Genomic DNA, 114,015 nt, shown 5'->3' on the forward strand with positions numbered 1-114,015 from the left:
GTCGTCTCCGTCCTGGACCCCGGCCGTGTGGTCCTCGGCGGCGAGACCGGCCACGCGGGCGGCGCGGCCCTCGCGGCGCGCGTGGAGGAACGACTGGCCCGCCTGTCGCCGCTGCGCACCGAGGTCCGCCCCACGGAGCTGGGCGACCAGGCCGTGCTGCGCGGTGCCCTGCTGGCGGCCCGCGACGCGGCCCAGGACGATCTCTTCGGCCCCCTGGGTCAGGCCGGCTGACGGGGGATGCCCGGCGGTTCAGGAGCCTGCCGCGGTCGGGTTCGCGAAGCGCCGCGCCAGGAACTCCGCGAACGTCACGCGGCCGACCGCCGACTCCGGGGCCAGGTGGGCGCCGAGGCGCAGGTCCCGGTACACCCGGCCGGGCAGCGGTGTCTCCACCAGCCGCCGCGTGCGGCCGGCGGCCTCCAGGTACGCGACCGCCAGATCGGTGAAGCCGAGGATCTCCGGCCCGCCCATGTCCGCCACCCGGCCGGCCGGACCTCCCGCCGCGAGTTCGGCCAGCCGCGCGGCGGCCTCGGTGACCTCGAGCGGCTGGTCGCGCAGGGCCTTGGGCAGCATCATCACCGGCGGCCGGGCCAGTGCTTCGAGGAGCCGGAGGACCAGGTCGTGGAACCGCGTCGTCCGCAGGATGGTCCAGCCGAGCCCGGACTGCCGGACCATCCGTTCCACGGCGTACTTGGCGCGGTAGTAGCCCAGCGGCACCCGGTCGACGCCGACGATGGAGATGTACACCAGGTGGGGGCGGCCGCCGGTCCGGTGGGCGGCCTCGATCAGCTGTCGCGCCGCCGCCTCGTCGCCCCGCAGGATGTTCGTGCAGTGGACGATCGCGTCCGCGCCGCGGACCGCGCGGTCCACCAGCGGTCCGCCGCGGCGCAGGTCCACGGCGTAGGGCGGGGAGTGCCGGCTCAGGACGCGCACCTCGTGTCCGTCCGCGCGCAGCCGGTCGCAGACGGGGCGTCCCAGCGTGCCCGTGCCGCCGGTCACCAGGATCGTGGTCATGTCTCCAGCGTGGACGCGTTCGCCGCGGCCCGCACACGCGGACCGCGGCGAACGCGGGGTGGACCCGGCGGCGGCAAGGGCCGTGAGAACCGCCGCCGGGCGTCGTGCGGCTCACCGTGACCGGGGAGGCTCACCGGCTCACCGGCTCGTTCAGCAGGCGCCGAGGTCCTTCCAGACGCCCCAGGCGCCGGTCGTGCCCGGCTCCTCGTTCTGCGTCCACCACTGGGCCTTCCAGGTGTGGCCCTGGTGGGACACCTCGCTGCCCCCGGTGTAGACCGTCCCGGCGACGTACGCGGGCGCGGTGCAGGTGCCGCCCGGCGGGGTCGTCGGAGGCGTGGTGGGCGGGGTCGTCGGCGGGGTGGTGGGAGGCGTGGTCGGCGGGGTGGTGGGCGTCGAACCGCCCGGCTCCACCACCGTCGTGCCGCGCGCCAGGTCGCCGGCGAGCGCGTAGGCGGTGCCGTTGATGTTCACGGTCCAGTTCGACGGCGTGGACACCGGCAGGTAGTAGTTGAACGCGAGGTCCACGGTGGCGCCGGGCGCGAGCGACTGCCAGGCCGGGAGCTTCAGGGAGACCCGGTGGAAGTCGCCCTTGAGGCCGCCCACGTTGCTGCCCGTGTGGTCGCTGCTGATCACCTTGGTGCCGAAGCCGGACTGGTCGGAGGCGTTGCCCGGAGCGGCGGTCGCGTAGTCGAACTGGAACTCCGTGCCGCCCGGCAGCGCGGTCTGCGTGTTGTTGGTGATCTTGATCTTGGGGGTGATCGGGTAGTTGGAGTCGCCGAGCTTGAACTCGGTGAACTCCACGCCCACGTTCACGGCCTGCGTCGGCAGCGTCGCGTGGGACTTCTTCGCGCCGTACGGGGCGGCGGTCTTGAACTTGTCGTACATCAGCGAGGTGAGCGTGGAGCCCATCTCGTACTGGCCCTTGGTGGCGTTCCAGGCGTAGTCGCCCGCCATCTCCCAGACCATGGTGCCGCCGATGCCGCGGTCCACGACGTAGTCCGCCTTCGCGGCGACCGACTGCTCGTCCTCCGTGGAGAGGAAGACCTTCTTCTGGGCGTTCCACAGCCACGGCGCGACCAGCGTCGAATCGTACTTGCGGGCGTAGGTGCCGGTCAGCGTGGTGTTCGCCGGGAAGCCGTACCGCGTGACGTAGTCGCCGACGATCCCCTTCTCGAGGTTCTTGGCGTGCCACATGGGGTTGGAGCCCGCGGGGGACTCGACACCGTTGGTGTCCTTGTCGTGCCACAGGTTGTCGATGCCGACGGCGCCGTCACCGCACTTGGTCAGGCCGGAGCCGGCCGGGCAGGTGGCCGCGCTCGCCTTGCCCCACAGGCCGTCCGTGCCGCCCTGCACGTTCTTGTGGCCGCGGGTGTAGTAGGGCAGCCCGATGTTGATCCGGCCGGCCGGCATCGAGCCGCGGAAGTAGTGGTAGGCCCAGTCGGTGTTGAGGTAGCCGATGCCGCCGTACTGCGAGGAGCCGTAGACGTTGGCGGCGGCCAGCTCGCCGTCCTTGCCGTCGTCGAAGAGCGAGGCGTTGGGGCCGACGTACTCGTTCCAGGCGCCGTGCAGGTCGTAGGACATGATGTTGACGTAGTCCAGGTACCGCTGCATCTGGAAGGTCTCCATGCCGCGCAGCAGGTAGCCGGAGGAGGGTGCGGCGACGGTCAGCAGGTAGTGCTTGCCGTCGGCGGCGCCGGCCCGGTCGAGCTTCTCGCGGAGCGACTTCATCAGCACCGCGTAGCCCTTGACGAGTCCGGCGCGGCGGCCGTTGGCCAGCTGCCAGTCGAGCGGGTTGCCCGCGTCCTTCATCGTCGTCGGGTATTCGTAGTCGATGTCGACGCCGTTGAAGCCGTACTTCTTGATGAACGCCACGGCCGAGTCCGCGAACGTGTCGATCCCGGCCTGGTTGACCGAACCGTCGGCGTTGGTGGCCATGGAGTAGAAGCCGCCGGAGTTCACCCGGGCGCCGCCGTCGTCGAAGTAGCCGCCGGTCTCCGCCCAGCCGCCGACCGAGATCAGGGTCTTGACGTTCGGGTGTTGCTTCTTGTATTTGGTCAGCAGGTTGAAGTGGCCCTTGTACGGCAGGGCGGGGTCCATCTCGGCGCCGGCGACACCAGGCCAGGTCATCCCGGTGGCCGCGTTGTCCGGCCCGTCACCGCCGACGGAGATCTTGTTGTCGGAACCGATGTGTCCGAAGGCGTAGTTGATGTGGGTGATCTTGTCCCACGGGATGTTGTTGGCGAGATAGGCCGGCTCGCCGTTCTTGCCGGTACGCCAGCCGGTGAAGTAGCCGATGACCCGGCGCTGGTGGTCGGTGCCCATCTTCTCGCGGCCCGCGGTGTCGTAGACCGAGCAGTAGGGCACGTCGACGCCGGGTGTCTTGTACAGGCCGTCGGGGCGACAGGACTCGTTGTCGGCGGCGTACGAGACGCCGCCGGAGAGCGAGCTGAGCAGCAGCCCGGCGACGGCCGCGCCGGACGCGAGCAGCGAGGCTCTCGCCTTCATGGGGGACAACACGATCGGTTTCCTCCTGGATAGGGGGTACCACCACACCCCCAGGGCGTAGGGGGTGTGGGCCGAACACAACGAACAAGGGGGTGGGTCGTGTTGGGCCCGTGGAGTGCGCACGCCGGCGGGCCGTACCTCGGAGGTGAAACGGAGATTAAGAGGACTAGACCAGTGCGTCAATAGGTCTGGACCATATAGGAGGGATCTGATGGGTTCATGGCATGCTGTGATCCAGCCCACAGCACCTCACCCGCATGGTCGACCGGCGTCCGTGGCACACTGGCCCTGTATCAGCAGCAGCGCACTCCGGGGTCGGTGTAATTCCGAACCGGCGGTATAGTCCGCGACCCGTCCGCAGCCAGCGGCCGGTTGACCAGGTGGGATTCCTGGACCGACGGTGAAAGTCCGGATGGGAGGCAGTGCGCGGCGGGCGACCCCTTCACGGGTACGTCGGCCGTATTCCGCTGGTCGCGACGGCCGGACACCCCGGTCGGCAGCCGGTCCTCCGGCGATCGCGGCGACGCGGTGTACGTGGCCTCGGCGTCCCGCGCGAGGTGTCCTTCCCGCTCCCTGTCGTCATCGACAGGCCCCGGAGTCCGTGCCCGAAGAGGCAGGAGGACCCGGTGGCAACGCCAGCCGACATGAACGCCATGCGCCGAGCCGTCGCGCTCGCCGCCCGCGGACTCGGCTCCACCAGCCCCAACCCGGTCGTCGGATGCGTCATCCTCGACGCCTCCGGGCACCAGGTCGGCGAGGGACACCACCAGCGCGCCGGCGGGCCCCACGCCGAGGTCCACGCCCTGCGCGCGGCCGGCGTCCTCGCCCGCGGCGGCACCGCGTACGTCACCCTCGAACCCTGCAACCACACCGGCCGCACCGGCCCCTGCGCGCAGGCCCTCATCGAAGCCGGGATCGAACGGGTCGTGTACGCGGTCGGCGACCCGAACCCGCAGGCCACGGGCGGCGCGGACACCCTCCGCGCGGCCGGCGTCCACGTTCTCGGCGGACTGCTGGAGGACGAGGCGGAAGCCGGCAACATCGCCTGGCTCACCTCCGTCCGGCACGGCCGGCCGTACGTCCTGTGGAAGTACGCCGCCACCCTCGACGGCCGGATCGCCGCCGCCGACGGCACCTCCCGCTGGATCTCCTCCGCCGAGTCCCGCGCGGACGTCCACCGGCTGCGCGCCGAGGCCGACGCCGTCGTGGTGGGCTCCGGAACGGCCCGCGCCGACGACCCCCACCTGGCCGTCCGCGGCATCGAGGGCGCCGTCCAGCCGCTGCGGGTCGTGGTCGACACCGAGGCGAGCGCCGTCAAGCCCGGCGCCCGGGTCCTCGACGCCACCGCCCCCACCCTGATCGCCGTCGCCGAGGACGTCGAGACCTCGCTGCCGGACGTCGTCCGGCTTCCCCGCGACGGTCGCGGCCTGTCCGTACCCGCCCTGCTCGCCGCCCTCCACGAGCGCGGCGTCCGTTCCGTCCTCCTCGAAGGCGGCCCGACGCTCGCGGGCGCCTTCGTCGCCGCGGGAGCCGTCGACCGGGTCGTCGGCTACCTGGCCCCCGTCCTCCTCGGCGCCGGCCCGCATGCCCTCGCCGACGCCGGAATCACCACCCTCACCGACGCGTTGCGCCTCGACGTGACCGAGACCGCCCGCGTCGGACCCGACCTGCGGATCACCGCCACCCCTGCCCCTGCCACCGCCAAGGAGCGCTGAGCGTGTTCACCGGAATCGTCGAAGAACTGGGTGAGGTCACCGCCGTCGAGCAGCTGGAGGACGCCGCCCGCTTCCGGCTCCGCGGCCCCCTCGTCACGGACGGCGCCAAACACGGCGACTCCATCGCCGTCAACGGCGTCTGTCTCACGGTCGTCGAGTCCGGCGACGGCGAGTTCACCGCCGACGTGATGGCCGAGACGCTCCGGCGCTCCTCGCTCGGAGCCCTCGACGTCGGCTCCCGGGTCAACCTCGAACGCCCGATGGCGGTCGGCGACCGCCTCGGCGGGCACATCGTCCAGGGACACGTCGACGGAACCGGCACCATCCTGGACCGGACCCCGTCCGAGAACTGGGAGATCGTCAGGATCGGCCTGCCCGCGCACCTCTCACGCTACGTCGTCGAGAAGGGCTCGGTCACCGTCGACGGCGTCAGTCTCACCGTCGTCGACGCCGCCGACGACTGGTTCAGCATCAGCCTCATCCCCACCACGCTCGCCCTGACCACGCTCGGCATCAAGCGGAGCGGCGACCCGGTCAACCTCGAGGTCGACGTCATCGCCAAGTACGTCGAGCGACTGCTCGGCCCGAACGCACGGGAGGACGTCAAGTGAACTGGCTCAACTCCGAGGCGTTCACCGTCCTCGGTCAGCACATCATGTGGTCCGACATGATCGGCAACACCATCGGCCTGGTCGCGCTCGCCCTCGGCTGGCGCCGCTCCATCCTCACCTGGCCCGCGCAGCTGCTCTCGGGCGCGATCCTGGTCGGTGCCTACGCCTCGGCGCAGCTCAGCGGCGGTGTCGGCAAGCAGATCCTGGTCATCGCCGTGGCCGCCTGGGGCTGGTCGCGGTGGAACCGCGGCAAGCGACACGCCCAGGACGGCTCCATCGCCGTCCGCTTCGCCGACTGGAAGGAGCGCGTCCTCCTGCTGGCCGGCGCCGTCCTCGGAACGCTGGCGGTCGGCGGACTGTTCACGCTCTACCCATCGCTGTCCTGGAGTCCCTGGGCCGACGCGTACATCTTCGTCGGCACCCTCGTCGCGATGGTCGCCCAGGCCCGCGGCCTGGTCGAGTTCTGGTTCGCCTGGCTCCTCGTCGACCTGGTCGGCGTCCCGCTCGCCTTCAACAGCGGCCTCGCCTTCTCCGGTCTGGTCTACGTCATCTACTTCGCCCTCGTCATCTGGGGCATGCGCGACTGGTGGCTCAGGACGCGTACGACCCCCGCACTGGAAGGAGCCGCGGCATGAGCGCGCTTCCGCTCTGGGACGCCACCGACCTGTCCCTGGACCCCGTCGAGCAAGCCGTCCGCGACATCGCCGCCGGCCGTCCCGTCGTCGTCGTCGACGACGAGGACCGCGAGAACGAGGGTGACCTCGTCATCGCCGCCGAGAAGGCGACCCCCGAGGTCGTCGCCTTCATGATGAGCGAGTGCCGCGGCCTGATCTGCGCCCCCATGGAGGGCGAGGAGCTGGAACGCCTCCAGCTCCCGCAGATGGTCGAGCACAACACCGAGTCGATGCGGACGGCCTTCACCGTCTCCGTCGACGGCGCCCCCGCCCACGGCGTCACCACCGGCATCTCCGCCGCCGACCGCGCCACCACCCTGCGGATGCTGGCGAGCGGCGAGCACGAGCCGTCCGACTTCGTGCGACCCGGCCACATCTTCCCGCTGCGCGCCAAGCCCGGCGGCGTCCTGGTCCGCAACGGCCACACCGAGGCCGCGGTCGACCTCGCCCGTCTCGCCGGCCTCCGCCCGGCCGGCGCCATCGTGGAGATCGCCGGCGAGGACGGCGTGATGCTGCGCCTGCCCGAGCTCGTCCCCTTCGCCCGCAAGCACGGCCTGACGATCATCTCGATCGAGGACCTGATCGCCTACCGCCGCTCCTCCGAGCCGACCGTCCGCCGCGAGGCAGAGGTCAGGCTCCCCACCGCCCACGGCGACTTCACCGCGTACGGCTACCGTTCCACCGTCGACGGAGTCGAGCACGTCGCCCTCGTCCACGGTGAGATCGGCGACGGCCGCGACGTGCTGGTCCGGGTCCACTCCGAGTGCCTGACCGGCGACATCTTCCACTCGCTGCGCTGCGACTGCGGCCCCCAGCTGCAGGCGTCCATGGACCGGATCACCGAGTCCGGCCGCGGAGTCGTCGTCTACCTCCGGGGCCACGAGGGACGCGGTATCGGCCTGCTGTCCAAGCTCCGCGCCTACGAACTCCAGGAGCGGGGCCGCGACACCCTGGACGCCAACCTGGAGCTGGGCCTGCCCGCCGACGCCCGCGACTACGCCGCCGGCGCGCAGATCCTCGGCGACCTCGGCGTCCGGAGCGTGCGGCTCATGACCAACAACCCGGACAAGATCTCCGCCCTCACCCGGTACGGCCTGAAGGTCGAGGGCCGTGAGCCCATGCCGGTCCAGGCGGGCGAGCACAACCTCCGCTACCTGCGCACCAAGCGGGACCGGATGGGGCACGACCTGCCCTGGCTGGAAGCCGGACCGGCCTCCACCTGCGGCAACCAGTAAGTAACCGGAAGAAATCGGCAAGGAGAGACATGAGCGGCAAGGGCGCACCCGTCCTCAGCGTGAAGAACTGCAGCGACCTCCGGGTCGCGGTCATCGCGGCGCAGTGGCACGAGAAGATCATGGACGGTCTCGTCGACGGCGCGCTGCGGGCCCTGAGCGATCTCGGCATCGACGAGCCGACACTGCTGCGCGTCCCCGGCAGCTTCGAGCTGCCGGTGGTGGCGAAGGTCCTCGCCGGTCGCGGCTACGATGCCATCGTCGCGCTCGGCGTCGTCATCCGTGGCGGAACCCCGCACTTCGAGTACGTGTGCCAGGGCGTGACCAACGGCCTCACCCAGGTCTCGATCGACACCGGCGTACCCGTCGGCTTCGGCGTCCTGACCTGTGACACCGAGGAGCAGGCCCTGGACCGGGCCGGCCTCGAAGGGTCGAACGAGGACAAGGGCCACGAGGCCGTCACCGCCGCCGTCGCCACCGCGACCACGCTGCGCACCGTCAGCGAACCCTGGCGCTGAGCCCCCCGGGAGTCCCGCCCCTCCGCCGGAGGCGCCGCGCGCCCGCTCCGTCGCACCCCGTACTCTTAGGACCATCATGGCGAACAAAACCTTCGAAGAGCTCTTCGCCGAGCTGGAGCTCAAGGCCAAGGCCGGCGACCCCGCCACCTCGCGCACCGCGGAGCTCGTGGACAAGGGCGTCCATGCCATCGGCAAGAAGGTCGTCGAGGAGGCCGCCGAGGTCTGGATGGCCGCCGAGTACGAGGGCAAGGAAGCCGCCGCCGAGGAGATCTCGCAGCTGCTGTACCACGTCCAGGTGATGATGGTCGCCCGCGGGATCTCGCTCGACGACGTCTACGCCCACCTCTGAGGGCACCCGGCATCCGCCGCCCCCGGCAACTCCCGACAACGCCCGGCAACTCCCGGCAACTCCCAGGCAAAGGAAGCTCACCCCATGCTGCGCATCGCCGTTCCCAACAAGGGTTCCCTCTCCGGACCTGCGTCGGCAATGCTTCATGAGGCCGGCTACCGCCAGCGCAAGGAGTCCAAGGAGCTCGTCGTCATCGACCCCGAGAACGAGGTCGAGTTCTTCTACCTGCGGCCGAAGGACATCGCGATCTACGTCGCCTCCGGCAAGCTCGACATCGGCATCACCGGCCGCGACCTGCTCCTGGACTCCGGCGCCAGCGCGGCCGAGATCCTTCCGCTGAACTTCGGCCGTTCGACCTTCCGCTACGCCACCCGTCCGGGCACCGCCCAGGGCCCGGAGGACTTCGGGGGGATGACGATCGCCACCTCCTACGAGGGCATCGTCGCCAAGCACCTCGCCGACCAGGGGATCGACGCCTCAGTCGTGCACCTGGACGGCGCCGTCGAGACCGCGATCCAGCTGGGCGTCGCCCAGATCATCGCGGACGTCGTCGAGACCGGCACGTCCCTGCGCAACGCCGGCCTGGAGGTCATCGGCGAGCCGATCCTCAAGTCCGAGGCCGTCGTCATCCGCCGCGACGGTGCCGAGGAGGACCACTCGCAGGTCCAGCAGTTCCTCCGCCGCCTCCAGGGCGTACTCGTCGCCCGCTCCTACGTGATGATGGACTACGACTGCCGCGCCGAGCACCTGGAGCAGGCCGTCGCCCTCACCCCGGGCCTGGAGTCCCCGACCATCTCACCCCTCCACAACGAGGGCTGGGTCGCGGTCCGCGCCATGGTCCCGGCCAAGGAAGCCCAGCGCATCATGGACGACCTGTACGAGCTGGGCGCCCGCGCGATTCTGACGACCGCCATCCACGCCTGCCGTCTCTGACCCGGCACGGCTGCACAGGAACACGGCACGGCACCAGGCGCGAAGGAACCCGAGTGATGTCCGACTCTCCCGACCCCGCTCTCCCGGTCACCTTCCGGCCGGGCCGCACCCGGGCGGTCCTGCTGACCGTCGGCGCGGCGATGTTCACCGTCATCACCGCCGTGGCGCTGATGCTCGAGAAGCTCGGACCGGGGGAGCGGGCCAGCTTCATCCTCACCGCGGCCCTCTTCCTCGGGGTCCTCGCACTGCTCAGCCGCCCCAAGGTCGTCGCCGACGACGACGGTGTCACGGTCGTGAACATCACCCGGACGCGCCGGCTGGCCTGGGCGGAGATCCTCCGGGTCAACCTCCGGCCCGGCGACCCCTGGGTCTTCCTCGACCTGAGCGACGGCACCAGCATGCCCGCGCTGGGCATCCAGCCCGGTATCGCCAAGCAGCAGGCCATCCGCGACGCCCGCGCCCTGCGTGCCCTGGCCGACAGCCACGGCACCGGGTCGGAGGCCCGCTGAGTCCCCCATACGGGGCCGACCCCCTGCCCGACCCCGGGCCGACGTGATTACTCTGGAGGCGGTGGTGCCGAACGGCACCACCGCCTCGCATGTGCAGGGCCGCTGCCGCGGCCCGCGAGGCCACCCTGCGACCCGAGGAGTGACTCCCTCCGGCAATGGACGGATCGTCCGGTAGTACCTGCGCCGCCCCCTCCACGGAGGCGGCGGCATGATCATCCCCCTTCTGCTGCTCGCCGCAGCCTTCCTCCTGATCCTCGCCAACGGCTTCTTCGTGGCGGCCGAGTTCGGCCTCGTCACCGTCGAACGCGCCGAGGCCGAGCGGGCCGCCGCCGACGGCGACCGACGGGCCCGCACCGTCGTCAGGGCCTTGCGCGAGCTGTCCTTCCAGCTCTCCGGCACCCAGCTCGGCATCACGATCACCTCCCTCGTCGTCGGCATGCTCGCCGAGCCGGCCCTCGCCCGGCTCCTCGACGGCCCGCTGACCGCCACCGGACTGCCCTCGGGCGCCGTCTCCGGGATCTCGGTGGTGGTCGGGATGCTGCTCGCCTCCGCCGTCCAGATGGTGATCGGCGAACTCGTGCCCAAGAACTGGGCGGTCTCCCGGCCGCTCCAGGTGGCCCGCTTCGTCGCCGGTCCGCAACACGTGTTCTCCACCGTGTTCCGGCCGGTGATCACCCTCCTCAACACCGTCGCCAACCGGCTGGTCCGGCTCCTGGGCGTGGAGCCCACCGAGGAGCTGGACTCCGTGCGCACCCCCGGCGAGCTGATGTCGCTGGCCCGCCACTCGGCCCAGGCCGGCGCCCTCGAGCAGGACACCGCCGACCTCTTCGTACGGACCCTGACTCTGGGCGGGCTCACCGCTCAGCACGTCATGACGCCGCGCGTGAAGGTCAGCGCGCTGCAGTCGGACGCCACCGCCGCCGACGTCCTCAACCTCACCCGCGCGACCGGACTTTCCCGCTTCCCCGTCTACCGGGACCGCATCGACGAGGTCGTCGGCATGGTGCACCTCAAGGACGCGCTCGCCGTGCCCCCGCACGAGCGGCTGCGCACCCCGGCCGGCCGGATCGCGGTCGCCCCCCTGCTTGTTCCCGAGACCCTGCCGGCCCAGGCGCTCCTGGAACGACTGCGGCGCGAGCAGCCGATCGCCGTCGTCGTCGACGAGTACGGCGGGACGGCAGGGGTCGTCACCCTGGAGGACATCGTGGAGGAACTCGTCGGGGAGGTCCGTGACGAGCACGACGCGGCCGCCGACGAGCGGCCCGAGCTGGCCGCCGTCGCCGCAGGCGAGGACGGCAACCCCGCCTGGGAGGCCGACGGCTCCTGCCGGGTGCACACCCTTCACCGGATAGGCGTCGACGTGCCCGACGGCCCGTACGAGACGGTCGCCGGGCTCGTCGCCGACCTCCTGGGCCGGATTCCGGTGCCGGGGGACCGTGCCGAACTGCCCGGCTGGCGGCTGTCGGTACGGCAGGTGGACCGCTACCGGGCGGAACGGGTCCGGATCATCCGCACCGCCGAGCTGCCCCGGCTGCCGGAGGCGGCGCGATGAGCCTGCTCCCGCTCCTCTTCGCCGTGCTGCTGGTGATCGCCAACGGCTTCTTCGTCGGGGCCGAGTTCGCCCTGGTGTCGGTGCGACGCAGCCAGATCGAACCGCTCGCCGCGAAGCGGGCACGCCAGGTGCTGTACGGCCTGGAGAACCTGCCGCAGATGATGGCGGCGGCACAGTTCGGCATCACCGTCTGCTCGCTGACCCTGGGCGCGGTCGCCGAACCGACCGTGGCCCGGCTCCTCGAACCCGCCTTCCACGCGCTGCGCGTGCCGGACGGCCTGGTCCATCCGCTGGGGTACGTCGTCGCGCTCGCCGCGGTCGTCTTCCTCCACCTGGTCATCGGTGAGATGGTCCCGAAGAACCTCGCGATGGCCGCCCCGGAGCGGACCGCGCTGTGGCTCGGCCCCGGGCTGGTGGCATTCGCCCGGCTGTGCCGGCCGGTGACCACCGCTCTGGGCGCGGGCGCCCGGCTGGTCCTGAGAGCCTTCGGGGTGGAGCCGAAGGACGAGGTGGAAGCGGTCTTCACCAGCGTCCAGCTCGGTCGGCTGGTCGAGGACGCCGGCCTGGCCGGTCTGCTCGACCCGAGCGAACAGGAACGGCTCGAGGACGCCCTCGAACTGGGCAGCCGCCCGGTCACGGACGTCCTGATCACACCGGCGGCACTGGTCACGGTCACTCCGGCGGTCACCCCCCGGGAGATCGAGGAACTCACCGTCCGCACCGGCTACTCCCGCTTCCCGGTGTGCGCCGAGGGAGGCGTGCGGTACATGGGCTTCGTGCACGTCAAGGACGTCCTGGAGCTGGAGGAACGGGAGCGGGCGGTGCCGCAGCACGTCTGGCGGCCCATGGCGACGCTCCGTGCCGAGTTGCCGCTCGACGACGCGCTGACCGTGATGCGCCGTGCGGCCACCCATCTCGCCCAGGTCGCGGACGCCTCGGGCCGGGTCCTCGGCCTGGTGGCCCTGGAGGATGTCCTGGAGATGCTGGTGGGAGAGGTCCGCGATCCCGCCCACCGGGACGGTCCGTTCGCGGCCGTCCGGCCCGTGGACGGATCCGTGGCCGCGCGCGTCGGACCGGGACCGGACGGACCGGTCTCGGCCGGGCCGACGGTCCCGGTGGTGCCGAAGGCCGCGTCGGGTGCCGGTGCCGAGGCGTTGGCCGGCTGACCCTCCGCCGTGCCGGCGTCGGCCGGTGTGTGAGGAGCGGCTTCCCGCCTGATCCCGCCCGGCGGTAGAGGGCCCGGCGGGCGAGGGCGGGAAGCGGCCCTCACCGCCGTGGCCGTGCCGTCGCCCGGGGCCCGTCAGGGACCGGTCGGGTCCTGCGGGCCCCGGGTGGAGGGTCCACGGCCGGACAGGACCTCTCCGTACGCCTGCATCAGATCGGCGAGGCGCAGCGTGGCGAGATCGTCCCGGGTGGGGGTCCCGGCGTATCCGGCGAGACGCAGGTCGCGGTAGGCGCAGGACTTCTCGTACAGGGTGCGCAGGAAGCGGCCGTTGCCCAGTTCGTCGATCCAGCCCTGGTCGACCACGTGGCCGCTGATGGACCGCAGCTCGTCCAGTGTCTCCTCGTCCCAGTGGTCGCCGTTGGCCGCCGCCAGCACCTCGCCGATCGCGGTGAGTTCGAGCGGCCGGTAGGACGGGAAGTCGACCCGGGTCGTGAAGCGCGAGGAGAGGCCGGGATTGGCGGCCAGCAGCCGGTCCATGCCCTCCGGGTAGCCGGCCAGGATCACCACCAGATGGTCCCGGTTGTCCTCGGCGCGCTTGAGCAGGACCTGGAGCGCCTCGTCGCCGTAGGCGTCTCCCTTGCTGTAGCCGGTGTTGGACAGGGAGTACGCCTCGTCGACGAAGAGGACCCCGCCGATCGCCGAGTCGATCAGCTCGTTCGCCTTCACCGCTGTCTGCCCGAGGAACTCGCCGACCAGGTCGGACCGCTGGGCCTCCACCAGATGATCGCCGCCCAGCAGACCGAGCGCGTAGAAGACCCTGCCCAGGATGCGCGCCACGGTGGTCTTCCCGGTGCCGGAGGGGCCGGAGAAGACGAAATGACGTTTGGGCGGGTGCACGGGGAGTCCCTGCCCGGCCCGTAACCGCGCCATCTCCAGTTGCGCCGACAACGCCTTCACCTGGCGTTTCACCGGCTCCATCCCGACCATGCGCTCCAGTTCGGCCAGCGCCTCGGCGAGCAGGGCCGGGTCGGTGGGGCTGGCGGGGAAGCACGGAGGCGCGGGCTGCGTCGGCGGGGCGGCCTTCTGCCGTACGGCGTCCGGCGGTTCGGGCGGTGTGGCCGCGGTGTCCGGCGGCGGGGGGTCGGTGCTCAGCAGCAGGCCGTCCGCCGGGTTGACGGGTTCGCCCTGGACGGCCTCCACCGTGTCCTGGCCCAGACCGGCCAGCGGGACGGCGGCGAGCCCCGCGATCTCGTCGGGCCCCTCGAAACCGTCGTACTCGGTGATCGCGGCGAGCCGCGCCGCCGTGTCCATGAAGGCGGGATCGATCCGGTGCACGGCCCGGTAGAGCGGGAGGGCGGCGGCGCTCCGCCCGGTGCCCTCGTGCGCGCGAGCCAGCCAGTACCGCAGCTCCTTGCGCTGGGGCTGCTCGCTCCGGCACCGCATCAGCGCCGCCGAGAGCAGGGGCTCCGCCTGGCCGTACATCTCCAGCCTGACCCGGGCCATTCCGCCGAAGAGACCGGCCTCGATGCCGAGCAGCGGATCGCTCACCAGTGGCTCGGTGTGCCGGACCAACTGGTCCCAGTCCTTGACCAGATAGGAGCGGCAGGCGTGCAGGAAGCGGACCTGCGGATCCGTGTCGATCGGCGGCAGTCCCGTCAACGCCCGTTCCAGCTCTGGCACATGACGTCCGTCCAGCCAGTGGGAGGCGTGTGCGAGCAGCAGGTCGCGGGTGCTCTCCAGTACCGGCTGGACCCACCAGCCCAGCCAGTACCAGGAGTTCAGGTTCCGTCGGTGCCGGGCGCGCTGTTCGCCGAAGCGGTCGCGGTTGCGGTACATCCGCAGCAGCGCCGTCGTCGTGTCCACCCGGAGCGCGTGCAGCCCCAGCCAGCCGTCGGCCATTCCGGGATCGATGCGTACCGCCGTCCGGAACTCCTCCTCGGCCTGTGGATAGGCGCCGATCGTGTAGGCGTCGACTCCTCGCAGCCAGGCGAGCTCGGCCGGGGCCTGTCCGCCCTGCGTGCCGATGTCCATCGGGTCCCCCACAAAACGTGCCCCCGTAGCTGTCCCGGGGGCGGACGCCCGCCGGAATCCGTACACAACCGCGTTCCCACGGACGGGATTTGACCGCACCGAAGGGCATCGTACCTGCGCAGAGGGGGCGCGACGAAGGAGTAGCGCATGATCCGGCGGCGATGACCCTGGGTGAGCACCGGGGCGCCTGTCAGGCCGGAGAGAACGGATGTACCGGGGCAGAACGAGGCCCCCGATCACGGGGGAACAACCGGGGGCCTCGCGTCCGCGGCGGCTCCGAAAAGCCGCGCATTGAGAACGTAAGACCTGTACGCCCCTTGGGTCAAGCGGAGTTGAGGCACTCGCGGAGGTCGTACCCCGGCCTCTCAGCGAGGTGGCGACAGGCGATGACGCTGCGTGACGGACCGATCCGGGTCCGGTACCTCAGCGGGCCCGGGAAGCCACTCGTAACCCTCAGGACACTCGCGCACCAGGGTGTCGGCGAAGGGGCGGGAGGGGTCCCTCGCGAAATGGCGAGTCTCCGCCACGGTCCAGCCGTCCCAGAAGGCCGCCTGGGCCGGTCCGTCCCTCTGTCGGCCGCGCGACCAGGATTCCTCGGGTCCCCGTTCCATCCACAGCAGCGCCGCGAGGTCCGGGCGCAGCGCGCGGCGCCCGGCACCCACCCCCTCGATCAGGACGACCGGGGCAGCCGCCAGCGTGCGCGGCGCCCCGAAGGCGCGCAGACTCCAGTCGTACGGGTGATATCGCGCGGACTCGCCCCGGGACAGTGGCTCGATGACCTGCTGCCGTACGCGCTCCGTCCACGCGAACAGTTCGATGTGCGTGGCGAGGTCGTCGAGATGGAGGACCGGGGCCGCCAGACAGGCGGCGAGACGTGCGGCGACAGTGGATTTCCCCGACCCGGCGTGGCCGTCGACCCCGATCAGCCGGACCGGTCCGCAGGAGGGCGGCAGGCGGCGCAGCGACTCGGCGGCGCGGGCGAGGTCCTTCATGGGGCAAGGGTAGGCGACGGCCGTTCCGGTCGGTCCTCGCTGGCCAGTGATGTGCGACCACCGGAGGTACGGGCCCTGGCCGCCGCGGCGACGCGGGGCGAATCACCGGCGCGAGCGTCCTGGAAGCCGCCATAGTGGTTCCCGCACCCTCCGCACGCGCCCGCCGCCACGCAGCACCCCCGCCGCCCGGCAAGCGGTGCGCACGGGCCGCCGTCCGTCACCACACCGTCCGTCACCACGTTCTCCGACTGGGGGTCACCGTTCATGACCAGTTCCACCCCGCGCAGAACCGTTCTCGCCGCGGCCCTCGCCGCCGCCGCGAGCACTGCCGGCCCGGCACCGACGGTCGCCGCCGCGGAGCGTGCCGAAGCGGAAGCCGGAGCGGACACGGACCCGACGGCTGCGCCCCGGCTTGTCGACAACCACTTCTGGAGCTCCCACACCGACTGGCGCAGCGGCAGCTCGGCCGGCACCCGGGCCGTCGCGGGCCGGCGCCCTGGACTGGAGCTCGCCGTTCCCGTCGGCCTCGTCGAATACGCCGACCCGCACACCGCGCGTAGCTCCATCTGGGAGTACGCGAGCTGGACCTCTCCGGTCCACACCCTCTCCGTACCCGCCACCGAGGTCGTCGCCTCCTGGAACGCCGACACCCCGGCCGGCACCTGGCTCCGGATCGACCTGCGCGGCACCTACGACGACACGACCACCACGCCCTGGTACGTGCTGGGCCGCTGGGCCTCCGGTGACACCGACATCCGGCGGAGCTCCGTCGACGGCCAGAGCGACGGCAGGAGTTCGATCGGCACCGACACCCTGTCCGTCGACGATCCCGCGAGCGGGTCGCGCCTGGTCGCGTACCAACTGCGCCTCACTCTTCACCGGATGCCGGGAACCATGCTCACGCCGACCGTCCGAAGACTTGGAGCGATGGCCTCCGACATCCCGGACCGCTTCGAGGTACCCGCCTCGGTGCCCGGACTCGTCCGCGAGCTGGCGGTGCCGCGCTATTCGCAGAACACGCACGTCGGCCAGTACCCGGAGTACGACAACGGCGGCGAGGCGTGGTGCAGCCCGACCTCCTCGCAGATGATCGTCGAGTACTGGGGGCGTGCGCCCGGCCCCGAGCGGCTGGCCTGGGTCGATCCGGCGTTCGCCGACCCGCAGGTCTGCCACGCGGCCCGCCACACCTTCGACCACCAGTACGAGGGCTGCGGGAACTGGCCGTTCAACGCCGCCTACGCCGCCACCTACGAGTCGATGAGCGCGGTCGTCACCCGGCTCGGCTCCCTCACCGAACTGGAGAGCCTGATCCGGGTGGGCATTCCCGTGATCACGTCACAGTCCTTCCGTCAGGAGGAGCTCACCGGAGCCGGCTACGGCACCTCGGGCCACCTGATGACGGTCATCGGATTCACGGAACGCGGCGACGTGATCGCCAACGATCCCGCCTCACCGGACAACGCTGCCGTGCGCCGCGTCTACGACCGCCGCCAATGGGAGAACATCTGGCTGCGGACCAAGCGCTACGACGCGAACGGCAAGGTCAGGAGCGGTACGGGGGGTGTCTGCTACGTCTTCTGGCCGGTCAAGTCAGCATCAAGTCAGCACCGCGCACTGCGGTCGCTCGGCCTGGTGTGAGTATGGGGACTGGCGACGCATCCGACCGACATCCCGGGAAAGACTTCCCCAGGGGCGCTCGCGGCGTCACGGCACCGTGAACCAGCAGACGTCACCGGAATCGGGCAACCGGGGTAGGTGTCGCACCTCCGCCGCGATCCGCGCGAGGGCGTCGGCCTTCTCCAGGCGCCACGGCAGGAAGGGCTCTTCCTCCGACTCCGTCGGTTCGCCGGCCCGCACTCCAGCGCTCCGGATCGTGGCGGGCGCCGACCGGGGTCCGTGGAGGCCATCGCCCGTCGCCCCGACGGACCAGGGTCCCGCTGACGCCGCTCATGCGTACGGTCCGGTCGACCCACACCGGCGCGGTGGCGAGCCGGTGCCACTCCGGGTCGAAGCGGCCGGGCAGGGTCCGGCCGTGGCTGGCCCAGTGCCGGATGAGCGCCTGGTAGATCGGCGGGTCGGCGGCGTACGCGGAGGTCGGCACCGGCTCCTGCTGAACCGATTCCTCGGCACCCGTGTCCACCAGGTGCCTCCGTCCGTAGTCGCTCGGGGCGGTGTACAGCGAGTTCATGCCCGAACCAACGCGTCTGCGGGAAAGGGGTCACCGCCGGGAGGAATCGAGAGGAAGTTCGCGGGTTCTCCGGTCCGGTGGACCCCGGCGCGCGGTCCCGCCGACCACGGAGGGCGGCGGCCTCCGCGCCGCTCTCCGCGCGTGGCGGCCGCACGGCTCCGGCCTCCCGAACGGGTATCCGACGTACCGTCAATTCAGGCTCTCCGAAAAGGAGGTACGCCGTGCCCGGCGACCGGCCCGTCGCACTCGACGAATACCCCGTGCATCGGGCCCCGCTCTCGATGAAGCACCACGCCGGTCTCGTCTGCCGGCACCGCTTCTTCCAGGACTGACCGTGAGTTCCGGCCGGCCCGGCCTGCCGGACTTGCTGCGCCGGGACGCCGTCGAGCGGCGCTACGCCGGTCTCACCGGCGACACGCCGCGCGACATGGACGTCCCCACCCCCTGCGCGGCGCTGCGGCACGCGATCGTGGCGCTCGGGGTCGCCTACCGCCAGGTGTACTTCGGAGAGGCCCGGCTGCCCGAGGACCCGGACGACCTGATCCTGCACCGTGCCACGCTGACCGCGATGGTACGGAGAAGTCGCCGCTGGTGAACCACGTGAAGACCCCCGCGTGCGGAGTCCGTCAGGCCGCGCGCCGCATCTGGGACATCCGGATGGGGCGCGAGCCGGGACCACCGACGTGCGAGAAGGGCTGCTTCCGCCAGTCGAGACCCTGAGGCAGCGTCAGCAGTAGCGCGGTGTGCTGCTCCTGGGGTTCCAGGGACTCGTCCGCGGCGCGCGCGTCGGAGGCCGCGCGCCCGGTGCCGGTGCAGACCGTCAGGACGAACGGGTTCCACGGCGTCGGGCACAGGGCGTGCTCCGGAAGTGCGTCCTCGTCCGCGAGCAGCGCGATCGGCTGCGCGCAGTCCGGGCAGACGACCCGGAACATCTCGAAGGTGTCGTACGCGTCGAGCTCATCGGTCGTCTCGACCGATTCGACAGGCTCCTGCATGGAGAATCTCCCCCTTGGGTGGGTCGACCAGGTACGTATGGCCTCGACCACAGCAAGCAATTCCCATGCGGCCGACCGCATAACCGTGAGGCGGCGATCCAGCCCTCCCGCAAACCTGTGACGTTCGTCACGTGCCTGTCGAAGGTGCCTCGGTGGCGCCCAAAGCGGCGCAAAGAGGCTGTCCGGGACTGTGCCGATCACCGGCCGGGGCAATAGGTTGACCGCATGGAGGAGCTGGATCGTCAGATCGTAGAGTTGCTGGTCAAGGACGGGCGCATGAGCTACACCGACCTGGGCAAGGCCACGGGCCTGTCCACGTCGGCCGTGCATCAGCGTGTCCGCCGCCTCGAGCAGCGCGGAGTCATCCGCGGTTATGCCGCCGTCGTCGACCCGGAGGCCGTCGGGCTGCCGCTGACCGCCTTCATCTCGGTCAAACCGTTCGACCCCAGCGCCCCCGACGACACCCCGGACCGGCTCGCCGACCTCCCGGAGATCGAGGCGTGCCACAGCGTGGCGGGCGAGGAGAACTACATCCTCAAGGTGCGCGTCGCCACCCCGCTGGAGTTGGAGCACCTGCTCAGCCGCATCCGTTCGCAGGCCGGAGTCTCCAGCCGCACGACGGTCGTCCTCTCCACTCCGTACGAGGCCCGCCCCCCGCGCGTCTAGTGCCCCGTCGGGCGACACTCCCTGACGGCGATCATCGCCTGTCACGGCACTAGCCTGGTCGCATGAGCGAGTACGAACACCGCACCGTGCTGCTGCGCGGTGGAGAAGTCCACAGCCCGGCCGACCCCTTCGCCACGGCCATGGTGGTGGAGCGTGGCCACGTCGCCTGGGTGGGCTCGGAGGGCGCGGCCGACGCCTTCGCCTCCGGGGCGGACGAGGTGGTCGACCTCGAAGGCGCCCTGGTCACTCCCGCGTTCGTCGACGCCCACGTGCACACCACCGCCACCGGCCTCGCGCTGACCGGGCTCGACCTCTCCGCCGCCGCCACCCTCGCCGAGGCGACGGAGCTGGTCCGCGCCCACGCCGCGGCACGCCCCGGCGACCGGGTCCTGATCGGTCACGGCTGGGACGCCTCCCGCTGGCCCGAGCGACGGGCTCCGCGCCGCGACGAGCTCGACGAGCTCACCGGCGGACGCCCGCTCTACCTGACCCGGATCGACGTCCACTCCGCCGTCGTCACCACCGCGCTGCTCGACCTCGTGCCGGGCGTCCGCGAGCTCGACGGCTTCGGGGACGGCGGGCCGCTGACCGGCGACGCCCACCACGCCGTCCGAGCCGCCGCCTACGCGGCGCTCTCGCCCGCCCAGCGCACCGGCGCGCAGCGCGCGGCCCGCGCCCACGCGGCCTCGCTCGGCATCGGCACCCTGCACGAGTGCGGCGGCCCGGAGATCTCATCGGAGGGCGACTTCACCGGCTTGCTGGACCTCGCGCGCGAGGAGGCGGGGCCGCGGGTCGTCGGCTACTGGGCCGATCTCGACGTCGACCGGGCCCGGGCGCTGGGAGCCGTCGGCGCCGCGGGTGACCTCTTCGCCGACGGTTCCCTCGGGTCGCACACCGCCTGCCTGCACGACCCCTACGCCGACCACCCCGCCGAGGGACACACCGGCGTCGCCGCCCTCGACGCCGGCACGATCGCCGCCCACGTCGTCGCCTGTGCCGAGAGCGGGCTCCAGGCCGGCTTCCACGCCATCGGCGACGCCGCCGTCGCCGCCGTCGTCGACGGCGTGCGCTCCGCCGCCGAGAAGGTCGGTCTCGCCCGGATCCGGGCCGGCCGCCATCGCGTCGAACACGCCGAGATGCTGACTCCCGAGACCGTCGCCGCCTTCGCCGAGCTGGGCCTCACCGCCTCCGTCCAGCCGGCCTTCGACGCTGCCTGGGGCGGCGATGAGGGCATGTACGCGGCGCGCCTCGGCCCGCGGCGGGCCCGCACCCTCAACCCCTACGCCGCGCTGCTGCGCGCCGGTGTGCCGCTGGCCTTCGGCTCGGACAGCCCGGTCACCCCGCTCGACCCCTGGGGGACCGTCCGGGCCGCCGCCTTCCACCGCACCGCGGAGCACCGGATCTCCGTCCGCGCCGCCTTCACCGCCCATACCAGGGGCGGCTGGCGCGCGGTGGGCCGTGACGACGCCGGCACCCTGGTGCCCGGGGCCCCCGCCGACTACGCGGTCTGGCGCACCGACGAACTGGTGGTGCAGGCCCCCGACGACCGGGTGGCCCGCTGGTCGACCGACCCCCGCTCCGGGACTCCCGGCCTGCCCGACCTGACGCCCGGCCGCGCCCTGCCGGTGTGCCTGCGCACGGTGGTGTCCGGCCGTACCGTCTTCGTGCGTCCGAACGAGTGACGCAGGGGCGTTCCGTTCCGCCGATCGTTGATCCACGGCTTCGTCGCGACCCGCTGGAGCCCCATCGCTGACCAGGCACGATGAGAGGTATCCGCAGGTCGAACGAGTGTTGACAGCGAACCGTCACCGGCCGGTAGGTTCGGCGGGTCCACCACAGGACGTCCGACCGGGTTCACACCTCCACGCAGTCGTCGAACGCCGCTGGGTCAAGGGACGGTGCGCCGCAACCGGGCACCGTACCCGGAGCCAGGTTCAGCGCCCGCGCCTCGGGGGCGAGGGAAGGTTTCTCCGGCGGAAGGTGCGACCCGGGTGGGGCCCGGACGTTCAGTAGACAACGGCTCTCGGTCGACCCGCAGCCAGCGGGACCCAGGTCGGCCCGAAGGACCCCGGGCCCCCATCCCGCGCCGTCCCGCGGGCGTTCCACGCGGCCGCCCCGTGTCCTCGATCGGCCCACCGCGGCCGGGCCGTCGGAGGGCTCGCTATGGTGGGGGTTCGCGTAAGCATCCGAAGGGGCAGTAGTGGACGACGGTGGCCAGAGGCGTTACGGCCCGCTCGGCAGAGCCTTGGTGATCATTCCGACCTACAACGAGGCGGAGAACATCAGGCCCATCGTCTCTCGGGTGCGGGCGGCCGTACCCGAGGCGCACGTCCTGGTGGCCGACGACAACAGCCCCGACGGCACGGGCAAGTTCGCCGACGAGCTCGCCGCCGAGGACGACCACGTCCACGTACTGCACCGCCAGGGCAAGGAAGGGCTCGGCGCGGCCTATCTGGCCGGCTTCCGCTGGGGCGTCCAGCACGGCTACGGCGTCCTCGTCGAGATGGACGCGGACGGGTCCCACCAGCCGGAGGAACTGCCCCGGCTGCTCACCGCGCTCAAGGGCGCGGACCTGGTGCTCGGCTCCCGCTGGGTGCCGGGCGGCCGGATCGTCAACTGGCCCAAGTCCCGCGAGTTCATCTCACGCGGCGGCAGCCTCTACTCGCGGGTGCTGCTCGACGTGCCGATCCGCGACGTCACCGGTGGCTACCGGGCCTTCCGCAAGGAGACCCTGGAGGGACTGGGCCTCGACGACGTCGCCTCGGCCGGGTACTGCTTCCAGGTCGACCTGGCCCGCCGCGCCGTCGCCGCCGGCTTCCACGTCGTGGAGGTCCCCATCACCTTCGTGGAGCGTGAGGTCGGCGACTCCAAGATGAGCCGGGACATCCTCGTCGAGGCGCTGTGGCGGGTCACCGGCTGGGGCCTCACGGCCCGCGCCAACAAGGTGGGCAGGCTCCTCGGCCGCAGGTCCGCGAGCTGATCCCGCCTTTACGACGTTCCGGCGCGGCTCCAGGCACACTGGGGGCATGACGACCGGCACACCGCCTCCCTCTGCCCCCAGGCGCTCCCGCGCGCGTACGTTCCTGCCGGTGACCCTCGCCGTCTGGCTGGTCCTGGAGATCTGGCTGCTCACCGTGGTGGCGGGCGCGGCCGGCGGACTGACGGTCTTCGCCCTGCTGGTCGGGGGCGCCGTGCTCGGCGCCGTGGTGATCAAACGGGCGGGCCGACGTGCCTTCGAGAACCTCACGCGGACCTTCCAGCAGGCGGAGGCCGCGGCACGTTCCGGAGAGGTCCCGTCCGCCGGGCGCGCGGGCACGGACGACCGCAACGGCTTCCTGATGCTGGGCGGTCTGCTGCTGATGATCCCCGGCCTGATCTCCGACGCGGCCGGTCTGCTGCTGCTCGTGCCGTGGTTCCGCTCCTTCCTCGGACGCCACGCCGAGAAGGCCGTCGAGCGCCGCGTGAGCGCCGCGCCCTCCGGCAGCCTCCAGGACGCCTTCCAGCAGGCCCGCATGCGGCGCCCGGACGGGAAGGTCGTGCAGGGCGAGGTCATCCGTGAGGAGCCTTCTCCCGGCCCGCGGGGGCCTGGTGAGTCCCGCCCGCCGCTGACGCCCTGATGCTGGACCCCGCGAGCTGAGCCCGCGCCCCGAAGCCCACGGGCCGGGCACGCGGCCCGGGAGGTTCCGCCCGGGGACGGCTCGGGTCCTGCCCCCTGTCGTCCCGGCGGCGAGGCCGGGGGAGCACGCACGACCGGGGGAGCACGCACGACGCCGAGGGGCTCGGCACACCGGCTGGTGTGCCGAGCCCCTCGGCGTTGCTCGGGCCGTGACGTCCGTCAGGCGGACTTGCGGCTGTCGCGCGGATGCACCGCGATGTTCATGGCGCCGGACCGCAGGACCGCCAGCCTCTCGGCCAGCACCTCCTCCAGCTCCTCACGGGTGCGTCGCTCCATCAGCATGTCCCAGTGCGTACGCGCCGGCTTGCCCTTCTTCTCCTCGGGGCCGTCCCCGTCCACCAGGAGTGCCTGGATTCCGCAGACCTTGCACTCCCACTCCGGCGGAATTTCCGCTTCCACCGAGAAGGGCATCTCGAAACGATGGCCCTTCTCGCATGCGTACTCCACGGCCTGGCGCGGGGCCAGATCGATGCCGCGGTCGGTCTCGTAGCTGGTCACCACGAGGCGCGTGCCGCGAAGAGCTCGCTCACTCATGAATCGTGCCTCCCGGGCTTGTCGCCCACAGGACAGGTGTCGCTGTCGTCGTCATCCGGTCAACGTCCGGTCGGCGGTAAAGATTCCCGTTCCGGGTCATGCGTCGCCCGTCGTGCCGCCCCTTGTTCTACCCACCAGTGCCCGGTTTGTCACATCTGGCAGCAGATGTCACCCAGCGTCTTCACTAAGTCAGTACGCAGTAACGGTCCGCCTGGTAGGCCAAAGGCGTATACTACCGGCCTTTCACTTCCGCGTCTAAATCCGGTCGGGAACCGGGTTGCCCGCGGCGGCCACCGCCCGCCGCACCGGTACCCGTGCGAGGAGCGCGAAGCCGACGGCGAAGAAGATCACCAGGGAGATGATGGCGTCCCGGTAGCTGCCGGTGAGCTGGTACGCGAGACCGAACACCAGCGGGCCCAGCCAGCTGAGGCCGCGGTCGCTCATCTCGTACGCGGAGAAGTACTCGGCCTCCTTGCCGCGCGGCACCAGATGGGAGAACAGCGACCGTGACAGCGCCTGGCTGCCGCCCAGGACCAGTCCGATGGCAGCCGCCAGCAGGAAGAAGGCCACCGGGGCCCCGGGCGGCAGGAAGTAACCGGCGGCCAGGATCGACGTCCAGACGAGCAGGGACGCGAGGATCGTGCGCTTGGCGCCGTACGAACGGGCCAGTCGCCCCATGCCGAGGGCGCCCGCGATCGCCAGGACCTGCACCAGTAGTACGGCGGTGATGAGTGTCGTCTGGTCCAGTCCCAGCTCCTCGGAGCCGTACACGGACGCCTGTGAGATGACCGTCTGCACACCGTCGTTGTAGATCAGGTACGCCAGCAGGAAGGAGAGCGTCAGGGGGTGGCGCCGCATGTCCTTGAGAGTCGCCCTCAGCTGTCGCCAGCCGCTGCCCACCCTGCCCTCCCCGCCCTGCGGGACCCGGCGGTCGCGAAGGCGCCGCAGTGGCACCAGAGTGAAGGCGCCCCACCACAGACCCGCCGAGGCCAGGCAGATCCGCACCGCCGTTCCCTCCGAGACCCTGAAGGAGTCATGGCCGGAGTACAGGACCAGGTTCAGTACGAGGACCAGGGCGCCCGAGGTGTAGCCGAAGGCCCAGCCACGTGAGGAGACCGCGTCCCGCTCGTCGGGCTCCGCGATCTGGGGCAGGTAGGCGTTGTAGAGCACCATCGAGACCGACAGCGAGGCGTTCGCCACGATCAGCAGGAACGCGCCCAGCAGATAGCGGTCGCCGCCCAGGAAGAACATGCACGTCGTGGCCGCCGCGCCGGTGTAGGCCGCGACGGCGAGCAGCGGCTTCTTGCGGCCCGTGCGGTCCGCCGCCGCGCCCACCAGCGGCATCAGCAGTACCGCCACCACGATCGAGACCGAGATGGCGTAGGGGAAGAGCGATCCGGCCCGCACGGGTATGCCCAGCGGGTGGACGAATCCCTCCGCGTCGGCCGCCCGCTTGGCGACGGCGGTCAGATAGGGACCGAGGAACACGGTCACCACGCTCGTCGAGTAGACCGAGCACGCGAAGTCGTAGAAGTACCAGCCGCGCTGTTCGCGCTTGCGGCCGGCCGGATCGGTGGTGTGCTCCTCCGGCTCGGCGATGTTGGCGGTCAAGCCGCGGCCCCCTCGTTCGTTCCCGTGGTGCTGCCGTGGGATCAGGCCCAGGCTCCCCGGTCGGTCATGACCGACCGCAGCGTCTCCAGATGATCGGTCATGATGCCATCCACCCCCAGGTCGAGGAGAGAGTGCATCTCCTCCGAATTATTGATGGTCCATACATGCACCTGGAGGCCGCGCGCGTGCGCCTCACGGACGAACCGGCGGTCGACCACCGGGACCCCGGCCTGGCTCCGGGGCACCTGCGCGGCGACCGCGCCCGCCCGCACCGCCGCCGGGATGCCCAGGGAGCGCAGCCGCAGGCCGAGGATGCCCCGCACGCCGTACGAGGTGGCCAGCCGGGGTCCGGCCAGCCGCCGCGCCCGAGCGATCCGGCTCTCCGTGAAGGACCCCACGCAGATCCGGTCCCAGGCCCCCGTCCTGCGGATCAGGTCGATCAGCGGGACGAGTGAGGACTCGGCCTTGAGGTCGACGTTCCAGCGGGCCTCCGGGAACTCCTCCAGCAGCTCCTCGAAGAGCGGCAGCGGTTCCTTTCCCGCCACCCGCGCCTCCCGTACCGCCTCCCAGGGCAGTTCCCGGATCCGGCCCGTCGCGTCCGTGACCCGGTCGAGGGTCGCGTCGTGGAAGGCGACCAGGGCGCCGTCCGCGGTCGTGTGCACGTCGGTCTCGAAATAGCGGTATCCGGCCTCGGTGGCGCGCCGGAAGGCGGCGGTGGTGTTCTCCAGGCCGTCGGCCGTGCCGCCCCGGTGGGCGAACGGGATGGGGGACGGGTGGTCCAGGTAGGGGTGGCGTACGCGAGTCACCGCCGCAGTATGGCCTGTCCGGGTGTCGCGGTGGTGGCCGCGGTGCCGCCGGCCGTCTCCTCCGGGACGGCGAAACGCCGCAGGAAGAACTGGGCGAGCGGCCCGATGCTCAGGGCGTACAGCACCGTCCCCACGCCGACGGAGCCGCCCAGCAGGAAACCGGTGGCGACGACGGCCACCTCGATCGCCGTGCGGACCAGGCGGATCGAGCGGCCGGTGAGGCGGTGCAACCCGGTCATCAGGCCGTCGCGCGGGCCCGGGCCCAGCCGGGCGGCGATGTAGAGACCGGTGGCCACCCCGTTGAGCACGATGCCGGCCAGGAGCAGGGAGACGCGCGCGAGCGCGCCGCGCGCGTCCGGGAGAAGGGCGAGCGTCCCGTCCATGGCCAGGCCGACCACGAAGACGTTCGAGACGGTGCCCAGGCCGGGCTTCTGTCGGAGCGGGATCCACAGCAACAGGACGATCGCCCCCACCGCGATCGACACGACGCCGATCGTCAGCCCGCACCGTCCGGCGAGACCCTGGTGGAGGACGCCCCAGGGCTCCAGGCCCAGTCCGGCGCGGACCAGGAGGGCCGAACTGATCCCGTACAGCGTCAGCCCGAGGGCGAGCTGGGTGAGCCGGCGAGGCAGCCGGCGTCCGGTGAGCCGGGCGCGGAGGCCGGAGTCGGTGGACAAGAAGTGCCCCCTGTGTGGTGGTGGTGGACTGACTCATGTCACTCTGTGGCGGGGGAATGGATGTCAACCATGGCCAATTCGATGAAGGTGGACTGATTTCCATGGCTCAGTGGACCTCTGCGGTCGGTCCGGCGCAGTTGGCCCGGCAGCTCCAGGCGCAGCAGCCGCGCCCCGCCGGACCGGGCGCCCGCAAACCGCCCGCCTACCGTGCCCTGGCCGACGGAATCCGGCTGCTGGTGCTGGAGGGCCGCGTCCCGGTCGCCGCCCGGCTGCCCGCCGAACGCGAACTGGCCGGTGCGCTCACTGTCAGCCGGACGACGGTGGCCGCCGCGTACGAGGCGCTGCGTGCCGAGGGTTTCCTGGAGTCGCGGCGCGGGGCCGGCAGCTGGACCGCCGTACCGGCCGGGAACCCGCTGCCCGCGCGGGGACTCGAACCCCTGCCCCCGGAGTCGCTCGGCTCGATGATCGACCTCGGCTGCGCGGCGCTGCCCGCGCCGGAGCCGTGGCTGACCCGCAGTGTCCAGGGAGCCCTGGAGGAGCTGCCGCCGTACGCCCACACGCATGGTGACTACCCGGCCGGGCTGCCCGCGCTGCGGCAGATGCTCGCCGACCGGTACACCGAGCGCGGCATCCCCACGATGCCCGAACAGATCATGGTGACCACCGGGGCGATGGGCGCCATCGACGCCATCTGCCACCTCTTCGCGGGGCGCGGTGAGCGGATAGCCGTCGAGTCCCCCTCCTACGCCAACATCCTCCAGCTCATGCGGGAGGCCGGCGCTCGGCTCGTGCCGGTCGCCATGGCCGAGGGGCTGGCGGGCTGGGACCTGAACCGCTGGCGGCAGGTGTTGCGGGACGCCGCCCCGCGCCTGGCGTACGTCGTCGCCGACTTCCACAATCCGACCGGCGCCTTGGCCGACGACGGCCAGCGGCGTCAGTTGGTGGACGCGGCCCGCTCGGCGGGGACCGTCCTCGTGGTCGACGAGACGATGGCCGAACTGCATCTGGAGGAGGGGCTGGAGATGCCCCGGCCGGTCTGCGCCTTCGACCCCGCCGGAGCGACGGTCCTCACGGTCGGGTCGGCCAGCAAGGCGTTCTGGGCGGGCATGCGGATCGGCTGGGTGCGGGCCGCTCCCGACGTGATCCGTTCGCTGGTGGCCGCGCGGGCCTACGCGGACCTCGGCACCCCGGTACTGGAGCAGCTCGGCGTCGACTGGCTGATGCGGACCGGTGGGTGGGAGCGTGCGGTCGCCATCCGGCGCGGCCAGGCCCGGGAGAACCGGGACGCGCTGGTGGCGGCCGTGCGGCGCGAGCTTCCGGAATGGGAGTTCGACGTCCCGCGCGGCGGCCTGACCCTGTGGGTCCGTACGGGCGGCCTGTCCGGTTCGCGCCTGGCGGAGGTCGGCGAGCGGGTCGGCGTCCGGGTCCCCTCCGGGCCTCGCTTCGGCGTGGACGGAGCCTTCGAGGGATACGTCCGGCTGCCCTTCACCGTCGGCGGTCCGGTCGCCGAGGAGGCCGCCGCCCGGCTGGCGGCGGCTGCCCGGCTGGTGGAGTCGGGCGCGGTCAGCGGAATCGAACCGTCGCGGGCGTTCGTCGCCTGAGCTGAGACGGAGAGCCTGTCGGGTGACCGCCCGGTCAGAGGCCGCCCGGCAGGCTCTGAGAGCTGTCCCGTCGTCCGCGGCGGACCGGCGCGCGAGGAGCGCCGGCGGGGATTTGTGCCTCGGTGCCTCGGTGTCGTGTGACCGCCGGGGGCGAACGCGCGGGGCCCGGCGCGGACGACGGTCCGTGCCGGGCCTCCGGCGCGCTCTCACGCGGTGGCGGGCGAGACGCTCAGCCTTCCGCCGCGACCGGCGCGTGGAGCGGCGGGGGTCCGGGATCGCGGGCCGGGGCTGGTGCGACACCGGGGTCCGGTGCGGCGGCAGGCTCCGGGGCCGCGGCGGGAACGGACTCGACCGCCGGCGCCGTCGTGTTCTGCCGCTCCGGCAGGAGTTCCAGCACGGCCGACCGGTGGGATTCGCTCGTCGCGTCGTCGTACGGATCGGGGGTCGCCGGCACCTGGAGGCGCAGGACCGGGCCGGTACCGAGGCGGGCGTAGCCGCGGCCCGGCGGGACGACCGGGACGGGCGTGGTGTGCGGCTGCGCGCCGAGGACCGACGCGATCTGCCCAGGGGTGGCCGGACCGAGCACGACCCGGGCACGGGTGTGTGTCCGCACCGTCTCGTCCAGGGTGTCCAGGCAGTCGAACTGTTCGGCCACCACGACCGTGACCGCTGCGGCCCGGCCGTGCCGCAGCGGCACCTGAAGGAGGCTCTGCGGGTCGCCGCGGCCGTCGGCCGCGGCGAGGTGGCCCAGGACGCTCGGTCGGTCGAGCAGGATCCACAGGGGGCGTCGGGTGTCCTCGGGGGCCGGATGGCCCGCTTGTCGGGCCCGGTTCGCCGCGATCAGCCGTCGCTCGGTCTCGTGCGCGGCCCATTCCAGGGTGGCCAGGGCGCCCGCGAGGCCGCACTCGACGGCCAGCACGCCGTCCCGTCCGGTGAGGCAGGCGTACTCCCCGGTGCCGCTGCCCTCGACGATCAGCACGTCGCCGTGCGGCAGGGCCTGGAGTGCCAGCGAGCGGAGCAGGGAGGTGGTTCCGCTGCCGGGCTGGCCGACGACCAGCAGGTGCGGCTCGATGGAGCGGGGGCCGGTGCGCCACACGACGGGAGGCGCGTCCTGGGGCCCGTCGGCGGCGAGCACCGGCACGGTCCGCTGGACCGCGTCCGCGTCGGTGAATCCGAGGACGGTCTCGCCCGGAGCGGTCACGAAGCGCTGTGCCGCGATGGTGGTGGGCAGGGCGGGCAGCACGTTCATGACCAGCCTGTTGCCCTCCTCGTCCCAGTCGAAGAGGTACTCGCGGCCGCGCCCGGACTTGGCGTGCAGCAGATGCTCGATCCGGGCCCTGGAATCCGCCTCACCATCCGTGAAGTAGGCGGGATAGGTGATCCGCAGGCGCATCAGGCGCCCGCTCTCGTCGAAGCCGTAGTCCCCGAAGGCGCCGCTCCAGTCGCCGCCGTGGGCGAAGAGCGGGGCCGGGTCCTCGGGGACGGAGAAGTACGGCACCAGGGCCTCGTACAGGCCCTTGAGCCGCTCGGCCTCGGCGTCGTCCGGCCCGGTCCGCACGACCGGGCGCTCCCGCCCCTTCCACGCGGCGGCGCCCATCACCGAGACCAGGGCGAGCAGCGGTCCGTACGGCACCAGGGCGACGACGACGAGGCAGGCCGCGACCAGGCACAGCGTGGGACCGCGCCGTTCCTTGGGGGTCGCGGCCCATCTGGCCCGAGCGGTCGCGGCCAGCTTCCGCAGACCACGCGTGATGGTGATCAGCGGATGGAGCACATCGGTGGCGCCGTCGGCGGCCGTGCGCGCGATCTCTCGACTGCGAGCGATCTGCGCGCTGCCGCTGCTCAGAATGCGGGGGAGTGGTCGCCGGGCCACGTCGTACTCCTGGAGTCGTGGAAGGGGCTGGGGGACGTCAGAACTTGATCCCGCCCAAGAGGCTGGCGAGGCTCTGTCCGCCCGCGGTGATGCTCGGGGCGATGGCGGTGCCCGCGAGATAGAAACCGAAGAGCGCGCTGACGAGGGCGTGCGACGCCTTCATGCCGTCCTTCTTGAAGAAGAGGAAGCAGATGATGCCGAGCAGGACCACGCCTGAGATGGACAGGATCATGTCGAGTTCTCCTGGTTGAGGGGACAGTCACCATGAGTCCTTCCAGGTTCACAGCAAGTATCTATGCGACTAAAGGTGCATACAGGTGAAAGGCGGTCGATTTCACTTCACTGGCCGAGGGGGAGGACTCGTTCGAGTGGCGGAACGCGCGGAGCGCGCTATGGGCGGCCGTCCGCCGGTGCCCGCGGGACGGGCCGGGGTGGAGCGGCCTCGGGACGGGATCACCGCGGACGTGTGGGGGCGACAGGGCCCGGCAGGGGACTCCCGGGCGGCTGTGCGGCACCGCCCTCGCCCGGTGTGAGCTGCGGTGATCCTTGCCGTGGACGCGCCGGGGCATGTCGTCGAGCGGGCAGTACCCTGTCGGTTCACTCGTACGGCCGTGCTTGCCGTGCGGGGGAGGACGGCAGTGCGGCAGGGCCGCAGGACTGAACGGAAAGGCGGACACGTCCCATGAGCGAGACTCCCGACCCCGAGGTCGTCGAGCTGGCCGGCAAGGTCTTCGACCTGGCGCGATCCGGGGACTCCCAGGCCCTGGCCGCCTACGTCGACGCCGGTGTCCCCGCGAACCTCACCAACGACAAGGGCGACTCCCTCGTCATGCTCGCCGCCTACCACGGGCACGCGGACGCCGTGTCCGTCCTGCTCGGCCGGGGTGCCGACGCCGACCGTGCGAACGACCGAGGCCAGACCCCGCTCGCCGGCGCGGTCTTCAAGGGCGAGGGCGCCGTGGTGCGTGCGCTGCTCGCCGGCGGGGCAAATCCGGAAGCAGGCACTCCGTCCGCCGTGGATACTGCTCGGATGTTTGGGAAGACGGAACTCCTGGACCTGTTCGACGCCCGGTGACGTTTCGGGTGAACGGGCACTGAACCCCAGGTGGGAGCGGTGTCGTAAATGTGGTCGCGGTGGCGAAATGGCTGGGTCATCATGACGTCGGGCCCGCACGGGGCCACCGACGAGAGGCAGAGGAAGATGGAGAACACCAAGCGCAGGACGACGGGCGGCCCTCCATGTTGCTGCGCGGCCTAGGCGATCACCAGTCCCCGGTACTCCCCGGTCGTGTCGACAGCTTGATGTGAGGCGTCTTCCATGTTCGATCCAGTCATAGCGCCGAGCGGCACCCTGCTCGGGCTGCTGCAGAGGGGCCGCGGCGACGGCACCCTGCACGCGCTCGCCGCGCCACGCGCCGAGGCCCTCGCGGCCCTCAACCACTGTGTTCTCAGCGACCCCCGCCACGACTGGCAGGTCGAGAACCGCTCCCTCTACTACGCACGCCTGTACCTCGACCTGCACGGCGGGCTCGACGCGATCGAGACCCACCTCTTCGCGGCCGAGGACCGGCTCGACACCGAGGAGAACCGGACCGGCCTCGCGCTCGCCGTACTGGGTCACCTCGCGTCGTACGGGCGCCCGGACGCCCTGGCGCTGCTCCGGCGTTACGCCGCGACCGGCACCAACTGGGCCTGGGCGCTCGACGAGCTCGCCCTGCGCGACGACGACGCCGGCCTGCGCTCCCTCGCCGTCCCGGTGCTCGCCCGGTTCCCGGCCACCCCGGACGGCGAGGCGGAACTCGCCGTCGCCGTCCGCGACGCCTTCGAGCCCCGGCCGTGGCGGCTGTGGGCCGAGGACCGGCGCGACGCAGTCGGCTCCCGGGTCAGGGCCGCCCAGGAACGGGGCTCCTTCGACCGATGGCAGCGCCAGATGAGCCCCAGCGGGCCCCGGCCCGGCTGGAGCGTCCAGGCGGTCCTCGACTGGGCTCAGGAGGGCCTGGAACGCGGCACCCTCCTGCACGGGCCGGCCGCCCGCTGTCTGAACGCCGTCGCGGGACCCGACGACCGCCCCGCGATCCTCGACGCGGCCCGCGGCGGGCCGGACGGCGCACGGTGCGCCGCCCTGCACCACCTGGCCGAGGCCCGTGACCCCGCCGTCCTCGACCTCATCGAGGCCGCGGCCACCGACGGCTCCCGGACCGTGGCCGAAGCCGCCGTCTCGGCCTTCGAGCGGATGTGCGGAGCCGCCGCCGTCGACCGCGCCCGCGGCTGGGTCCACCGCCCCGACGCCCTCGGCTCCGCCGCCGCCGGCGTGCTCGCCTGCCGCGGCGACGCCGGGGACTCCGGGCTGGTGCTCGGCGCCCTGCGCGAGACCGTCCGGGCCCAGGGGCCCGACGCGCCCGCCCTCTACGCCCTCGTCGACGGCGCCGGCCGCCTCGGCATCGCCTGCGCCGCGCCCGTGCTGCGCCACGTCTACCGAGAGACCGCATCGTCCCAGCTGCGCGGCCGCACGGCCCGCGCCCTCGCGGCCACCGACCCCACCTACGCGACGGGCTTCGCCGTCGAATGCCTCTGGGACTGCGAGGAGACCACCCGCGAGGTCGCGGCGTTGCACGCCGAGACCGGCGATGTGAGGGTCGCGGAACGACTGCGCCGTCTCGCCGCCGACCCGGCCGAGGAGGCCGAGGTCCAGACGGCGGTACGCAACCGGATAGGCCCGGACCTCCAGGTCTGAGGGCCTGTCGGTCGAAGGCCACCCGACGGGCTCTGAGTCTGAGACGGGCCCCGCCAGGACGGCGCGCGGGCGAAGACGGCCCGCGCCCGGCTCCCCGGGGCGGTACGGCCGGCGGCCGGGACACCCCGCCGCCCCGGCCCCGCCCTCGGGGGCGGGGCGACGCCCATGGTGGCATCCGGGCAGAGCCCCGCCGGCCCCTGTCCCGGCCCACGGGCGCCTGGCTTCCGCCCGCACCGGCCCGCGCGCCTACCGGAGCGGCGCGGGCCCCGACACGGCCCCGGCGCGGTCCGTACCCCGGCCTGGTCGCCCCGCTCGACCGCTCCCGGGCCCCGCCCCGGTCATCCGGGCCGCGCCGTGGGGACGCGAGCCGGCAGACGACCGCCGCGCCGAGCGCGCGGGCCCGTGGCAAACGCTCATGGGACGTTTCCCGGGGGGAAAGATCCACGTTGGCAGGGACACGCCGGGCGCGACGACAACACGGGTATGCGTGTCGTCATCGTCACCGAATCCTTCCCTCCCGATGTCAACGGTGTGGCGCACTGCGCCCAGCAGACCGCGCGCCATCTCGTCCGGCGCGGCCACGAGCCGCTCGTCATCGCCCCCGCCGCGTCCGCGCGGCTCGTGAACGGCCTGGACACCGACGCCCCCTGCCCGGTAGTCCGGGTTCCCTCCCTGCCCCTTCCCGGCTACCCGCAGGTCCGTGTCGCGCTGCCCAGCCGCCGGGTCGCCGCGGCCATCGCCGAGCACCGCGCCGACCTCGTCCACCTGGCCGGCCCGTTCGTGCTCGGCGCGCGCGGTATGACTGCCGCGTCCCGGCTGGGGCTGCCCACCGTCGCCGTCTACCAGACCGACCTCGCGGGTTACGCCCGCACCTACGTGGGCGCGGGCGCGGGCACCGCCTGGCGCCGGCTGCGGGCCGTCCACGGCGCCGCCGACCGGACACTGGCGCCGTCCACCGCCGCGATGGCCGACCTGGAGGCCCACGGCATCGGCCGGGTACGACTCTGGCGCCGCGGGGTCGACACCGGTCGTTTCCGTCCCGGACTGCGCGACGAGGCCCTCCGCCGGTCCCTCGCGCCCGGCGGGGAACTCCTCGTCGGCTACGTCGGCCGGCTCGCCCCCGAGAAGAAAGTCGACCTGCTCGCCGGGGTGTGCGCGCTGCCCGGCGTGCGGGTCGTGGTCGTCGGAGACGGTCCGAGCGCGCCGGGGCTGCGGGCGGCACTGCCCGGCGCGCTCTTCCTCGGCCGTCGCACCGGCGCCGACCTCGCCCGGATCTTCGCCTCGCTGGACGTCTTCGCGCACACCGGCCCCTACGAGACCTTCTGCCAGACGGTGCAGGAGGCGATGGCCGCCGGGGTCGCCGTCGTAGCACCGGCCTCCGGGGGGCCGCTGGACCTCGTCGGCCACGGGCGGACCGGACTCCTCGTACCGCCGGGCGACACGGCCGCCCTGACGGACGCCGTCGCCTCCCTCCACGCCGCACCGGAGCTGCGCGCCGCCTACGCCAGGGCGGGCAGGGCCGCCGTCGAGGGCCGGACCTGGGAGGCCGTCGGCGACCAGCTGATCGGACACTACGAGGAGATCCTGCGCGAGCGCGTGGAGGTGGCGGCGTGAACGGCCGTGGAGCGCGGGCCCTGAGGGACCCGGCGGACCCTCCTCACCCGGCACACCCGCCACACCCGGAAGCCCTCACGGACCGGGACGTTCCGTACCCGGACCCCCACCCGCGCACGGCCCCCGCGCACGCGGAGGGGCCCACCGTCCGCTCCGCAGCGCCCGCCCGGCCGCCGCGGATCGTCCGGCCCGCCAACGTCGTCACGCCCGCCTCGTGCGGACTGCGCACCGCCCTGGACCGGCTCGGCCGCGGCTACCTCGAAGCCGGACACGAGCCCGTGCTCGTCGTCCCCGGCGACGTGGCGAGCGACCAGGACACCGAACAGGGCCGGATCATCACCCTCCCCGGCCTCCTCCCCGCGCCGGCCGTCCCGCCCCTGCGCTTCGCCGTGCTCGGCGACTCCCTCTCCGAGGGGGTCGGGGACGCGGTCGACGGCGCCTGGCGCGGCTGGGCCGCCCTCCTGGCCGAGGGACTCGTGGGCGACGGGCGGACCGTCGACCTCAGGAACCTCGCCGTCAGCGGGGCGCGGAGCGAGGACGTCGAGGAACGACAGGCCCCCGAGGCCCTGGCCTTCCGGCCCGACCTCGCCTCCGTCGTCGTGGGCGTCAACGACACCCTGCGCCGCACCTTCGACATCGGGCGGTACGCCCGGCGCCTGGACCGGGTCTGCCACGACCTCGCCGGGCTCGGCACCGTCCTCCTCACCGCCTGCCTGCCCGACCCCGGCCGGATGCTCGGACTGCCCGCCCCGCTCGCCCGCCCCCTCGCCCGGCGGCAGCGAGCCGTCAACACCCTCGTGCACGCCCTCTCCGCCCGTCACGACGCCGTCCACCTGCACCTCGCGGGCGACACCTGGACCGACGACCGGTCCCTGTGGAGCGCCGACCGGCTGCACCCCGGCGAGCGCGGCCACCGGGCGATCGCGGCCCGGTTCCACGCCCTCCTCGCCGCACGCGGCCTCGCCCACGGCACTCCGCCGTCCCCCGAGCCCTGCCAACCCCCTCCCACGCGGGCGGACACCGTGCGCTGGCTCGCCACCGCCGGCACCGGCTGGGTCGCCCGCCGCTGCCGCGACCTGCTGCCCCAGCTGCTGTACCTGGCCGCGGCCGAGACCCGGCACTGGGCGGACGGCACCGTCGCCCGACTCGACCGGCGCGCCGAGCACGCGCTCGCCGCCGCGCTCGCCGCGGTGGCCCTGGACGTCCCGGTGGCCACAATGGGGGAATGAGCGGGCGCTGGGAATTCTGGATCGACCGGGGCGGCACCTTCACCGACATCGTGGCCCGACGCCCCGACGGCCGGCTCGTCACCCGCAAACTCCTCTCCCACGACCCCGCACGCCCCCACGACGCCGCCGTCGCCGGGATCCGGCTCCTCCTCGGACTCGGCCCGGACGAGCCCGTGCCCGCCGAGCGGATCGACGTCGTGAGGATGGGCACGACCGTCGCCACGAACGCCCTCCTGGAGCGGCGCGGCGAACCGACCGTCCTCCTCGTCACCGAAGGCTTCCGGGACGCCCTGCGCATCGCCTACCAGAACCGCCCCCGGCTCTTCGACCGGCACATCGTGCTCCCGGAAGCCGTCTACGGGAGGGTCATCGAGGTCCCCGAGCGGGTCGACGCCCACGGACGCCTGGTGCGACCACTCGACGAGGACGCCGTGGCTGCGGAACTCGGCGCCGCCCACCGCCTCGGCTACCGCTCCGCCGCCGTCGTCCTCCTGCACGGCTACCGCCACCCCGCCCACGAGGCCCGCGTCGCCGCTCTCGCCCGAGCGGCCGGCTTCACCCAGGTCAGCCGCTCCCACGAAGTCAGCCCGCTCATCAGATTGGTACCGCGCGGGGACACCACCGTCGTCGACGCCTACCTCTCCCCGATCCTGCGTCGCTACGTCGACGAGGTGGCCCAGGAACTCGCCGGAGTCCGGCTGATGTTCATGCAGTCCAACGGAGGGCTCAGGGAGGCCGCCCACTTCCGCGGCAAGGACGCCGTCCTGTCCGGCCCGGCCGGCGGCGTCGTGGGCATGGCCCGCACCTCGCACCAGGCGGGCTTCGACCGGGTCATCGGCTTCGACATGGGCGGTACCTCCACCGACGTGTCGCACTACGCGGGCGCGTTCGAACGCGAACTCGGCACCGAGGTCGCCGGGGTGCGGATGAGCGCCCCGATGATGAACATCCACACCGTCGCGGCGGGCGGCGGCTCCGTCCTCCACTACGACGGCCGGCGCTACCGCGTCGGCCCCGACTCCGCCGGCGCCGTCCCGGGCCCCGCCTGCTACCGCCGCGGCGGCCCGCTGACCGTCACCGACGCCAACGTGATGCTCGGCCGTGTCCAGCCCGCCCACTTCCCGGCCGTGTTCGGCCCCGCCGGCGACGAACCCCTGGACACCGACGTCGTGCGGGAACGCTTCACCGCGCTCGCCGCGCGGGTCGGCGGGGACCGCACCCCCGAGGAGGTCGCCGCGGGCTTCCTGCGGATCGCCGTCCTCAACATGGCCAACGCCGTCAAGAGGATCTCCGTCGAACGCGGCCACGACGTCACCCGCTACGCCCTCACCAGCTTCGGCGGCGCCGGAGGCCAGCACGCCTGCGCGGTCGCCGACGCCCTGGGCATCGACACCGTCCTCGTCCCGCCGCTGTCCGGTGTCCTGTCGGCCTACGGCATGGGCCTCGCCGACGCCACCGCTCTGCGCGAGCAGTCGGTCGAGGCCCGGCTCGACGCCCCGGACACCCCCGCGCGCGTCGCGGCGCTCCACGACGAGCTCGCCCGACGGACCCGGCAGGAGCTGCGCGCGGACGGCCTCGCGGACGCGGCCGTCACCACCCGGGCGCGCGTGCTGCTGCGCTACGCGGGCACCGACGCGAGCCTCCCGGTCGATCTCGCGTCCGCCGAGGAGATGGCGGACGCGTTCACCGCCGCCCACCGCGCCCGCTACGCCTTCACCATGGACAAGCCGCTCGTCGTGGAGACGGTGTGGGTCGAGGCCGTCGGACGCGCGGGCCGCCATGCCCCGCTCGCCGCCGGCCGGGACACCCGGGAGCACACGCCGGAGCCCCGGGCGACAGTACGGATGTACGGCGACGGCGGGCCCGCCGACGCCCCGCTCCACCGACGCGGGGACCTGCGCCCCGGCGACACCGTCGACGGACCCGCGATCCTCGCGGAGGCCGGTGCCACCACCGTCGTCGACCGGGACTGGCGGGCGACGGCCGGCGAGGACGGCCGCCTCGTCCTCACCCGTGCCGCGCCCCGGCCGGAGCGCGCCGCCGTCGGCACCGACGTCGACCCCGTCCTGCTGGAGGTCTTCCACAACCTCTTCATGGCGATCGCCGAGCAGATGGGCGTCCGCCTGCGGAACACCGCCCACTCCGTCAACATCAAGGAACGGCTCGACTTCTCCTGCGCCCTCTTCGACACCGAGGGCAACCTCATCGCCAACGCCCCGCACATCCCCGTCCACCTCGGTTCGATGGGTGAGTCCATCAAGGAGGTGCTGCGCCGACGCGGCGACTCCCTGCGCCCGGGGGACGCCTACGCGGTCAACGACCCCTATCACGGGGGCACCCACCTGCCCGACGTCACCGTGGTGACACCGGTCTTCGACGACGCGGGGACGGAACTCCGCTTCCTCGTCGCCTCGCGCGGCCATCACGCCGAGATCGGCGGCATCACCCCCGGCTCCATGCCCGCCTTCAGCCGCACCGTGCACGAGGAGGGCGTGCTCTTCGACGACTGGCTGCTGGTGCGGGACGGCCGGCTGCGGGAGGAGGAGACCCGCGCCCTGCTCACCGGCGCGCCGTACCCCTCCCGCGACCCGGACACCAACCTCGCCGACCTGCGCGCCCAGGTCGCCGCGAACGAGAAGGGCATCGAGGAACTGCGGGCCATGGTCGCCGAGTTCGGGATCGATGTCGTCCACGCCTACATGCGGCACGTGCGGGCCAACGCGGAGGAGTCCGTACGCCGGATCATCGCCGGGCTGCGGGACGGCGCCTACCGTTACGAGACGGACGGCGGGGCCGTGATCCGGGTGGCCGTCCGTGTCGACCGCGAACGGCGTTCCGCCGTCGTCGACTTCGCGGGGACCTCCCCGCAGCAGCCCGGCAACACCAACGCGCCCACCTCCGTGGTCACGGCCGCAGTGCTCTACGTCTTCCGGACCCTCGTCGACGAGGACATCCCGCTCAACAGCGGCTGCCTGGAGCCCCTCGACGTCCGCGTGCCGCCCGGGTCCATGCTCGCCCCCGTCCACCCCGCAGCGACCGTCGCGGGCAACGTGGAGACCTCCCAGGCCGTCACCGGCGCGCTCTACGCCGCTCTGGGGGTCCAGGCGGAGGGCTCGGGCACCATGAACAACGTGACCTTCGGCAACGCCCGTGTCCAGTACTACGAGACGGTCGCGAGCGGCTCGGGTGCGGGTGACGGCTTCGACGGCACCGACGCCGTCCAGACCCACATGACCAACTCCCGGCTGACCGACCCCGAGATCCTGGAGTGGCGCCACCCGGTCCGGGTGGACGCCTTCGCCGTACGCGGGGGCAGCGGCGGTCGCGGCCGGTGGCGGGGCGGCGACGGCGTCGAACGCCGGCTCCGCTTCCTGGAGCCGATGACGGTGACCCTGCTCACCGGCCACCGCCGGGTACCCCCCTACGGGATGGCCGGCGGCGCCCCGGGAGCTCTCGGCGAGAACCGCGTGGAGCGTGCCGACGGCACCGTCGACCTCCTGGGCGGCGCCGACACGACCGAGGTCGGCCCGGACGACGTTCTCGTCCTGCGGACCCCGGGCGGAGGCGGATACGGAACACCCGACGCCGACGCCGACGCCGGGGCACCCGGCTCCCCCCGTGCGCCGGAAGCCGGCGACCCTGGGACGGACGCCCCGGACACGGACGGGCGGGGACGCGGCGAGCCCCGCTCCGGTGGTGTCGGCGGTGGGTGCGCTCCGGCCGTTTCGTAAGTCCGCGAGGGCGTTACGGAGCGGAAGACTCCGCACGGGCGCCCGGCCCCTGTCCACGGCGCGGGCGTCCTTCCGGACCGTCCGGCGCACCGCCCGTCAGGCCGGCCGGACCCGGAAGCGGCGTCACCGTCCGCCGACGCACTCCGGACGCCCGTCCGTCGCGCTTCCCCCGCCGCCCCGTCCGTCGTCGTCGCGGCCGTTGTCGTGGTCGTCGCCGTCGGGGGCACCGGAGGTACCGGGACGCAGCGCGAAGGCGCACCACACCGCCGCCGCTGTCAGGGCGGCGGCGGCCATCGCGAACAGGAGGAGCCACTCCGGCCGCAGGCCCAGGCAGAGCCGGGTGCCCAGCAGGGTGAGGGCCACCGCGATCCGGCCCGGGGCGTAGAGCGCGACCCGGGCGGCCGTGCCCCGGAGCGTCGTCGCCACCGCCAGACCGACCCCGGTCCAGAGGAGCAGGTACGGCCAGACCGGTCCCGGAGCGGCGGACGGCAGCCCGTACCACTCGGGGCCGAAGCGGAAGAGGGCGCTCGCCCATCCCGCGCCCACCCCGCCCAGGGCGGCGCCCGTCACCCACACCACGTGTCGCCACAGTGGGCCGCGGCGCACGTTCTCGTCGTGGTCGGGTACGGATTGGGGCACGGAGCGGCCCGGGAACGCGGTCATGCGGGGGAAGACGCGGCGTGGTCCGGGCACGTTGCCCCGGCCTCGCCGCTTCCGTGGAGCGAGGCCCGGCGTACCCGGGAACGAGGCGGCGGCGGGGGCGGCGGCGTCAGCGGGCCCGTCGGACCGGTACGAACCGCACCGTCGTCCCGGGGACCGCCTGGGCCGCGGCGGCGAGGTCCCGTTCCCGGACCACGGCCACCACCGGATAGCCGCCCGTCGTCGGGTGGTCGGCGAGGAAGACCACCGGCCGGCCGTCCGGCGGGACCTGGACCGCCCCCAGGACCATGCCCTCGCTGGGTAGTTCGCCCACCACCGCCCGCCGCAGGGGCGGGCCCTCGGTCCGCAGCCCGATGCGGTTGCTCGCGGGAGAGACCCGGTAGGTGCCCGTGGCGAGGGCGCGCAGCGACTCCCGGGTGAACCAGCCGTCGCGCGGTCCGAGCCGGACTCTCAGGACGAGCTCGCGCGGCGGGCCCGGCCACGGCGGTGTGTCGGCTGCCGGTCCCCGCGCCGCCGTCTCCCCGCCCAGGGGCAGCGTGACCCCGTCCGCGAGCGGTTCCGGGCCGATGCCCGACAGCAGGTCGGTGGAGCGGCTGCCGAGCACCGGTTCGACGGCGATCCCGCCGCCGACCGCCACGTACGAGCGGAGCCCGCGCACGGCCGCGCCGACGTCCAGGACCGCGCCGGAGCCGATGCGCACCGCGGTCCCCCAGGCGGCCGGCCGGCCGTCGACGGTGACCGGGCACGGTGCCCCGCCCACCGCGACCGTGACCGGACGCCGGGTCCGCACCGCGCATCCGTCGACGGTGCTCTCCAGGACCGCGGCGCCCTCCGGGTTGCCGACCAGCCGGTTCACCAGGCGCGCCGCCGCCGGGTCCAGCGCGCCCGAGCGGGGCACGCCCAGGTGGGCGTACCCGGCGCGGCCCAGGTCCTGCACGGTCGTCAGCGCACCGGCCCGTTCGACCTCGAGCGCGTGATCGGTCATCGGCCCACCGCCGTGAACCGCACCCTGGTGCCCGGCGCGAGGAGGGCGGCGGGCTCACGCGCGGCGTCCCACAGCAACGCGTCGGTCGTGCCGATCAGCTGCCAGCCGCCGGGAGACACACGCGGGTACACCCCGGTGTAGGGGCCCGCGAGAGCGACCGACCCCGCGGGCACGGAGGTACGGGGCGTGGCCCGCCGGGGCACCTCGTGCTCCGGTCCGAGCCCGGTGAGGTAGCCGAACCCGGGCGCGAAGCCGCAGAAGGCGACCCGGAACGCGGCGCGCGAGTGGATCCGCACGGCGGCCTCCACGGACACCCCCCACAGGGCGGCGACCTCCGCGAGGTCGGGGCCGCCGTAGCGGACCCGTACCTCGATCGCCCGTGCCGCCCGCGCGGGAAGCGCCGGAACCACCCACTCCCGGACCTGTCCCGCCAGCAGCTCGGGGGCCTCGACCCCGTCGAGCAGCACCGTCCGCGCCGCCGGCACGATCTCCCGCAGGGCGGGCAGCGTGCCGGACTCCCGGCGGCGCAGCACCTCGGCGTGGAACGCCTCCGTCTCCGGGCCGCTCGCCAGCTCCACGAGCAGGGCCCGCTCGCCCACCCGGAACACTTCGCGGGCCGTCACGCGAACGCCTCCACCCGGACGCCGGCCGCTTCCAGCCGAGCCCTGACCCGCCGGGCCAGTCCGACGGCATCCGGGGTGTCGCCGTGCAGGCACAGGGAGCGCGCCCGCACGGCGACCGGCCGACCGCAGTGCGAGGTGACGGTCCCGAAGCGCGCCAGCGACTCCGCACGCTCCACCACGCGCGCCGGATCGGTGACGACGGCCCCCTCCCGGCCACGGGGGAGCAGGGTGCCCTCCGCCGTGTACGCCCGGTCGCCGAACGCCTCGGGGACGACGGGTAGCCCGGCCTCCGCGGCGGCGGCGTGCAGCAGCGAACCGGGCAGCCCGAGGACCGGCAGCCGGGCGTCGCCGCCGGCCAGCGCCACTCCCGCCGCGACCGCGTGTGCCTGCTCCCCGTCGTGGACCACCCGGTGGTAGAGCGCACCGTGCGGCTTGACGTAGGAGACCCGGGATCCGGCCGCGCGGGCGAAGACCTCCAGGGCGCCGATCTGGTACGCCACCTCGGCCGCCAGTTCGTCCGCCGGTACCTCCATCGCGCGCCGGCCGAAGCCCGCCAGGTCGCGGTAGGACACCTGGGCCCCGATCCGCACCCCGCGGGCCGCGGCCAGTTCGCAGACGCGTCGCATGGTGGCCGCGTCCCCGGCGTGGAACCCGCAGGCCACGTTGGCGCTGGTGACCACGGAGAGGAGCTGCTCGTCGTCGGTGAGCGTCCAGCGGCCGAAGCCCTCGCCGAGGTCGGCGTTGAGGTCCATCGAGGCCCGGGTCATGGGGCGGTTCCCTTCTTCGCCCGGCGGCGCGCCGCCGGCGCCCGTGTCGTGGGCCGCCGGGCGGTCGGGGTGCGGGTCGTCGTCGTGGTGTGGGGGCGCGGATCCGTAGGGGAGAGGTGCGGTGCCACCGTGCCCTCCCGGCGTCCGGGGCGCGGAGGTGTCCGTCCCGGTCCCCCCGCCGAGGCCCCGTGTGCTCCCGGACGACGGGATGAAGCGCGTGTGGGGTGCCGTCAACCTAGAGGATTGTTCAACGATCCGACAAGATGCGTGTTGTCCCGTCCCCGATTCTGCGATTGACTCGGCCGTGGACTACGGAGGGAACGGGCACCGTGCGTGGGATCGACGAACTGGCGGACGACCGCGCGCAGCTGGGGCGTACGAGTACGGCTGAGCGGGTGGCGGACGTCCTGCGCGCCCGGATCGCCGAGGGCCTCCTCCCGCCGGGCACACGCCTGTCCGAGGACCGCGTCGGAGGAGCCCTCGGCGTGTCCCGCAACACGCTCCGTGAGGCGTTCCGCCTGCTCACCCACGAGCGCCTGCTCGTCCACGAACTCAACCGCGGCGTCTTCGTCCGGGTACTCGCCGTCGAGGACGTCACCGACCTCCACCGCACCCGCCGGCTCGTCGAATGCGCCGTCGTGCGCGGTCTGGGGGCGCCGCCGTTCCCCCTGGACGGCCTCGTCGGGGCCGTACGTGAGGGGGAGCGGGCGGCCCGGGTGGGCGACTGGCGGGGAGTGTCCACCGCCAATATCCACTTCCACCGGCAACTCGTCGCCCTCGCGGGCAGCACGCGCACGGACGAACTGATGCGGGGCGTGCTCGCGGAGCTCCGCCTCGCCCTGCACACGGTGGCGGAACCGCGCGCGCTGCACGAACCCTTCCTCGCGCGCAACCAGGAGATCCTCGACGCCCTGCTCGCGGGCGACCGCGTGACGGCGGAGCGCCTCCTGGGGAGGTACCTCGACGACTCCCACCGCCGGATTCTGGAGGTGCACGCCGCCTCGGCGAACGAACCACCGGAGCGGACCGGGGACTGACCCGGACCGGGACTCCGGGCACCGGGCGTCCGCACGCGCCTCCGCACGCTTCCGGGCGTGCGCGGGGGCCTTGAGGCCCGACGGCCCGCCCGGTCCCCGGTGCCGCCCGGACACCCGCACTCCCCGACGTGTGCCGGACACCCGCCGGGAAGCCCGGCACCCCCCGCTCCCGGGGGCGCATCTGCGTCGTTTCGACCGTTGTCCGCGTGAGGACCTAATCTGTGCACCGTGACTTCGCCTGCCTCGACGGACCTCGTTCCGCCCCAGCTCAGCGCGGGGCCGCGGCCCGCTCCGGGCCCGGCCGCCGACGAAGGGCTCGCGCGGCGCCTGCGCGCGCTCGCGTGCACCGCGCCGCTGCACGACCTGGACACGCGCAAGGCGAACCTGGCCGGCGAGTACTCGGTCTACGCGATGGCCGAGGTAGCCCTCGCCGCCATCGATCTCGTCACCCTCAACATGGACTTCGACACCGGCGCCGACCACGAGCAGATCGTGGCCCGGCTGCTGCCCAGGGTCGCCGCGCAGGCCCCCGGCCGCGCCGCAGCGGAGCACGAGCGGGTCGCACGCTGGGTGCTGGAGAACCTGATCAACGTCGGCAGCGTCGACCGGGGCTTCCGGGCCGTCTACGGCACCTTCGGCGCCGACGGCCGCTACGTCCGCCGCGACTACGACTTCAAGCTGGTCGAGGAGGTCCCCGGCTACGGCGGCAACGTCTACCTGCGGACCACCGACGAAGCCGTCAACGTCCTCGTCGGCGCCCTCGACACCGACGTCACCAGCGCTCAGATCGCCGCCGAGGTGAAGCTGGAGGTCCTCATCAGCCGGGGCCGGCTCGCCGACGCCCAGCTCGCCGCCGAACAGGCCCGGTACCGCACCGTGCAGTACGCCGAGACCCTCCGCAAGACCTTGGAGGCGACCCGGCGCAACGTCCGGGCCGTCGACTGGCTCAACACCGTCCCCGACATGATCGCCGAGGCCCTGGACCACGTCGCCGACCGGTACCGCCACGAGAACGCGATCCTGACGAACATCCGCAAGGCGCGCGACGAGACGGAGGACCAGGAGCACAAGCGCCGTGCCGCCGAACTCGTCGACATCGTCAAGGACTGCATCCGGCGGCACACCCAGCTCCAGTCCCGCCTCCTGGAGGCCGGGCCGCTGTTCCGTGCCGAGCAGGACCGGCAGGCATTCGCCGCGCCGACCTCCTTCACCGGGATCGACCTGTACGGGCAGCTCGTCGCCCCGCTCCTACCCCTTCCCGTCGAGCGGGCGACCAGGGTCACCGACGCCTTCTTCGCCCGCGGCACCGGCCTGCGGACCCCCGTGTCGGTCCGTGTCACCGACCTGGTGGACATGCTGCTCACGCCACCGGTGGAACGAGAGCACCTCGGCGCGGAGATGCCCGAGCCCGACCTGATCGCCACCCCCGACGACAGCCGGTTCAGCGAGGAGCAGCTCAGCCACGCGATGCGGCTGCTGGACCTGGAGCACGACGCCCCGCGCCGCCTCTCCGGCCTGCTCGCGGACGCCCGCCGGATCGACCCGGACCTTCCGTACCTGGTCGCGCTGCTCGCCGTGCACGCCGCGAGCCCGCCGGTCGGCACGGCCTACCGCCAGGGCGAGGAACGGCTGCTGTTCGCGGTCGACGACGGCGCACAGCTCGACGACCCGGAGTTCGGAGGCGCCGACCTCATCGTGGGAACGGCCCTCCTCGACGCCGCGGGCATGGCCGCGGACCGCACGGAGGCATCATGACCACGCGGCATCCCGCACCCGAGCGGACCGTCACCCGCCCCGGGGACCAGCCGGAGCCCGTCCTCGCCGCGCCGCCTTCCGGTACGGACGCGGCCGACGGCGGGGACGCGAGCCGTCCGGCGGCGCTGCGCGGCGCCCCGGACGCGATGGCGGACGAGGCTCCGGCCCGCGGTGCCGTGTCGGCCCCGCCGGCGCCGGAGGAGGCGGGCGAGCTCCCGACGTCCCCGGCGGCACCGGAGCGTCCCGCGCCCCACGGCCCGGTCGGGACGCCCCGCCGTGCCGTGCCCTCCGGCGAGGCCGACACCTCGGGCGGGCCCGTGCCCCGCGGCGAGGACATGACGCCCGGTGAGACCGGGTCTCCCGGTCCGGGCCCGCGACGGACCGCCGCCGTCGGCGCCGTCCCGATCCCCGCCCCGGCCGTCAAGAGCCCCGCCCCCTTCGTGCGGGCCGTCCGGCTCGCGCCCCCCGTGCCCGGCGCCGCCCGAGCCGGCGCGGACCGGCGGGCGCCGGTGAGCGTCAGACCCGTCCGGCTGCCCCTGACCCGTCCCGCCGACGCCCCCGGCACCCGCCCCGGAGTCGGTGCCGCACCCCTGCCGGCCCCGGTGCCCGCCTCCGTCCCGGGACCCGCGCCCGAACCCACCGCACCACCGACCGTCCGTACCGAGGAGCCCCAGCCGTGAGCGAACACCACGCCGAGCACACCGACGCGTGGAGCGAGCCGGAGGCACCCCGGGCCCCCGCCGGGACCGGCGGGGTCACACCAGCGGACGCCGCCGACGCCGCCCGGCTCGTCTCCTTCGGACTCCAGCCCAAGCTGCTGCCCGCCCGCGACGCCGAGTACGCCGAACTCCTCCGGCGCTACCGCGAGGACCCCGCCTTCGCCCGCCTCGCCGACGCCGTGGCCACCGGACTCGGTCTCGTGGTCCTGGAGGTCTCCCCACGCGCCGGCATGGCCGTCACCGCCGGCGAGGACTCCGTCTTCGCCGTCCGCATGGGCGACTACGCCCGCCGTGCCTCCACCGACTCCTCCGACCGCTTCCTGCACGGCCTCGCCCACCTCGCCGTCGCCGCCATGGCCTTCCCCCGCCCCGAGGACCTCGCCGACGACGGCTACATCGGCCGCCTCACCGTCAACGGCGTCGACGCCTTCGTACGCCAGGCATGCCGCCGCCTCGAAGAGCGCGCGGAGCTCCACGGCGACAACACCGACCCCGCCTCCGACGCACCCGGCCTGGAGGCCGCCTGGCGCGTCTACTCCCGCCGCAGTGCCACCGGCGCGACCAAGGACGCCCGCCGACTCGCCGGTTCCACCACCGGCATCGTCGGCAAGGCCGTCGCCTTCCTCACCGACTCCGGCTTCCTCCAGCGCACCGGCGACGACGCGGGCGGCGCCTACCGGACCACCGCCCGCTACCAGCTCCAGGTCCGCGACATGGCCGGCGGCGCGGCCATGGCCGAACTCCTCGAACTCGGTGTCGTCCCCGTCAGCGACGGCTCCGCGACCCTGCTGCCGCCGCCCGCGGACGACGACGCGGAACTGGCCGCCGACGCCGGACTGCCCTTCCACGCGTAGCCCCCACCCAGACCACGAAGCACACAGACGACGAGAGTCCGCCGCCATGTACGAGCTGTCCCGGGTCCGCCTCTACTCCATCGGTCCCGCCGGTGCGCGCTATGCCGACACCGTCCTGGACCTGCGCGGAGTCGGCGCGCCCGTGCCCGACCCCGCCCCCACCCAGGCGGAGTTCTTCGAGGAGGAACCGCTCGGCCCGCCGCGCCGCCCCGCGCCGGCCGGCGTGCTCTTCCTGGAGAACGGCGGCGGCAAGTCCGTACTCCTGAAGCTGATCTTCTCGGTCATGCTCCCCGGCCACCGCAACACCCTCGGCGGCGCCAGCTCCGGCGTCCTCCGCAAGTTCCTGCTCGCCGACGACTGCGGCCACGTGGCCCTGGAATGGCAGCACACCCTCACCGGCGAACTCGTCGTCGTCGGCAAGGCCAGCGAGTGGCGCGGGCGCCAGGTCTCCAACGACCCGCGCAGGTTCGCCGAGGCATGGTACTCCTTCCGGCCCGGTCCCGGGCTGAGCCTGGACTCGCTGCCGGTCGCCGAGGCCACCGCCGTCCGCCCGCCCGTCGAAGGCACGTCCGGCGCCCGGGGCCGCCGCCGCACCATGAAGGGCTTCCGCGACGCGATCACCGACGCGGGCAAGGCGTACCCGCACCTCGAGGTCTCCTGGGAGGAGATCCACGACCGTTGGAACGAACACCTCGGCGACCTGGGACTCGACCCCGAACTCTTCCGCTACCAGCGGGAGATGAACGCCGACGAGGGCGAGGCCGCCGGCCTCTTCGCGGTCAAGAAGGACTCCGACTTCACCGACCTCCTCCTGCGGGCCGTCACCGACACCCGGGACACCGACGGCCTCGCCGACCTCGTCAGCGGCTTCGGCAGCAAACTCGGCCGCCGTGCCGAACTCACCGCCGAACGCGACTTCACCGCCGGCTCCGTCGACCTCCTCGGCCGCATCGTCGAGGCCGCCGAGGCACGGGACCGTGCCCGTGAGGTCCACGCCGGATCCGAACGCCGCACCCGTACGCTCGCCAGGCGGCTCGCGGCCCGTGCCACCGGGGAACGAGGCCGGGCCGCCGAACTGGCGCAGCGGGTCACCGAGGCCGCGCACGCCGTCTCCGAGGCCGAGGACTCCCGCGGGCGCGCCGCGCTCATCGCCGCCGAACTCGCCTACCGGCACGCCTCCCTCGCCCTCACCGTCGCCGAGAAGGGCGCCGCCTCCCAGCGCCGGGAACTCACCGAAGCCCGCACCCTTCACGCCGCCTGGCAGGCCGCCGAGGCGGTCCTGCGCCACCGCGCCGCGAGCGACCGCTCCGCACGGGTGGCCGCCGCCATCCGGGAGGCCGAGCGCGACGCCGCCCCCGCGCTCGCCGCCCGCGCCGAGGCCGCCGCCGATCTCGTCCGGGCCCTGCACGTCGCCGCCGAGGAGGGCGAGCGCCACGCCGCCGAGGAAGAGGAGCGTTCCGCCGCCCTCCAGGAGACCGGCGAGGCCGCCCATCGCGACGCCACCGGAGCCGCGACCGAGGCGCAACGCGCCCGCAGCGAGGCCGGCCACCTGCGCCAGCGGCTCGCCGAGGTCGAGCAGGAGACCGCTGAGGCGGTCCGCGCGGGATGGCTCGACGACTCCGCCCCGGACGCGGACCCGGCCCACGCGGCCCTGGCCGCGAACGACGCCGAGAAGACCACCGTCGCCGCCTGGGACGCGGCCCGCGACGCCGCCCGCTCCGCCGCCGAGCACGCCCGTGAGGCCGCCGCCGCCGAGGCCCGCGCCGACCTGGCCGCCGCCCGCGCCGCGGACGCGGCCGAAGCCGCCGAGCACGCCTACGACGCGGAGCGCCGTGCCGCGGAGTCCCTCACCTCCGACGAGCGGCTCGCCGAACTGCTGGGCCTCCCGCCGTCGCACTCCCCGTTGCCGGGCCGGCGGGCGGCGGAGCCGAAGGGCGCGGCGGACCGCACCGGCGCGGACCCGGACGACGGCCCCCGCCCGGCCGGCACGCCCCGGGACCCCGGCGCCGCCGACCGGGCCCCCCAGGGTCCTCTCTCCGTCGCGGAGTTCGACCGTTCCGCCGACGAGCTGCGACGCCTGCTGGAACAGTCCATCGCCTCCGCCGAGCGCCAGCTCTTCGACCTGCGCACCGCCGCCGCGGACGACGCCCGCATCCTCGGCGCCCTCGGCGACGGCGGCCTACTGCCGCCCGGCCCCGACGTCCTGGCCACCGTCGAGTTCCTCGGCGAACACGGCATCCCGGCGCTCCCCGGCTGGCGCTACCTGGCCCAGGCCGTCGACCCGGCCGACCACTCCGGCGTCCTCGCCGCGCGCCCCGAACTCGTCGACGGCGTCGTGATCACCGACCCCGTCTCGTACGCCCGCGCCCGCGAGGTACTGAGCACGGCCGCCCTGCTGCCCCGCTCCACCGTCGCCGTCGGCACAGCGGCGGCCCTGCTCGCGCCCGTACCCCGTCCGGGCGAGAACGGCGAGGGCGACGTGTTCCTCGTCCCGCCCAACCCCGCCATGCACGACGAGCACGCCGCCGACGAGGAGCGGCACGCCCTGAGGGCCCGCGCCGCCGCCCGCGACGAGGAGATCCGGGCCTTGGCGGCGCGGCTCACCGGCGACCGCTCACTGGCCGCCCGGATCGGCTCCTGGCGGGCCGACTGCCCGCCCGGCACGCTCGCCGAGCTGTCCGCGGCGGCGGCCACCGCGCGCGAGACGGCCGAGGCCGCCGCGACCGCGCTCGCCGAGGCCCGCACCGTGCGCGCCGAAGCAGACGAGGCCGCCGGCGACGCCACCCGGGTACGCGACGAGCGACAGGAGGCCGCCCAGCGCGCCCGCCGAGTCGCCGACGCCCTCGCCGGGCTCGCGTTCCGGCTGCGCGAGCGTTCCGCCTGGCAGGCCAAGCTGCGTGAACTCGCCGACGACGCGGCCGAGTCGGAGGCCCGCGCCCAGACCTGCCTGGAGCGGGCCCGCGCCGCCGACGAGGACCGCCGCGCCGCCCAGCGCGCCGCCGACGACGCGCACCGCACCGCCCGCGCCCTGCGCGCCGAGCGCGCCGAGATCGCCGGCGCCCCCGACCAGCTCCCGGGGCCGGACTCCGACGCCCCGCGCCCCGCGCTCCCCACCCTCCGCGAGGCATACCGGGCCGCCTCCCAGCTGTACGAGAAGGTCGGCGTCGGCGCCGACCTGCGCGCCGAGCAGGCCCGTGCCGAGAGCGACGAGTCCGCGGCCCTCGCCACGCTCGACCGACTGACCAACAAGGTCCGCACCCGCGCCGAGCAGCTCCTGGAGTCCACCGACGGAGCCGACGGCCCGTCCCGCCAGGCCGCCGCCGCCCGCGCCGAGTCCCTGGTCCAGATGCTGGAATCGCGCGCCTCCGAAGCGAGCGAGAAGCTGGGCCGGCTCCGGGGCGAGGCCGAGCGGCTCGCCCCCGAGGACGGCGCGTGCCACACCGAGCTGCCCGAGGAGCAGGCCCCTTCCGACGTCGAGCAGGCGCAGGCCCTGCTCCGTACCGCCACCGGTGACCTGGCCGCCCACACCGACGCGCTGGAGGCCGCCCGCGCCGCGCACACGAGCCTGCTGCGGGCCCACCGCGCCTCCGAGGACGCCACGGGCGGGTTCGGTGAGACGGCCGCCCTCCTGGGCGACCTGTTGCGCGACCACACCGACGAGGAGCAGGACGGGCCGGAGCCGTACCCCGGCACGCTCGACGAGGCGCGGCAGTCTGCCGCGGAGGCCCGCCGCTCGCTCCGCGCCTGCGTGGCCGACCTCGCCGCCGCCGACGCCTCGGTGCGCGAGGCGGGCGACATCCTCGTCCGGCACGCCAACTCCAGCCGGTACGAGCAGGTCCGCACACCGGCCCGGCAGCAGATCCGAGAGCTGCCCGGGGCGGCGCTGCCCGAGCACGCCGCCAAGTGGGCCGAGGCGTTCGCCCCCCGGCTCCGGGTTCTCACCGACGAGCTGGCCCAGCTGGAGCGCAACCGGGACTCGATCGTCGACCGGCTGCGCGGTCTGGTGGAGTCCGCGCTGACCACCCTCCGTTCCGCCCAGCGGCTCTCCCGCCTGCCGGAGGGCCTCGGTGAATGGTCGGGACAGGAGTTCCTGCGCATCCGCTTCGAGGAACCCGACCAGGCCACGCTCGCCGAGCGGCTCGGCGAGGTGATCGACGAGGCGACCCGCGCGGCGGTCAGGAAGAACTCCGACCTGCGCCGTGACGGCATGTCACTGCTGCTCAGGGGGGTCCAGGCGGCGCTCGAACCGCGCGGTGTCGCGGTCGAGATCCTCAAACCCGACGCCGTCCTGCGCGCCGAGCGCGTACCGGTCGGACAGATGGGCGACGTCTTCTCCGGCGGCCAGCTGCTGACCGCGGCGATCGCGCTGTACTGCACGATGGCCGCGCTCCGCTCCAACGACCGGGGCCGCGACAAGCACCGGCACGCGGGCACGCTCTTCCTCGACAACCCGATCGGCCGCGCCAACGCCACCTACCTCCTGGAGCTCCAGCGCGCCGTCTCGGACGCGCTGGGCGTCCAGCTGCTCTACACGACGGGACTGTTCGACACGACGGCGCTCGCCGAGTTCCCCCTGGTCATCCGGCTGCGCAACGACGCGGACCTGCGGGCGGGCCTGAAGTACATCAGCGTCGAGGAGCACCTGCGCCCGGGGCTGCCCCAGCAGCGCACGGAGGGCGAGACCGTGCATGGCGAGATCACAGCGACCCGGATGTTCCGCCGCGAGCAGTCCGACGTGCCCCGGGCGGCCGGGGTGGAGTGACCCGCCGGGACGCCGCGCCCGCTCCCGGAGACGCCCTCGGCCCGGCTCCCGGGAAGGGGGCCGGGCCGAGGGCGTCCGCCGCCGGGAGACCGGCGGCCGGTGCGCGGGCGGGCCGGTCAGGCGGCCTTGGGGACGCCCAGGGCCTCCGTCTCCGTCCGCCGTCGCTGCGCCGCTCCGGAGGCCGGTTCGCCCTCCGGAGCCGGTCCGGATTCCTGTGCCGGTCCGGATTCCTGTGCCGAACGCCGTTCACGCCGCAACCGACGTGCCGTGCTGCTCGGTTCCGACACCACACCGCCCCGCTGACGCCACACCTGCCGGGTCACCCACACGTCCAGCACGCTCCAGGTCGCCACGACCGTGCTGCCCACCGATGTCAGAAGCATCGGAAAGGCGAGCCACGAACCCGTGACGGCGCCGAAGAACGCCACCATCGCCTGAATCAGCGTCACCGACGTGAGCAACAGGGCCCGTACGGCGGCGGTCCGCACCGGATCGGGCATCCGACGACGCCCCCGGTCCTCCTCCACCCACAGCTGTCGCGCCGGCTGTGCCTCGTACTCCATCGTTCCGTCACTCCCCACAACCCTGAACCTCTCCAGGGTGGCTGCCCCACATGCGCTGATATACGCGGGCATACAGCTCCCCTTACAACATGACGCCCGGACGGGGGAAAAGGTTTCCTCACCCATCTGACGAAACGAAAACTTCCAGCCATCCGTGAGTGCCTGATTCCGCTCGACGCTTCCGGGGTCCCGCACCACGGCGGCGAATCACAACTCCCCGAATACCAGGACATCTCATGAACAACGCATACGCGAGAGGCCGGAATTCGTCCGGACACGCCTTCGAGTTGGCCGTGATGCAGTAGTAGGCTCACGCCGCCGTTTGTTGAATTCGATGGTTGACGCCGTGTGTTGACGCCGGACGTCGCTGTGGAGGACCTCCGCGCCGGGCGGGGGCCGAGCTGGGGGAGGCCATGCGCTTTCGCGGGAAGTCCATCCGCCGGAAGATCGTGGCGTTGCTGCTGGTGCCGCTCGTCTCCCTCACCGGTCTGTGGGGCTTCGCGACGGTGCTCACCGGCCGTGAGGCCAGCCAGCTCCTCGACGTCGGCTACGTGGTCGAGAAGGTCGGCTATCCCATCGAGGACACCGCCCGGGTCCTGCAGCGGGAACGCCGCCAGTCGCTGATCTACCTCGCCGACCCGCGCGCCTCCGACGCCCTCACCGCGCTGCGCGAACAACGCGAGGCGACCGACCGGCAGATCGCCCTCATCCGGTCCAACGCCGCGGACGCCGGTGTCCGCGAGGAGATACGCCCGCCCGCCTCCCGGCGGCTCGCCTCCCTCCTCCAGGCCCTCGACGGCATCGACTCGCTGCGCCGCTCCGTGGAGAACCGGAGCGTCGGCCGCGTCCAGGCCCTCGACTTCTACAACCGCCTGGTCGACCCCTGCTACGGCTTCCTGATGACGCTCCACGCCCTGGAGGACGTGGAGATGGACAAGCAGGGACGTGCCCTCGTCGGTGTCGTGCGCGCCCGCGAACTGCTGTCGCGCGAGGACGCCCTCGTCATGTCCGCGCTCATCGCCGGCCGGGTCACCGCGGAGGAGATCCGCACCGTCTCGGACCTCGTCGCGAACCGCCGCCAGTTCTACGAGATCAGCCTGGAGGTCCTGCCCGCCTCCGAACGCGACCGCTTCGAGCAGTACTGGCGCAGCCCCGCCACCGAGCCGCTCCGCGTCGCGGAGAAGAACCTCATCGAGGCCGGTGCCACCGAGCGCCCGCGCGGCATGACCCCGGAGCGCTGGCAGGAGCACGCGACCGGTGTTCTCGACGATCTCGCCCGCGACAACACCGCGGCAGGCGACCGCTACCAGGACCGCGTCCAGCCCGCCGCCTACCGCGTCCTGCTGAAGGCGGGCGTCGCCGGCGTCCTCGGCTTCCTCGCCCTGCTCGTCTCCGTCGTCGTCTCCGTGCGCATCGGCCGCGAACTCGTCCGCGACCTGCGCCGGCTGCGCAAGGAGGCCCAGGAGGTCTCCGGTGTGCGCCTGCCCAGCGTGATGCGCCGCCTCGCCGCCGGCGAACTCGTCGACGTCGAGACCGAGGTCCCCCACCTGCGCTACGACGACGACGAGGTCGGCCAGGTCGGCCAGGCCCTCAACACCCTCCAGCGCGCGGCCGTCGAGGCCGCCGTCAAACAGGCCGACATGCGCCGCGGCGTCTCCGACGTCTTCGTCAACCTCGCGCGCCGCAACCAGGTGCTCCTGCACCGCCAGCTCACCCTGCTCGACAGCATGGAACGGCGCACCGAGGACACCGAGGAACTCGCCGACCTCTTCCGGCTCGACCACATGACCACCCGCATGCGCCGCCACGCCGAGGGCCTGGTGATCCTCTCCGGCGCCGCACCCTCCCGCCAGTGGCGCAAGCCCGTGCAGCTGATGGACGTCGTCCGGGCGGCGGTCGCCGAAGTCGAGGACTACGAACGCGTCGAGGTGCGCCGCCTCCCCCGCCTCGGCGTGGGCGGACCGGCCGTCGCCGACCTCACCCACCTCATCGCCGAACTCCTGGAGAACGCGACGGTGTTCTCGCCCCCGCACACCGCCGTGCAGGTGCTCGGCGAGCGGGTCGCGAACGGCTTCACCCTGGAGATCCACGACCGCGGCCTCGGCATGAACCCGGACGCCCTCCTCGACGCCAACCTGCGCCTCGCCGAGACCACCGAGTTCGAGCTGTCCGACACCGACCGGCTCGGCCTCTTCGTGGTCAGCCGCCTCGCCCAGCGCCAGAACGTCCGCGTCTCGCTCCAGACCTCGCCGTACGGCGGCACCACCGCCGTCGTCTTCATCCCGGCCGCGCTGCTCACCGACGCCCCCGAGACACAGGGCTCCGGCTTCCGGCTGGACCGCACCGGCCCGGACCGCGCGAGCCTGGAGCCCACGCGGTCGGCGGAGCACGGGAAGGCCGACCCGGACGTCCCCGAACTGTCGTCCCGGCGTCCCGTGCTGACCAAGGTGCCGAACACCACGCACCGGTCCGGCGGCCCCGTGCGGCAGCCCGGGCCCTCGGCCGGCGACGGCCCGATCGACGGACCGGTCGAGCTGGAGGCGCCCCTCGACGCCGCCGGCCTGGACGGATTCCTCGACACCTCCGCGGACCTGGAGGACACCGAGAGCGAGCGCGGCGGCCTCTTCCGTGCCCGGGAGCACCGTCGCCGCGGCGCCCTCACCCCGGCCCCCGGCCCCGACCGGCACCAGCGGGCCTCGGAAGGAGGCGTCGGGCGCTCCCCGGCCGCGTCCGCCGACCCGCGCGGCGAGCCGCGGTCCGGACCGGTGACGCCGGACGGCCGGGGAGCGCCCGGCGCTCCCGTCCCGCTGCCGCGCCGGCGCCAGCCCACGCTGGTGGCCGACCACGGCCGCCGGGTCGACGGGCCGGACCGTGCCCCGGCCGGGTCCGGCCGCGGGGACAGGGGGCCTTCCGCCCCCGGCGCCCCGGCCGGTCCGGAGCCGGAGTCCGCGCCCATGCTCGTGCCCGTACCGCCGGACGGTCCCGCTCCGTTCGGCGGGCTGCCGCGCCGGGTCCGCCAGGCCAGCCTCGCGCCCCAGCTACGGGCGACCGGCGGGCGCGCCGAGGAGGAGGCCGCGAGCACCCCGGGCTCCCCGGCCGGCGGCTCCACCGAGGCCGATGTGGAGCGCGACGCCGAGGAAGTCCGCGACCGCATGGCCTCCATGCAGCGCGGCTGGCAGCGCGGACGACAGCAGAACGACGAGACGACAGCGCCAGGAACGACACCGGAGGGGGACGGTCGATGACCGCACCGAACGCCGCAGCATCCCACACCGACGGCAACGGAGGACTGAACTGGCTCCTCGACGAGCTGGTCCAGCGGGTCGGCTCCATCCGCAAGGCCCTGGTGCTCTCCGGCGACGGTCTTCCCACCGGCGCGTCCCAGGACCTGACCCGGGAGGACGGCGAGCACCTCGCCGCCGTCGCCTCCGGCTTCCACAGCCTGGCCAAGGGCGTCGGCCGCCACTTCGAGGCCGGCCGGGTGCGGCAGACCGTGGTGGAGCTGGAGGACGCCTTCCTCTTCGTCACGGCGGCGGGTGACGGCAGCTGCCTCGCCGTGCTCGCCGACGCCGACTCGGACGTCGGCCAGGTCGCGTACGAGATGACCCTGATGGTCAAGCGGGTCGGCGCCCACCTCACCACGGCACCGCGCGCGGGCCTGCCCTCCGGAGGATGAGTGGGGGGGCCGGCATGAATGACGCAGACCAACAGGAGCAGGGTCCGGTCAGGGCCCACCACTGGTTCGACGACGACGCCGGGCCGGTGGTCCGTCCGTACGCGATGACCCGCGGCCGGACGAGCACGGCCACCCGGCACCGTCTCGACCTGATCGCGGTCGTGGTGCCCGAACCGGCCGCCGACGACCCCGGCCGCGACCAGACGCTCTCCCCGGAACACGTGGAGATCGTCGAACGCTGCTCCGAGACACCCCAGTCGATCGCCGAACTCGCCGCCGGACTCGACCTCCCCGTCGGGGTGGTCCGGGTCCTCGTCGGTGATCTCGTCGAGGACGAACTCGTCCGTGTGACCCGCCCCGTTCCGCCGGCCGAGCTGCCGGACGTGAGCATTCTCCGCGAGGTGATCAATGGCCTTCGGGCGCTCTAGCCGCAAGAAGCCGCTCGTCGAGCCGGTGACACTGAAGATCCTGGTCGCGGGTGGATTCGGTGTCGGCAAGACGACGCTGGTCGGCGCCGTCAGCGAGATCAGACCGCTGCGCACCGAGGAGATGCTCAGTGAGGCGGGGCGGCCGGTCGACGACCTGCACGGAGTGGAGGAGAAGTCCACGACCACGGTCGCCATGGACTTCGGCAGGATCACGCTCCGCGAGGATCTCGTCCTCTACCTCTTCGGCACCCCCGGGCAGGATCGTTTCTGGTTCCTGTGGGACGAGCTGGCGCAGGGTGCTCTGGGTGCCGTGGTCCTCGCCGACACCCGGCGTCTGGAGGAGAGCTTCGCGGCGATCGACTACTTCGAGCGACGTGGCATCCCGTTCACGGTGGCGGTCAACTGCTTCGAGGGCGCGCGACGCTTCCCGGCCGAGAGCGTGCGCGGCGCGCTCGACCTCGATCCCGAGGTCGAACTGCTGATGTGCGACGCCCGAGACCGGGAGTCGGTCAAGAACGTGCTGGTGGCCGTCGTCGAGCACGCCATGGTCCTCGCGGACCGGGGTCGCCAGCCGGCCGCCACCTGAGGGCCTGCCGGGTGGCCTCTGACCGGGCGGTCACGCCCTGGTACGCACGCTGCCGGCGTCGCCCCGGCGACCGCGCCTCGCCCCTGACCAGGGCGGGCGCCCTCAGCGCACCAGCACCACCGCCGAACCGTGCCCGAACAGCCCCTGGTTCGCGGTGATCCCCGCCCGCGCACCGGCCACCTGCCGGTCTCCGGCCGTGCCCCGGAGCTGCCACGTCACCTCGCAGACCTGGGCGATCGCCTGTGCGGGCACGGCCTCGCCGAAGGAGGCGAGGCCACCGCTGGTGTTCACCGGCAGGCGTCCGCCGAGCGCGGTGACGCCCTCGCCCACCAGTTTCGCGCCCTCGCCCGGAGCGCACAGGCCGATCTCCTCGTACCAGTCCAGCTCCAGCGCCGTGGAGAGGTCGTAGACCTCGGCCAGCGACAGGTCTCCGGGCCCGAGCCCGGCCTCCTCGTAGGCGGCTCGCGCGATCGAGGCCCGGAAGCTCCGCGGGGCGGGGCCGACCGCCGCGGCCGAGTCGGTGGCGATGTCCGGGAGGTCGAGTACCGCCCTCGGATACGTCGGCGTCACCGTGGACACCGCCCGCACCCGCACCGGATTCCGATGCCCGTGCCGCCGGGCGAACTCCATGCTGCACAGCACCAGTGCCGCGCCCCCGTCCGAGGTCGCGCAGATGTCCAGCAGCCGCAGCGGATCGGCGACGACCGGCGAGGCCGCGACCTCCTCCGCGCTCACCGCCGAGCGGTAGCGGGCGAGGGGATTGAGCGCGCCGGCCGCCGCGTTCTTCACCTTCACCCGGGCGAAGTCCTCCATCGTGTCCCCGTAGGACGCCATCCGCCGCCGGGCGTAGAGTCCGAAGTACGCGGGGTTCGTCGCCCCCAGGACCCGGAAGCGCAGCCAGTCCGGATCGTCGGGGCGGTCCCCGCCCGCCGGCGCGAAGAACCCCTTGGGGGCGGAGTCCGCGCCGACCACCAGCACGGCGTCCGCCATGCCCGCCAGGATCTGGGCCCGCGCGGTGTCCACGGCCTGGGCCCCCGAGGCGCAGGCGGCGTAGACGCTGGCGACCCGCGCCCCCTGCCAGCCGAGCGCCCGCGCGAAGGTCGCGCCCGCCACGTATCCGGGGTAGCCGCCCCGCACCGTGTCCGCGCCCACCACGGAGCCGATGTCCCGCCAGGCGATCCCGGCATCCGCGAGCGCCTCGCGGGCGGCGGCCGTCCCGTACTCGACGAATCCGCGGCCCCACTTGCCCCAGGCGTGCATCCCGGCGCCGATCACCGCCACGTCGTTCACGACCGTGCCTCCTGCGTCGGCACCGGCCGCCAGCGCCAGGTCGTCCAGGTGTGCCGCGCGTCCTCGTACAGCACGCCCGGCACCACCTCGACCTCCACGCCGACCGCCAGGTCGCCGGTCCGCACGCCCGGTGCCGCCTGACCGAGCACCACCATCGCCTCGGCCGCCAGCTCGACCGCGACCAGGGTGTACGGCTCCCAGGGCAGGTCCGGGTCCGAGAGGTAGGGGGAGGGCGGCCGGTACCGGCCGTCGGTGTACGACCAGACGGTCCCGCGCCGGGAGAGCGGGGTCTCGGTGAGGCGGCCGCCCCCGGGGCAGCCCGGGTTACGGCACCAGGAGTCCTCACGCGGGAAGAAGACCGAGGAGCAGGCGGTGCAGCGGGTGCCGAGGAGCCGGAACTCCTCTCCCGGTCCGGCGGCCTCGGTGAACCATCCGGCCACCACCGGTCTGCGCGTCCGTGTCACGACGGCCCTCCCGAGCATCCGAATCTGACGAAGCGTCAGAAGTGTGTCACGGATGCGTGGGTCTGAGAACCGTTCCGGCCTCCGCTGCGTCCTTCTCCGCGAGACGGGCGGCCGGGACCCACGGGGGTGGTCCCGTCCGCCCTTCGCCGTCCTCGGAGTCAGGGCCCGGCGACCGACCGCCACGCCACCGGAAACCCGAAGTACGTGCCGGGAAACGGCTCCGGCGCGAGGGTGAAGTGCCACCACTCCTCCGGGAGGTTCACGAAACCCTCGGCCGCCAGCACCCTCCGCAGCAGTCGCCGGTGGGCGCGGGCGACCCCCTGGATCCGCGGATCGTCCGTGTGCGCGCGCGGGTCGAAGCAGTCGTAGCCGGTCCCCATGTCGACGGAGTCGTCGGGGAACCGCTCGGCCCGCGGGGCGTCGCACGCCACCAGCCTCTCGCCCGGCAGGTACGGGCGCGCGGGCACGGCCGGCAGTTTCACCAGGGTCAGGTCGACCGTCGAGCCCCTGCTGTGACCCGAGCGGGCCGCGATGTATCCGTCCGCGAAGAGCCTCGACTTGTCGACCCGCGGATAGAACTCCCCCTTCATCCGCTGGTCGTCGAGATCCCCGGCCCAGCGCGCGAAGTGGTCGACGGCCCTCCGCGGCCGGTAGCAGTCGTACACCTTCAGCGCGTAGCCCCGGGCCAGCAGTCCGGCCTGCGCGCGGCGCAGCGCCTCGGCGGCGGGGCGGGTCAGCAGGCACAGCGGCTGTTCGTAGCCGTCGACCCGCGTGCCCGTGAAGTTGTGCGCGGTCGCGTAGCGCATGTCCTGGAGGATCGTCCGGTCCACCCACTCCAGCACCACGAACCCGTCCGGTGCCGCCGGCTCCGGACGCACCCGTGCGGCGGGCGTCGAGGCGGGCGCCGTGGTGGCGACGAGCAGTCCGGCGGCGGCCAGGGAGGCGAGCGCGCGGACAGCGCGAAGGAGTCCACTCATGCGTCTGTCTACCACTTCCGGCCGCCGCGGCACGCCACCGTCGCGTACGGTCGCGTCGTGACGGACCCCTACTGCACCCACTGCGGCGCCCGCTACGAGGACGCCGCCTCCTGGCCCCGCGCCTGCACCGCCTGCGGCCGGACCTCCTACCGCAATCCGCTGCCCGTCGCCGTGACACTGCTCCCGGCGACCGACGCCCACGGAACCGGACTCGTCGTCATCACACGCACGATCGAACCCCGACGCGGCGGCGTGGCCCTGCCGGGCGGGTTCATCGACCACGCCGAGGACTGGCGGGACGCCGTGGTGCGCGAATTGCGCGAGGAGACCCGGATCGAGGCGCCGGCGGACGAGGTGCGGCTCGCCGACGTGTTCAGTTCCCCGGCCGGACACCTCCTCGTCTTCGGCCTGCTGCCACCCAGGACCGCCGCCGGCCTCCCGGCCTCCGCCCCGACCGACGAGACCACCGGCTGGCACCTCCTGCGCGCCCCGGCGGAACTCGCCTTTCCCCTCCACACGGAGGCGGCACGACGCTGGTTCGCCGGGGCGTACGCGTAGCGCCACCACCGGGAGCGCGGACGCGCGCGGGTCCGTCCGCGCCGGGGGAGCCGCCCACCCGACGATGCGGCGAAGCCCCGGCCCTCACTCCGCCAGGCCCCGCACCCGGACCGGCATCCGTGCCTCCGCCGGGCCCTCGTCCGACACCCGCTCCACCACCACCCGGCCGTCCGCCCACCGGGACGTGTACCGCTCGATCTCGCCGGGCACCCACCCGTCCCCGGTGTCCCGGACGACGAGCCCGCCCCCGGTCCGCCCGGCCGCGGGCGCCCACACCTCCAGCTCCGGACCGCCGTCCGCACCCCGCACCGGGATCACCGAACCGGCCCGCGCGAGTACGGGGATACGAGACGGCGGCGCGTCCAGCAGGACCTGCCCCGGCCCCTGGTACACCCGCCCGGTCGCGGTGTCGTACCAGCTCCCGCGCGGCAGGCGGACCGCCCGCTGCTCCGCGCCCGGGGCCAGCACCGGCGCCACCAGCAGCGCGTCGCCCAGCAGGAACGCGTCCTCGCAGTCCCGCAGCGCCCGGTCCTCCGGCGTACCCCACCACACGGGCCGCACGTACGGCGCCCCGGTCAGCCGCGCCAGCTGCGCCAGGGTGACGAAGTAGGGCCGCAGCCGCTCCCGTTCCACCAGCGCCGCCCGCGCGTGCTCCAGCACCGCGGGCCCGAACTCCCACGGCTCGCGGCGTCCCGCGTCGATCGCCGCGTGGGTACGGAAAAGGGGAAGCCAGGCCCCCAGCTGGAACCAGCGCAGGTACAGCTCCCGCGACGGACTGCCGTCGAAACCCCCCACGTCCGGCCCCGAGTACGGCACCCCGCACAGCCCGAGCCCCAGGACCAGCGACAACGAGGCCCGCAGCCCCGGCCATCCCGTCGAGACGTCGCCCGACCAGGTCCCGCCGTACCGCTGCATCCCCGCCCAGCCGGAGCGCGAGAAGAGGAACGGCCGCTCCGCCGGCCGCAGCGCGCGCAGCCCCTCGTAGCCGGCGCGCGCCATCGTCAGCCCGTACACGTTGTGCGCCTCACGGTGGTCCCCGCCGCGGCCCTCGAGCGCGTGCCGTGCCGAGCGGGGCAGGGTCGGATCGCCGAAGGGCGCGAAGGAGACCGGCTCGTTCATGTCGTGCCAGAAACCCGCGAAACCCTGCTCCAGCCGCTCCTCGTACTGACCGCCCCACCAGGCGCGCGCCGCCGGATCGGTGAAGTCCGGGTACGCGCAGGTGCCCGGCCAGACGACCCCGTGGACCTCGTCGCCCCGGGCGTCCCGCACGAACACACCGGCCCGTGCCCCACTGTCGTACACCGCGTTCCCCCGCTCCGCCTTCACCGCCGGATCGACGATCGACACCAACCGCACGCCCCGGTCCCGTAGGTCCGCCGAGAGTCCGGGCAGGTCGGGAAACCGCTTCCGGTCGACGGTGAACACCCGGTGCCCGTCGTAGTGGTCGATGTCCAGGTGCAGCGCGGACAGCGGGAGCCCGTGGTCCCGGTACCCGTCCGCCACCCGCCGCACCTCCTTCTCACTGCCGAAACCCCACCGCGCGTGCTGCGGACCCAGCGCCCAGGACGGCGGCAGCGCCGGGGCTCCGGTCAGCGCCGCCCAGCCGTGCAGCACGCGCGCGGGTGTGCCCACCACCACCCAGCAGCGCAGCGGACCGCCGGTCATCCGGACCTCGCTGGTCCCCGGCCGGTCGTGCCCGGACCCCGCGCCCTCCGCCCCTTCGGCGAGGGTCACCCGCCCGTCCCAGGAACTGTCGTGGAAGGCCAGGTGCGTGCCTGCGTCGGAGACGACGAACTGCACGGGCATCGTGATGTACAGCGGATCGTCACCGGGAGCGAAGGCATGTTTCGGGTCGGTGTTCCACAGCCGGTACGCGCCGTCCCTCAGCCGCGGCCCCGAAGCCCGCCCGCCGAGCCCGAAGAACCGCGCGTCCGCCGGCACCTCGCTGCGCTGGACCCAGCGCGCCGGGCCCCCGCCGGCCGGCTCCCACCAGCGCGGCGGCAGGTCCCGGCGCAGCACCACCCCGCCCGGCGTCCGGATCTCCACCGCGCCGTGCCGTGACACGGCGACCGTCACCCGCTCGGACATCACGCGCCAGCCGCCGTCCGTGTCCGGCTCCAGCACGGCCCGCGGGTCCGGCTCCGGCGCCTCACCGGCCAGGGCGTAGGAGGGCAGCGGACCGGCCCCGTCCCAGCCCCAGAAGACGGTTCCGCCCGCCGACACGACGATCCGCAGCTCCGAACGGGCGAAACGGACGACGCCTCCTCCCGGCGCCGGCTCCGCAGCCCCGACCGGACCCGGCACCCGGGCCCGCTCGTTCCCCCGGGGCGGCAGCCCCCACGCGTCCGTCCTGCGCCGACGCCAGGCCGAGCCCACCGCCCGCAGCCCCCGCACCGTCCCGAACACCTTCATCGAACGCACCAGCTCACGACCGTCCATGTCGATCACCCTGCCACCCGGACGGCGGCAGGCGAGCGTCGTTCAACTGCCGTTCACCCATGGTGGGAGCACATATTCAGCTTCCCGACCATGGGTGGGGAGACCTGGTGCGAAAGACGATCACATGGCATCGTCCCTGTCAGCCGCGTCACGCGCACACCCCCGCACGTGCGCGCGACTCACGCCGACCCCGCGTACAGCCAGGGAGCCGACCCAACATGACATCAGCGCAGATCGAGCCGCTTTGGCAGCCGGACGAGGAACGCGTCGCCGCGGCCGCGGTCACCCGATTCCAGTCCTGGGCCGCCGAGCGCCACGGAGCTCCGGCCGAGGGGGGATACCCGGCCCTGCACCGCTGGTCGGTCGAGGAGCTGGAATCCTTCTGGCAGGCCGTCGCCGAATGGTTCGACGTCCGGTTCTCGACCCCGTACGAGCGCGTCCTCGGCGACCGGTCCATGCCCGGCGCCCAGTGGTTCCCCGGAGCCACCCTCAACTACGCCGAGCACGCCCTGCGCGCCGCGACCGAGCGCCCCCACGAGCCGGCGCTCCTCCACGTGGACGAGACGCACGAGCCGAGGCCGGTCAGCTGGGCCGAGCTCCGCCGGCAGGTCGGCTCGCTCGCGGCCGAGCTGCGCGCCCTGGGCGTCGGGCCGGGTGACCGGGTCAGCGGCTACCTCCCGAACATCCCCGAGGCCGTCACCGCACTCCTCGCCACCGCCGCCGTCGGCGCGGTGTGGACCTCCTGCGCGCCGGACTTCGGGGCGCGCAGCGTCCTGGACCGCTTCCAGCAGGTCGAGCCGGTCGTCCTGTTCGCCGTGGACGGCTACCGGTACGGCGGCAAGGAGCACGACCGCCGTGCCACGGTGGCCGAGCTGCGTGCCGAGCTGCCCACGCTGCGGGCCGTCGTGCACATCCCGCTGCTCGGTACCGAGGCCCCCGAATCCGCGCTGTCCTGGGCGGACCTCACCTCGGCCGACGTCGAGCCGGTCTTCGAGCAGGTGGACTTCTCCCACCCGCTGTGGGTCCTGTACTCCTCCGGCACGACGGGCCTGCCCAAGGCGATCGTGCAGTCCCAGGGCGGCATCCTGGTGGAGCACTTCAAGCAGCTCGGTCTCCACTGCGACCTCGGGCCGCGGGACGTGTTCTTCTGGTACACCTCCACGGGCTGGATGATGTGGAACTTCCTTGTCTCGGGCCTGCTGACCGGGACCACCGTCGTCCTCTACGACGGCAGTCCCGGATATCCCGACACCGGCGCCCAGTGGCGCGTGGCCGAACGCACCGGCGCCACGCTCTACGGCACCTCCGCCGCCTATGTCATGGCCTGCGCGAAGGCGGGGGTCCACCCCTCCCGCGACTTCGACCTCTCGGCCCTCTCCTGCGTGGCGACCACGGGCTCCCCGCTGCCCCCCGACGGCTTCCGCTGGCTCCACGACGAGGTCCGCGAGGACCTGTGGATCGCCTCGGTGAGCGGTGGCACGGACGTCTGCTCCTGCTTCGCGGGCGCGGTCCCCACCCTGCCCGTGTACGTCGGCGAGCTCCAGGCCGCCGGACTGGGCACGGACCTGCGCTCCTGGGACCCGTCCGGCAAGCCGCTGACCGGCGAGGTCGGCGAACTCGTCGTCACCAACCCGATGCCGTCCATGCCGCTCCGGTTCTGGAACGACCCCGACGGCAGCCGCTACCGGGAGAGCTACTTCGAGATGTTCCCCGGCGTCTGGCGCCACGGTGACTGGATCACCCTCACCGACCGCGGTTCGGTCGTCATCCACGGGCGCTCCGACTCCACCCTGAACCGCCAGGGCGTCCGGATGGGCAGCGCCGACATCTACGAGGCCGTGGAGCGCCTGCCGGAGATCCGTGAGTCCCTGGTGATCGGTCTTGAGGAGCCGGACGGCGGCTACTGGATGCCGCTCTTCGTCCACCTCGCCGAGGGCGCGACCCTGGACGAGGACCTGATCGCCCGCATCAGGCGGACGATCCGCGCCGAACTGTCCCCGCGGCACGTCCCGGACGAGATCATCGAGGTGCCCGCCGTGCCCCACACACTGACGGGCAAGCGCATCGAGGTGCCCGTCAAGCGGCTGCTCCAGGGCACCCCGCTCGCGAAGGCCGTCAACCCGGGGTCGGTCGACGACCTCGGCCTCCTGCGCTTCTACGAGGAGCTCGCGCGGACCCGTCGCGCCTGACCCCCGTCCCCGCCCCGAGGCGCCGAGGCGCGGCGGGGCGGGGGGAGTAGGGGGTCCTATCCGCCGTACGTCGCCTGGGACTCGCTCCGCACGGCGGCGAAGTCCGTGGCGAGCCGGACCGCGTCCGCCTCGCGCAGGGCCGCGGTGGTGACGCGTACCGCCGGTGCGGACGCGATGCGGAAGCGGGCGCCGGCCGCGACCCACCAGCCCCTGGTCCGCAGCCCGTTGACCACGGCCGACTCGTCGCGGACCGGCACCCAGACGTTGAGTCCGGTCGTTCCGGCCGCCGTGATCCCGTACCCGGCCAGCGCGTCGACGAGCGCCGCACGCCGGGACGTGTACGCCGCCGCGGCCCCGGCCACCAGCGCGGTCACCTCCGGGTCCGCCAGCAGTCCGGCCATCGTCTCCTGAAGGATGTGGCTGACCCAGCCGGACGTCATCAGCATCCGCCCGTCGTGGCGGGCCAGCGTCGCGGCGTCACAGGCCAGGCCGGCCCATCGCAGGTCGGTCCCCAGGTGTTTGGACACGGTCCGCACCTGGGCCCAGCGGGTGAGGCCCGCCGCGGCGAGCGTGGCGGCCGGCGCTCCGGCGATGTCGGCGTTGTGGTCGTCCTCGACGACGAGGACCTCCGGGAATTCGGCGAGCACCTCGGTCAGCGCGTCCCGCCGGGCCTCGGTGAAGCGGGCGCCCGTCGGGCACTGGCCGCGCGGACTGCAGACCACCGCACGCACCCCGCCCCGCAGCGCGGCCCGCAGGGCCTCGGGGACCATTCCCTCGCCGTCCACGAGCACCGGCGCCATCCGCAGTCCGAGCGCCGGAACCAGATCCAGCAGGTGGTGGAATCCGGGATCCTCCACCGCCACCGTGTCGCCCGGGCGGAGCTCCGTGGAGAGCAGGCGCGCGACACAGTCGAGCGCGCTGTGCGCGAAGGTCACGTGCTCGTCCGGCACCCCGTCCCGTGCGAACCAGGCACGGGTGAGGTCCTCCAGGGCGCCGAGTCGCGGCTCGGCGCGATGGGACCCGTACGCCGGGCGCACCAGGGCCGGAGGCCGCAGCTCGGGCAGGAAGGCCGGATCGGGATGGCCTCCCGCCAGGTCCACGAGCCCGGTCGGTACCCGCGGCGGCCTGCGCGAGGCCACCGCCGGCGCGTCCGCGACCACGGTCCCGCCGCGTCCGCGGGTCACCACCAGACCGCGCCGGCGCAGTTCCTTGTACGCGGTGGCGACCGTGCCCGGACTGACGCCGAGCCCGTCCGCCAGGCGCCGGACCGGAGGCAGGGCGTCCCCCGGGCCGAGCCCGCCTTCGGCCACTCCCCGTTCGACGGACGCGGCAATCCCCTTGGCCGTGGTCCCGCTGATCGCATATTGTGCTGCCACGTAAAGAAGTATGTATTGATACATAACTGAAGTCAAGGGGGAACCCGTGAAGCGGCCGGCACGCTGGACGGAATGGAAGAAGCGCATCCCCGGGGGCCTCGACGGCCGCCGCATGCTCGTCATCAGCTTCATCGACAAATGCGGCACCGGGCTCTGGAACACCTCCATCGCCCTCTACTTCACCTACGTCTCCGGCCTCGGCGTCGCCCAGGTCGGACTCCTCATCGGTCTCTCCGGCGCCGCAGGCATGGCGGGCGCCCCGCTCGCCGGCCGCCTCGCCGACCGCTTCCCCGTCACCCGGGTCCTCATCGGCGCCCAGCTCCTGCGCGCCGTCGCCCTCCTCGCGCTGCTCACCACCGACCACTACGGCCTGCTCATCCTCTACGCCGCCATCGGCGCCCTCCCCGACCGCGGCACCAACGTCCTCACCAAGGTCTACGCCACCCGCGTCGCCGGCCCCCAACGCGTCCGCTACCAGGCGATCAACCGCACCGTCGGCAACCTCGGCTGGGTTTTCGGCGGACTCGGCGCCGCCGCCGCGCTCGCCGTCGCCACCAGCACCGCCTACCAGCTCCTGCTGATCGGCAACGCCCTGTCGTACGTCGTGATGGCGGCCCTCACGCTGCGCTGCGGCGAACCCCAGTCCCCCGCCGCCTCCCGCGTCGCCGCCGGCCCCACCACCCCCGGCGTCCCGCCCACCCGTCCCACCAGCCCCTGGCGCGACCGCACCTTCCTCCTTTTCACCGGCAGCGAAGCCGTGCTCTGCCTCGACGACACGATCCTCCAGGTGGCCCTCCCGCTCTGGATCGTCCACGCCACCGCGGCCCCGGCCGGCCTGGCCCCGCTGCTCCTCGTCATGAACAGCGTCCTCGTCGTCCTCTTCCAGGTCCCGCTCGCCCGCTTCGGCGGCAGCACCGCCGCCGCGCGCCGCCTCCTCCTCCCGCTCGCCGTCCTCTTCGCCGTCGGTACCGCCGCCCTCGCCGTCTCCGCCCTCGGCGGACGCGCGGTCGCCGTCTCCGCCCTCGTCCTGGCCGCACTCGCCCTCACCTTCGTCGAGATCCTCCACGCCATCGCCTCCTGGGAACTCTCGGTCGCCCTCGCCCCCGACGACGCCCAGGGCGCCTACCTCGGCGTACACGGCCTCGCCGTCGCCACCCAGCGCTTCGGCGGTCCGCTCCTGCTCACCGGCGTGATCGCCACCGGCCCGCTCGCCTGGCTCGTCCTCGGCGCGGGCCTCGCCGCCATGTGCGGCGGGCAGCACCGCGTCGTCGCACGCGGCCTCGAGAAGAAGTCACTGTCAGTGCCGACGGTTACGGTGAGTGAGCACTGACCGTTCGCGTCCAGGGGGAGACATGACACATCCCGGCACCACCACGACCATGCGCCGCGCACTGCGCCGCGAGGTGTCCAGCACCGTCGGCCTGCTCGCCGACGAGGACGACTTCGCCGCCATGCGCCGGTACGCCACCTTCGTCTTCGACGACCACCCGGCCTACCTCCGCCAGGTCGAGGCCCTGCTCAAGAGCCTCTCCACCCGGGGCGGCCACACCAGCGTCGTCCTGTTCGACCCCGAGGACTACGCCGCGTACTGCCGCGACACCGGACTCGACCCGGACCACCCCGCCAGCCGAGGCCGCTACACCGCCGAACTCGCCGCCACCGGCACCCGCGTCCCTTACACCGGCCAGCCGATGACGGACCTCGCCCCCACCCTCATCGACGCGGCCGTCCGCCGCGCCACCTGGGAGTACGCCACGATGCTCCTCACCGATACCGGCGACTGCGCCGACTGCGGGCAGGCCGTCGGGCACGCCGCCTTCGACCGGGCGTCCCGGCTCCTGACGTCCCTGCTCGACGCGGCCGGCCCCGGCACCCACCACCTCGTGTGCAGCGTCCCCGCCGGGGACGAACAACTCCTCGCCGCCCTCCGCACCACCCGCGACGACACCGGCCCCGCACGCTTCGGCAGCGGCGAAGGTGCCGAGTTCGTCACCGTCCTCGCCGCCGGAATCGCCCTCGACAGCCCCGGCGGGCTGGTCCTGCGGACCACCCGCCCCGGCGCCCGCGACCGCCTGCACGGCTGGCGCCTGCTCCGGGGCGCCCTCGTCCCGCTCACCGAAGCGGAGGTGTTCAGCGCCTACTGCACCGACGCCCGCACCGGCGAACCCGTCTCCCCGGAACCGCACGCCGACTACCGGGCCGGCTTCCCCCTCACACCGGACGGCGACCGGCCCGACCACCCCTGACGACGAAGGGGCTCCCCGCCACACCCGTGACGGGAAGCCCCTTCGCTCCGGACGACCGGCCGGGATCACGACCGGCCGGGATCACTCCCCGGAGAGCACCGCCTGCGCGGCGGCCCGGGCCTCCTCGGCCGACTCCGCCGCACGCGCGGCCGCGGCCGCGCGCTCGCACTGCGCCAGCGTGTACTTCGCCAGCGTCGCCCGCACATAGGGGATCGACGCGGCGCCCATCGACAGGGAGGTGACGCCCAGCCCCGTCAGCACACAGGCGAGCAGCGGATCGGCGGCGGCCTCACCACAGACACCGCAGCTCTTGCCCTCGGCCTTGGCGGCCTCGGCGGACAGCGCCACCAGGTCGAGCAGCGCCGGCTGCCAGGGGTCCTGGAGCCGCGACACGGCACCCACCTGACGGTCGGCGGCGAAGGTGTACTGCGCCAGGTCGTTGGTCCCCAGCGACAGGAACTCCACCTCCTGGAGGATCGAACGCGCCCGCAGGGCCGCGGACGGGATCTCCACCATCGCGCCGAACTTCGCCCGCAGGCCCGCCTCACGGCAGGCGTCGGCGAACGCCTTCGCGTCGCTGCGGTCGGCCACCATCGGAGCCATGACCTCGAGGTAGACCGGCAGCCCCTCCGCCGCCTTCGCCAGCGCCGTCAGCTGCGTCCGCAGTACCTCCGGGTGGTCCAGCAGCGTGCGGAGTCCGCGCACACCCAGCGCCGGGTTCGGCTCGTCCGCGGGCGTCAGGAAGTCGAGCGGCTTGTCCGCTCCGGCGTCCAGCACCCGCACGACCACGCGGCCCTCGGGGAACGCCTCCAGCACCTTGCGGTAGGCCTCGGTCTGCTTCTCCTCCGACGGTGCCTTACGGCTGTCGTCCAGGAAGAGGAACTCCGTGCGGAACAGGCCCACGCCCTCGGCACCGGCCTCGACCGCCGCCGGCACGTCCGCCGGACCTCCGACGTTGGCCAGCAGCGGCACCTTGTGCCCGTCCGAGGTCGCGCCCGGACCGCTGGAGGCCGCCAGTGCGGCCTTCCGCTCGGCGGCCGCCGCGGTCAGCTCCGCCTTCTTGTCCTCGCCCGGGTTCACGAAGATCTCCCCGGTGGAACCGTCCACCGCGATCATCGTGCCCTCGGCGATCTCCCCCGCGCCCGGCAGCGCCACCACCGCGGGCACTCCCAGCGCCCGCGCCAGGATCGCGCTGTGGCTGGTCGGCCCGCCCTCCTCGGTCACGAAGCCGAGCACCAGCGCCGGGTCGAGCAGCGCCGTGTCGGCGGGCGCGAGGTCCCGCGCGATCAGGACGTAGGGCTCGTCGCTGTCCGGCACGCCCGGCATGGGAACGCCCAGCAGACGGGCGACGATCCGGTTCCGCACGTCGTCCAGGTCGGCGACCCGCCCCGCCATGTACTCACCCGCTCCCGCGAGCAGCTCGCGGTAGTGGGAGAACGCGTCGTAGATACCGCGCTCGGCGGTGCTGCCGACCGCGATCCGACGGTCGACGTCGGCGATGAGCTCCGGGTCCTGGGCGATCATCGCCTGAGCCTCGAGGACGTGCTGCGCCTCGCCGCCGGCCAGATTGCCCCGCGCGATCAGGTCGGCGGACACCGCCTCCACCGCCTGACGGGCGCGCCCCTGTTCGCGCTCCGCCTCCTCGGCGGGAATCCCCTTGGCCGGCGGCTCGAGCACCGCCGTTCCCATGTGCCGTACCTCGCCGATGGCCACCCCGTGGCTCACGCCCACGCCTCGCAGCGTTGTCTCCATCTCACCGTCTCCGATAGAGCGGCGGCACCGGGCCACCGCGTTGAATGTCGAACCACTGAACCGTCACACGGACGGCCTTGGCGTCAGTTCCAGCCGAAGAGCGCGTCGTGGGCCTTCACGTCGCCGCTCTCGACGAGTCCGGAGAGGGAGTCGGGGGTGGCTTCCAGCGCGACGACGGGGCAGATGGGGGACTTGCCCGCGGCCTCGACGTCGGTCGGGTTCCAGCGCACGACGGCCTGGCCGCGCGTGACGGTGTCGCCCTTGCTCACCAGCAGCTCGAAGCCCTGCCCGTTCAGCTGGACGGTGTCGATCCCCAGGTGGGTCAGCACGCCGTGCCCCTCGTCGTCGACGACGACGAACGCGTGCGGGTGCAGGGAGACGATGACGCCGTCGACCGGAGACACCGCCTCCGATGTCTCACGTACGGGATCGATGGCCGTGCCCGGTCCGACCATGGCGCCGGAGAACACGGGGTCGGGTACCGCGGCGAGACCGATGGCGCGTCCGGCGAGCGGCGAAGTCACGGTGGTCATGGGAAGCCTCCCAGGGGCGGAGATGGTGTGGCGCCGTCACTGCTTGTACCGGACGGCGTACTGTTCAGAAGCGTATGTCACGGGAAGTCCAGTTTCCGCGCCATATCTACCGGTTGGCGGACCTAGGAGCATCCCGCAATGATTTGCCTCCACTGACGGTGGGATGTACTGTCGTACTTCTGCGTGACCACAACGCGACTCTGAGTCGTGGGTCCGGCAGCACCTATCGAGCCAGATCCTAACCCCAGTGGTCTACACCTCTCCATGTCTGCGGGGGGTGGTCCGGGGGGTCGAGAAAGCCTGGTAGTGTTTGAACCCGCCGCAAGGGAATGCCACGAAAGTGAATTCCTGGAGGCGATACCCGCTCCAGCGGGTGGCGGAAACGGAAATCAGGTCTGCTAGGCTGGAAACACGAAAGACCGAAGGGGAAATGCCCGGAGGAAAGCCCGAGAGGGTGAGTACGAAGGAAGCGTCCGTTCCTTGAGAACTCAACAGCGTGCCAAAAATCAACGCCAGATTAGTTGATACCCCGTCCATCTTCGGATGGTCGTGGTTCCTTTGAAAGTCCTGTCGGCCCTTGTGGTGGGCAGGCGACATACACAGCGAGGACGCTGTGAACGACCGGTCTTATTCCGACTGGTCGTTCCGCTCTCGTGATGTGTGCACCCGCGGCCCTTCATCGGGCATTGGTCGGGTAAACATTCACGGAGAGTTTGATCCTGGCTCAGGACGAACGCTGGCGGCGTGCTTAACACATGCAAGTCGAACGATGAAGCCCTTCGGGGTGGATTAGTGGCGAACGGGTGAGTAACACGTGGGCAATCTGCCCTTCACTCTGGGACAAGCCCTGGAAACGGGGTCTAATACCGGATAATACCGGCTTCCGCATGGGGGTTGGTTGAAAGCTCCGGCGGTGAAGGATGAGCCCGCGGCCTATCAGCTTGTTGGTGGGGTAATGGCCTACCAAGGCGACGACGGGTAGCCGGCCTGAGAGGGCGACCGGCCACACTGGGACTGAGACACGGCCCAGACTCCTACGGGAGGCAGCAGTGGGGAATATTGCACAATGGGCGAAAGCCTGATGCAGCGACGCCGCGTGAGGGATGACGGCCTTCGGGTTGTAAACCTCTTTCAGCAGGGAAGAAGCGAAAGTGACGGTACCTGCAGAAGAAGCGCCGGCTAACTACGTGCCAGCAGCCGCGGTAATACGTAGGGCGCAAGCGTTGTCCGGAATTATTGGGCGTAAAGAGCTCGTAGGCGGCTTGTCACGTCGGGTGTGAAAGCCCGGGGCTTAACCCCGGGTCTGCATTCGATACGGGCAGGCTAGAGTGTGGTAGGGGAGATCGGAATTCCTGGTGTAGCGGTGAAATGCGCAGATATCAGGAGGAACACCGGTGGCGAAGGCGGATCTCTGGGCCATTACTGACGCTGAGGAGCGAAAGCGTGGGGAGCGAACAGGATTAGATACCCTGGTAGTCCACGCCGTAAACGTTGGGAACTAGGTGTTGGCGACATTCCACGTCGTCGGTGCCGCAGCTAACGCATTAAGTTCCCCGCCTGGGGAGTACGGCCGCAAGGCTAAAACTCAAAGGAATTGACGGGGGCCCGCACAAGCAGCGGAGCATGTGGCTTAATTCGACGCAACGCGAAGAACCTTACCAAGGCTTGACATATACCGGAAAGCATTAGAGATAGTGCCCCCCTTGTGGTCGGTATACAGGTGGTGCATGGCTGTCGTCAGCTCGTGTCGTGAGATGTTGGGTTAAGTCCCGCAACGAGCGCAACCCTTGTCCTGTGTTGCCAGCATGCCCTTCGGGGTGATGGGGACTCACAGGAGACCGCCGGGGTCAACTCGGAGGAAGGTGGGGACGACGTCAAGTCATCATGCCCCTTATGTCTTGGGCTGCACACGTGCTACAATGGCCGGTACAAAGAGCTGCGATGCCGTGAGGCGGAGCGAATCTCAAAAAGCCGGTCTCAGTTCGGATTGGGGTCTGCAACTCGACCCCATGAAGTCGGAGTTGCTAGTAATCGCAGATCAGCATTGCTGCGGTGAATACGTTCCCGGGCCTTGTACACACCGCCCGTCACGTCACGAAAGTCGGTAACACCCGAAGCCGGTGGCCCAACCCCTTGTGGGAGGGAGCTGTCGAAGGTGGGACTGGCGATTGGGACGAAGTCGTAACAAGGTAGCCGTACCGGAAGGTGCGGCTGGATCACCTCCTTTCTAAGGAGCACAGTACCGATTGCAGGCAAATGTTCTGCACGGTCAGCTCATGGGTGGAACGTTGATTAGTTGGCACAGTGGGTTTGGACGAGTTCGTTAGTACTGCTTCGGCGTGGAACGCGGTGATCGTCTGGACTGGCTGTGTTTGGCACGTTGTTGGGTGTCTGAGGGTGCGGCCGTGAGGTCGTTGCCTTCGTGATGCCGGCCCCAGTGAACCTGTTGCTTGTCGACGGGGTGATGGGTGGCTGGTCGTTGCTTGAGAACTACACAGTGGACGCGAGCATCTGTGGCCAAGTTTTTAAGGGCGCACGGTGGATGCCTTGGTACCAGGAACCGATGAAGGACGTGGGAGGCCACGATAGTCCCCGGGGAGCCGTCAACCAGGCTTTGATCCGGGGGTTTCCGAATGGGGAAACCCGGCAGTCGTCATGGGCTGTCACCCATGCCTGAACACATAGGGCATGTGGAGGGAACGAGGGGAAGTGAAACATCTCAGTACCCTCAGGAAGAGAAAACAACCGTGATTCCGGGAGTAGTGGCGAGCGAAACCGGATGAGGCCAAACCGTATGCGTGTGATACCCGGCAGGGGTTGCGCATGCGGGGTTGTGGGATCTCTCTTTCACAGTCTGCCGGCTGTGAGGCGAGTCAGAAACCGTTGATGTAGGCGAAGGACATGCGAAAGGTCCGGCGTAGAGGGTAAGACCCCCGTAGCTGAAACATTGACGGCTCGTTTGAGAGACACCCAAGTAGCACGGGGCCCGAGAAATCCCGTGTGAATCTGGCGGGACCACCCGCTAAGCCTAAATATTCCCTGGTGACCGATAGCGGATAGTACCGTGAGGGAATGGTGAAAAGTACCGCGGGAGCGGAGTGAAATAGTACCTGAAACCGTGTGCCTACAAGCCGTGGGAGCGTCGCATGCAAGCTTGCTTGTATGTCGTGACTGCGTGCCTTTTGAAGAATGAGCCTGCGAGTTTGCGGTGTGTTGCGAGGTTAACCCGTGTGGGGAAGCCGTAGCGAAAGCGAGTCCGAATAGGGCGTTTGAGTAGCACGCTCAAGACCCGAAGCGGAGTGATCTAGCCATGGGCAGGTTGAAGCGGAGGTAAGACTTCGTGGAGGACCGAACCCACCAGGGTTGAAAACCTGGGGGATGACCTGTGGTTAGGGGTGAAAGGCCAATCAAACTCCGTGATAGCTGGTTCTCCCCGAAATGCATTTAGGTGCAGCGTCGTGTGTTTCTTGCCGGAGGTAGAGCACTGGATAGGCGATGGGCCCTACCGGGTTACTGACCTTAGCCAAACTCCGAATGCCGGTAAGTGAGAGCGCGGCAGTGAGACTGTGGGGGATAAGCTCCATGGTCGAGAGGGAAACAGCCCAGAGCATCGACTAAGGCCCCTAAGCGTACGCTAAGTGGGAAAGGATGTGGAGTCGCAGAGACAACCAGGAGGTTGGCTTAGAAGCAGCCACCCTTGAAAGAGTGCGTAATAGCTCACTGGTCAAGTGATTCCGCGCCGACAATGTAGCGGGGCTCAAGCGTACCGCCGAAGTCGTGTCATTGCAGTATGTACCCCCAACGGGGACTGTGATGGGTAGGGGAGCGTCGTGTGCCGGGTGAAGCAGCCGCGGAAGCGAGTTGTGGACGGTTCACGAGTGAGAATGCAGGCATGAGTAGCGATACACACGTGAGAAACGTGTGCGCCGATTGACTAAGGGTTCCTGGGTCAAGCTGATCTGCCCAGGGTAAGTCGGGACCTAAGGCGAGGCCGACAGGCGTAGTCGATGGACAACCGGTTGATATTCCGGTACCCGCTTTGAAACGCCCAGTATCGAGCCCATTGATGCTAAGGCCGTGAAGCCGTCCTGGATCCTTCGGGTGAAGGGAAGTGGTGGAGCCGCTGATCCAAGGTGGTAGTAGGTAAGCGATGGGGTGACGCAGGAAGGTAGTCCAGCCCGGGCGGTGGTTGTCCCGGGGTAAGGGTGTAGGCCGTGTGATAGGTAAATCCGTCGCACGTTAAGGCTGAGACCTGATGCCGAGCCGATTGTGGTGAAGTGGATGATCCTATGCTGTCGAGAAAAGCCTCTAGCGAGTTTCATGGCGGCCCGTACCCTAAACCGACTCAGGTGGTCAGGTAGAGAATACCGAGGCGTTCGGGTGAACTATGGTTAAGGAACTCGGCAAAATGCCCCCGTAACTTCGGGAGAAGGGGGGCCATGTCTGGTGATGAGTCTTGCACTCTGAGCTGGGTGTGGCCGCAGAGACCAGCGAGAAGCGACTGTTTACTAAAAACACAGGTCCGTGCGAAGCCGTAAGGCGATGTATACGGACTGACGCCTGCCCGGTGCTGGAACGTTAAGGGGACCGGTTAGTGATCTTTCGGGGTTGCGAAGCTGAGAACTTAAGCGCCAGTAAACGGCGGTGGTAACTATAACCATCCTAAGGTAGCGAAATTCCTTGTCGGGTAAGTTCCGACCTGCACGAATGGCGTAACGACTTCTCGACTGTCTCAACCATAGGCCCGGTGAAATTGCACTACGAGTAAAGATGCTCGTTTCGCGCAGCAGGACGGAAAGACCCCGGGACCTTTACTACAGTTTGATATTGGTGTTCGGTTCGGCTTGTGTAGGATAGGTGGGAGACTTTGAAGCTGTGACGCCAGTCATGGTGGAGTCGCCGTTGAAATACCACTCTGGTCGTGCTGGATGTCTAACCTCGGTCCGTGATCCGGATCAGGGACAGTGTCTGATGGGTAGTTTAACTGGGGCGGTTGCCTCCCAAAGAGTAACGGAGGCGCCCAAAGGTTCCCTCAGCCTGGTTGGCAATCAGGTGTTGAGTGTAAGTGCACAAGGGAGCTTGACTGTGAGACCGACGGGTCGAGCAGGGACGAAAGTCGGGACTAGTGATCCGGCGGTGGCTTGTGGAAGCGCCGTCGCTCAACGGATAAAAGGTACCCCGGGGATAACAGGCTGATCTTCCCCAAGAGTCCATATCGACGGGATGGTTTGGCACCTCGATGTCGGCTCGTCGCATCCTGGGGCTGGAGTCGGTCCCAAGGGTTGGGCTGTTCGCCCATTAAAGCGGTACGCGAGCTGGGTTTAGAACGTCGTGAGACAGTTCGGTCCCTATCCGCTGTGCGCGTAGGAATATTGAGAAGGGCTGTCCCTAGTACGAGAGGACCGGGACGGACGAACCTCTGGTGTGCCAGTTGTCCTGCCAAGGGCATGGCTGGTTGGCTACGTTCGGGAGGGATAACCGCTGAAAGCATCTAAGCGGGAAGCCTGCTTCGAGATGAGTATTCCCACCTCCTTGAGAGGGTAAGGCTCCCAGTAGACGACTGGGTTGATAGGCCGGATGTGGAAGCCCAGTAATGGGTGGAGCTGACCGGTACTAATAGGCCGAGGGCTTGTCCTCAGTTGCTCGCGTCCACTGTGTTAGTTCTGAAGTAACGAACTCGCCTTTTTGCTGGCTGGAGTTTGTTTTCTTCATAGTGTTTCGGTGGTCATAGCGTTAGGGAAACGCCCGGTTACATTCCGAACCCGGAAGCTAAGCCTTTCAGCGCCGATGGTACTGCAGGGGGGACCCTGTGGGAGAGTAGGACGCCGCCGAACAATTTTTAGCCTCAGTCCCCGGACCTCGTGTCCCGGGGACTGAGGCATTTTCGCGTTCAGGCACGGGACACCCCTGTCGTCCCCGCCGTGAACGCTGAGGGTAGGGTCAGGGGGCATCATCGGCACATTCTCACAGGAGGCCCCCGGGTGGAGGTCCAGGAGACTCGCGTTCAAACGGACCGGGTCCTCACCATCCCCAACATTCTCAGCATGGCCCGCCTGGTCGGCGTGCCGCTTTTCCTGTGGCTGATTCTCCGCCCCGTGTTCGGCGGCCCCAACAGTGACGGCTGGGCCCTGCTGGTCCTGATGCTGAGTGGCGTGAGCGACTATCTCGACGGGAAGCTCGCCCGGCGCTGGAACCAGATCAGCAGCCTCGGCCGGCTCCTGGACCCGGCCGCCGACCGCCTGTACATCGTCTCCACCCTCGTCGGACTGACCTGGCGCGAGATCCTGCCCCTCTGGCTGACCCTCGCCCTCTTCGCACGCGAGCTGATGCTGCTGGTCATGGTCGGAATCCTCCGACGGCACGGCTACCCCCCGCCCCAGGTGAACTTCCTCGGGAAAGCCGCGACCTTCAACCTGATGTACGCCTTCCCGTTGCTGCTGCTCAGTGACGGAACGGGCTGGCTTTCGTCACTCGCTGAAGTTTTCGGGTGGGCCTTCGCCGGATGGGGTACAACTCTCTATTGGTGGGCAGGGATCCTCTACGTGGTCCAGGTCCGTCGACTCGTGAAGGCGGAAACAGCGACCGACTGAGCCCGTCTGTCCTGTGCCGTGCAGCGTCGCCGGCATGTACGAGGACCGTCCCGGGGCAACCGAGCGGACAGGGTGAGGTCGGCTGGACCGTCGTCTCTTCAAGGAGGACGCTTCCGACATGAAGGCCGTCGTGATGGCCGGTGGCGAAGGAACCCGACTTCGCCCCATGACCTCGAGCATGCCCAAGCCTCTTCTGCCGGTCGCCAACCGGCCGATCATGGAGCATGTCCTGCGACTGCTCAAGCGGCACGGTCTCACGGAGACCGTCGTCACGGTGCAGTTTCTCGCCTCACTCGTCAAGAACTACTTCGGTGACGGCGAAGAACTCGGGATGGAGCTCACGTACGCCAACGAGGAGAAACCCCTCGGGACCGCGGGGAGCGTGAAGAACGCCGAGGAAGCCCTGAAGGACGACGCCTTCGTCGTCATCTCGGGTGACGCGCTCACCGACTTCGACCTCACCGACCTGATCGCCTTCCACAAGGAAAAGGGCGCCCTGGTCACGGTCTGCCTGACCCGGGTGCCCAATCCGCTGGAATTCGGCATCACCATCGTGGACGAAGAAGGCAAAGTCGAACGCTTCCTGGAGAAGCCGACCTGGGGACAGGTCTTCTCGGACACCGTCAATACGGGCATCTACGTGATGGAGCCCGAGGTCTTCGACTACGTCGAGGCGGATGTTCCGGTCGACTGGTCCGGTGATGTCTTCCCTCAGCTCATGAAGGAGGGCAAGCCGATCTACGGCTATGTCGCCGAGGGCTACTGGGAGGACGTCGGCACCCACGAGAGCTACGTCAAGGCACAGGCCGACGTGCTCGAAGGCAAGGTGCAGGTCGAACTCGACGGCTTCGAGATCTCCCCGGGCGTCTGGGTCGCCGAAGGCGCGGAGGTCCATCCCGACGCGATCCTGCGAGGACCGCTGTACATCGGTGACTACGCGAAGGTCGAGGCCGGCGCCGAGATCCGCGAACACACCGTCATCGGTTCGAACGTCGTCGTCAAGAGCGGCGCCTTCCTCCACCGCGCCGTGATCAACGACAACGTCTACGTCGGCCCGCAATGCAACCTGCGCGGCTGCGTGATCGGCAAGAACACCGACGTGATGCGGGCCGCCCGGATCGAGGACGGCGCGGTCATCGGCGACGAATGCCTGATCGGCGAAGAGTCGATCGTGCAGGGCAACGTCAAGGTCTATCCCTTCAAGACCATCGAAGCCGGCGCGTTCGTCAACACCTCCGTCATCTGGGAGTCCCGCGGGCAGGCGCACCTCTTCGGCGCTCGCGGCGTCTCCGGGATCCTGAACGTCGAGATCACGCCGGAGCTCGCCGTGCGGCTCGCCGGCGCCTACGCCACCACGCTGAAGAAGGGCGCGACCGTCACCACGGCACGCGACCACTCGCGGGGCGCCCGGGCCCTCAAACGGGCGGTCATCTCCGCACTGCAGGCGAGCGCCATCGACGTACGCGACCTGGAGAACGTACCGCTGCCGGTGGCCCGGCAGCAGACGGCCAGGGGCAGCGCCGGCGGGATCATGCTGCGGACGACGCCTGGAGTGCCGGACTCCGTGGACATCATGTTCTTCGACGAGCGGGGAGCGGACCTGTCGCAGGCGGGCCAGCGGAAGCTGGACCGGGTCTTCGCACGCCAGGAGTACCGGCGGGCCTTCCCGGGCGAGATCGGTGACCTGTCCTTCCCGGCGAGCGTCTACGACTCGTACACCGGCTCGCTGCTGCGGAACGTCGACACCACCGGCATCGCCGAGGCGGGCCTCAAGGTCGTGGTCGACGCGTCCAACGGAAGCGCGGGGCTCGTCCTGCCCAGTCTGCTCGGACGGCTCCAGGTCGACTCGCTGACGATCAACCCCGGCCTCGACGAGTCCCGGCCCACCGAGTCGGCCGAGACCCGCAGAGCCGGGCTCGTGCGGCTCGGGGAGATCGTGGCGTCGGCACGCGCCGCGTTCGGCGTGCGGTTCGACCCGGTGGGCGAGCGGCTCTCGCTCGTCGACGAACGCGGGCGGATCATCGAGGACGACCGGTCCCTGCTGGTCATGCTCGACCTGGTGGCGGCCGAGCGGCGCTCCGGACGGGTCGCGCTGCCCGTGACGACGACACGGATCGCGGAGCAGGTCGCCGCCTACCACGGCACGCAGGTGGAATGGACGACGACCTCGCCGGACGACCTCACCCGGGTCGGCCGCGAGGAGTCCACCATCTTCGGCGGCGACGGCCGCGGCGGATTCATCATCCCCGAGTTCAGCAGCGTCTTCGACGGCGCCGCCGCGTTCGTGCGGCTGATCGGTCTGGTGGCGCGGACACAGCTCACTTTGAGCCAGATCGACGCCCGGATCCCCCGGGCGCACGTCCTCAAGCGGGACGTCGCGACCCCGTGGGCGGTGAAGGGCCTCGTGATGCGCCGGGTGGTCGAGGCGGCCGGCGAGCGGTCCGTGGACACCACCGACGGCGTACGGGTCGTCGAGGCGGACGGGCGCTGGGTGATGGTGCTGCCCGACCCGGCCGAGGCCGTCACCCATCTGTGGGCCGAGGGCCCGGACGACACCTCGGCGCAGGCCCTTCTCGACGAGTGGTCGGGTGTGGTGGAGAGCGCAGGTCAGTAGGCGGACGGCCCGGCCGGGCCGGGGGACGCCTCGCGGGCGTCCCCCGGCCCGCCGGTGGGGCCATTCGGCGGTAGCGCCCGCGACGTGCGACGATGTGCGGCATGTCGCAGCAGCCCCCCGTTCGGAGCACCGGAGCGCCCCCACCGCGCCCCGACGCGTCCATGTCGCTGCTGAACAACGTCATCGACCATGCCCTGGACGACGGCTACGCGGAGGCGTCGGCCCGGCGAGAGGCCGAGGGCGGCGGAATGCCGCGCACGCTGCGCTCCAAGCTCGGGCTCGCCGCCGGCCTGGTCCTCGCCGCGGCCGTGGTGACCGTGGGTGCCGCCGAGGCGCGGATCTCCGCCCCGGTCGTCGCCAAGGAGCGCCAGGAGCTGATCGACCGGATCGAGGCGGAGTCCTCGGCGGCCGACCGGCTGGAACAGGATGTCGAGAAGATCCGGGGCGAGGTCGGGGAACGGCAGCGCAAGGCACTGGAGCAGCACGGCGGCGACCAGGCCGAGCTCGTCGCCCTGCTGTCGGGCGCCACCCCGGTCCGCGGGCCGGGGGTGAAGCTCGTCGTCGACGACGCCAAGGGCACGAACTCGGGCGGCGGCGGGCCGCGGGAGAGCAGTGGGTTCGCGGACACGGGCCGGGTCCGCGACCGGGACATGCAGCGGATCGTCAACGGGCTGTGGGAGTCGGGCGCCGAGGCCGTGGCGATCAACGGGCAGCGGCTGACGTCGCTGTCCGCGATCCGGGCCGCCGGCGACGCCATACTGGTCGACAACAAACCGCTGGTGCCGCCGTACACGGTGCTGGCGGTGGGGGACGGGCAACGGCTCAGCACCGCGTTCCAGGACAGTGCCGACGGCCAGTATCTGCACGCGCTCCAGGAGAACTTCGGCATCCGGACCGGCATCTCCACCGAGACCGAGGTGCGGCTTCCGGCCGCGCCGAGCCTGATCGTACGCACAGCGGAGCCGAGGGGAGCCGGGGCGGCCGCGTCCACCGGGCGGGCCACGGCCGACACAGGGAAGGGCACATCTTGATCGCCGTACTGGGCCTGATCGTGGGAGTGGTGGTCGGACTCTTGGTCCGTCCCGAGGTTCCGGCGGTGGTCGAGCCCTATCTTCCGATCGCCGTGGTGGCCGCGCTCGACGCGGTCTTCGGCGGGCTTCGCGCCATGCTCGACGGGATCTTCGTCGACAAGGTCTTCGTGGTCTCCTTCCTGTCGAACGTGGTAGTGGCGGCGCTGATCGTCTTCCTGGGCGACAAGCTGGGCGTCGGCGCCCAGCTGTCGACCGGCGTGGTCGTCGTCCTCGGCATCCGGATCTTCTCCAACGCGGCCGCCATCCGGCGCCACGTGTTCCGGGCGTGAGGCCGATGAGCGACCAGAACGACGAGCAGGAGCGGAAGAACGAGGCCGGGCGCCCCCGGAAGCAGGACGGTGACTCCGGCCCGTACGAGGACACGCGGGGGCACCAGGGCACGGGGAGCGAGGCAGCCGCGGGCGGTGCCGCGGCTGCCTCCGAGGCCCGCGAGGACGCCACCGCGCCCCCGGCAGGTCCCGGCGGCACCGGTCCCGGTGGCCCGACCGGACCCGCCCGCGCCGGAGGACCCGCCGGACCCCCGCTCCCGGGAAGGGCATCGGGCCCCACCGGTCCCACCGGGCCGGGCGGACGTCCCCTTCCCGCCGCACAGGCAGCCTCGGAGGCTCCCTCCGGCCTCTCCGGCCCTTCCGGCCCCGCCCCGGCCGCCGGCGAGGCGTCCGGTCCGACGATGACGGGTCGGCAGCGACTGGCCGCCGGGCTCTGGCCCCCGCGCGTCAGCCGGGCCCAACTGATCGTCGCGGTACTGCTGTTCGTGCTCGGTCTCGGTCTCGCCATCCAGGTCCGGTCCACCAGCGACAACAGCGCGTTGCGCGGCGCCCGCCAGGAGGACCTGGTGCGTATCCTCGACGAACTCGACGACCGCACCCAGCGGCTGGAGGACGAGAAGACACGGTTGGAGAGCCAGCGTTCGGAGCTCGAGTCGAGTTCGGACCAGGCCGAGGAGGCGCGCCGGCAGACGCAGGAGAAGGAAGGCCAGCTCGGCATTCTCGCCGGCACCGTGGCCGCCGAGGGTCCGGGGATCACGCTGACCATCGGCGACGGTTCCGGCGCGGTCGAGTCGGACATGCTGCTCGACGCGATCCAGGAGCTGCGGGCGGCCGGTGCTGAGGCGATCCAGGTCAACGACGTCCGGGTGGTCGCGGACAGTTACTTCTCCGGCGGCGAAGGTGACATACGGATCGATGGAACGAAGGTGACCGCTCCGTACGTCTTCAAGGTCATCGGCAAGCCCGAGGATCTCGAGCCCGCGCTCAACATCCCCGGCGGAGTCGTGCAGACGTTGGAGAAGGAGCAGGCCACGGCCACGGTGGCCCGCTCCGAGAAGATCACCGTGGATGCCTTGCGACCTGCGAAGCGGCCTGACTACGCTCAGTCGTCGTCACAGTGAGGCGGGGGCGAATGGCGATCGCGCGACATGGGGATGACGTTGCGGGGGGTCGCCGCACCACAAGTGTGGTGCGTGGTGGAAACTGTCCGGAGGGTATGGACGTTGTGAAGATGTCCCGGTCGGCAGGTGTGTTGAGTCAGGGTTCGTCCTGCCCCACGGGCGGGTCTGTTTCAGTCAAGGGGAATCGCCCGTGAAGTGGTTTGCGAAGTTGTTCGGCAAGAACGCGAGCGAGGACGGTGGCAACGCCAGGCACCGTGCTCCGCGTCATGCCCAGAGTGAGGAGCAGGGCGGCGAGCGTCCGCTGTTCCGCGACGAGGTGGGCGGTCACGGCGCGTCGTCCGTTGACCCTGCCGGTGCCGCCCGCATAGGTTTCGGGGAACCAACAGCCTCGAGTACGGGTGGAGGGTTCGCTCCCGACCCGTACGCGACCCAGGCCTCCGCGGGTCAGCCGCGGCAGGAGGATCCGTCCATGCCGGTGTGTACGAGGTGCGGTCACCGCAACGCCGCGGACAGTCGGTTCTGCTCCCACTGCGGCGCGCCGCTGCGGGGCGGGGTCGCCCCGGAGCGTGCCTCCGAGACGACGTCGACGATCTCCATCTCCGGTCTGGAGGCGTACTACGACTCCGAGGCCACCGGGCAGACCCCGGTTCCGTCACTGTCTCCCGAGGCATTGGCGGCGGTCGAGGCACTCCCGCCCGGTTCGGCCCTGCTGGTGGTGCGCCGCGGCCCGAACTCCGGCAGCCGCTTCCTGCTGGACAGCGAGCTGACCACGGCGGGGCGTCACCCGCAGAGCGACATCTTCCTGGACGACGAGTCCTCGTCGGTGTCGAGGCGACACGTGGAGTTCCGCAGGCAGCCCGACGGCACCTTCGTGGTCGCCGACGTGGGCAGCCTCAACGGCACGTACGTCAACCGGGAGCCGATCGACGCGGTCGTGCTGTCCAACGGCGACGAGGTGCAGATCGGCAAGTACCGGCTGGTGTTCTACTCGAGCCAACGGGGCGTGTGACGCCTCGGGGAACCCGTCAGGGAAGGTCCATGCTGCGTACATCGACGGGCGGTGCCGGACGCGGCGCCGCCGCCGCGGACGACCGGCTGGTGAGCATCGGCGCGGTGCTGGGCCGGCTGCGTGACGAGTTCCCCGAAGTCACCATCTCCAAGATCCGGTTCCTGGAGGCCGAGGGGCTCGTCGAGCCCCGGCGGACGGCCTCCGGATACCGCAAGTTCAGCGAGCAGGATGTGGAGCGGCTCGCCCGGATCCTGCGCATGCAGCGGGACCACTATCTTCCGCTGAAGGTCATCCGCGAGCACCTCGACGCCCTCGCCCGCGGCGAGACCGTCCGGCTTCCGTCCCCCAGCCCTCAGCGGGACCCGCTGGACGAGGCCCGGGAGGGGGACACCGGTGGGCCCACGGCCGCGCGGGTGGGACGGGCCGAGCTGCTCGCCGCCGCCGAGGTGGACGAGGCGGAGCTCGCGGAATGGGAGTCCTACGGCCTCATCGCCGCCGGGCCCGGAGGCGACTACGACGCGGAGGCGGTCACCGTCGCGCGGCTCGTCGCGGATCTGGGGAGATTCGGTCTGGAACCGCGTCATCTTCGCGCCGTGAAGGCCGCCGCCGATCGCGAGGCGGGACTGGTCGAACAGGTGGTCGCTCCCTTGCGTCGGCACCGCAATCCGCAGACCAGGGCGCATGCCGAGGCCACCGCGAAGGAACTCGCCGGACTCTCCGTACGGCTCCACGCGGCGCTGATCCAGACCGCTCTCGGAGTACGCCTGCCGTGATCCCGGGGGAGCCCGACTATCCAAACCGACCGGGCACGTCCTAGGGTTGCTGTGTGAACGAGCTCGACGTTGTGGGTGTCCGGGTGGAAATGCCCTCCAACCAACCGATCGTGCTCCTGCGTGAAGTGGGAGGCGATCGGTACCTCCCCATCTGGATCGGACCGGGGGAGGCGACCGCGATCGCCTTCGCTCAGCAGGGCATGGCTCCGGCCAGGCCGCTGACGCACGACCTCTTCAAGGATGTGCTGGAGGCCGTGGGGCAGGAGCTGACCGAGGTCCGGATCACGGATCTCCGTGAAGGGGTCTTCTACGCGGAGCTGGTCTTCGCCAGCGGTGTCGAGGTGAGCGCCCGGCCTTCCGACGCGATAGCGCTGGCCCTGCGGACCGGAACGCCGATCTTCGGAAGCGACGGTGTGCTCGACGACGCCGGCATCGCGATTCCGGACGAGCAGGAGGACGAGGTGGAGAAGTTCCGCGAGTTCCTCGACCAGATCTCCCCGGAGGACTTCGGGACGAACAGCCAGTGAGCGGGCCGGCCGTCCGGATCGCCGGCTGCCGAACTCCCGGTGCCGGTGCGCCCGACCGTTGGCCGGAAGTCGACTGTCGTTGACCGGGTGCTGTCAGAGCATTCGGATAGCCTTTCCCGGAAGAGAGACACGGGAAACCACTCTCAGGGTGATTATCACTCGGCGTGCCGAGTGTGGCGATCGTTGACGCACCCCGAGTGACTGCCTACCTTCGTGTGGGCAGGTCAAGGACGGAGGGTCGGCGTGATGAGCAGCGGCGACGGTACGGCAGGGGGCTCTCTCGGGCGGGCGCCCTCGGAGAGCGGTCCGTATCCGCTTCACGGCGGGGTGGGTGACTTCGATGCCGGCGCGGATGCGGACACGGTGGGATATCGCGGCCCGACCGCCTGCGCGGCGGCGGGGATCACGTACCGCCAGCTGGACTACTGGGCCCGCACGGGTCTGGTCGAGCCGAGCGTGCGGTCCGCCTGCGGCTCAGGGACACAGCGGCTCTACAGCTTTCGCGATGTCGTCGTCCTCAAGATCGTCAAGCGCTTTCTGGACACCGGTGTCGCCTTGCAGAACATCCGGGCCGCCGTCCAGCATCTCCGGGCCCGCGGCTTCCGTGACCTGGAGCGGATGACCCTGATGAGCGACGGGGCCACCGTGTACGAGTGCTCCTCGCCCGACGAGGTCGTGGACCTGCTCCAAGGCGGCCAGGGTGTCTTCGGGATCGCCGTCGGCGTGGTCTGGCGTGACGTGGAGGCGGCGCTCTCGCAGCTTCACGGGGAGCGTGTCGACACCGGCGAGACGCTGATCGGGCACAACCCCGGCGACGAACTCGCTCGGCGACGCCGCGACCGGGCCGTCTGAGCGTCTGTCGGCCGAAGGCCACCCGACAGGCTCCGGGACACGGGCCCGCGGCACGCCCCCGGGTCGCCGTCCTGCGGCTCCGCCGGGGAGGGCCGGTCCTCTTCGCACGCGGGTGCGGTCGATTGTCAGTGGGGTAGGGGAGCATCGGAGAGGTGAGAGCCGCCCCGACGATCCTGCATCTCGACATGGACGCCTTCTTCGCCGCCGCCGAGCAGGCGGCGAAGCCCAGTCTGCGCGGAAAGCCGGTGGTGGTCGGGGGACTCGGTCCGCGGGGTGTCGTGGCCACCTGTTCCTACGAGGCACGCCGCTTCGGTGTGCACTCCGCCATGCCGATGGGCCAGGCGCGCCGGCTGGCTCCGAACGCCGCCTACCTCGTGCCGCGCTTCGCGTTCTACCGGGCGATCAGCGAACAGGTCATGGAACTCCTCGGGCGTCTCTCGCCGCTGGTCGAGCCGCTGAGCCTGGACGAGGCATTCGTGGACCTGGAAGCCGGGGGCGCGGCCCGGGACGCCGCGAGCGCCCGGAGGGTCGGTGAGCGACTGCGCAGGGACATTCGCGAGTCCACGGGACTGGCGGGGTCGGTGGGGCTCGCGGGGTCCAAGATGCTTGCGAAGATCGCCTCGGAGGAGGCGAAGCCCGACGGGCTCGTGCTCATCGAGCCGGGGACGGAACGCGAGCTGCTCGGACCGAAGTCGGTGCGGATCCTGCCGGGGGTCGGCCCGGCGACGGGGGAGCACCTGCGGAGGGCGGGGATGACGGCCGTGTCCGACCTCGCGGAGGCGGGCGAGGACGAGCTGGTACGCCTGCTCGGGCGAGCGCACGGGACCTCGCTGTACCGGATGGCGCAGGGACATGACGACCGGCCCGTCGTGGCGGAGAGGGACGCGAAGTCGGTCTCCGTGGAGGACACCTTCGACGTCGACCTGCACGATCGGGTACGCATCCGGACCGAGGTCGAGCGGCTGGCCGAGCGGTGTGTGGGCCGGCTGCGCGGCTCCGGCCACTCCGGGCGGACGATCGTGCTCAAGGTGCGGCGCTACGACTTCTCCACGCTGACCCGGTCGGAGACCCTGCGCGGCCCGACGGACGACCCGATGGTGGTCCGGGAGGCGGCGGGGCGTCTGCTGGAGGCGGTGGACACCACGGGCGGGGTGCGACTGCTCGGCGTCGGGGTGAGCGGCCTCGCCGACTACACGCAGGAGGACCTCTTCGCCCAGGCCGAGGCCCGTGCGGACGAGGCGGGTCCGGCCGGCACCGGCCGGGAGGCGGCGGACGGGCCGGCGACGGAACGGGAGTCGCCCGCGGCCGGGCCGGAACCCTCGGCCGCGGCGCCTGACTGGGCCCCCGGGCTCGACGTACGGCATGCCGCCCACGGGGCCGGCTGGGTGCAGGGCAGCGGCGTCGGACGGGTCACCGTGCGCTTCGAGGAGCCCGGCTCGGCTCCGGGCCGGGTCCGCACCTTCCCCGTCGACGATCCCGATCTGGAACCGGCCGATCCACTCCCGTTGGTGGCCGGCGGGCCCACAGGGTGGGAGCGGCGGACCGGCACGGTGCCGGGGGAGGCCGGAGACATCCCACGGCCAGACGCGTCCTCGGACGGCGTGGGTCAGGAATCGCCCTGACCCGCCAGGCGGCCGAAGTCGCGGTCCGGTGGCGGGGGCGGCAGCACGATGTCGTAGTGGCGATAGAGCTGGAGTTCCTGCTCGGGGGAGAGGTGCCTGCCCACGCCGAAGTCCGGGGCGTCCTTGATGAGCGACCGCTCGAAGGGGATGTGCAGGCCGTCGTCGACCAGTTCGCTGGGCTCCAGAGGGACGAACGCGTCCCGGCTGAACAGGCCCGTGCGGACAGCCGCCCATTCGGGGACCCCGGTCGCGTCGTCCAGGTACACCTCGTCCACCGTCCCGATCTTGTGCCCGTCGCGGTCGAACGCCTTGCGGCCGATCAGGCTGCGCGGATCGATGTCGGTCTGCACGGTCCCTCCAACGGGTCGCAACTGCTCTACAAGGACTACGAAAGTGCACATCTGGGATGTCGGCCACTTGAGCGACAGGGAACGGAACCTCGCTGGTAGGCTGGCTGTGGCTGCTGACCCCGTGCGGGAGAGTCCTTCGGAGAAACCTTTCGGAGGCGCCGAAGGAGCAAATCCTCCCCGGAATCTCTCAGGCCCACGTACCGCACGGACGAGGTCACTCTGGAAAGCAGGGCGGTGGTCGCAGCGTGGACCGGCCGCTCTCACCGACGGTGAAAGCCGGCGTGCTCCTTCGGCATGCCGGTGAAACTCTCAGGTTGAGATGACAGAGGGGGAGGCCGTCCGGGCACCCACGCCGAGGTGCCCCTCGCAGGTCGTGACGACCAGGAGGCCTCCGTACATGACCGCCAACCGCATTCCGCTCTCCGTGCTCGAACAGGGCATCCCGTTCGAGCAGCGGCACATCGGGCCCGACGCCGAAGCCCGCGCCAAGATGCTCGCGCAGGTCGGCTACGGCTCCCTCGACGAGCTGACCGACGCCGCGGTGCCGGACGTGATCAAGAACACCCAGGCGCTCGCCCTGCCCGCCGCCCGCACCGAGGCCGAGGTGCTCGCCGAGCTGCGCACCCTCGCCGACCGCAACCAGGTTCTGGCCCCGATGATCGGTCTGGGCTACTACGGCACCTTCACGCCGCCGGTGATCCTCCGGAACGTGATGGAGAACCCCGCCTGGTACACCGCGTACACGCCGTACCAGCCGGAGATCTCGCAGGGCCGCCTGGAGGCGCTGCTCAACTTCCAGACCATGGTCGCCGACCTGACCGGTCTGCCCACCTCCGGCGCCTCCCTCCTCGACGAGGGCACCGCCGCCGCCGAGGCGATGGCCCTGTCGCGCCGGGTCGGCAAGGTCAAGAACGGCGTCTACCTGATCGACGCCGACGCACTCCCGCAGACGATCGCCGTCATCGAGACACGTGCGGAGCCGACCGGTGTCGAGGTCGTCGTCGCCGACCTGAGCGAGGGCATCCCCTCGGAGATCGCCGAGCGCGGCGTGTTCGGCGTGCTCCTGCAGTACCCCGGGGCCTCCGGCGCGGTGCGCGACATCAGGGCCGTCGTCGACCAGGCCCATGAGCTCGGCGCGGTCGTCACCGTCGCCGCCGACCTGCTCGCGCTCACCCTGCTCACCTCGCCCGGCGAGCTCGGCGCCGACATCGCCGTCGGTACCACCCAGCGCTTCGGCGTGCCCATGGGATTCGGCGGCCCGCACGCCGGCTACATGGCCGTCCAGGACAAGCACGCCCGGTCGCTGCCGGGCCGTCTCGTCGGCGTCTCCGTCGACGCCGACGGCAACCGCGCCTACCGCCTGGCCCTGCAGACCCGCGAGCAGCACATCCGCCGCGAGAAGGCGACCAGCAACATCTGCACCGCGCAGGTGCTGCTCGCCGTCATGGCCGGCATGTACGCCGTCTACCACGGCCCGGACGGCCTCAGGCAGATCGCGCGGCGCACCCACAGCTACGCCACGATCCTCGCCCAGGGCCTCAGGGACGGCGGGGTCGAGGTCGTCACCGACGCGTTCTTCGACACCGTGACCGTCCGGGTCCCCGGCAGGGCCGACGAGGTCCTGGCCGCCGCCCGCGCGGCGGGGGTCAACCTCCACCGGGTCGACGCCGGACAGGTCTCGATCTCCTGCGACGAGACCACCGGCCGCGCCCAGCTCGCCGCCGTCTGGTCCGCCTTCGGCGTCGAGGCCGACATCGAGGCGCTGGACGCCGCTGTCGAGGACACCCTGCCCGCCGGCCTGCTGCGCTCCGACGCGTACCTGACCCACCCGGTCTTCCACGCCCACCGCTCCGAGACGTCGATGCTGCGCTACCTGCGCAAGCTCGCCGACCGCGACTACGCGCTCGACCGCGGCATGATCCCGCTCGGCTCCTGCACCATGAAGCTGAACGCGACCACCGAGATGGAGCCCGTGACCTGGCCCGAATTCGGCCAGATCCATCCCTTCGCCCCGGTGGAGCAGGCGCAGGGCTACCTCACGCTCATCACCGAACTCGAGGAGCGCCTCGCCGAGGTCACCGGCTACGACAAGGTCTCGATCCAGCCCAACGCCGGCTCGCAGGGCGAGCTGGCCGGTCTGCTCGCCGTCCGCGCCTACCACCGCGCGAACGGCGACCACCAGCGCACCGTCTGCCTCATCCCGTCCTCCGCCCACGGCACCAACGCGGCCAGCGCCGTGATGGCCGGCATGAAGGTCGTCGTCGTGAAGACCGCCGACGACGGCGAGGTCGACGTCGCGGACCTGCGCGCCAAGATCGCGCAGTACCGCGACGAACTGTCGGTGCTGATGATCACCTACCCGTCCACGCACGGCGTCTTCGAGGAGCACGTCGCGGACATCTGCGCCGAGGTCCACGACGCCGGCGGCCAGGTGTACGTCGACGGGGCGAACCTCAACGCCCTGGTCGGTCTGGCCAAGCCGGGTCGGTTCGGCGGCGACGTCTCCCACCTGAACCTGCACAAGACCTTCTGCATCCCGCACGGCGGCGGTGGCCCGGGTGTCGGCCCGGTCGGCGTCCGCGCGCACCTGGCTCCGTTCCTCCCGAACCACCCCCTCCAGCCCGCCGCGGGTCCGGAGACGGGTGTCGGCCCGATCTCGGCCGCTCCGTGGGGTTCCGCCGGCATCCTGCCGATCTCGTGGTCCTACGTGCGCCTCATGGGCGGCGAGGGCCTGAAGCGCGCCACGCAGGTGGCCGTGCTCGCCGCGAACTACATCGCGAAGCGCCTGGAGCCGCACTACCCGGTCCTCTACACCGGCCCCGCCGGCCTGGTCGCCCACGAGTGCATCGTCGACCTGCGCCCGCTGTCCAAGTCCACCGGAGTCAGCGTCGACGACATCGCCAAGCGTCTGATCGACTACGGCTTCCACGCGCCGACGATGTCGTTCCCGGTGGCGGGCACGCTGATGATCGAGCCGACCGAGTCCGAGGACCTCACCGAGCTCGACCGTTTCTGCGACACGATGATCGCCATCCGCGCCGAGATCGAGAAGGTCGCCGCGGGCGAATGGCCGGCCGACGACAACCCGCTGCACAACGCGCCGCACACCGCGGCCGCTCTGGGCGGCGAATGGGACCACCCGTACACCCGTGACGAGGCGGTCTTCCCGGCCGGGGTCTCGGCCGCCGACAAGTACTGGCCGCCGGTCCGCCGGATCGACGGTGCCTTCGGCGACCGCAACCTGGTCTGCTCCTGCCCGCCGATGGACGAGTACGACAACTGAGCATGAATGAGGGCCGGTTCGGAGATTCCGGGCCGGCCCTTTGTCGTGTGGAACACCGCCGTGACCGGCGGCACCGTGTGCCGCCCCGAGGGGCGGAGGTGGCGACGCCTGCCGCGCGCACGCGGCGCGGCGGGTGACGGTGGCGGCGGACGGTCAGGCCGCCTTCGCCACCCGGCCGGCCGCCAACGGCCGGTGCGGTGCGATGATCTGCCCGTCGGGCAGCAGCTCACCGGTGTCCTCGAAGAGCAGGACGCCGTTGCACAGCAGGCTCCAGCCCTGCTCGGGGTGGTGTGCCATCAGTCGGGCCGCCTCCCGGTCGGCGGACGCGGCGGTGGGACAGGCAGGCTGGTGCTGGCACATGGATGGGTTCTTTCGCTGGGTCGTGGTGATGGTCCTGCGGCTCGACGCGGTGCTCATGGCCGCTCCCCCGTAGTCGGTTCGGTGGGTCCAGTGTTCCCCCGCGGACGTCGATCCGCAGGGATTTCGCGGCAGCTCTTCCTACTGCATAAAGACGTATCACCCGCGCGGGCGGTTCAACGCAACTGGGCGGTCTCTTCGGGTGGTTCGCTATGGCCCTGGTGGGCTAGTCCTTCCGGGGGGAGGTGTTCGAGGGGTGCGTACGGCGCGCCCCACCGGCGTGACGAGGGCAGCAGGGCGCCCCGCGGCCCGGTCGGCCGCGGGGCGGGGTCCCTCGGTGTGCCGGTTCAGGCAGGCGCCGGAGTGCCGAACAACGGCGGCGCGAGCCGCAGGGTGAGGACGGGCAGCAGGTCGGCGACCCGGTGCGGCAGGTGCGCGGCGATACCCGGGGGTGCGGGCGCGAGCGGGACCAGCAGATCGGCCGGGTCGGGCGCGGACGTGCCGTCCTCCGTCGTGTCGCCGTGCAGCCACAGCGTCAGCATGTAGAGCTCCGGGATCGAGAGCAGGCGTGGCTGGTACGCCGTGGGCAGCGACTCGGCCTGGAGCAGTGCGCGTTCGGTCGCCGCGACGTAGGGCCCCTCGAAGAAGTGAGAGAACGTCCAGCCGTCAGGGGTGAGCATGGTGTCGGCCGCGGCGACGGCCCGCTCGGCTCCGCGGATCAGGAAGCGCCAGCCGACCAGCCTGGTGCGCGGCGCACCGCCCGGCGGGGTGACCTGGTCCCGCACGTCCAGGACGTGCACGGGCAGGGGGAGTTCGGGGCTCAACGGTCCCTGCGCGGACCGGAGGGCGGGCGTTCGGGCCTCACGGACGGCGGTGGGGGAGCCGAGGGCCGCGAGGACACTGCGCAGTGCCGGCGCGGGGGCCGGGGAGGGTCGGAGCATGGTGGGTCGCCTCTCACTCAGGAGACACGGTGTCGCGTGGGCAGGTACGACGGCGCTGTCGGCTGCCGGGCCGGAGTCAGGATCCGTGGCCGGGCGCCAACACTCTGCCTCGTTCGCGGAGTTTATACGACACGTGTTCACACGGTGTTTCCGCTAGCCGTCGCCGATATTGCGGGCAAGGCTTCATCCGGCCTTATTTCCACAGCGATTACCGGGATTTATGAAGAGTGCGCGTCATCTGCCTGCGGCGGGGGCACCACGGCGGACGGCCGGTTCCCGCCCCCGGGGTGTGGGGAAATATGACGGAAGGGCATTTCATCGCCGCGTGCCCGTGGAATGTGCCGCCCGACCACCTCTCTCAGCCTACCGTCCGACGGACTCGCTTCGCAGGCGTTATGGATCAGTCGGCCGGGGCATCATCGTCGGTGACGCGCGGCCCCTCCCACGGCCGCCCCGCATCGAGGAAGGACACTTCCATGGGGGAGAAGGTCGTGGCAGACGGGTTCGCCCTGTCCGATCGACAGCGCTACCGCAGAAAGCTCCAGCAGTGCCTGGCGGCTCTCGCCAGGCTGCTGGACGAGCGGAGGTTCGACCGCCCGCGGAATCTGATCGGCCTGGAGATCGAACTCAATCTGGCCGGCTCCGACGGTATGCCACGGATGGTCAATGGAGCCGTCCTGGAGCGCATCGCGAGCTCGGATTTCCAGACGGAACTGGGAATGTTCAACCTCGAAGTGAACATCGCCCCGCACCGGATCGGCGGCCGGGTATTCGACCGGCTCGCGGAGGAGCTCAGGATCGGCCTGGGATATGCCGACCGCAAGGCCCGCGAAGTCGACTCGGGCGTCGTCATGATCGGAATTCTGCCGACGCTCGCACAGGACGACCTCGTCTTCGAGAACCTTTCGGACGTCGACCGGTACACCCTCCTCAACGACCAGATCGTGTCGGCACGCGGCGAGGACTTCACCCTCGACATACAAGGAGTGGAGCGGCTCGCCTGTACGTCGACGTCGATCGTCCCCGAGGCGGCCTGCACCTCCGTCCAACTGCATCTCCAGGTCACCCCGGGAAGGTTCTCCGCGGTCTGGAACGCGGCGCAGGCCACGGCAGCGGTCCAGACGGCGATCGGCGCCAACTCGCCCTTCCTCTTCGGCCGCGAGCTGTGGAGGGAGTCCCGGCCCCCGCTCTTCCAGCAGGCCACGGACACCCGGCCGCCGGAACTCCAGACGCAGGGGGTACGCCCGCGTACCTGGTTCGGGGAGCGGTGGGTCGACTCCGTGTACGACCTCTTCGAGGAGAACCTGCGGTACTTCCCGGCACTGCTGCCGATCTGCGACGAGGAGGACCCGCTGCGCGTCCTGGAGGAGGGCGGGGTGCCGCGGCTCCAGGAGCTCGTCCTGCACAACGGCACGGTCTACCGGTGGAACCGTCCGGTGTACGGCTGGGTGGACGGCGTCCCGCACCTCCGGGTGGAGAACCGGGTCCTGCCGGCCGGCCCGACGGTCACCGACGTGGTCGCCAACGCGGCGTTCTACTACGGACTGGTGCGCACCCTGGCCGAGGAGCCCCGTCCGCTGTGGAAGCGGCTGCCGTTCGAGGACGCGGCGGCGAACTTCGACGCGGCCTGCCGACACGGCGTCGAGGCCGAACTTCGCTGGCCTCGGCCGGGCCGCTCGGGCGGGGTGGCCGCCGTTCCGGCCACGCGGCTGGTCCTCGACGAACTGCTGCCGATGGCCGCGGCGGGCCTGGACGCCTGGCACATCGAACCCGTGGACCGCGACTTCTACCTGGGAGTGATCGAGGAGCGGTGCCGCCGCCGGACCAACGGTGCCTCCTGGCAGGCGGACACCTTCCACAAGGCGCTGGGAACGGGACTCGACCGCACGGCGGCCCTCGCGGCGATGACGCGGCGCTACGCCGAGCTGATGTACCAGGGCGAGCCGGTACACACCTGGCCGGTGGGGATCGACTGACGGGCGTGCGGTCGCGGGGTCGGTCGGGGAAGCCGTCCCGTTCCCCGGCTCTCCGCGGGCGGCGCGGCCCGCCGTCCGGGCCGCGCCGCCCTGATGGGCCGTGCCACGGGAATGGCGTCCGCGGGGGACCGTCGCGCATGATCTCCGTACCCGTACGCGATGGGGAAGTGGAGACAGGTGTGGTGTCGGATCAACGAGCGGTGGCCGGTTCGTTTCCTCCCGAAGGGCTACCGCGCGCCGTGCTGCGGTCCGAGACGGCCATCGTGCTGGCGCTGTCCCTCGGGGCGAGCGGGGTGTCGGCCTGCATCAGCTTCATCGGATCACTGACCAAGCCCGGTGGACTCAAGGAGCAGGCGGCCACGCTCAACGGCTCGTACGCGCCCGGCCGGCCCTGGCTCGACCTCGCCTGGCAGTTGTTCGGCATCGCGTCCGCTCTGGTGCCGGTCGTCCTCGTCGCGCACCTGCTGATGCGCGAAGGTGCCGGGATGCGTGCGATCGGCTTCGACCGGACCAGGCCGTGGCCCGATCTGGGACGGGGGGCGCTGGTCGCCGCCGGGATCGGCGGCGCCGGGCTCGCGTTCTATCTGGGCGCGCGGGCCGCCGGGTTCAACCTGACCGTCGTGCCGGAGGCGCTGCCGGACGTCTGGTGGAAGTATCCGGTGCTCATCCTCTCGGCGCTCCAGAACGCCGTACTCGAGGAGGTCGTCGTCGTCGGCTATCTGCTGCGCAGACTGGGCCAGTTGGGCTGGACTCCGACGGCCGCGCTACTGGCGAGCGCGGTGCTGCGCGGCTCGTACCACCTGTACCAGGGCATCGGCGGGTTCGTCGGCAACATGGTCATGGGCGTCGTCTTCGTGTGGCTCTACCGGCGCTGGGGACGCGTCGGTCCGCTGGTGGCGGCGCACGCGCTGCTGGACGTCGTCGCCTTCGTCGGGTACGGCCTGCTCGCCGGGAAGGTCGGCTGGCTGCCCACCGGGTAGGCGGCGGGCCCGAGCCGAGGGGCGTACGGCGTGCCGGTCTCCGGCCGCCCTACGCCCCTCGTGACGTCCGGGACCGGTCAGGCGTTCAGTTCGCCGTCGACGACGGTGACCGCGCGGCCGGTCAGCAGGGTGCGGTCGCCACGCAGGCGCGTGCGCACGACGCCGGTGCGCGCGCCGCCCTGGAAGCCGGTCAGGTCCTCTCGGCCGAAGCGCGCGGACCAGAAGGGGGCGAGTGCGGTGTGCGCGCTGCCGGTGACCGGGTCCTCGTCGATGCCCACCGCGGGGAAGAATCCCCGCGATACGAAGTCGTAGCCGTGCGCGGGCCGCGCGGCGGCCGCGGTGACGATGACGCCCCGCCCGGAGAGGTGGGTGAGGGCCGCCACATCGGGTGCCAGGGACCGCACGGCCGCCTCGTCCGGCAGCTCGACGAGCAGGTCGCCCACGTGCGCGCCCGTGTCGTGGACGGAGACGACCGCCGCCCCCAGGGCCTTCTCCAGACCGTCCGGGACCGGAACGGCGGTCAGCGGCGAGGTCGGGAAGTCGAGGGTGACGGCGCCGTCCTCCTCGGGCGTGGCGCTGAGGATGCCGCAACGGGCCGCGAACCGGACCGTCCCGTGGGTCTCTCCGGCGCTGTGGAGGACGTGTGCCGTGGCGAGGGTGGCGTGGCCGCACATGTCGACCTCGGTGGTCGGGGTGAACCAGCGCAGTGCCCAGTCGGCCTCGCCGTCGGCGGGGAGCGGATGGGCGAAGGCGGTCTCGGAGAGGTTGACCTCCGCTGCCACCGACTGGAGCCAGCGGTCGTCCGGGAAGGAGTCCAGGATCAGGACTCCGGCCGGGTTGCCGGAGAAGGGACGGTCGGTGAAGGCGTCGACGATTCGAATCCGCATGTCAGGGACCGTACCGGGTGCGCGGAGCGCCGGACCAAGGCCAATCGGAGGTGACTGGACCGGTCGGCCGCGTCGGCCTTCCCCGGCCGTTCGCCCGTGCCGGGCGGCGGTGACGCAGGCACGTCACGGGTGTTCCGGTCCGTTCCGGTGGCTTCGACGTGACGCCGGCTCCGGGCGTTCGGTCGCGCCCGGCGGGCCACTGCCGGCTCGCAGCGCGGTTCACGCGGAGGGCTCCTACGGTGGAGAGGTAGGGCGCTCGACACCCGCGGACCCGTTGCCGTCCGTCCCTGTCCCGCGTCCGCCACCCCGCGACATCGGAAAGGTACATCGCCATGGCCACCGCCTCCGAAACCCCCGTCCTGGACACCCTCGCCGCCATGACCGTCGACTCGATCGAACGGTGCGGGCTGCCCGCGGACATGCTCATCCTCACCCGCATCGCCGCGCTCGCCGCCTCCGACGCGCCGCCCATCTCCTACGCCGCCCACATCGAACCGGCCATGCAGGCCGATCTGACCGCCGAACGGCTCCAGGACGTCCTGGTCGCCATCGCCCCGATCGTGGGAACGGCCCGCGTCATGACGGCGGCGGGCAACATTGCCGCGGCCCTCGGCATCGCCATCGCCGTCGCGGAGGCGGAGAACGAAGCCGAAGGATCGTAGGAGTACAGTCCGCGCTCGTCCCCGGACGCCCGCCGAGCGGTCGCGAAGACGGGGCCCGGCCCGCGGCAGGGTCGCCATGACGGATCGCACGGGACCTCTTAGAGGGTGACCGCGCCGTCCTCGGCGAGCGTGCCGGACGGGGCGACGGCGAGGGCGCATGGGAGGTTCCCTTCGAGGTGTGGGACGACGCTGCCAGCCCGGGATACCGGATGCCGGCCTCCGGCGGCCGGGACGGGTCCGAACCGGGGCGAGTTGGGCGCATCCGCCGGCCGGGGCCCCGCTACGCCCGGTCAGCCGCCGGCGCGGCACCCGCCTTCATGCCTGGGCAGTCGGCGGGACAGCGGCTCAGATGGCGAGGCGGCTCGGCACAGCGTCCGCGCGCCCGTAGTTGAGCACCTGCGCGAGTACTTCGCGGAACTGGACGACGTCTTCGGCTGGTGCGTCGATGACGGCCTCGATCTCGCTGTCATCCAATCGCAGGTCTTCCAGAGCGTCGGGGTCCAGTGAGACGTGGAGGACGTTGCCCGTCAGAACGGCTTCACGCACACATCCGTATGCGGTCCCCTGGCCGGCTGTGACCAGGCAGTGCGTGTCCATCCCCAGAGCTATTGAGCCGAAACTGATGGGTTTCCTACTGGATCGTGTAGCGGACGTGGCGGCCGTGGAAGTAGCCGGACACGATGTGGGGTTGGCGCTGTCGGCGGTGTAGGAAGCGCCGGGTTTCGCGGGCGAGGTCGTCGATCGAGGTGGCGCGGGCCGCGTGGATGTGGTGTTTGAGGTCGGCGTTCAGCAGCTCGTCGGGGTTGAGTTCAGGGCTGTAGCCGGGCATCAGGTGCAGCTCGATCCGCTCGGCGTTCTCGACGAGCCACTCCTTGACGGCCTTGCTGCGATGGACCGGGTGCCGGTCGACGATGACATGAACCTTGCGGCGGGCCTGCGCGGCGAGGCGGTCGAGGAACGCGCAGAACACCTTCGCGGTGAACTTGCCGGGGAAGACGGTGAACCACAGCGCGCCCCGCGAAGCGACCGCGGACATGATGTTGACCCTGAAGCGGCGGCCGTTGACCCGCACGATCGGGGTGTGCCCGGCGGGGGCCCAGGAGCGTCCGGGCGGAGCGGTGTCGGACCGCAGGCCGCACTGGTCGGCCCAGACCAGCTCGGCCTTCTCCCGTCGGGCCCGTGCGGCGATCGCCGGGTACTCCTCCTCCAGCCAGGCCCGCACCTGTGCGGGCTGCTGCCGGTAGGAGCGGCGGGCGGGACGCTGCGGCGTGAAGCCATGCCGACGCAGCCATTTGCCCACCCCCTGTTCCGTCATCGACACCCCACACACCAGCCGGATCAAGGCTCTCGTCGAGGCACGGGTCCACATCACCCCGCTCTGCCCCAGGTCGGCCGGGGTGTAGTCCCGCATCGCCCGCAACACCGCACCGCGTGCGCAGCTATCGAGCAACTCGCCTTTCCCCGCCCGCGATTCACGCTCCGCCGCCAGCAGCGCCGGCCTGCCACCAGCCTTGAAGGCCCGCCACCAGGTGCCCACCGACCTTTCGGACACGCCGAACATCTCCGCGGCCCGGCCGTACGTCGCCACCCGCCCCGACTCCAGCGCCGCAACCACCCGCAGCCGAAGATCCTCCTGCGCATCCGGCGACAGCCGACGCATATCCCCACCCTCGATCACACCCGATCAACGACCAGGCAACCGATGAGTTTCGGCTCAATATCTCCTGGTCGTCAGGATCGTCCTCACCCGCCATGAACATCAGGATGAAGCCGCTGCCATGCTCTCGCTCGGCAAGCGCTGCTTCAGTGAAGTAGCCGTCGGGGTCGATCTCGGTTCTGGCGGCGCGGGCGGTGAATCGGTACGTCATGACGGCGTTCTATCCGTGCGTCTCTCTGAGCTTCCAGACAGGGGGCAAGACTGAGCAGAGGAATGGGCGGAAAGTGCGTCACCACCGTCACCCCAACAAGGATCCGCAGGTCAAGGTGCTGGTGCGGGTCTGAGACTGCGTCACCCAGAATCGCTCGACAGAGCAGATTCACCGAGACGAACAGCCGACACAGCACATTCGCTGAGACGAAGCTGGATCCGAGCACCTTCGTTGAGACAGGTCAACCGCTGACCCGTCGCAAATGATCTGGTTCCCGACTATCCCTGTGACCTGCGGCGACCAGATGCATTGAGATGAGGAGGAGTCGAAAATCTCAGCCGATGTGGTCCAGATGCAGCGAATCGACCGATGTTGCCGTGGGATACCGAAGTTCGGCCGGCTGTCCTCGAGAGGGTCCGCCCGGCCGCTGTCCGGTGTCAGTGGCAAGCGGCAGACTGCGCGCATGAATGATGCCCTTGAATCTGATCGCAGCGACCGTGCTGAGCTGGCCTGGGTCAGCTCGATGGGCGGTCCGTTGATCGTGGTCCCCGAGTCCTGCATTGGCGCATGGGGCGGGTGCACGGAGGATGGATCCGTCCTGGGCGACGACGGTGGCCGTGATGATTATGACCGAGCTTGCGAGGTCGACGACTGGGCTGGCGTGATCACTGTGCGCGCGAAGGCTGCCACTGCGCTTGTCCTGGCCGATGAACCTGCAATGACGTGCTTTTTACCAGAGGAGTTGCTCTTCGTGCGATGGCTGGCTGCGGATTCGGAGGAAGAATTGCTCGCCGGGGTGGATGCGGTCGTGGCCGACCCGGACACTCCGTGGGAGGACAGCGGTCTGTGGGCCATTGATGGCCCGGCGGTGCTGATGGACTCGGCCGTGGCCGGCGCGGATCTCGGAGTGGAGTATCCCGGTGGTGGCCGGCCGGAACAGGCTCCCGTGCAGCTTCCGGCAGGCCGGTGGAGGGTCCGCGCTGTCCATACGAAGAACGAGTTCGCATGGGTCGGCGTGGTGCAGCTTGTTGCCGAGGATGGCTCGGTCTGAAGGCTGGCACCCCGCGCCACTCATACTTCGATGGCACGTGCTGAAAGTTTGGTGTCGCAGGACAGACGTTCGCGGTAGGCCCTCTGGCGACAACGGTGAGAACAGGTGCGGCGTCTGGCCTGGCCGAGGCATGCTGGGAGGAGCCCCTTGCAGACTGTGCAGGTTGACACGCTCTGGGGTGGAAGTAGGGCCCTCGGAGAGGGGTTTCGGCGGAGGCAGCGATGCTGCTGGCTGAGAACGATCTTGGGCCGGACTCACGCGCCTTCGGTATGCCTGCTGGCGACAGCGGTGAGAGCAGGTTCGCCGCTGTGCCTGGTTAGGGCCGAGGGGCAGTGGAGCCGAGCAGACCTCGCAGAGCCTCAGCGATGGGGACGGCGACGACAGTTCTGCTCCTTCAGCCAGGGAGGTAACTGGGTGAGGCGGTGGTGCATTTCGCCAGCGGTATGCCCGCTGGCGACACCGTTGGGAACACGTTCTCCGTCTCGAAGAGGGTTTTCCGGGCGGCAGGGGACGTTCGCAGATGGGACACGGGGATGGTTCGGCGTCTTCGGTCTGGGCGGATCGTTCTTGGCGACGTCGTTGTCCTTCAAGATAGGCGTCCCGACGGCAGCGTGATGAGCACAGGTGACGGCGCTGTCCGGGTCGGATCCGCATGATCTCGCCGCACTGACTGCAGGACACTCGCAGCCACTCGCTGAGTGGGTGGCGTCTGCGGTATGCCTTCTGGCGGCAAGCCTGCGAACAACGCAGTGCTTGACGTCCGAGGATGCCGAGGGGCGGCATGGCGGCGCCGCACTCCAGGCAGTGCCGGGTCTCCAGCGTGATCCGCAGGAAGTCTGGATCACGGCCCGTGACGGCCGCCAGCCGTGACCAGCTCGGGATGCCTCGATGATCCGGCGGTTCGCAGAGAAACATCCGCAGATAGCCCGGGATCAGGTGGTTGGCATGGGCGAGGCGGACGATGAACGACCGGGCTCCTTCGCCGCTTCGCGGGCGGACCTGGACGGGCAACGGGCGGATGTTCCCGCTGATCACGCCGCTTTCGATGCTGCTCATGAGGCCGGCTTGGACTTCCGGGTCTCGGCCGCGCGGTCGAGTTTCACGTTCTGCAGGGACTTGCGGGTGATCTTCTCGGTGCCGTCCAGGATGGCGTCGAGAGCGGCCCCGCGGATGAGGTGGGACAGCGAGCCGATCATGCCGCCGGTGCGGTCGTGGAGGTAGTGGGCCAGCCCTTCCAGGGTTCCTGGCCGGTGATGGTGCAGCCGCAGAGCTTCTTCGAGGGTGGTGACCAGGCCGGTCCACTCCTCGGTGCGGGGGAACGCGACCGTTTCGATGACTCCGAACCGGCCCGCGATCTGCCGTCCCCGGGTGCCGTTGAACAGCCCCTTCGCCTCCAGGTCGACTCCGGCATAGACGAACGTGGCCGGGATGCGCTCGGAGAAGTACTTCAGGGTGTCGGAGACCTCGGCTCCGCTGCGGGTCGCAAGGGAGAGATTGTGCAGCTCGTCGACACAGACCACGGTGACCCGCGCGTCGATCAGGACCCCGCAGACAGCCTCGATGACGTCGGTGATGTTGGCGCGGACGGTGACCGGCAGGCCGAGGAAGCGGGCGAACTCCACGGCCAACATGCGCGAGGTCGCGGCGGGCGGGACGGTGACGTAGACAACGGGGATGCGACCGCCGACGCCGGGGTGCTGACGCCGGTCGATGGCTTCGATGGTCTTGCCGAACTGGGTCAGAGCGGTGGTCTTGCCGGTGCCGGCCGGGCCGGACAGGATCATGCCCCGGCGGGCACTGATCGCGTGACGGTTGAGCAGGGTCAACCGTCGGCCGGTATGAACGACGGTCCGCAAGGTGGAGGTCGCCGCCACCGTCATTCTGGTGTGGTAGTCGAGGCGGGCGTCGTCGTAGTCCTGGCGCTCGTCCGGCCCCAGTTCGGCGAGGACGTCGGCGGGCAGCAGGTCCGGCGGGGCTGGATCTTGAGTGGTGAACTCCCGCCAGCCCTCCAGGGTGGTGAGGTAGCTGTGCAGTTCTTCCTGGTCCAGGGCCCGCCGCCATCCGGCCTGCAGGCCGGATGGCGGCAGCTGTCCGAACGCGGGTCCAGCTGCGGTCACCATCGCTTGTCCGCCTCCTTGAAGGGGTCGAAGACGTCGAGCGGAATGACCTTCGCGACCGGCTCGTCCTGCGTGTCTGCTTCCTCGTCGTCGTGAGACAGCACGTTGTCTGCCGCGGCCGGCACCGGTTCGGGCTTCGGCGGCCGGGGACCGTTGCCTTTGGCGCCGGCCTTGGTCCGGGCGGCGACTCGCCGGTCGCGCCGGGACAGCCGCTTCTTCCCGCCGCCCTCGGGACCCTGGTTAGCCCTGATCAGAAGCTCGGACACGGCCTGGGCGATCTGTTCCTCGGTGGGATCGCTTTCGCCCTGCTGACGCAGGTCGGCCGCGGCATGGTCCCAGGCCAGATCCCCGAACGGCTGCGGGACAGTGCCGAGGTGTTTCCAGGGGACGGGGACCCAGCCCCCCTCCCAGTGGTTGCGGACCCAGATCCAGTTGGCGTCGTAAGGGTCGCGGTGGATCTCCCACAAGTTCTTCTTGCGGGCGACCCCGGAGGGCTGGCGCCGGAAGGGGCCCAGGCCCGCGCAGTCGTAGATGCGGTGGCTGATCTTGATGCCGTAAGAGTTGACCGCCCGCCAGGTCGCGGGCAGCAGTTCGACGTAGTCGTCCCCCGTCAGGGCCAGGGGAACGTAGCCGGCGCTCTCGAGCAGGCTGGCGTACTTCTGGTTCGGCGTGAAGGTGCGGCCGGGACTGCCGGGGTCCCGCAGCCCGTCGTGCGGCCTGTTCTGCCACTTCGCGATGAGCCATTCGTCCAGGAGTTCCTGGATCTCCAGCATCGACCACAACGGCTCGTCCTCGACGTTCCGTCCGCGGTGTTCGGCCGTGCGGCCCAGGTAGCCGGGGAGGAACTGGCAGAACATCGTGGCCACCGATTCGAGCGTCCGCTCGATGTGCGGCTTCTCCGCGGGCGAGCGTGGGTGGCAGGGCTGGAAGTTGATCTCCAGAGTCCGGCAGGCGGACCGGAAGTTCTCCGAGATGAATGCCTTGCCCCGGTCGCAGACGATGGTTTCCGGAATGATCACCGGCCGGGCCGCCGCGTGCTCCAACCGTTCGTCCAAGGACAGCAGCCTGCGATGCGGCAGGACCGAACGGGACATCCTCAGTGCGTCCGACCACCCCGGCCGCATCGGCTCCGGGGTCAGAGCACGGGCCAGCAGCAGCGAAGCGTCCACCGACTTGGTGGTCGGCCGCACGACCGCGGCGGTGATGGTGCGGGTGGCGACATCGACCAGGCCGCAGAGCTCGACCCTGCCGGGCACCCCCTCATCCAGCCGCACCAGCACGTCCAGCGGGGTGGAGTCGATCTGCATCAACTCGCCCGGCGCCGCGACCTGCTCGTAACGGAACGGCCCCTCCGGCTGGTTGGCCAGCGACTGGCGAGTGCGGGCCGACCCGGTCACCGGGATGCCGCCGGACAGCTTCGCGAACAGGCGGTAGAACGTCGCCCGCGACGGCATCTCCACCACGTCCTCGCCGTGCTCGGCAGCCAGGATGCGGCCGGTCCGCCAACGCGCTTACTCGATCGTGCGAGTGGACGCCGGGACACTCTCGGCAATGGCCTGACGCATTGCCGCCACCACCCGAGGATCAGCCCTGCCCAGCAGCGACGCGTGCGGAGCGAGACGGCGGTCCGCCACCGCGGCGACCCCGCCGGCCTCGTAACGCTGCCGCTTGCGCTTGACCGTCCGTGCACTGACCTCCTCGCCCCGCGCGGCCAGTTCCGCGGCCTTCGGCCCGCTCGCGTTCCGCCAGCGACCGGCGGGCCGGGTCGTATTCGGGCCGGGGCAGAGCCCCCGCCGGAGCGTCCGGCGGCAGCCCGGTCAGGATCTCGATCAAGTGGTGCTGCCACCACAACGCCCGCTTCGCGGCCTCCTCCGGGAGATGGTCCAGCAGCGCGGCCGAGCCCAGCGTGGCCCGCTCTGCGGTGCCCAGGACGGCGAAGTCCTCAGCCCCTTGGAGATGAACCTGGTCGACCAGCATGCCCGTGCCGTGGACGTCGGCCAGGCGGACCCGCATCCCGGTGAGCGCGACAACCGTGTACGTACCCTCCTCGAACCTGACCCGGTCACCCAGCCGCAACCGTCCCGGACGCGCAGACCTCACGACGCCCTCCCCGCCGCCAGGCCGACGACCGTCCCGGCGTCCAGCGGAGCCGAGACCAGATCCGCCGTCAGCTCGTTCCGCCAGAGCAGGTGGTAGAGCGCCGGCAGCACCGCATACTTGTCCCCGACCCGGTCAGCACCGGTGAACAGCAGCTGAGGCTCGGCGAACACCTCCCGCAGGGCATCCGCCACCGAGGCCCGGTGGCAGCGCAGGTGGCGATAGCGCGCCAGCCACCGCAAGTTCGTCCGGAACGTCTGGTCCAAGTCCCCGACCAGCCGAAACTGCCACCCCACCGTTGCGCAGACCCCCGCGGTGAACGCGAAGACCTCAGCGGCTTCCTCATCGACGAGACCCTCCGGCCGGACATCGACCGCCACACCGGTGCCATCGGCCAGCCGAGCGAAGTAGTCCGGAGTGTGCTGACGATCCCGATCGCCATCCCACCAGGACAGGCAGAACGGCTGCGAGGCCAAGGCCACCACCGCAGGGTCGAAGTCCAGAGCCATCGCGGCATCCCGCTCGACCCACGACTCGTAACCCACCAGGTCACGCGAGGACGCCGCCCGGTACTCACCCGTGAAGTTCTTCTGCCCCTCGAACGCGATGAACCTCCGGACCGGGGCAGCACGCTCGAAGGGCTCGTCCCAGCAGCGGGCCAGTGATCCCAGCCGTCCGACCCCGTCGACGCCGACGAAACCCACCTGCACGTCCGACACGTACTCCCAGGCGGACCCCGACCTCACCGGCTCGCTCACGGCCACCTCCCTCGATGCCCTCGCTGTCAGCTTCGGCCACCCGAAACGCGGCCATGCCCCGGAGCCACAAGCCATCACCCCATCGAGCGACCACCCGTTCCGTACACCGTGAGAACCAGATCACCTGAGACCACAAACGAACCGGACCAGATCACCTGAGACAGGGGCCAGGTCGACGAAGGCAGGACACGCCGACCCGTTCGGAAGGGTTTGGCAAACCAACAGTACCGATATATCGTTGAGGTATCGGTACTGTTCGTCGATGTATGTCCGACGGAAGGAGCGTTGCGATGCGTTCACATGGACACGAACACGGGCATGGCTACTGCGGACCCGGCCCTCGCGGTGACTTCGAGGGGCGGCGTGCGGCTTTCGGTCCCTTCGGGCCGGGATTCGGTGGTGGGCCGTTCCGGGGAGGCCCCTTCCCGGGTGGGCGCGGTCACGGCGGCGGAGGTCGGGGCAGGGCGCGGCGCGGGGATGTGCGCGCCTCGATCCTGGCGCTGCTCAGGGATCGCCCGATGCACGGCTACGAGATGATCCAGGAGATCGGCGAGCGGAGTGGCGGGGCCTGGAAGCCCAGTCCCGGTTCCGTCTATCCGACGCTCCAGCTCCTCGAGGACGAGGGCCTGATCGTCAGTGCCAGCGAGGGCGGCAAGAAGTTGTTCACGCTCACCGACACCGGTCGCGCCGAGGCCGAGTCGGGGCCGGACGCGCCGTGGGAGGAGGCCGGTCGCGGCGTCGACTGGGAGGCCGTGAACGAGATCCGGCAGGCCGGCTTCGGGCTGATGGAGGCGTTCGGGCAGGTCTGGAAGACCGGGAGCGCCGAGCAGCGGCAGAAGGCCGTCGAGGTGATCAACGAGGCGCGCAAGAAGCTGTATCTGATCCTGGCCGACGAGCGCTGAGGTCCACGCCGGCCGAACGGTCCCCGGGGGCCGGCGTGCCGTGGTGACGAACCGAAGGTGCGCCGGACCGCCGACGGCCCGGCGCGCCGATGCCGGCACCAGGGGGCCACCGGGCGCCGTCCGGGGCTGTGGGGGAGGAGTGCCTCGTCAGGCGACCAGTCCGGCGAGCCGACGCAGCGACTCGTTCAGGGCCGCGGTCGCCGAGTCCCTCAGTCTGCCCGCCATCAGCGAGACGGCGGCGCCGGTGAACTCTCCCTCGATCCGGAGTGTCGTGGCGTCCCCGTCCGGCGCCAGCGAGTAGCGCGTGCCGACGACGACCCCCATGGGGCCCCTGCCCCGGATGGCCAGAACCCGCGCGGACTCCAGCTCCTCGACGGTCCAGGTGATCTCGGCGGGGAAGCCCATCAGCTTCATGTTCTCGGCGAAGGTGGCGCCTGCCTCGAGCGTGGCGGGCCCGCCGTCCGGGAAGCTCGTGTGGGTGGCGTTCCACTCCCCGTACGCGGTGAAGTCGGTCAGCTGTGCCCAGACCCTGCCGGCCGGTGCTTCGATCCGTGCCTCCGCGCTGACTTCGGCCATGTGACCACCCCTTCGCACGTTCACGCGTTCGCGTGTCCTCACGGGTCCTCGGTGCCGACGGAACGTAGCCGCATTGCCGTGAACATTCAATGCTGATGAACCGTCAGCTCTTCCGTTTCCCCGATCCACCAGATCCGCGCCGCGTCGAACCGGTCGGAGGCCCGGGGGCCTCCGCTCTCGTCGTGGCAGTGGAACGCGGCCCAGAAGAGATCGGCCGGCAGCGCGTCCCGGGGCGCGTACACCCGGTAGACGTACTGCCGCCCGTCGAGAGCCGGGAGGGCGACCATCCAGAACACAGGGGGAAGACGTGACGAGAGGGGGTGGTGGTTGCGTACGGGGCGCGCCGCGAGGCGCCGCGCGCCGCCGGATGCCGGTGCACGCGATCTCCGCGATCTCCTCCTCAAGGAGGAGGAACCGCCCTTTCGTGCCCGACTCCGGTGGGATGCGGACATGCTCCTCACCGGTGATGCCCCGGCCGCCGGAGCCTGCTGAGATGGAAGGGTGCACAGTCCCGTCCCGCTCGTCCCCCGGCAGCCCGCGGTTCGGGCGTCCCTCTCCCGGCAGCCCACGGCCCGTCGTCGGACGGGCCGGCGTGCGGAGATAGCGGCCGGACTGACGCCCGCGCTCGCGACGGTCGCCCTGGGCGCACACCGCCGGGCACTGCGCGCCGGCGACCGGCAGATCGACACCGCGCACCTGCTCCACTCCCTCCTCGAATCCGACCCCGATGTCCGCGCCTCCTTCGCGGACAGCCGCAGACTGGCGCGGGTACTCGGCTATCTCGTCCAGCGTTCGATCGGCTACGGACTGCGCTGGCAGCGCGCCGTCGAGGGGGCCGGAGGCGACCGCGCCGCCCGGCTGCCCGTACGGGCGGGGACACCCGGGGTGCCGGACCGGACACCGGCTTCCGCCCCGTCCGGTTGGTCGCCGGCCGCGCTCGCCGCCCTGGACGCGGCCCGCGAACGCGCCGTGCGGCGCGGTGAGGCGCACCCCCGCGGCCTCGATCTCTTCGCCGCGATCTCCGCCGCGCCCGGCTGCCGGGGCGCCGAGGTGCTCCGCCGGGCGGGCGTCGACACCGCCTCCCTCACAGCCCGGATCGGGGAGCCGTCTCAACAGGCGTAACAGGGGTTACACGCCTGACGTCGCCCTGTCATGATGGCGCGATGCACGCGTCTCAGGGGAGAAGCGCCGGCCTGGGACTCGCCCTGGCCTCGGCCTTCGCATTCGGTGGTTCAGGTGTGGCGGCGAAGCCGCTCATCGAGGCGGGTCTCGACCCGCTGCACGTGGTGTGGCTCAGGGTGGCGGGCGCCGCCCTCGTCATGCTTCCGGTGGCCTGGCGACACCGGTCCCTGCTGCGCGGCCGGCCCGCCCTGCTCGCGGGCTTCGGGCTGCTCGCCGTCGCGGGGGTCCAGGCATGCTACTTCGCCGCGATCTCCCGCATCCCCGTCGGTGTCGCCCTGCTCATCGAGTACCTCGCCCCGGCCCTGGTCCTCGGCTGGGTGCGCTTCGTCCAGCGCCGGCCGGTGACCCGCGCCGCCGCACTCGGTGTCGTCCTGGCCGTCGGCGGTCTGGCCTGCGTGGTGCAGGTCTGGTCCGGCCTCGGTTTCGATCTGTTCGGCCTGCTCCTGGCCCTCGCCGCCGCCTGCTGCCAGGTCGGCTACTTCGTCCTCTCCGACCACGGCGGCGACGAGTCCGACCCGGCCGATCCGCTGGGCGTCATCGCGTACGGGCTGCTCATCGGCGCGCTCGTCCTCACCGTGGTCGCCCGCCCCTGGGGCATGCGCTGGTCCGTCCTCGGCGGCGACGCCGGCATGAACGGCGGCCAGGTACCCGCCTGGGTGCTGCTCGCCTGGATCATCCTCGTCGCCACGGTCCTCGCCTACGTCACCGGAGTCGTCTCGGTGCGCCGGCTCTCGCCCCAGGTGGCCGGCGTCGTCGCCTGCCTGGAGGCGGTGGTGGCGACCGTACTGGCCTGGGTGCTGCTGGGCGAGCATCTGACGGCGCCGCAGATCATCGGCGGCGCGATCGTCCTGGCCGGTGCCTTCATCGCCCAGTCCTCGGCCCCCAAGGCGTCGCTGCCCGGTCCGGTGGCCGGTTCCGAGCCCGCCTCCGGGGACGCTCCGTCGCCCGCCGACCGAGCCACGCGGCGCTGACCGGCCGGAACGCGGGTGGGTCGTCGTCGCGGAGGACGTGAGGACCCAGGCAGTCCGAGCGGGCCCTGCGTACATCGCTGCCGTGCCGACCGCGTCGGCCTGCGTCCGCTGCCTCGCCGCGTCGGCCGTGGTCCGCGCCGGCGACCGTTTCGGTACCGTGCGGCGGCCCGCCGTGTGCGGACCGAAGGGGCGTGCGGAGGCGGACTCTCGGAGACCCGCCTCCGCACGGCCGCCCCGCCGGACGAGAGGTACGCCGGCCCCGGCCCGTACGCTCAGGGCGTCGTCCGGCGCCGCAGCTGGTGTTCCCGGGCGGCGTGGTCGCCCGGAGCCCGTCGCCCGGCGAGACCCTCGACGATCCGGTCCTGGACCGCCCGGGGCTTGTGGTGGGCGTACTTGAACTTGGCCCGTACCTCGGTCACGTCGAGGCGCAGCACGCGCAATCCGGGCAGGAGCCGCGCGAAGGGGCCCTCTCCCGGCACGACCGGGGCGGTGCCGCCCCCGGGCTGGAACCGGGCGACCTGAAGGTTCAGCAGCTCCGCCTTCTCGACCGGGTCGTCGACCACGTGCGCGGTGCAGCACAGCTGGACGGCGGTGTAGAAGGAGGTCGGTGTGCCGTGTTCGGCCGGTGCCCCCTCGGGCGCGGCCCACGGCCCGGGGACGAACGCGACGTCTCCGACCACGCTCAGCAGGACCACCGGGTCGGTGTCCAGCGCGTCCCACAGGGGGTTGGGCCGGGCGAGATGGGCGATGACCCGCCCGAACGGACCGTGTTCGCCGTCGTACCGGAAGTGCATCGGCTGCACCCACGGCGGCTCGCCGGGCAGCCCGTTGACGGCGAGTTCCCCGAAGTCACGGCGGGACAGCCAGTCCCGCCATTCCCCGTCGTCCCGGACCGCGTCCCAGGGATGGATCAGCATGAGCCGGCCCTCAGAGAGCGGAGAGGTAGTCGGGCAGGGCGACGGACGGTGCGAGGTCGTCCGCCGGGACCGGCCTGCCGTACGTCTTCCGCACGGGGACCACCCCGGTCCAGTACGGCAGCGGGAGGTCCTCAGGTTCGTCGTTGGGTCCGCCCGTACGGGCCTTGGCGGACACCTCGTCGAGATCGAGGCGCAGCACGGCGGTGGCCGCGAGCTCCTTGGCGTTCGCCGGCCGGGAGTCGGCGGAGCGGCCCGGGACGACATGGTCCACCAGGGCGTCGAGGGCGGTCCGTAGCTCCTCGGGGTCGGTGACCTGGTGGGCCGTGCCGTGGACCACGACGGAGCGGTAGTTGATCGAGTGGTGGAAGGCCGACCGGGCGAGGACCAGGCCGTCGACGTGGGTCACCGTCAGGCAGACGGGGAGCCCCGGGGCCTCGGCGCCCCGGCCCGCCGCGCGCAGCGGTCGGGAGCCGGTCGACCCGTGGACGTAGAGGCGTTCGCCGACCCGGCCGTAGAGGGTCGGCAGCACGACCGGGGCGCCGTCGCGGACGAAGCCGAGGTGGCAGACGTACGACTCGTCGAGTATCGCGTGCACAAGGGCGCGGTCGTACGAGGCGCGGTCGCGGGAGCGCGTGGGCACCGTCCGGTCGGTCGGTTCGTAGGAATCCGTCATTGCGCTCTCCATTGCACTAGTGCATAATCATGTTTGTGCTAGGAGAATATCGGATCGAAGGCCGTCGTGCGTCGGAGATCGCCGAGAGTGTGGAGCGAGGGGTCGGTGCCGGTGCGCTGGAGCCGGGCCGACTCCTGCCGCCCATGCGAGAGTTGGCCCTCAGGCTGGGGGTGAACCCGAACACCGTCGCCGCCGCGTACCGCACCCTGCGCGAACGGGGCGTCATCGAGACGGACGGGCGGCGCGGCAGCCGGGTGCGGGCGAAGCCCGCCACCACGGCGCGCGGCTCGATCCGGGTCGAGGCACCCGTCGGCGTGCGCGACGTCAGCACGGGCAACCCTGATCCGGCCCTGCTGCCCGCACTGGGCGAGGCGCTCGCCGAGGCCGCGCGGCGGGAGCGTGAGAGGCCCGGCCTGTACGGAGAGGCCCCCCTCGACCCGGACTTCGGAGGGCTCGCGCGTGCCGCTCTGGACGCGGACGGAGTGCCCGACGGGCCGATCGGCGTCACCTCGGGTTCGCTGGACGCCATCGAGCGGGTACTCGCGGCCCGTCTCCGGCCCGGGGACGTGGTCGCGGTCGAGGACCCGGGCTGGGGGAGTCTGCTCGACCTCGTGCCGGCGCTCGGCCTGCGCGCCGTGCCGGTCGCGACGGACGACGACGGGCCGCTGCCGGAGGCGGTGGCGCGGGTGCTGCGCGAGGGCGCCCGAGCCGTGATCGTCACCGACCGCGCGCAGAACCCGACGGGCGCTGCCATCGGCGCGGAGCGTGCCGCCGCGCTGCGCGAGGTGCTCACCGCCCACCCGGACGTGCTGCTCGTCGAGGACGACCACGGGCACGGCATCGTCGGCCTCCCGCTGTATCCGCTGGCCGGGGCGACCCGCCACTGGGTCATGGTCCGTTCGGTCGCCAAGGCGTACGGGCCCGACCTGCGCCTCGCCGTGTTCACCGGTGACCCGGAGACGGTCGACCGGGTGCTCGGGCGTCAGCGGCTCGGTCCCGGCTGGGTGAGCCGGCTGCTCCAGCGGGCCGTCGCCCATCTGTGGACGACGGGCGCGGTGGACACACCGGTTGTCGCACGTGCCTACGGTGAGCGCCGCGACGGTCTCGTGCGGGCTCTCGCCCGGCGCGGTGTACGGGCTCACGGGCGCAGCGGCATGAACGTCTGGGTGCCCGTCGCCGACGAGACGGGCGCGGTCACCCGCCTGCTCGCCGCCGGCTGGGCGGTGGCCCCGGGCGCCCGCTTCCGGATGGACGCGGGACCGGCCGTACGGCTGACCGTCTCGGGGCTGACGGCGGCCGACATCGACCCGCTGGCCGACGCGGTCGCGGACGCGGTGGGACCGGCACCCGCCCGCAGCTACGGCTGAGAGCCTGTCGGCCGAAGGCCACCCGACAGGCTCTGATCGCCACGGTTCGCGGGCGAGCCCGCACCGGACGCGGTGCACCAGCGGCCCGCGGGCTGCCGTGGGCCCGGCCCCGCGGCAAGCCCCGAGAGCGTGCGCCCGGCGGCCCGCCGCCGAGCGTGCCCGGCCGTGGGAGGGTCAGCCGCCGTCCGTCGCCGACGGCCTCCGGCCGCCCGTGCCGGAGGCCGCCGCGGGGACCGGAGGTGGGCCGGAGGGAACCGTGACCGTGGCGGGCGCGAGGTCGGCGGCGGTCGCGGTGAGCGAGGCCGGGGCGCTTGCGGCGGCGTCCGGAGTGCTCGCCAGGACGACCCGCTGTGCGCGCTTTCCGCGCGGCACCCTGGTCTGGGTGAGCGCGGCGCCCGCCAGGACGATCACGGCGCCGACCGGAGTGTTCCAGGCCAGCCGCTCGTCCAGCAGGGCGACGCCCGCGGCCGTGGCGATCACCGGGATGAAGTACGTGACCATCGCGGCCGTGGTCGGGCCGACCTCGTCGACGAGTCCGTACTGGAGCAGCATCGCGTACCCCGTCCCCAGGGCGCCGAGCGCGAGCACCGCCAGCAGCGGTACCGGCGCGAAGGAGGTCGGGAGCGAGGTGAACAAGGGAGTCACCATGGCCAGTTGCAGGGTCGCGAGCCCCACCTGGGAGCCCGCGAGGGAGAGGTGGGAGGAGCCGGTGGCGGACAAGGTGCGGCGGACGTAGATCCAGCCGACCGCGTAGCTGAACGAGGCCAGCAGGGCCATCGCGGTGCCGGCGACGTCGAGGCCGGAGAATCCCTGCCAGGCGCCCAGCACCGTCAGCACACCGACGAAGCCGATGCCCAGACCGGCCGCCCGGACGCGCGTCGGCCGGTCCTCGGAGAGCGCGACCAGTGACAGCACCATGCCCCACAGTGGCGTCGTGGCGTTGCAGATGCCCGCGAGCGTGGACGGGACCGACAGCTCCGCGTACGCGAAGAGCGAGAACGGCAGGGCGTTGAGCAGGAACGCGGCTACCGTGAGATGACCCCAGGTGCGGACGCCGCGTGGCAGGCGTTCGCGCTTCGCCACGATGGCGACGGCCAGAACCGCCGTACCGAAGAAGAGACGGCCGAAGGTCACCTGGAACGGCGCGAAACCCTCCGTGCCGACCTTGATGAAGAGGAAGCTGAAGCCCCAGATCAGGGCCAGGACGCCGAAGCGGACACGCCAGTTCAGCATGCGCGGGCGGCCGGCGGCGCGCGGCGGGCGGGAGAGGGACCCGGACGGGGTGGCGGAACTCATGCCCTCAGACTGACGCCTCCCATGTCGTAGGACAAGCGAGACCTCATGGAGGTGTTGCCTTAGTATTCCTTACATGTTGAATCTGGAGCGCCTGCGGACGCTGGACGCCGTCGCACGGCACGGCTCGGTGAGCGGTGCGGCGGACGGCCTGCACGTCACGACCTCGGCCGTCTCGCAGCAGCTGTCCAAGCTGGAGCGCGAGGTCGGCCAGCAGCTCCTCGCCAAGAACGGCCGGGGCGTGCGGCTCACCGACGCCGGCCTGCTTCTCGCCGAGCACGCGGCACGCATCCTCTCGCAGGTGGAGCTGGCCCAGTCGGACATCGAGGCGCAGCGCGGACAGGTGGTGGGCGAGGTCCGGATCGCGGCCTTCCCGACGGCCGCCCGCGGCCTGTTCCCGGGGGCGCTCGGGGCGCTGCGCGTCGCCCATCCCGAACTGCGGGTGAGGACCACCGAACTGGAGCCTGAGCGGGGTATCAGGGAGGTGCTGCGGGGGGACGCGGACCTCGCGATCGTCCTGGACTGGAGCAACAAGCGGGCGCCGGTGCCCGCGGGTCTCGAACGTGTCCACCTCCTCGATGACGCCGCCGACGTGGCCTTGCCCGAAGGGCATCCGCTGGCGGGCCGCGAGGTGGTGGACCTGGAGGACTTCGGTGACGAGGAATGGGTGTCCTGGCCGGAGGGCGAGTTCTGCCATGACTGGCTGGTGTTCACCCTGCGATCGCAGGGCATCGAACCGCGCATCGCCCACCTCGCCGGGGAGCACCACAGCCAGCTCGCCCTGATCGCCGCGGGGTTCGGCGTCTGTGTGACTCCACGGCTCGGACGCGGTCCTGTCCCGGAAGGGGTGGCGTTCGTGCCGGTACGGCAGAAGATGCGTCGGCACATCTACGCGACCTGGCGTACGGACGCCGACCGGCGGCCGTCCATCCGGGCCGCGGTGGAGGCGCTGCGGGTGGCGGGAGCCCCTCTGGACAGCTGAGCGGCGTGCCAGGGGCGTGACCGCCCGGTCGGAGGCCCCCCGACCGGCTCTCAGCCCCGGCTCCCGCCTCGGCGCCGGCCCTTGACCGGCACCGCTTGCCGCCCGTCCGGGCCGCTCAGGCTCCGGCCAGTTTGCGGAAGTCCCAGGACACGACGGCGTCCGGGGTGAGTTTCAGCCAGGCGTGCCGGCCGTCGTGCGGCATCTCCTCCAGGCCGAAGTTCTTCGCGGCGAAGAGCCTTTCCGGCACGTCGAGTTCGGGGCAGGACTCGCCCGTGCGCGGCGCCTCGCCCACGAAGACCGCGGTGCCCGAGAGTTCCGCGCCGCGCAGCTCGCCGTACTCCTCGCCGTCGTCCACGACCACCGCGATCCGCGGATCGGCGCGCAGC

96 protein-coding genes, 3 rRNA genes and 2 riboswitches (2 of these 101 cut by a window edge) are annotated in these 114,015 nt (G+C 71.8%); of the genes, 59 read left to right on the forward strand and 40 right to left on the reverse strand.

What is annotated here, in order from left to right:
* Nucleotides 1–231, forward strand: partial view of an ROK family transcriptional regulator gene (locus OG393_RS28000; RefSeq protein ID WP_327377460.1) — the final stretch only. It extends 912 nt beyond the left edge of the window; the window shows 231 of its 1,143 coding nt (coding positions 913–1,143); the start codon falls outside the window, past its left edge; its stop codon occupies nt 229–231.
* A gap of 18 nt (nt 232–249) precedes the next feature.
* Here the strand turns inward: OG393_RS28000 and OG393_RS28005 are convergent, their stop codons facing one another.
* Complete coding sequence (locus OG393_RS28005; RefSeq protein ID WP_327377461.1) at nt 250–1,011, reverse strand: SDR family oxidoreductase; 762 nt, start codon at nt 1,009–1,011, stop codon at nt 250–252.
* Nucleotides 1,012–1,161: 150 nt separating this feature from the next.
* The gene (locus tag OG393_RS28010; protein ID WP_442817438.1) at nt 1,162–3,516 is read right to left on the reverse strand and encodes a chitinase C-terminal domain-containing protein; all 2,355 of its coding nucleotides are present in this window, start codon (nt 3,514–3,516) and stop codon (nt 1,162–1,164) included.
* Between the two features lie 300 nt (nt 3,517–3,816).
* Nucleotides 3,817–3,946, forward strand: a riboswitch (FMN riboswitch).
* Between the two features lie 196 nt (nt 3,947–4,142).
* On the opposite strand from OG393_RS28010, the gene ribD reads away from it, so the two are divergent.
* From ribD to OG393_RS28060, 10 genes are all read left to right on the forward strand, one after another.
* Nucleotides 4,143–5,231: a bifunctional diaminohydroxyphosphoribosylaminopyrimidine deaminase/5-amino-6-(5-phosphoribosylamino)uracil reductase RibD gene (ribD, locus tag OG393_RS28015; RefSeq protein ID WP_327377463.1), complete on the forward strand. Its 1,089-nt coding sequence runs from the start codon at nt 4,143–4,145 to the stop codon at nt 5,229–5,231.
* 2 nt (nt 5,232–5,233) lie between these two features.
* On the forward strand, nt 5,234–5,842 hold the full coding sequence (locus tag OG393_RS28020; RefSeq protein WP_327377464.1) for a riboflavin synthase: 609 nt from the start codon (nt 5,234–5,236) through the stop codon (nt 5,840–5,842).
* A 44-nt stretch (nt 5,843–5,886) separates the two neighbouring features.
* On the forward strand, nt 5,887–6,477 hold the full coding sequence (locus OG393_RS28025; protein WP_327378576.1) for a nicotinamide mononucleotide transporter family protein: 591 nt from the start codon (nt 5,887–5,889) through the stop codon (nt 6,475–6,477).
* On the forward strand, nt 6,474–7,751 hold the full coding sequence (locus OG393_RS28030) for a bifunctional 3,4-dihydroxy-2-butanone-4-phosphate synthase/GTP cyclohydrolase II (protein ID WP_327377465.1): 1,278 nt from the start codon (nt 6,474–6,476) through the stop codon (nt 7,749–7,751). The genes OG393_RS28025 and OG393_RS28030 overlap by 4 nt, the downstream gene beginning before the upstream one ends.
* Before the next feature lie 29 nt (nt 7,752–7,780).
* On the forward strand, nt 7,781–8,266 hold the full coding sequence (gene ribH, locus OG393_RS28035) for a 6,7-dimethyl-8-ribityllumazine synthase (protein WP_327377466.1): 486 nt from the start codon (nt 7,781–7,783) through the stop codon (nt 8,264–8,266).
* Between the two features lie 76 nt (nt 8,267–8,342).
* A complete protein-coding gene (locus tag OG393_RS28040) occupies nt 8,343–8,615 on the forward strand; it encodes a phosphoribosyl-ATP diphosphatase (protein ID WP_327377467.1) in 273 nt (90 codons plus the stop codon).
* An 84-nt stretch (nt 8,616–8,699) separates the two neighbouring features.
* Nucleotides 8,700–9,548 carry an ATP phosphoribosyltransferase gene (hisG, locus tag OG393_RS28045; protein WP_327377468.1) on the forward strand — a complete coding sequence of 283 codons (849 nt, stop codon included), beginning with the start codon at nt 8,700–8,702 and terminating at the stop codon, nt 9,546–9,548.
* A gap of 56 nt (nt 9,549–9,604) precedes the next feature.
* Nucleotides 9,605–10,057: a PH domain-containing protein gene (locus OG393_RS28050; RefSeq protein ID WP_327377469.1), complete on the forward strand. Its 453-nt coding sequence runs from the start codon at nt 9,605–9,607 to the stop codon at nt 10,055–10,057.
* A gap of 208 nt (nt 10,058–10,265) precedes the next feature.
* On the forward strand, nt 10,266–11,609 hold the full coding sequence (locus tag OG393_RS28055) for a hemolysin family protein (RefSeq protein ID WP_327377470.1): 1,344 nt from the start codon (nt 10,266–10,268) through the stop codon (nt 11,607–11,609).
* The gene (locus tag OG393_RS28060; protein WP_327377471.1) at nt 11,606–12,775 is read left to right on the forward strand and encodes a hemolysin family protein; all 1,170 of its coding nucleotides are present in this window, start codon (nt 11,606–11,608) and stop codon (nt 12,773–12,775) included. Before OG393_RS28055 ends, OG393_RS28060 begins: the two co-directional genes overlap by 4 nt.
* A 134-nt stretch (nt 12,776–12,909) precedes the next feature.
* Here OG393_RS28060 and OG393_RS28065 read toward each other — a convergent pair whose 3' ends face one another.
* Complete coding sequence (locus tag OG393_RS28065; RefSeq protein WP_327377472.1) at nt 12,910–14,805, reverse strand: AAA family ATPase; 1,896 nt, start codon at nt 14,803–14,805, stop codon at nt 12,910–12,912.
* 365 nt (nt 14,806–15,170) lie between these two features.
* A complete protein-coding gene (locus tag OG393_RS28070; protein ID WP_327377473.1) occupies nt 15,171–15,797 on the reverse strand; it encodes a uridine kinase family protein in 627 nt (208 codons plus the stop codon).
* A 264-nt stretch (nt 15,798–16,061) separates the two neighbouring features.
* On the opposite strand from OG393_RS28070, the gene OG393_RS28075 reads away from it, so the two are divergent.
* On the forward strand, nt 16,062–17,435 hold the full coding sequence (locus OG393_RS28075) for a peptidase C39 family protein (protein ID WP_327377474.1): 1,374 nt from the start codon (nt 16,062–16,064) through the stop codon (nt 17,433–17,435).
* Nucleotides 17,436–17,526: 91 nt separating this feature from the next.
* Here the strand turns inward: OG393_RS28075 and OG393_RS28080 are convergent, their stop codons facing one another.
* Entirely contained in the window at nt 17,527–17,985 is a 459-nt protein-coding gene (locus tag OG393_RS28080; RefSeq protein ID WP_327377475.1) for a hypothetical protein, read from the reverse strand.
* A gap of 334 nt (nt 17,986–18,319) precedes the next feature.
* On the opposite strand from OG393_RS28080, the gene OG393_RS28085 reads away from it, so the two are divergent.
* Nucleotides 18,320–18,580, forward strand: a complete 261-nt coding sequence (locus tag OG393_RS28085; RefSeq protein WP_442817370.1) for a hypothetical protein — start codon at nt 18,320–18,322, stop codon at nt 18,578–18,580.
* 31 nt (nt 18,581–18,611) lie between these two features.
* Here the strand turns inward: OG393_RS28085 and OG393_RS28090 are convergent, their stop codons facing one another.
* Nucleotides 18,612–18,980 (reverse strand): hypothetical protein, encoded by a 369-nt coding sequence (locus tag OG393_RS28090; protein ID WP_327377476.1) that lies wholly within the window; start codon nt 18,978–18,980, stop codon nt 18,612–18,614.
* Between the two features lie 225 nt (nt 18,981–19,205).
* Between OG393_RS28090 and OG393_RS28095 the strand changes: the two genes are divergently transcribed.
* From OG393_RS28095 to fxsA, 4 genes are all read left to right on the forward strand, one after another.
* Nucleotides 19,206–19,646: an Lrp/AsnC family transcriptional regulator gene (locus tag OG393_RS28095; protein ID WP_327377477.1), complete on the forward strand. Its 441-nt coding sequence runs from the start codon at nt 19,206–19,208 to the stop codon at nt 19,644–19,646.
* Nucleotides 19,647–19,708: 62 nt separating this feature from the next.
* Entirely contained in the window at nt 19,709–21,328 is a 1,620-nt protein-coding gene (locus OG393_RS28100; RefSeq protein WP_327377478.1) for an amidohydrolase, read from the forward strand.
* Between the two features lie 518 nt (nt 21,329–21,846).
* Entirely contained in the window at nt 21,847–22,626 is a 780-nt protein-coding gene (locus tag OG393_RS28105) for a polyprenol monophosphomannose synthase (RefSeq protein WP_327377479.1), read from the forward strand.
* 46 nt (nt 22,627–22,672) lie between these two features.
* On the forward strand, nt 22,673–23,263 hold the full coding sequence (gene fxsA, locus OG393_RS28110; RefSeq protein ID WP_327377480.1) for an FxsA family membrane protein: 591 nt from the start codon (nt 22,673–22,675) through the stop codon (nt 23,261–23,263).
* Between the two features lie 218 nt (nt 23,264–23,481).
* Here fxsA and OG393_RS28115 read toward each other — a convergent pair whose 3' ends face one another.
* The 4 genes from OG393_RS28115 to yczE all read right to left on the reverse strand — a co-directional run bounded on the left by OG393_RS28115 (nt 23,482) and on the right by yczE (nt 26,950).
* Nucleotides 23,482–23,856 (reverse strand): RNA polymerase-binding protein RbpA, encoded by a 375-nt coding sequence (locus tag OG393_RS28115; protein ID WP_015032218.1) that lies wholly within the window; start codon nt 23,854–23,856, stop codon nt 23,482–23,484.
* A 255-nt stretch (nt 23,857–24,111) separates the two neighbouring features.
* Complete coding sequence (locus OG393_RS28120) at nt 24,112–25,467, reverse strand: MFS transporter (protein WP_327377481.1); 1,356 nt, start codon at nt 25,465–25,467, stop codon at nt 24,112–24,114.
* Nucleotides 25,468–25,508: 41 nt separating this feature from the next.
* Nucleotides 25,509–26,273, reverse strand: coding sequence for a glycerophosphodiester phosphodiesterase family protein (locus OG393_RS28125; RefSeq protein ID WP_327377482.1), 765 nt, complete (start codon nt 26,271–26,273; stop codon nt 25,509–25,511).
* On the reverse strand, nt 26,270–26,950 hold the full coding sequence (yczE, locus tag OG393_RS28130) for a membrane protein YczE (protein ID WP_327377483.1): 681 nt from the start codon (nt 26,948–26,950) through the stop codon (nt 26,270–26,272). The genes OG393_RS28125 and yczE overlap by 4 nt, the downstream gene beginning before the upstream one ends.
* A gap of 101 nt (nt 26,951–27,051) precedes the next feature.
* Between yczE and OG393_RS28135 the strand changes: the two genes are divergently transcribed.
* A complete protein-coding gene (locus OG393_RS28135; RefSeq protein ID WP_327377484.1) occupies nt 27,052–28,551 on the forward strand; it encodes an SCO1417 family MocR-like transcription factor in 1,500 nt (499 codons plus the stop codon).
* 229 nt (nt 28,552–28,780) lie between these two features.
* On the opposite strand, the gene OG393_RS28140 is transcribed toward OG393_RS28135, so the two are convergent.
* Together OG393_RS28140 and OG393_RS28145 are read right to left on the reverse strand one after the other, a co-directional pair.
* A complete protein-coding gene (locus tag OG393_RS28140) occupies nt 28,781–30,424 on the reverse strand; it encodes a hypothetical protein (RefSeq protein WP_327377485.1) in 1,644 nt (547 codons plus the stop codon).
* 37 nt (nt 30,425–30,461) lie between these two features.
* Nucleotides 30,462–30,656 carry a hypothetical protein gene (locus OG393_RS28145; protein WP_046907412.1) on the reverse strand — a complete coding sequence of 65 codons (195 nt, stop codon included), beginning with the start codon at nt 30,654–30,656 and terminating at the stop codon, nt 30,462–30,464.
* A 450-nt stretch (nt 30,657–31,106) separates the two neighbouring features.
* Between OG393_RS28145 and OG393_RS28150 the strand changes: the two genes are divergently transcribed.
* The 5 genes from OG393_RS28150 (at nt 31,107) to OG393_RS28170 (ending at nt 39,732) form a co-directional block, all read left to right on the forward strand.
* Complete coding sequence (locus OG393_RS28150) at nt 31,107–31,499, forward strand: ankyrin repeat domain-containing protein (RefSeq protein WP_327377486.1); 393 nt, start codon at nt 31,107–31,109, stop codon at nt 31,497–31,499.
* Between the two features lie 243 nt (nt 31,500–31,742).
* Entirely contained in the window at nt 31,743–33,158 is a 1,416-nt protein-coding gene (locus tag OG393_RS28155; RefSeq protein ID WP_327377487.1) for a HEAT repeat domain-containing protein, read from the forward strand.
* Nucleotides 33,159–33,641: 483 nt separating this feature from the next.
* Nucleotides 33,642–34,772: a glycosyltransferase family 4 protein gene (locus OG393_RS28160; protein ID WP_327377488.1), complete on the forward strand. Its 1,131-nt coding sequence runs from the start codon at nt 33,642–33,644 to the stop codon at nt 34,770–34,772.
* The gene (locus OG393_RS28165; RefSeq protein ID WP_327377489.1) at nt 34,769–36,001 is read left to right on the forward strand and encodes an SGNH/GDSL hydrolase family protein; all 1,233 of its coding nucleotides are present in this window, start codon (nt 34,769–34,771) and stop codon (nt 35,999–36,001) included. Before OG393_RS28160 ends, OG393_RS28165 begins: the two co-directional genes overlap by 4 nt.
* Nucleotides 35,998–39,732 (forward strand): hydantoinase B/oxoprolinase family protein, encoded by a 3,735-nt coding sequence (locus OG393_RS28170; RefSeq protein WP_327377490.1) that lies wholly within the window; start codon nt 35,998–36,000, stop codon nt 39,730–39,732. The genes OG393_RS28165 and OG393_RS28170 overlap by 4 nt, the downstream gene beginning before the upstream one ends.
* A 123-nt stretch (nt 39,733–39,855) precedes the next feature.
* Here the strand turns inward: OG393_RS28170 and OG393_RS28175 are convergent, their stop codons facing one another.
* The 4 genes from OG393_RS28175 to OG393_RS28190 all read right to left on the reverse strand — a co-directional run bounded on the left by OG393_RS28175 (nt 39,856) and on the right by OG393_RS28190 (nt 42,767).
* The gene (locus OG393_RS28175; protein WP_327377491.1) at nt 39,856–40,395 is read right to left on the reverse strand and encodes a hypothetical protein; all 540 of its coding nucleotides are present in this window, start codon (nt 40,393–40,395) and stop codon (nt 39,856–39,858) included.
* A 106-nt stretch (nt 40,396–40,501) separates the two neighbouring features.
* The gene (locus tag OG393_RS28180; protein WP_327377492.1) at nt 40,502–41,377 is read right to left on the reverse strand and encodes a biotin-dependent carboxyltransferase family protein; all 876 of its coding nucleotides are present in this window, start codon (nt 41,375–41,377) and stop codon (nt 40,502–40,504) included.
* Complete coding sequence (locus OG393_RS28185) at nt 41,374–42,000, reverse strand: 5-oxoprolinase subunit B family protein (RefSeq protein WP_327377493.1); 627 nt, start codon at nt 41,998–42,000, stop codon at nt 41,374–41,376. Before OG393_RS28185 ends, OG393_RS28180 begins: the two co-directional genes overlap by 4 nt.
* Nucleotides 41,997–42,767 (reverse strand): LamB/YcsF family protein, encoded by a 771-nt coding sequence (locus tag OG393_RS28190; RefSeq protein ID WP_327377494.1) that lies wholly within the window; start codon nt 42,765–42,767, stop codon nt 41,997–41,999. Before OG393_RS28190 ends, OG393_RS28185 begins: the two co-directional genes overlap by 4 nt.
* Before the next feature lie 287 nt (nt 42,768–43,054).
* On the opposite strand from OG393_RS28190, the gene OG393_RS28195 reads away from it, so the two are divergent.
* The 5 genes from OG393_RS28195 (at nt 43,055) to OG393_RS28215 (ending at nt 51,894) form a co-directional block, all read left to right on the forward strand.
* Nucleotides 43,055–43,804, forward strand: a complete 750-nt coding sequence (locus OG393_RS28195) for a GntR family transcriptional regulator (protein WP_327378577.1) — start codon at nt 43,055–43,057, stop codon at nt 43,802–43,804.
* 228 nt (nt 43,805–44,032) lie between these two features.
* Entirely contained in the window at nt 44,033–45,559 is a 1,527-nt protein-coding gene (locus OG393_RS28200; RefSeq protein ID WP_327377495.1) for a hypothetical protein, read from the forward strand.
* Entirely contained in the window at nt 45,556–46,239 is a 684-nt protein-coding gene (locus OG393_RS28205; protein WP_327377496.1) for a hypothetical protein, read from the forward strand. Before OG393_RS28200 ends, OG393_RS28205 begins: the two co-directional genes overlap by 4 nt.
* Nucleotides 46,236–47,132 (forward strand): hypothetical protein, encoded by an 897-nt coding sequence (locus OG393_RS28210; protein WP_327377497.1) that lies wholly within the window; start codon nt 46,236–46,238, stop codon nt 47,130–47,132. Before OG393_RS28205 ends, OG393_RS28210 begins: the two co-directional genes overlap by 4 nt.
* Nucleotides 47,133–47,178: 46 nt before the next feature.
* Nucleotides 47,179–51,894 (forward strand): hypothetical protein, encoded by a 4,716-nt coding sequence (locus tag OG393_RS28215; RefSeq protein WP_327377498.1) that lies wholly within the window; start codon nt 47,179–47,181, stop codon nt 51,892–51,894.
* Nucleotides 51,895–52,010: 116 nt separating this feature from the next.
* On the opposite strand, the gene OG393_RS28220 is transcribed toward OG393_RS28215, so the two are convergent.
* Complete coding sequence (locus tag OG393_RS28220; RefSeq protein WP_327377499.1) at nt 52,011–52,457, reverse strand: hypothetical protein; 447 nt, start codon at nt 52,455–52,457, stop codon at nt 52,011–52,013.
* A gap of 413 nt (nt 52,458–52,870) precedes the next feature.
* Here OG393_RS28220 and OG393_RS28225 point away from each other — a divergent pair, with 413 nt between their 5' ends.
* The 4 genes from OG393_RS28225 to OG393_RS28240 are packed head-to-tail and all read left to right on the forward strand — an operon-like array spanning nt 52,871 to nt 57,147.
* Nucleotides 52,871–55,702 carry a nitrate- and nitrite sensing domain-containing protein gene (locus OG393_RS28225; RefSeq protein WP_327377500.1) on the forward strand — a complete coding sequence of 944 codons (2,832 nt, stop codon included), beginning with the start codon at nt 52,871–52,873 and terminating at the stop codon, nt 55,700–55,702.
* Nucleotides 55,699–56,133, forward strand: coding sequence for a roadblock/LC7 domain-containing protein (locus tag OG393_RS28230; RefSeq protein ID WP_327377501.1), 435 nt, complete (start codon nt 55,699–55,701; stop codon nt 56,131–56,133). The genes OG393_RS28225 and OG393_RS28230 overlap by 4 nt, the downstream gene beginning before the upstream one ends.
* 14 nt (nt 56,134–56,147) lie before the next feature.
* Nucleotides 56,148–56,561, forward strand: a complete 414-nt coding sequence (locus OG393_RS28235; RefSeq protein WP_327377502.1) for a DUF742 domain-containing protein — start codon at nt 56,148–56,150, stop codon at nt 56,559–56,561.
* On the forward strand, nt 56,542–57,147 hold the full coding sequence (locus OG393_RS28240; RefSeq protein ID WP_327377503.1) for a GTP-binding protein: 606 nt from the start codon (nt 56,542–56,544) through the stop codon (nt 57,145–57,147). Before OG393_RS28235 ends, OG393_RS28240 begins: the two co-directional genes overlap by 20 nt.
* A 102-nt stretch (nt 57,148–57,249) precedes the next feature.
* Here OG393_RS28240 and OG393_RS28245 read toward each other — a convergent pair whose 3' ends face one another.
* From OG393_RS28245 to OG393_RS28255, 3 genes are all read right to left on the reverse strand, one after another.
* Entirely contained in the window at nt 57,250–58,437 is a 1,188-nt protein-coding gene (locus OG393_RS28245; protein WP_327377504.1) for a lipid-transfer protein, read from the reverse strand.
* The gene (locus OG393_RS28250; RefSeq protein ID WP_327377505.1) at nt 58,434–58,901 is read right to left on the reverse strand and encodes a Zn-ribbon domain-containing OB-fold protein; all 468 of its coding nucleotides are present in this window, start codon (nt 58,899–58,901) and stop codon (nt 58,434–58,436) included. Before OG393_RS28250 ends, OG393_RS28245 begins: the two co-directional genes overlap by 4 nt.
* A gap of 158 nt (nt 58,902–59,059) precedes the next feature.
* A complete protein-coding gene (locus tag OG393_RS28255) occupies nt 59,060–59,878 on the reverse strand; it encodes a M15 family metallopeptidase (protein ID WP_327377506.1) in 819 nt (272 codons plus the stop codon).
* Between the two features lie 57 nt (nt 59,879–59,935).
* On the opposite strand from OG393_RS28255, the gene OG393_RS28260 reads away from it, so the two are divergent.
* Nucleotides 59,936–60,436 (forward strand): NUDIX domain-containing protein, encoded by a 501-nt coding sequence (locus OG393_RS28260; protein ID WP_327377507.1) that lies wholly within the window; start codon nt 59,936–59,938, stop codon nt 60,434–60,436.
* Nucleotides 60,437–60,520: 84 nt separating this feature from the next.
* Here OG393_RS28260 and OG393_RS28265 read toward each other — a convergent pair whose 3' ends face one another.
* Nucleotides 60,521–62,875: a glycoside hydrolase family 31 protein gene (locus tag OG393_RS28265; protein ID WP_327377508.1), complete on the reverse strand. Its 2,355-nt coding sequence runs from the start codon at nt 62,873–62,875 to the stop codon at nt 60,521–60,523.
* 218 nt (nt 62,876–63,093) lie between these two features.
* Between OG393_RS28265 and OG393_RS28270 the strand changes: the two genes are divergently transcribed.
* Nucleotides 63,094–65,064 carry an acetoacetate--CoA ligase gene (locus OG393_RS28270; protein ID WP_327377509.1) on the forward strand — a complete coding sequence of 657 codons (1,971 nt, stop codon included), beginning with the start codon at nt 63,094–63,096 and terminating at the stop codon, nt 65,062–65,064.
* A gap of 56 nt (nt 65,065–65,120) precedes the next feature.
* On the opposite strand, the gene OG393_RS28275 is transcribed toward OG393_RS28270, so the two are convergent.
* Nucleotides 65,121–66,440 carry a GntR family transcriptional regulator gene (locus tag OG393_RS28275; protein WP_327377510.1) on the reverse strand — a complete coding sequence of 440 codons (1,320 nt, stop codon included), beginning with the start codon at nt 66,438–66,440 and terminating at the stop codon, nt 65,121–65,123.
* A 46-nt stretch (nt 66,441–66,486) separates the two neighbouring features.
* Between OG393_RS28275 and OG393_RS28280 the strand changes: the two genes are divergently transcribed.
* Entirely contained in the window at nt 66,487–67,770 is a 1,284-nt protein-coding gene (locus tag OG393_RS28280) for an MFS transporter (RefSeq protein ID WP_327377511.1), read from the forward strand.
* Nucleotides 67,771–67,792: 22 nt separating this feature from the next.
* Complete coding sequence (locus OG393_RS28285) at nt 67,793–68,686, forward strand: hypothetical protein (RefSeq protein WP_327377512.1); 894 nt, start codon at nt 67,793–67,795, stop codon at nt 68,684–68,686.
* 81 nt (nt 68,687–68,767) lie between these two features.
* On the opposite strand, the gene ptsP is transcribed toward OG393_RS28285, so the two are convergent.
* Both ptsP and OG393_RS28295 read right to left on the reverse strand, forming a co-directional pair.
* Nucleotides 68,768–70,438, reverse strand: a complete 1,671-nt coding sequence (ptsP, locus tag OG393_RS28290; RefSeq protein WP_327377513.1) for a phosphoenolpyruvate--protein phosphotransferase — start codon at nt 70,436–70,438, stop codon at nt 68,768–68,770.
* 83 nt (nt 70,439–70,521) lie between these two features.
* Nucleotides 70,522–70,971, reverse strand: coding sequence for a PTS sugar transporter subunit IIA (locus OG393_RS28295; RefSeq protein ID WP_327377514.1), 450 nt, complete (start codon nt 70,969–70,971; stop codon nt 70,522–70,524).
* A 701-nt stretch (nt 70,972–71,672) separates the two neighbouring features.
* Between OG393_RS28295 and OG393_RS28300 the strand changes: the two genes are divergently transcribed.
* From OG393_RS28300 to OG393_RS28360, 13 genes are all read left to right on the forward strand, one after another.
* A 16S ribosomal RNA gene (locus OG393_RS28300) occupies nt 71,673–73,198 on the forward strand.
* A 288-nt stretch (nt 73,199–73,486) separates the two neighbouring features.
* Nucleotides 73,487–76,608: ribosomal RNA gene (locus OG393_RS28305) — 23S ribosomal RNA — on the forward strand.
* A gap of 80 nt (nt 76,609–76,688) precedes the next feature.
* Nucleotides 76,689–76,805, forward strand: a 5S ribosomal RNA gene (gene rrf / locus OG393_RS28310).
* Together the 16S, 23S and 5S rRNA genes form the textbook arrangement of a ribosomal RNA operon.
* Nucleotides 76,806–76,952: 147 nt before the next feature.
* Nucleotides 76,953–77,561 carry a CDP-alcohol phosphatidyltransferase family protein gene (locus OG393_RS28315; protein ID WP_327377515.1) on the forward strand — a complete coding sequence of 203 codons (609 nt, stop codon included), beginning with the start codon at nt 76,953–76,955 and terminating at the stop codon, nt 77,559–77,561.
* 118 nt (nt 77,562–77,679) lie between these two features.
* Nucleotides 77,680–80,175 (forward strand): mannose-1-phosphate guanyltransferase, encoded by a 2,496-nt coding sequence (locus OG393_RS28320; RefSeq protein ID WP_327377516.1) that lies wholly within the window; start codon nt 77,680–77,682, stop codon nt 80,173–80,175.
* Between the two features lie 101 nt (nt 80,176–80,276).
* Entirely contained in the window at nt 80,277–81,206 is a 930-nt protein-coding gene (locus tag OG393_RS28325; RefSeq protein WP_327377517.1) for a DUF881 domain-containing protein, read from the forward strand.
* A complete protein-coding gene (locus tag OG393_RS28330; RefSeq protein WP_015032176.1) occupies nt 81,203–81,535 on the forward strand; it encodes a small basic family protein in 333 nt (110 codons plus the stop codon). The genes OG393_RS28325 and OG393_RS28330 overlap by 4 nt, the downstream gene beginning before the upstream one ends.
* Nucleotides 81,536–81,936: 401 nt before the next feature.
* Complete coding sequence (locus OG393_RS28335) at nt 81,937–82,656, forward strand: DUF881 domain-containing protein (RefSeq protein ID WP_327378578.1); 720 nt, start codon at nt 81,937–81,939, stop codon at nt 82,654–82,656.
* An 82-nt stretch (nt 82,657–82,738) separates the two neighbouring features.
* A complete protein-coding gene (locus OG393_RS28340) occupies nt 82,739–83,665 on the forward strand; it encodes an FHA domain-containing protein (RefSeq protein ID WP_327378579.1) in 927 nt (308 codons plus the stop codon).
* Nucleotides 83,666–83,694: 29 nt separating this feature from the next.
* Nucleotides 83,695–84,438 carry a transcriptional regulator FtsR gene (gene ftsR, locus OG393_RS28345; protein ID WP_327377518.1) on the forward strand — a complete coding sequence of 248 codons (744 nt, stop codon included), beginning with the start codon at nt 83,695–83,697 and terminating at the stop codon, nt 84,436–84,438.
* 53 nt (nt 84,439–84,491) lie between these two features.
* The gene (locus tag OG393_RS28350; protein ID WP_005475662.1) at nt 84,492–84,965 is read left to right on the forward strand and encodes a bifunctional nuclease family protein; all 474 of its coding nucleotides are present in this window, start codon (nt 84,492–84,494) and stop codon (nt 84,963–84,965) included.
* 246 nt (nt 84,966–85,211) lie between these two features.
* Entirely contained in the window at nt 85,212–85,817 is a 606-nt protein-coding gene (locus tag OG393_RS28355; RefSeq protein ID WP_327377519.1) for a MerR family transcriptional regulator, read from the forward strand.
* A gap of 152 nt (nt 85,818–85,969) precedes the next feature.
* A complete protein-coding gene (locus OG393_RS28360) occupies nt 85,970–87,439 on the forward strand; it encodes a DNA polymerase IV (RefSeq protein WP_327377520.1) in 1,470 nt (489 codons plus the stop codon).
* Here the strand turns inward: OG393_RS28360 and OG393_RS28365 are convergent.
* The gene (locus OG393_RS28365) at nt 87,424–87,840 is read right to left on the reverse strand and encodes a PRC-barrel domain-containing protein (protein WP_327377521.1); all 417 of its coding nucleotides are present in this window, start codon (nt 87,838–87,840) and stop codon (nt 87,424–87,426) included. The genes OG393_RS28360 and OG393_RS28365 overlap by 16 nt on opposite strands.
* Before the next feature lie 63 nt (nt 87,841–87,903).
* Nucleotides 87,904–88,002, forward strand: a riboswitch (glycine riboswitch).
* A 184-nt stretch (nt 88,003–88,186) separates the two neighbouring features.
* On the opposite strand from OG393_RS28365, the gene gcvP reads away from it, so the two are divergent.
* Nucleotides 88,187–91,072: an aminomethyl-transferring glycine dehydrogenase gene (gene gcvP / locus OG393_RS28370; protein WP_327377522.1), complete on the forward strand. Its 2,886-nt coding sequence runs from the start codon at nt 88,187–88,189 to the stop codon at nt 91,070–91,072.
* Nucleotides 91,073–91,225: 153 nt separating this feature from the next.
* On the opposite strand, the gene OG393_RS28375 is transcribed toward gcvP, so the two are convergent.
* Both OG393_RS28375 and OG393_RS28380 read right to left on the reverse strand, forming a co-directional pair.
* Nucleotides 91,226–91,432 carry a DUF5999 family protein gene (locus tag OG393_RS28375; protein WP_327378580.1) on the reverse strand — a complete coding sequence of 69 codons (207 nt, stop codon included), beginning with the start codon at nt 91,430–91,432 and terminating at the stop codon, nt 91,226–91,228.
* Nucleotides 91,433–91,776: 344 nt separating this feature from the next.
* Complete coding sequence (locus OG393_RS28380) at nt 91,777–92,370, reverse strand: hypothetical protein (RefSeq protein WP_327377523.1); 594 nt, start codon at nt 92,368–92,370, stop codon at nt 91,777–91,779.
* A gap of 476 nt (nt 92,371–92,846) precedes the next feature.
* Here OG393_RS28380 and OG393_RS28385 point away from each other — a divergent pair, with 476 nt between their 5' ends.
* Both OG393_RS28385 and OG393_RS28390 read left to right on the forward strand, forming a co-directional pair.
* Nucleotides 92,847–94,346, forward strand: coding sequence for a glutamate-cysteine ligase family protein (locus tag OG393_RS28385; RefSeq protein ID WP_327377524.1), 1,500 nt, complete (start codon nt 92,847–92,849; stop codon nt 94,344–94,346).
* A gap of 137 nt (nt 94,347–94,483) precedes the next feature.
* Nucleotides 94,484–95,326, forward strand: a complete 843-nt coding sequence (locus tag OG393_RS28390) for a CPBP family intramembrane glutamic endopeptidase (RefSeq protein ID WP_442817371.1) — start codon at nt 94,484–94,486, stop codon at nt 95,324–95,326.
* A gap of 77 nt (nt 95,327–95,403) precedes the next feature.
* On the opposite strand, the gene OG393_RS28395 is transcribed toward OG393_RS28390, so the two are convergent.
* Complete coding sequence (locus tag OG393_RS28395; RefSeq protein ID WP_327377525.1) at nt 95,404–96,213, reverse strand: PhzF family phenazine biosynthesis protein; 810 nt, start codon at nt 96,211–96,213, stop codon at nt 95,404–95,406.
* A 332-nt stretch (nt 96,214–96,545) separates the two neighbouring features.
* Between OG393_RS28395 and OG393_RS28400 the strand changes: the two genes are divergently transcribed.
* Nucleotides 96,546–96,875: a carboxymuconolactone decarboxylase family protein gene (locus OG393_RS28400; protein WP_327377526.1), complete on the forward strand. Its 330-nt coding sequence runs from the start codon at nt 96,546–96,548 to the stop codon at nt 96,873–96,875.
* 345 nt (nt 96,876–97,220) lie between these two features.
* Here OG393_RS28400 and OG393_RS28405 read toward each other — a convergent pair whose 3' ends face one another.
* Together OG393_RS28405 and OG393_RS28410 are read right to left on the reverse strand one after the other, a co-directional pair.
* A complete protein-coding gene (locus tag OG393_RS28405) occupies nt 97,221–97,421 on the reverse strand; it encodes a hypothetical protein (RefSeq protein WP_327377527.1) in 201 nt (66 codons plus the stop codon).
* Between the two features lie 85 nt (nt 97,422–97,506).
* Complete coding sequence (locus tag OG393_RS28410) at nt 97,507–98,535, reverse strand: IS630 family transposase (protein ID WP_327377528.1); 1,029 nt, start codon at nt 98,533–98,535, stop codon at nt 97,507–97,509.
* 671 nt (nt 98,536–99,206) lie between these two features.
* Here OG393_RS28410 and OG393_RS28415 point away from each other — a divergent pair.
* The gene (locus OG393_RS28415) at nt 99,207–99,794 is read left to right on the forward strand and encodes an Imm21 family immunity protein (RefSeq protein WP_327377529.1); all 588 of its coding nucleotides are present in this window, start codon (nt 99,207–99,209) and stop codon (nt 99,792–99,794) included.
* A gap of 1,052 nt (nt 99,795–100,846) precedes the next feature.
* On the opposite strand, the gene OG393_RS28420 is transcribed toward OG393_RS28415, so the two are convergent.
* From OG393_RS28420 to OG393_RS28435, 4 genes are all read right to left on the reverse strand, one after another.
* Nucleotides 100,847–101,914 carry a TniB family NTP-binding protein gene (locus OG393_RS28420; RefSeq protein WP_327377530.1) on the reverse strand — a complete coding sequence of 356 codons (1,068 nt, stop codon included), beginning with the start codon at nt 101,912–101,914 and terminating at the stop codon, nt 100,847–100,849.
* Nucleotides 101,908–103,374, reverse strand: a complete 1,467-nt coding sequence (locus OG393_RS28425) for an integrase catalytic domain-containing protein (protein WP_327377531.1) — start codon at nt 103,372–103,374, stop codon at nt 101,908–101,910. The genes OG393_RS28420 and OG393_RS28425 overlap by 7 nt, the downstream gene beginning before the upstream one ends.
* Nucleotides 103,375–103,495: 121 nt before the next feature.
* On the reverse strand, nt 103,496–104,011 hold the full coding sequence (locus OG393_RS28430; RefSeq protein ID WP_327377532.1) for a hypothetical protein: 516 nt from the start codon (nt 104,009–104,011) through the stop codon (nt 103,496–103,498).
* The gene (locus tag OG393_RS28435) at nt 104,008–104,727 is read right to left on the reverse strand and encodes a TnsA-like heteromeric transposase endonuclease subunit (protein WP_327377533.1); all 720 of its coding nucleotides are present in this window, start codon (nt 104,725–104,727) and stop codon (nt 104,008–104,010) included. Before OG393_RS28435 ends, OG393_RS28430 begins: the two co-directional genes overlap by 4 nt.
* 329 nt (nt 104,728–105,056) lie before the next feature.
* Here OG393_RS28435 and OG393_RS28440 point away from each other — a divergent pair, with 329 nt between their 5' ends.
* Nucleotides 105,057–105,668 (forward strand): PadR family transcriptional regulator, encoded by a 612-nt coding sequence (locus tag OG393_RS28440; RefSeq protein ID WP_327377534.1) that lies wholly within the window; start codon nt 105,057–105,059, stop codon nt 105,666–105,668.
* 147 nt (nt 105,669–105,815) lie between these two features.
* Here the strand turns inward: OG393_RS28440 and OG393_RS28445 are convergent, their stop codons facing one another.
* Entirely contained in the window at nt 105,816–106,244 is a 429-nt protein-coding gene (locus OG393_RS28445; RefSeq protein WP_327377535.1) for a type II toxin-antitoxin system Rv0910 family toxin, read from the reverse strand.
* A gap of 86 nt (nt 106,245–106,330) precedes the next feature.
* Nucleotides 106,331–106,540, reverse strand: coding sequence for a hypothetical protein (locus OG393_RS28450; protein ID WP_327377536.1), 210 nt, complete (start codon nt 106,538–106,540; stop codon nt 106,331–106,333).
* A gap of 205 nt (nt 106,541–106,745) precedes the next feature.
* Here OG393_RS28450 and OG393_RS28455 point away from each other — a divergent pair, with 205 nt between their 5' ends.
* Both OG393_RS28455 and OG393_RS28460 read left to right on the forward strand, forming a co-directional pair.
* Nucleotides 106,746–107,366 (forward strand): Clp protease N-terminal domain-containing protein, encoded by a 621-nt coding sequence (locus tag OG393_RS28455; protein WP_442817372.1) that lies wholly within the window; start codon nt 106,746–106,748, stop codon nt 107,364–107,366.
* Between the two features lie 41 nt (nt 107,367–107,407).
* Nucleotides 107,408–108,397 (forward strand): EamA family transporter, encoded by a 990-nt coding sequence (locus OG393_RS28460; protein ID WP_327377537.1) that lies wholly within the window; start codon nt 107,408–107,410, stop codon nt 108,395–108,397.
* Between the two features lie 272 nt (nt 108,398–108,669).
* Here OG393_RS28460 and OG393_RS28465 read toward each other — a convergent pair whose 3' ends face one another.
* Nucleotides 108,670–109,314, reverse strand: coding sequence for an FMN-binding negative transcriptional regulator (locus OG393_RS28465; RefSeq protein WP_327377538.1), 645 nt, complete (start codon nt 109,312–109,314; stop codon nt 108,670–108,672).
* 10 nt (nt 109,315–109,324) lie between these two features.
* Complete coding sequence (locus OG393_RS28470; protein WP_327377539.1) at nt 109,325–109,987, reverse strand: pyridoxamine 5'-phosphate oxidase family protein; 663 nt, start codon at nt 109,985–109,987, stop codon at nt 109,325–109,327.
* Between the two features lie 35 nt (nt 109,988–110,022).
* On the opposite strand from OG393_RS28470, the gene OG393_RS28475 reads away from it, so the two are divergent.
* Entirely contained in the window at nt 110,023–111,354 is a 1,332-nt protein-coding gene (locus tag OG393_RS28475; protein WP_327377540.1) for an aminotransferase class I/II-fold pyridoxal phosphate-dependent enzyme, read from the forward strand.
* 174 nt (nt 111,355–111,528) lie between these two features.
* On the opposite strand, the gene OG393_RS28480 is transcribed toward OG393_RS28475, so the two are convergent.
* Nucleotides 111,529–112,650, reverse strand: coding sequence for a DMT family transporter (locus tag OG393_RS28480; protein ID WP_327377541.1), 1,122 nt, complete (start codon nt 112,648–112,650; stop codon nt 111,529–111,531).
* Between the two features lie 73 nt (nt 112,651–112,723).
* Here OG393_RS28480 and OG393_RS28485 point away from each other — a divergent pair, with 73 nt between their 5' ends.
* Nucleotides 112,724–113,629 (forward strand): LysR family transcriptional regulator, encoded by a 906-nt coding sequence (locus tag OG393_RS28485; protein ID WP_327377542.1) that lies wholly within the window; start codon nt 112,724–112,726, stop codon nt 113,627–113,629.
* A gap of 115 nt (nt 113,630–113,744) precedes the next feature.
* On the opposite strand, the gene OG393_RS28490 is transcribed toward OG393_RS28485, so the two are convergent.
* On the reverse strand, nt 113,745–114,015 hold the 3' portion of the coding sequence (locus OG393_RS28490) for a pyridoxamine 5'-phosphate oxidase family protein (protein WP_327377543.1). 197 nt of this gene lie beyond the right edge of the window; 271 of the gene's 468 nt are visible here — the last part of the coding sequence; the start codon falls outside the window, past its right edge; its stop codon occupies nt 113,745–113,747.

This window comes from Streptomyces sp. NBC_01216 (assembly GCF_035994945.1).
Lineage (GTDB): Bacteria > Actinomycetota > Actinomycetes > Streptomycetales > Streptomycetaceae > Streptomyces.

What these genes read in the sequence shown, in the direction of transcription:
- OG393_RS28005 (WP_327377461.1), bottom strand. Translation starts at nt 1,011, where the DNA reads ATGACCACGATCCTGGTGACCGGCGGCACGGGCACGCTGGGACGCCCC.
- OG393_RS28010 (WP_442817438.1), bottom strand. Translation starts at nt 3,516, where the DNA reads ATGAAGGCGAGAGCCTCGCTGCTCGCGTCCGGCGCGGCCGTCGCCGGG.
- OG393_RS28025 (WP_327378576.1), top strand. Translation starts at nt 5,887, where the DNA reads ATGTGGTCCGACATGATCGGCAACACCATCGGCCTGGTCGCGCTCGCC.
- OG393_RS28030 (WP_327377465.1), top strand. Translation starts at nt 6,474, where the DNA reads ATGAGCGCGCTTCCGCTCTGGGACGCCACCGACCTGTCCCTGGACCCC.
- ribH (WP_327377466.1), top strand. Translation starts at nt 7,781, where the DNA reads ATGAGCGGCAAGGGCGCACCCGTCCTCAGCGTGAAGAACTGCAGCGAC.
- OG393_RS28040 (WP_327377467.1), top strand. Translation starts at nt 8,343, where the DNA reads ATGGCGAACAAAACCTTCGAAGAGCTCTTCGCCGAGCTGGAGCTCAAG.
- hisG (WP_327377468.1), top strand. Translation starts at nt 8,700, where the DNA reads ATGCTGCGCATCGCCGTTCCCAACAAGGGTTCCCTCTCCGGACCTGCG.
- OG393_RS28050 (WP_327377469.1), top strand. Translation starts at nt 9,605, where the DNA reads ATGTCCGACTCTCCCGACCCCGCTCTCCCGGTCACCTTCCGGCCGGGC.
- OG393_RS28055 (WP_327377470.1), top strand. Translation starts at nt 10,266, where the DNA reads ATGATCATCCCCCTTCTGCTGCTCGCCGCAGCCTTCCTCCTGATCCTC.
- OG393_RS28060 (WP_327377471.1), top strand. Translation starts at nt 11,606, where the DNA reads ATGAGCCTGCTCCCGCTCCTCTTCGCCGTGCTGCTGGTGATCGCCAAC.
- OG393_RS28065 (WP_327377472.1), bottom strand. Translation starts at nt 14,805, where the DNA reads ATGGACATCGGCACGCAGGGCGGACAGGCCCCGGCCGAGCTCGCCTGG.
- OG393_RS28070 (WP_327377473.1), bottom strand. Translation starts at nt 15,797, where the DNA reads ATGAAGGACCTCGCCCGCGCCGCCGAGTCGCTGCGCCGCCTGCCGCCC.
- OG393_RS28075 (WP_327377474.1), top strand. Translation starts at nt 16,062, where the DNA reads ATGACCAGTTCCACCCCGCGCAGAACCGTTCTCGCCGCGGCCCTCGCC.
- OG393_RS28080 (WP_327377475.1), bottom strand. Translation starts at nt 17,985, where the DNA reads ATGAACTCGCTGTACACCGCCCCGAGCGACTACGGACGGAGGCACCTG.
- OG393_RS28090 (WP_327377476.1), bottom strand. Translation starts at nt 18,980, where the DNA reads ATGCAGGAGCCTGTCGAATCGGTCGAGACGACCGATGAGCTCGACGCG.
- OG393_RS28095 (WP_327377477.1), top strand. Translation starts at nt 19,206, where the DNA reads ATGGAGGAGCTGGATCGTCAGATCGTAGAGTTGCTGGTCAAGGACGGG.
- OG393_RS28100 (WP_327377478.1), top strand. Translation starts at nt 19,709, where the DNA reads ATGAGCGAGTACGAACACCGCACCGTGCTGCTGCGCGGTGGAGAAGTC.
- fxsA (WP_327377480.1), top strand. Translation starts at nt 22,673, where the DNA reads ATGACGACCGGCACACCGCCTCCCTCTGCCCCCAGGCGCTCCCGCGCG.
- OG393_RS28115 (WP_015032218.1), bottom strand. Translation starts at nt 23,856, where the DNA reads ATGAGTGAGCGAGCTCTTCGCGGCACGCGCCTCGTGGTGACCAGCTAC.
- OG393_RS28135 (WP_327377484.1), top strand. Translation starts at nt 27,052, where the DNA reads ATGGCTCAGTGGACCTCTGCGGTCGGTCCGGCGCAGTTGGCCCGGCAG.
- OG393_RS28145 (WP_046907412.1), bottom strand. Translation starts at nt 30,656, where the DNA reads ATGATCCTGTCCATCTCAGGCGTGGTCCTGCTCGGCATCATCTGCTTC.
- OG393_RS28150 (WP_327377486.1), top strand. Translation starts at nt 31,107, where the DNA reads ATGAGCGAGACTCCCGACCCCGAGGTCGTCGAGCTGGCCGGCAAGGTC.
- OG393_RS28155 (WP_327377487.1), top strand. Translation starts at nt 31,743, where the DNA reads ATGTTCGATCCAGTCATAGCGCCGAGCGGCACCCTGCTCGGGCTGCTG.
- OG393_RS28160 (WP_327377488.1), top strand. Translation starts at nt 33,642, where the DNA reads ATGCGTGTCGTCATCGTCACCGAATCCTTCCCTCCCGATGTCAACGGT.
- OG393_RS28170 (WP_327377490.1), top strand. Translation starts at nt 35,998, where the DNA reads ATGAGCGGGCGCTGGGAATTCTGGATCGACCGGGGCGGCACCTTCACC.
- OG393_RS28175 (WP_327377491.1), bottom strand. Translation starts at nt 40,395, where the DNA reads ATGACCGCGTTCCCGGGCCGCTCCGTGCCCCAATCCGTACCCGACCAC.
- OG393_RS28180 (WP_327377492.1), bottom strand. Translation starts at nt 41,377, where the DNA reads ATGACCGATCACGCGCTCGAGGTCGAACGGGCCGGTGCGCTGACGACC.
- OG393_RS28190 (WP_327377494.1), bottom strand. Translation starts at nt 42,767, where the DNA reads ATGACCCGGGCCTCGATGGACCTCAACGCCGACCTCGGCGAGGGCTTC.
- OG393_RS28205 (WP_327377496.1), top strand. Translation starts at nt 45,556, where the DNA reads ATGACCACGCGGCATCCCGCACCCGAGCGGACCGTCACCCGCCCCGGG.
- OG393_RS28215 (WP_327377498.1), top strand. Translation starts at nt 47,179, where the DNA reads ATGTACGAGCTGTCCCGGGTCCGCCTCTACTCCATCGGTCCCGCCGGT.
- OG393_RS28220 (WP_327377499.1), bottom strand. Translation starts at nt 52,457, where the DNA reads ATGGAGTACGAGGCACAGCCGGCGCGACAGCTGTGGGTGGAGGAGGAC.
- OG393_RS28225 (WP_327377500.1), top strand. Translation starts at nt 52,871, where the DNA reads ATGCGCTTTCGCGGGAAGTCCATCCGCCGGAAGATCGTGGCGTTGCTG.
- OG393_RS28230 (WP_327377501.1), top strand. Translation starts at nt 55,699, where the DNA reads ATGACCGCACCGAACGCCGCAGCATCCCACACCGACGGCAACGGAGGA.
- OG393_RS28235 (WP_327377502.1), top strand. Translation starts at nt 56,148, where the DNA reads ATGAATGACGCAGACCAACAGGAGCAGGGTCCGGTCAGGGCCCACCAC.
- OG393_RS28240 (WP_327377503.1), top strand. Translation starts at nt 56,542, where the DNA reads ATGGCCTTCGGGCGCTCTAGCCGCAAGAAGCCGCTCGTCGAGCCGGTG.
- OG393_RS28255 (WP_327377506.1), bottom strand. Translation starts at nt 59,878, where the DNA reads ATGAGTGGACTCCTTCGCGCTGTCCGCGCGCTCGCCTCCCTGGCCGCC.
- OG393_RS28265 (WP_327377508.1), bottom strand. Translation starts at nt 62,875, where the DNA reads ATGGACGGTCGTGAGCTGGTGCGTTCGATGAAGGTGTTCGGGACGGTG.
- OG393_RS28270 (WP_327377509.1), top strand. Translation starts at nt 63,094, where the DNA reads ATGACATCAGCGCAGATCGAGCCGCTTTGGCAGCCGGACGAGGAACGC.
- OG393_RS28285 (WP_327377512.1), top strand. Translation starts at nt 67,793, where the DNA reads ATGACACATCCCGGCACCACCACGACCATGCGCCGCGCACTGCGCCGC.
- ptsP (WP_327377513.1), bottom strand. Translation starts at nt 70,438, where the DNA reads ATGGAGACAACGCTGCGAGGCGTGGGCGTGAGCCACGGGGTGGCCATC.
- OG393_RS28295 (WP_327377514.1), bottom strand. Translation starts at nt 70,971, where the DNA reads ATGACCACCGTGACTTCGCCGCTCGCCGGACGCGCCATCGGTCTCGCC.
- OG393_RS28320 (WP_327377516.1), top strand. Translation starts at nt 77,680, where the DNA reads ATGAAGGCCGTCGTGATGGCCGGTGGCGAAGGAACCCGACTTCGCCCC.
- OG393_RS28325 (WP_327377517.1), top strand. Translation starts at nt 80,277, where the DNA reads ATGTCGCAGCAGCCCCCCGTTCGGAGCACCGGAGCGCCCCCACCGCGC.
- OG393_RS28335 (WP_327378578.1), top strand. Translation starts at nt 81,937, where the DNA reads ATGACGGGTCGGCAGCGACTGGCCGCCGGGCTCTGGCCCCCGCGCGTC.
- ftsR (WP_327377518.1), top strand. Translation starts at nt 83,695, where the DNA reads ATGCTGCGTACATCGACGGGCGGTGCCGGACGCGGCGCCGCCGCCGCG.
- OG393_RS28355 (WP_327377519.1), top strand. Translation starts at nt 85,212, where the DNA reads ATGAGCAGCGGCGACGGTACGGCAGGGGGCTCTCTCGGGCGGGCGCCC.
- OG393_RS28365 (WP_327377521.1), bottom strand. Translation starts at nt 87,840, where the DNA reads ATGTGCACTTTCGTAGTCCTTGTAGAGCAGTTGCGACCCGTTGGAGGG.
- gcvP (WP_327377522.1), top strand. Translation starts at nt 88,187, where the DNA reads ATGACCGCCAACCGCATTCCGCTCTCCGTGCTCGAACAGGGCATCCCG.
- OG393_RS28375 (WP_327378580.1), bottom strand. Translation starts at nt 91,432, where the DNA reads ATGTGCCAGCACCAGCCTGCCTGTCCCACCGCCGCGTCCGCCGACCGG.
- OG393_RS28380 (WP_327377523.1), bottom strand. Translation starts at nt 92,370, where the DNA reads ATGCTCCGACCCTCCCCGGCCCCCGCGCCGGCACTGCGCAGTGTCCTC.
- OG393_RS28385 (WP_327377524.1), top strand. Translation starts at nt 92,847, where the DNA reads ATGGGGGAGAAGGTCGTGGCAGACGGGTTCGCCCTGTCCGATCGACAG.
- OG393_RS28390 (WP_442817371.1), top strand. Translation starts at nt 94,484, where the DNA reads ATGATCTCCGTACCCGTACGCGATGGGGAAGTGGAGACAGGTGTGGTG.
- OG393_RS28395 (WP_327377525.1), bottom strand. Translation starts at nt 96,213, where the DNA reads ATGCGGATTCGAATCGTCGACGCCTTCACCGACCGTCCCTTCTCCGGC.
- OG393_RS28400 (WP_327377526.1), top strand. Translation starts at nt 96,546, where the DNA reads ATGGCCACCGCCTCCGAAACCCCCGTCCTGGACACCCTCGCCGCCATG.
- OG393_RS28410 (WP_327377528.1), bottom strand. Translation starts at nt 98,535, where the DNA reads ATGCGTCGGCTGTCGCCGGATGCGCAGGAGGATCTTCGGCTGCGGGTG.
- OG393_RS28415 (WP_327377529.1), top strand. Translation starts at nt 99,207, where the DNA reads ATGAATGATGCCCTTGAATCTGATCGCAGCGACCGTGCTGAGCTGGCC.
- OG393_RS28420 (WP_327377530.1), bottom strand. Translation starts at nt 101,914, where the DNA reads ATGGTGACCGCAGCTGGACCCGCGTTCGGACAGCTGCCGCCATCCGGC.
- OG393_RS28440 (WP_327377534.1), top strand. Translation starts at nt 105,057, where the DNA reads ATGCGTTCACATGGACACGAACACGGGCATGGCTACTGCGGACCCGGC.
- OG393_RS28445 (WP_327377535.1), bottom strand. Translation starts at nt 106,244, where the DNA reads ATGGCCGAAGTCAGCGCGGAGGCACGGATCGAAGCACCGGCCGGCAGG.
- OG393_RS28460 (WP_327377537.1), top strand. Translation starts at nt 107,408, where the DNA reads ATGCACGCGTCTCAGGGGAGAAGCGCCGGCCTGGGACTCGCCCTGGCC.
- OG393_RS28465 (WP_327377538.1), bottom strand. Translation starts at nt 109,314, where the DNA reads ATGCTGATCCATCCCTGGGACGCGGTCCGGGACGACGGGGAATGGCGG.
- OG393_RS28470 (WP_327377539.1), bottom strand. Translation starts at nt 109,987, where the DNA reads ATGACGGATTCCTACGAACCGACCGACCGGACGGTGCCCACGCGCTCC.
- OG393_RS28480 (WP_327377541.1), bottom strand. Translation starts at nt 112,650, where the DNA reads ATGAGTTCCGCCACCCCGTCCGGGTCCCTCTCCCGCCCGCCGCGCGCC.
- OG393_RS28485 (WP_327377542.1), top strand. Translation starts at nt 112,724, where the DNA reads ATGTTGAATCTGGAGCGCCTGCGGACGCTGGACGCCGTCGCACGGCAC.